The organism is Siccirubricoccus sp. G192 (assembly GCF_019084075.1).
Lineage (GTDB): Bacteria > Pseudomonadota > Alphaproteobacteria > Acetobacterales > Acetobacteraceae > G192.
In genome coordinates this window covers 4,262,717-4,373,330 of sequence record NZ_JAHREN010000001.1, presented here as the reverse complement: position 1 = coordinate 4,373,330, position 110,614 = coordinate 4,262,717, and the positions used below count along the sequence as shown (strand labels likewise).

Genomic DNA, 110,614 nt, shown 5'->3' with positions numbered 1-110,614 from the left:
GTCGCATGGCTTCCTGCATCTCGGCCTGGCGGAGGTGCGGCTGCCGCCGGGGCTGCTGCCGGCGCAGCTTGCCCAGGGCGTGCCCCTGCCGGTGGACAACCTGACCATCAGCGGCGCGCGGGCGCAATTCGCGGTGGAAGCCGGCATCGCCCGGACCCAGGTTCTGGACATCGCCACCAACCTGGGGCGGGTGACGGGGGAGGGCACGATCAGCCTGCGCGACGAGAGCCTGGCGATCCGCCTCGATACCGATCTCCGGCTGCCGATCCCCGGGGTGCCGCAGGGCCTGCGCATCCGTGCCCCAGTGCCGCTGACCGGCACCCTCGGCGCACCGCGGCTCGACTGGAGCCGGGCGGAGGGTTCGGCGGCGGGGGCGGTGGCGGGCGAGGTGCTGGAGCGGAGCGTGCCGCGCGAATTCCAGGCGCCGGCGCAGGAATTGTTGCGTGGCCTCTTCGGCCGCGGGAGGTAGGGGGATGAAGCGCTTCTGGGACAGGGCCGAGGTCACCGAACAGCCGGATGGCTTCGGCGTGGCGCTGGATGGCCGCCCGGTGCGGCTGCCGGGCGGCACGCCGCTGGTGGTGGCGGCGGCGTCGCTGGCCCGGGCCATCGCCGAGGAATGGCAGGCAGCCGGTGGCGCCAGGGATGGGGAGTTCACCGCCGCCGACCTGCCGCTGACCCGACTCGCCGGCACCGCACAGGAGCGGATCGCGCCGGACCCGGCGCCGCAGGTGGAGGGGCTGGCGAAATATGCCGAGACCGACCTGCTCTGCTACCGGTCCGAGGACCCGCGGCTGGCGGCGCTGGAGGCGGCCTCCTGGCAACCGCTGCTCGACTGGGCGGCGCTGCAGCACGACGCGCCGCTGCGCGTCACCACCGGGCTGATGCCAGTGGCGCAGGAGCCAATGGCGCTGGCGGCGCTCCGCCGCGTGGCGGCGGGTTGCACGGCGACCGAACTCACGGCGCTTGGTGTGCTGGTGCCGAGCCTGGGCAGCTTGGTGCTGGGGCTGGCGGTGGTGCAGGGGCGGCTGGAGGCGGAGGAGGCGCACCGGCTGGCGGTGCTGGATGAAACCTACCAGGAAGCCTTCTGGGGCACCGATGCGGAGGCCGCAGCGCGGCGCGAGCGGATCGCACGGGAGGTGGCGCTGGCCGCCCGGCTGGTGGCACTCTCGCGCGACTGACAGGGCCCGCGGGCGGCGGGCCGGGACGATGCTGCGGAGAGCGCGCGTGAATGCACGGCATCTGCTGATCGAGGGGCGGGTCCAGGGCGTCGGCTACCGCGACTGGCTGCTGCGCGAGGCAATGCGGCTCGGCCTCTCCGGCTGGGTGCGCAACCGCGGCGACGGTCGGGTGGAGGCGGTGGTCGCCGGCCCGGAGCCGCTGGTGCAGGCGCTGCTCTCGGCCTGCCGCCGCGGCCCGGCGCTGGCGCGGGTCGAGCGGATCGAGGAGAGCTTCGCTGAGGTGCCGGAGGAGCCGGGCTTCCGGCGATGGCCTTCGGTCTGAGCGCCCGGTCGTCCGGAGGCGCAGCGGAGGACGTGAACCGGCCGGCAGGAGACAAGCCCCTGGGATGTGGATAGGTCGTCCGACGCCACTTTTGGTTGTAATACTTAAGGTTCTCTTGCCACCAATGTAATAAATTGTCTCTGTATGCACGCGAGAGTAGCGTTACGACAACTTATGGTTGAGGAATGGGCATCAGAAAGGTGCTCCGGCACCTGATCCTTTTTCGAGGTGCGGGCCATGGGTGATTTCGCGTCCCTGATCGGCGGCAGCGAGGTGATGGGCCTGGATGCCGTCCCCTCCCATGCCGATGCCTACTATCATATTGAATCTGCGGGTATCTTCCTCGACAGGGCGCATAGTTCCGGCTCTGGCATCGTCGATGCTGCGGGGAATCCGAATGATGTCCGGATCGCCATGGGCAGCGGCGATGACGTGATCCGCAGCGGTGGCGGCGATGACCGGATCGATGCCGGTTCCGGCAATGACTGGATCGATGCCGGTTCCGGCGACAACGCGATCTCCGGCGGCAATGGCAACGATCACATCGCGGCCGGCGGCGGCAATGACCTGCTGCTGGGAGGGAACGGAAACGACACGCTCGATGGCGGCGATGGCGCTGACCTCCTCGATGGCGGTGAGGGTAACGACCTGCTGTACGGCGGTGGCGGCCAGGACCTCCTGATGGGTGGCAACGGCAACGACCTGCTGAGCGGCGGCGGAGGCGCCGACCTCCTCTGGGGCGGCAATGGCAATGACACGCTGATCGGCGGCGGCGGCGACGACCAGTTGATGGGTGGCAACGGCAACGACGCCTTCCTGTTCGACAGCAACTTCGGCCATGACATCATCACCGATCTGAGCAAGGGCGATCAGCTCTGGCTGGCGCATGACGTGAACGGATCGGGCATCTGCAAGCCCGCCGACCTCGCCAGCCATGTCACCGGTGGCATCGGGATGAACGGCGCAAAATACACGCTGATCACCATCGGCGAGGACACGATCCGCATCGAGGGCATGGACAAGAACGACTTCCTGCACAAGCTCTCGGACTGGGTGAAGATCGTCTGATCCGGGGCGCATCCATCGGCAGGATTCCGCGGCCGTTGCGCAACCGGGGCTTGCTTTCGCAGATGCGAAGGCGCATCTTGTCGGGGCCGGTTGCCTTGCGTGCCGGCGGTGCCCCGGCCGCGTGAGCGGCCCCCCGGATGATCCGGCCCTCGTGGCCAGCCCGGGGCGAGCCGAACTGCCGGGCCACGCGACGCTTCCTTCCGGAATGGCCCAGCCACGCGGGGTCTCCATCTGAAACCCGCGGCGTTTCGCGCAACCGGCGCCTGCTGCCGCGCGACTGGGATTATTGTTCCAAGTGACATCTTTCTCCGAACTCGGCCTCGCCGCGCCCCTGATGCGCGCGCTGGAGGAGGCCGGCTACTCCACCCCCACCCCGATCCAGGCCCAGGCCATCCCCACCGTGCTCGGCGGGCGCGACCTGCTGGGCATCGCCCAGACCGGCACCGGCAAGACCGCCGCCTTCGCCCTGCCGATCCTGCACCGGCTGAACGAGAAGGGCGGCCGCCCGCCGCGCGGCGGCTGCCGCGCCCTGGTGCTGAGCCCGACCCGCGAGCTGTCCTCGCAGATCGCCGACAGCTTCCGCACCTATGGCAAGCATCTCGGCCTTTCGGTCGCCACCGTCTTCGGCGGCGTGCCGCATGGGCCGCAGCGCCGCGCCCTCTCGATGGGCGTCGATATCGTGGTGGCGACGCCGGGCCGGCTGCTCGACCATCTCGCCTCCGGCACCGCCCGGCTCGACCGGGTCGAGGTGCTGGTGCTGGATGAGGCGGACCAGATGCTGGATGCAGGCTTCCTGCCGGCCATCCGCAAGCTGATCCCGGCCCTGCCGCGACAGCGCCAGACGCTGTTCTTCAGCGCCACCATGCCGAACGAGATCGGCCGCCTGGCCGGCGACCTGCTGCAGGACCCGGCGCGGGTCGAGGTGGCGCCCGTCGCCACCACGGCGGAGCGCGTGGCGCAGCGCGTCGTGCATGTGGAGGCCGGGCGCAAGCGCGGCCTGCTCGCCACCATGCTGCGCGCCGAGGGGGTCGGCCGGGCGCTGATCTTCTCCCGCACCAAGCACGGTGCCGACCGCATCGTGAAGCAGCTCGACCAGGACGGGCTCGCCGCCAACGCCATCCATGGCAACAAGAGCCAGGGCCAGCGCGAGCGGGCCCTGCTGGAATTCCGCACCGGCGAGGCGCCGATCCTGGTCGCCACCGACATCGCCGCCCGCGGCATCGACGTGGATGGGGTGACGCATGTGGTGCAGTACGACCTGCCCGATGTGCCGGAATCCTATGTCCACCGCATCGGCCGCACCGCCCGCGCCGGCGCTTCCGGCGAGGCCGTGGCGCTCTGCGCACCGGAGGAGATCGAGAAGCTCTGGGCGGTGGAGAAGCTGATTCGCCAGTCGATCCCGGCCGAGGATCTCCGCAACGACAAATCCGCGCCGCTGGTCCGGCCGGCGCAGCTCCGCGGCGTGCGTCCGGCGAAGCAGGGGAACGGGCGGGGTCGTGGCGGCCCGGGCGGCGGGCATGGCCAGCCGCGCCAGGGCCAGCCTGGCCGGTCGCAGCAGCCGCGTGGCCAGGCGCCGCAGCGGGCCGGCGAGGGCGGGGACGGCACGCGCCGCCGCGCCATGCCGGCCGCCGCCGAGGCGCCGCGCCGGGACCGTTCCTGGCGGGAAGGCGATTTCCGCGATGGCGCGGCGGAGCCGATCCGCGGCGGCAGCGCCCGCCAGGCGGCGCGCTGAGAAAGCGCCTGGGGCCAGCCTGATCCGGGCGGCCCCTGGCGACCTCCGGCGCCATGCCGCGTTGCGCCCCCTGCCAGGCAGGAGGCTCGCATGCGGGAGACGTGTTTGCAGAAGACGGGTACGGACCGGATCACGGTCCGCACCGATGACCGTGGCACCCTGGTGCTCGACCCCTCCGGCCAGGTGCTGGAGGAGCACGGCAACGACCGGCACGAACTGACGCTGGCCCGCTACCGCGAATCCGGCTGGCGCATCGCCAGCGATGCCGCGGTGCGGCCCGAGGCGGCCGCGAGCGATGGCGAGGACGCCTGACCCGGCGCTTTCGCTGGGCAAGCCACTCCCGCTGCGGCAGCATCGTCCCAGGGAGCCCCTGAGAGGCTCCGGGGAGGATGCCCATGGATTTCCGTCGCCGCGCCCTGCCTGGTCTGCTTGCCGGTCTCGCCCTGCCCGCCGCGGCGCAATCGCCGAATGCGGCCGCTGCCTGGCCGGACCGGCCGCTCCGTCTGGTCGCCCCCCTATCCGCCCGGCGGGCAGACCGATGTGGTCGCGCGCTGGTTGGCCGAGCAATTGCGCCCGGTGCTGCCGCAGCCGATCATCATCGAGAACCGCGCCGGCGCGCAGGGCATCATCGGCACCCAGGCCGTGCTGGCGGCGCCGGCAGACGGCTATTCCGTGCTCTACGTCAATGCCTCGACCACCCTCATCAATCCGGTGATCCATCCGGGCCCGCCCTACGAAACCTTCCGCGACATGACCCCCGTGGTGCAATTCGGCACCGCGGCGCTGGTGCTGACGGTGCGGCCGGATCGCGGCATCAATTCCCTGGAGGAATTGCTGGCCCTCGCCAGGCAGCGGCCCGGCGAGCTCTCCTATGCCTCCTTCGGCATCGGCTCCGCCTCCCACCTCTATGGCTCGATGCTGGAGAAGGCGGCGGGGGTGCGGATGTCGCACGTGCCCTATCGCGGCTCCGCCGCGGCGGTGCAGGATGTGGTGGCCGGCCACGCCTTCCTCTCCATCAATGACGAGGCGGTGAGCGTGCCGCTGATCCAGGACGGCAGGCTGCGGGCGCTGGCCGTGACCGGCACGCAGCGGATCGCGTCATTGCCCGGTGTGCCGACCTTCAAGGAACGCGGCTTCGGCGGCGGGCTGGAAATCCTGGGCTTCAACGGCCTGGCGATGCGCGCCGGGACGCCGCCCGCCATCGTCCGGCGCTTCGCCGATGCGGTGCTCGGCGTGGTGCGGACGCCACAGGGGCGCGAGCGCCTGGCGGTGATGGGGCTGCTGGCGACCGGCCTCGGGCCGGAGGAATTCGCCGCGCAACTGCGGCATGACGCGCCGATCTGGGCGCAGGCGGCGTGGGACAGCGGGGCGCGGGTGGAATAGGGAGGGACCAGGGATGCGGACCATCATCGGCCTGGCCGTGCTGCTGCTGGCCGGGATGGCCGGCGCGGCGGGCGCGCAAGGCACGGGCGGGGATGCCCTGCCGCTGCGGCGGGGCTTCTACCTGCCGGAGGGCACCCCCTGCGCCCGGGCCAGCAACGCGGAGCTGCTGCTCTTCACCGGCCGCGGCTTCAACGTCTCCCAGGCCGAGTGCCGCATCACGCGGGTGCGGCGCCAGGGCGAGGCCTACGACATCACCGAGACCTGCCAGGACATCCGCGGTGGCGAGCGCATGACGGGGCAGAGCCGCATCCTGCCCGCCGGGCCGGAGGCCTATACCCTCGTCGCCGACGGCAGCAGCCAGCGCTACCACTACTGCCCGCAGGCGCAACTGCCGGCGCCCTGGCGCAACAATCGCCTGCCGTGACGGCGGGCGGCGCTACCCGAACGCCTCCGTCCAGGCCGCCAGCAGCGCCGCATCCGCCTCCGCCATGGTCGCCGGGATGCCGAGTCGGTGCAGGCTCGTCACGCCATGCCCGCTGATGCCGCAGGGGATGATGCCGCCGAAATGGCCGAGATCGGGGTCCACGTTCAGCGCGATCCCGTGCCAGCTCACCCAGCGGGTGACGCGCACCCCGATGGCGCCGATCTTGTCCTCGGTGCCGCGGGCCGGGTCCGCCACCCAGATGCCGACGCGGCCCTCCCGCCGCTCTCCCTTCACGTTGAAGCGGCCGAGGGCGCGGATCATCCATTCCTCCAGGGCATGGACATAGGCCCGCACGTCCCGGCCGCGCTGCGCCAGGTCCAGCATGACATAGGCGGTGCGCTGGCCGGGACCGTGATAGGTCCATTGCCCGCCGCGCCCGGCCTGGAAGACCGGGAAGCGGGGATCGACCAGCCCCTCGGGCGTGGCGGAGGTGCCGGCGGTATAGCTCGGCGGGTGCTCCACAAGCCAGACCAGTTCGCCGGCGGTGCCGGCCCGGATGGCGGCGACCCGGGCCTCCATCGCGGCCAGGGCCTCGGGGTAGGGGGTCAGCCCCTCGGCGATCCTCCATTCCGGGGCCGGCATCTGCGCGCGGTGCATTGAAGGGCTCGGGATCATCGGCTATACGCGCGGCCTCCGGTCGTTCCCACGGCCGGGCTGCGGTCGTGGCGGAATGGTAGACGCGCCAGCTTGAGGTGCTGGTGGGGGAAACCCCGTGGAAGTTCGAATCTTCTCGACCGCACCAATCCCCTGATTCCCCGTCCTTATCGGCCCTGCCCCGGGGCGGCGCCCGCGGGGCATCGCGCCCGGCGCGCGCCTCGCCTATGCTCCCCCGATACGGAGGTGCCGATGGACGAGGATTTCCGCAAGGCCGCGCTCGACTATCACCGGCTGCCGCGGCCGGGGAAGCTGGCCATCGAGCCCACGAAGCGCATGGCGACGCAGCGCGACCTGGGCCTGGCCTATTCGCCGGGGGTGGCGGCGGCCTGCGAGGCCATCGCCGCCGATCCCGATGCCGCCTGGGACCTCACCACGCGCGGCAACCTGGTGGCCGTTGTCACCAATGGCACGGCGGTGCTGGGGCTCGGCGCCATCGGCGCGCTGGCCTCGAAGCCGGTAATGGAAGGCAAGGCCGTCCTCTTCAAGAAATTTGCCGGCATCGATTCCATCGACATCGAGGTGGAGGAACGCGACCCCGATCGGCTGATCGAGGTGGTGGCGGCACTGGAGCCGAGCTTCGGCGCCATCAACCTGGAGGACATCAAGGCCCCCGAATGCTTCGAGGTGGAGCGGCGCCTCCGCGAGCGCATGCGCATCCCGGTCTTCCATGACGACCAGCATGGCACCGCCATCATCGTCGCCGCCGCGGTGCGCAACGGGCTGCTGCTGCAGGGCAAGCGGCTGGAGGATGTGAAGCTGGTCAATACCGGGGGCGGCGCCGCGGCGCTGGCCTGCCTCGACCTGCTCTGCGCCATGGGGCTGCGGCGGGAGAACGTGACCGTCTGCGACATCAAGGGCGTGGTCCATGAGGGCCGCACCGAGATGATGGACCCCTACAAGGCGCGCTATGCCCGCAAGACCGAGGCGCGAACGCTGGAGGAGGTGCTGGAAGGCGCCGATATCTTCCTCGGCCTCTCGGCGCCGCGCGTCCTCAAGCCCGAATGGCTTTCCAAGCTCGCGCCGAAGCCGCTGGTGCTGGCTCTGGCCAATCCGGAGCCGGAGATCCTGCCGGAAGCCGTGCGGGCCGCGCGGCCGGATGCGATCGTCGCGACCGGGCGCAGCGACTACCCGAACCAGGTCAACAATGTCCTCTGCTTCCCCTTCATCTTCCGCGGCGCGCTGGATGCCGGCGCCACCGCCATCAATGAGGCGATGAAGGTGGCGGCGGCGGACGCCATCGCCGCCCTGGCACGGGTCGAGGCGTCGGAGGTGGTGGCGGCGGCCTATGGCGGCAATGCCCCGATCTTCGGCGCCGACTACATCATCCCCAAGCCCTTCGACCCCCGGCTGATCCTGGAGATCGCCCCCGCGGTGGCGCGGGCCGCCATGGAAAGCGGCGTGGCCCGCCGGCCCATCGCGGACTTCGCCGCCTATCGGCGCGATCTGGAGCGCTTCGTCTTCCGCTCCGGCTACCTGATGCGGCCGATGTTCGAGGCGGCCCGCCGGGCGCCGCGCAAGGTCGTCTATTCCGAGGGCGAGGACGAGCGCACGCTCCGCGCCGTGCAGACCGTGCTGGACGAGGGCATCGCCGAGCCGGTGCTGATCGGCCGCCACGCGGTGATCGAGGCGCGGGTCAAGGCGATGGGCCTGCGCATGGACCTCGCGCAATCCGTGCAGGTGATCGACCCGCAGCAGGACCGCGCGCAGGTCGAGCCGCTGATCGCGCTCTATCAGGCCAAGGTCGGTCGCCGCGGCGTGCCGCCCGAGGCAGCGGCGCGGCGCGTCGGCACCCGCCCGACTGTCACCGCCGCGCTGCTGCTGGAAGCCGGGCTGGTGGATGCGGCGCTCTGCGGCGGCAGCGGCAATTGGATGCGGCAATGGCACTACGCCTATGACGTGATCGGCAAGCGCCCCGATGAGGGCCGCGTCTATGCGCTTTCCGCGGTCATCGTCCCGAATGCCACCCTGTTCTTTGTGGACACGCATCTGCTGGTGGAGCCCACCGCGGCGCAGATCGCCGAGATGACCTGCCTCGCCGCCGAACAGGTGCAGGCTTTCGGCATCACGCCCAGGGTGGCGCTGCTGTCGCATTCCTCCTTCGGCGGCTCCAATGCGCCGACCGCCAAGACCATGCGCGACGCGCTGGCGCTGATCCGGGCGCGCGAGCCCGGGCTGGAGGTGGATGGGGAGATGCATGGCGATGCCGCGCTGGTGCCGGCCATTCGCGCCCGCGCGGTGCAGGACAGCCGGCTTTCCGACACCGCCAACCTGCTGGTCTTCCCCAACCTCGATTCCGCCAATATCGCCTTCAACCTGGTGAAGGCGGCGGCGGATGGCTTGCAGGTGGGGCCGATCCTGCTCGGCATGAACAAGCCGATCCATGTGCTGGTGCCGAGCGTGACGGCGCGCGGCATCGTCAACCTGACGGCGCTGGCGGTGCACCAGGCGAACGGGATGCGGGCGGAAGCCTGATTCCCGCCCGCTATTCCGCCCATGCTTCCGCCCCCTGGCGGCTCAGCGCGCCGTGGCGCTGAGCCCCAGCATCCGCTGCGCCGCGGCCGGGTCCGGCGGCGTCGCGGCGAGTTCGGCGAAGGGCAGGGGCTGCGGCGGCCGGGCGGTGATCTCCACCTCCCGCGCCTGGCCGCGGATGAAGCGGAGCAGGGCCTCCCGCACCGGGTCCAGGCCGCCGCCACCGCCCTTGGCCCCGGGCGCCCCCCTGGGGGCCAGCGCCGCGCCCACCAGCGCGGCATGCTGTTCCCGCACCTGGCGTTCCTGCATCCCTGATTCGCGCGCCTGCTGCCGCACGAACCGGCCATAGAGCGATTGGTCCACATAGCGCAGCGCGAAGGAAACCAGCCGCATGCGCTGGAGATCCTGCGCCTCCGCCGCCTCCGCGCTCACCCCGTCCAGCACCATGGAGAGGCCGATGGCGCCCATCTCCCGCCCCGCGAGCGAGAACGAGGTGAGGTCGAGGCGCCCGCTGGCCCGGTCGAAGCGGCTTTCGGCAGTGAGGTCGGCGACCAGCGCCTGGTAGCCGAAGCGCTGCAGCCATTCGGCGAGGCCGGGGAAGGGCTCCAGCCGCAATCGCGCAGCGCCAGGCTGCCGGTCTCCGGCCCGGCCGCCGCCGTCTCGCCGCTGAGGCGGAGCGTGCCGAGGCTGCCGAGCGGCCGGTCGCCGAGCGCCAGCGCCACGCCTTCCACCTCCAGCGCATAGCCGCCGGGCGGGCGCGGCGGCGCCTCGCTCGCCGCCGCCGCGGCGAGGCTGGCGGCGAGGTCGATGCCGCGCAGGGTGGCGCGGGCCAAACGGATGCGATCCAGCACCCCGGCCTGCGGCGCGCGGATATCCAGCCCGGACAGCGCCAGCCTGGAGGGCCGGCCATTGCCGTAATCCTCGATGGTGAGCTCGGCCAGGCCGACATCCGTCTCGCCCCGCACCGCCAGCCCCTCGATCCTCAGCGAATCGGCGCTCAGCATGTCCGGGCGGAACTCCTCGCCCGGGGCAGGGCGCCGCACGGTCAGGCCGGCCAGGCGCAGCCGGGCGATGGTGGCGCCGCCATCCGCCTCCTCCAGGGTGATGTCGCGGGCGGTGGCCTCGCCGACGCCGTCCTGGCGCAGCGCGTCGAGGGTGAGTTCGGCCATGGTGGCGCGGCGGTCCGGCCGCTGGATGACGACATCGGCCAGCCGGACGCTGCCGCGGGCGGGGTCGATCACCTCGGCCGTGCGGTAGCTGAGGCTGGCGTCGGGGCCGAGCATGGTGCGCAACTGGCCGACCGGCGGCGGCTCGTTGGGGGGAATCGGCGTGGCGGCCGGGGGTGGCGCCGCGGCGGGCGGCGGCGCGGCCGGACGTGGCGCGGGCTGTTGCGGCGCCGTGTCAGGGCCGAATTTCCCCGCCGCGGCCGGGGGCGGCGGCTCGCCGAATTTGTCGACCCGGGGCGCCGCGGCCTGCGGTGCCGGTCGTGACGGCGTGGCCTGGGGCGGCCGGGGGGCGGCCGGGGCGGTGCCGAATTTCCCGCTCTGCGGCGGCGCCGCCTCGCCCACCGGCGGCGGCTTGGATTGCGCCGAAGCTATCGCCCCGGGCCATCCGCCCGCGAGCAGCCCCGCCAGCGCGCCGGCCCGCGCTCCGGCCAGCGCCAGGCGTCCCAGCAATCTCATGTCGCTCTCCTCGCCGCGTCCCGGCCCGCATTAAACCGGCATCCTTGCCAGGATGCCAACGAAGCGCGCGTGACCGGCCTTCGCCGGGTGCCTGCGGCGGCGCCGCACCCTGGATTCCCGCGCCCACATCCGGCCCCCCCACCCTGGTCCCCACCGTTGCCCCCACTCTGGCGCCGCCGCATCAAGCCGCCCATCTTTCAGGCATGAGCAACCTGCCGGACAAGCCCGCCTCCTCCGCCGTCGCCGCCTTCCTGAAGCGGGTCGAGAGCCTGCCGCAGGTGCGGCCGGCGAGCGGGCGGCGCGGCCGGCTGGTCTTCGCCATCGATGCCACCGCCTCCCGCCAGCCAAGCTGGGACCGCGCCTGCCAATTGCAGGGGGAGATGTTCCTGGCGACAGGCGATCTCGGCGGGCTGGCGGTGCAGCTCGCCTATTACCGCGGCTTCCTGGAATTCGCCGCGACGCCCTTCCTGACCGATGCCGCGGAGCTCGCCCGCCGCATGACCGGGGTGCACTGCCTCGGCGGCCAGACCCAGATCCTGCGGGTGCTGGACCACGCCCTGGCCGAGACGCGGCGGGAGCGGGTGCATGCCCTGGTCTTCGTCGGCGACGCGGTGGAGGAGCCGGTCGATCCGCTCTGCCACCTGGCCGGCCAGCTTGGCCTGCACGGCACGCCGGTCTTCGTCTTCCATGAGGGCGGCAATCGGCTGGCTGGCGAGGCATTCCGGCAGATGGCGAAGGTTTCGGGCGGCGCCTACGCGCCCTTCGATTCGGCCGCCGCCGGGGCGCTGCGGGACCTGCTGCGCGCGGTCGCGGTCTATGCCGCCGGCGGGCGGCAGGCGCTGGGCCGGCTGCCGGGCGCGGCGGCGCAGCGGATCGCCGGGCAATTGCCGGCACCCAAGGGATAGGGGCAAGGCATGGTCTGGCTTGCCATCGGGGTTGGGCTGCTGCTGCTGGGGCTCTGGCTGCTGCGCGTCTTCGCCGATGCCGATGTGACGGCGGTGAAGCGGCTGGGCGCGGTGGCGCTCGGCGGGCTCGGCGCCGTGCTGCTGGTGCTGCTGCTGGTCTCCGGCCGCGGCGGCCAGGCGCTCTGGAGCCTGGCGCTGTTCGGGCCGGTGCTCTGGCGCTGGTGGCAGGGCCGCCGGGCCGCCTGGCGGTTCGGGCGGGGTGGCGGCGCGGCAGGCGCGGAGAGCGTGGTCGAGACGGCGATGCTCAGCATGCGGCTCGACCATGGCAGCGGCCGGATGAGCGGCCGGATCCGGCAGGGCCGCTTCGCCGGACGGGAATTGCTGGACCTAGCCCTGCCCGAGGCCCTGGCGCTGCTCGCCGAATGCCGCCGGGCGGACCCGGAAAGCCTGCCGCTGCTGGAAGCCTGGCTGGACCGGGCCGAGCCGGCTTGGCGGGAGGCCGGGGAGCCGGGGGCATCGGCCGGGGGCGGCACCGGCCCGATGACCCGGGAGGAGGCGCTGGCGGTGCTCGGCCTGGCCGAGGGGGCGGGAGAGGAAGTCATCCGCGCCGCCCATCGCCGGCTGATGCGCGGCGCCCATCCGGACCAGGGCGGCAGCGACTGGCTGGCGGCACGGATCAACCAGGCCCGGGACGTGCTGCTTCCCTGAGCCTTCTGGCCTGAGCCCTCCGGCTGGCGCCAACCCGATTTCCGCAACTTTCCCGCCACGATCCCGTGGTAACAGCCTGGCCATCGGGCCATGGCCGCCTTGCCCGTCCGGGGCGCGCATGGCACCAATCCGCTGACCTGTTCCGGCCTTTCGCCGGCTTCAACCGCAACGTCCTTCCAGGAGGCCCCGTGTCCGCTCTCAAGCCGCTGAAGAAGGCCGTCCTGCCGGTTGCGGGCCTCGGCACCCGCTTCCTGCCGGCCACCAAGGCATTGGCCAAGGAGATGCTGCCGGTCGTGGACCGGCCGCTGATCCAATATGCCGTCGATGAGGCCCGTGCCGCCGGGATCGAGCAGTTCTGCCTCATCACCGGCCGCGGCAAGACCTCGATCGTCGAGCATTTCGACGTGGCCTATGAGCTGGAAAAGACCCTGGAGGAGCGCGGCAAGCTCGATATCCTGGCGGAACTCCGCGCCATGGCGATGGAGCCCGGCTCCATGGTCACAGTGCGCCAGCAGGTGCCGATGGGGTTGGGCCATGCCATCTGGTGCGCCCGCGCCTTCATCGGCGACGACCCCTTCGCCATCCTGCTGCCTGATGACCTGATGCTCTGCGAGGAATCCTGCACCGCGCAGCTCGCGACGGCCTATCGGGAGACCGGTGGCAATGTCGTGGCGATCGAGGAGGTCCCGCGCGACCGGGTGAACCGCTACGGCGTGCTCGACGTGGCGGAGGACAAGGGAAGGCTGGTCTCGGTGAAGGGCCTGGTCGAGAAGCCGGCGCCGGAAGTGGCGCCCTCCAACCTCACCATCATCGGCCGCTACGTGCTGATGCCGGAGGTGATCGGGCATCTCGCGCGCATGGAACGCGGCGCCGGCAACGAGGTGCAGCTCACCGACGGCATGGCCAGGCTGATCGGCACCCAGCCCTTCCACGGCCTGCGCTATGAGGGCAGGCGCTTCGACTGCGGCGACAAGGCCGGCTTCCTGGAGGCGCAGATCGCCTTCGCGCTGAAGCGGCCGGACATGGCGCCTGCGGTGCGGGAATTCCTCAAGCGCTACAGTTGAGCGCAACCTCGGACGAAGGGTAGCCTCGCATGCGGATCGCCATGGTGGGGGCCGGCTATGTCGGCCTGGTTTCGGGTGCCTGTTTCGCCGAAGTCGGCACCGAGGTCTGCATCGTGGATACCGATGCGGCCAAGGTCGCGAGCCTGCGCGAGGGCAAGGTCCCGATCTACGAGCCGGGGCTGGAGCGGCTGGTCACCGACAACGCGCGGGAGGGCCGGCTCTCCTTCACCACCGACCTCGCCGAGGCGGTGCGCGGGGCGGAGGCGGTGTTCCTCGCCGTCGGCACGCCCTCGCGGCGCGGCGACGGGCATGCCGACCTGTCCTATGTCTTCGCCGCGGCCGAGCAGGTGGCGCGGGCGGCGACGCAGCCCCTGGTGCTGGTGACCAAATCCACCGTGCCGGTCGGCACCGGCCGCCAGGTGCATGAGATCGTGCGGGCGGCGCGGCCGGACCTGGCGATCGAGGTCGCCTCCAACCCGGAATTCCTGCGCGAGGGCAATGCCATCGGCGACTTCATGCGGCCGGACCGCGTGGTGATCGGCGTCGAGGAAGGCGCCGGCGGGGAAAGGGCGCTGGCGGTGCTGCGGCGGCTCTACCGGCCGCTCTACCTGATCGAGACGCCGATCCTGGCGACCGGGATCGAGACGGCGGAACTCATCAAATACGCCGCCAATGCCTTCCTGGCGACCAAGATCACCTTCATCAACGAGATCGCCGATCTCTGCGAGCGGGTCGGCGCCGATGTGCATGACGTGGCGCGCGGCATGGGCCTCGATGGCCGGATCGGCCGGAAATTCCTGCATGCCGGGCCGGGCTATGGCGGCTCCTGCTTCCCCAAGGACACCCTGGCCCTGGCCCGCACCGCGGCGGATAGCGGCGCGCCGATCCGGCTGGTGGAAGCCACCATCGCGGTGAACGAGGCGCGCAAATCCGCCATGGCGGATCGCGTCGTCGCGGCCTGCGGCGGCAGCCTCGCGGGCAAGGTGGTGGCGGTGCTCGGCCTCGCCTTCAAGCCCGAGACCGATGACATGCGCGAGGCCGCCTCGCTGGTGATGCTGCCGCGGCTGATGGCGGCCGGCGCCACGGTCCGCGCCTTCGATCCGGCGGCGATGGAGCAGGCGCGGCCGCTGCTGCCCGCCGGCATCCACTACGCCGCCAATGCGTTGGAGGCCATCACCGGCGCCGATGCGCTGGTGCTGCTCACGGAATGGAACGAGTTCCGCGCGCTGGCGCCGGAGCGGCTGCGCGCCGCGATGCGCGGCGACGTGCTGCTCGACCTGCGCAATGTCTATGACCCGGAGGCGATGCGCGCCGCGGGCTTCCACTATTCCTCGATCGGCCGGCCCTGACGGAGACGCCTGAATGACTGCCTTCAACCACCGCTTCGACCCGACCGTGCTCCGCGAATACGACATCCGCGGCATCGTCGGGCAGACGCTGAAGCCGGAGGATGCCTTCGCGATCGGCCGCTGCTTCGGCTCCATCATCATGCGCGAGGGGGGGGCAGCAAGGCCGCGGTGGGCTATGACGGGCGGCTTTCCTCCCCGGACCTGGAGCCGCAGCTCGTCGCGGGGCTGCGCGCCTGCGGGCTGGAGGTGCTGCGGGTTGGGCTGGTCGCGACGCCGATGCTGTATTTCGCCGCCCATGCGCTTGCCACCGATGGTGCGGTGATGGTGACCGGCAGCCACAACCCGCCGGACTACAATGGCTTCAAGATGATGCTGGGCAAGAAGCCCTTCTTCGGCGCGCAGATCCAGGAGATCGGCCGCATGGCCGCCGAGGGCGACGTGGTGCCCGTCGCCACCGAGGGCTCCGACCGCAAGGTGGACATCACCGAGGACTACGCGGCGCGCGTGCTGCGGGACTACGACGGCGGCGAGCGCAAGCTCAAGGTGGTGTGGGACCCGGGCAACGGCTCCGGCAGCGACATCACCAAGATCTTGGCCGGGCGGCTGCCGGGCGAGCATTTCGTCATCAACGGCACGGTGGACGGCACCTTCCCGGCGCATCACCCGGACCCGACGGTCGCCGCCAACCTGGAACAGCTCATCGCCGAGGTGGCGCACGAGGGCGCCGATCTCGGCATCGCCCTCGATGGCGACGCCGACCGCATCGGCGTGGTGGACAACGAGGGCCATATCCTGTTCGGCGACCAGCTGATGATCGTGCTGGCGCGGGACGTGCTGCGCAGCCATCCCGGCGCCACCATCATCGCCGATGTGAAGGCGAGCCAGGTGCTCTTCGACGAGATCGCCAAGGCCGGCGGCCAGCCGCTGATGTGGAAGACCGGGCATTCCCTCATCAAGTCCAAGATGGCCGAGACCGGCAGCCCGCTGGCCGGCGAGATGTCCGGCCATATCTTCTTCGCCGACAAATGGTACGGCTTCGACGACGCGCCCTATTCCGCGGTGCGGCTGCTCGGCATCGTCGCGCGCATGGACCAGCCGCTCTCGGCGGTGCGGGCGGCGCTGCCGCAGGTGGTCAACACGCCGGAACTCCGCTTCGACTGCGCCGAGGCGCGCAAATTCGAGGTGGTGGCCGAGGTGAAGCAGCGCCTCGCCGCCGAGGGCGCCAGGGTGCAGGACGTGGATGGCGTGCGGGTGCTGACCGAGGATGGCTGGTGGCTGCTGCGTGCCTCCAATACCCAGGCGGTGCTGGTGGCGCGGGCGGAGGCAAGCAGCGAGGCGGGGCTGGAGCGGCTGAAGGCGCATCTCGCCACGCAGTTGCAGTTGAGCGGCCTGGCGGCGCCGGATTTCTCCGGGGCGAATGCCGGGCATTGAGGCGTGGTCCAGGCGCCAGCCGGTGCCTGGACCACCTGCCGCTGCCGGTCAGTAGGCGCTGGCCAACCCGCCTTGCGGCAGTTCGATCGGCAGGCAGACCAGGCGGGAGGCCGGTGGTGCCCGCAGCCCGGCCGCGGCCTGCTCGCAGGCTTCGAGGCTTTGGTAGGTCTTGAAGCCGACCGTGGGCTGGCGGTCCGGCACCGCGGCCCCGGGACCGACCGGGGAGGCTGATGCAATGGCGGCGATGGTCGCGACGACGATCACGAAATCTCCCATGTTCGACCCTCCTGCGCCCCAGGCGACAGAGCGCGCCAGGAGGCTAGGCCCTCTGCCAGCCAGATAGCGTGAATTTGTATACAATCCCCACGCCATCCGGCCGCCACCAATCGCCGCCCTTGCGCCAGCGTTGACGGCTGGCCGCGGCCTCTCCACCCTCACCGGACAACGCAAGCCCCGCGTGCGACGCGTGGCGAGGGGAGGATGCCGCCGATGACCATCACGCGCCGGGGCCTCGGGTTCGGCCTGCTCGCCGCGGCACCCCTGGCCGGGGCCGCCGCGCAGGACGCCTATCCGAACAAGCCCATCCGCATCATCGTGCCTTTCCCGGCCGGCGGCACCACGGACCTGCTGGCGCGGCTCTATGGCCAGCGCCTGACGGAGACGATGGGGCAATCGGTGGTGGTGGAGAACCGGGGCGGCGGCGGCGGCTCGATCGGTGCCGATGTGGTGGCGAAGGCGGCGCCGGATGGCTATACCCTGCTGTTCCACAACCTCACCTTCTGCACCACCACCGCGGCGTTGGAATTCGTCGGCCGCGCGCCGCATGCCATCGAGCGCGACTTCACCCCGATCAGCATGGGCGCCAATGTGCCGCTGATGCTGATGGTGCATCCCTCCATCCCGGCGCGGGACCTCAAGGGAATTCGTGGCCTATGCCAGGACCCGCCAGGACCTGTTCTACGGCTCCACCGGGCCCGGCAGCACGATGAACCTGGTGGGCGAGATCCTGAAGCGCGATGCCGGCATCCGCATGGACCACATCCCCTTCCGGGGCGCCGCGCCGCTGGTGCAGGAGATGTTGGCCGGGCGCATCCATTTCGGCGGCGACCAGCTTTCCTCCTCGCTCGGCCATATCCGCAACAACGCGCTGCGGCCGGTGGCGACCCTGGCCGCGCAGCGCGCCGGCGTGCTGCCGGAGGTGCCGACGGCGCGCGAGCAGGGCTTCCCGAATATCGAGCTGCTCGGCTGGAACGGCTTCTTCGCCCCGGCCCGCACGCCCGAGCCGGTGCTCGCCCGGCTGCACCGCGAGGTCGCCATTGCCGCCCGCCACCCGGATGTGGTGCGCCGGATCACCGAGCTTGGCGCCGAGCCCGGGGGCAACAGCGCCGAGGAATTCGGCGGCGCGGTCCGCGCGCAATTGGCGCAGGTGCGGCCGCTGGTGATCGAGTTGCGGATGCAGGTGGAATAGGGCGGTAGCGGGGCGGAGCCGCTAGCCCCGCCCGGCCACCGCCCATAGCGTGGCGACCAGCAGACCGAGCGCGATCGGCTTGGTCAGCAGCCGCAGCGGCGCGGTGCCGGATTGCAGCGCCCCGGCCCCGTCCGGTGGCGGGAAGCCGGTCATGACCACCACCGGCAGGTCCGGCCGCCAGGCGCGCAGCCGCCGGATCAGCTCCTGCCCATCCAGCCGGGGCATGCGCAGGTCGGTCAGCAGCAGGTCGAATCGGCGCCCGCGGCCACCAGGTCGAGCGCCGCCTGGCCATCCTCCGCCGCCAGGACCTGGAAGCCGGCCTCGACCAGGCCCTCCTCGATCACCTCGGCCGCCAGCGGTTCGTCCTCCGCCATCAGGACCCGGAGCGGCAGGGTCATGCCGCTGCCTGACCTGCTTCCGTCTCCGGCCCCGCCAGGGGCAGGATCAGCCGGAACACCGCCCCGGCCTCCGGCTTGCCCTCCGCGCGGTTGGCCCAGGACAGCCGGCCGCCCATGCCGCGTGCGATGCCGGCGGCGATGGGCAGGCCGAGCCCGGTGCCCTGGCCGGGATCCTTGCTGGTGACGAAGGGTTCCAGGATATGCGCGCCGAGTCCCGCCGGCACGCCGCCGCCCGTGTCGCAGAGGGTGATGGCGATGGTGCCGGGCGTGGGGCCGTCCTGCAGGCTGACGGTGATCCGGGCCGGCGCATCGGGCTCCTGCCGGCGGCGGTGGCGGATGGCGTCACGGGCATTCTCCAGCAGGTGCAGCACCGCCTGCTCCAACTGGGCCGGGCGGCCGCGCACCTTGGCCGGGGCGGCGGGCCGCAGCGCCAGGTCCAGCGGCTCCAGTCCCCAGGCGCGCTGCGCCACTTCGACGGCGGCGCCTACCAGCGCGGTGGCGCAGAAGGTCTCGGCGCCATCCGGGGCATCCCGGGTAAGGTCGCGCATGCGCTCCAGCAGGATGCCGAGGCGGCGGGACTGGCCGAGCACCACCTCCAGCGCCCGGCGCGGCACCGCCTTGCCGCTGTCCTGCGCGGCCAGCGCCCGGTCGGCCCAGAGGCCGATGATGTTCACCGGCTGGCTCATCTCATGCGCGACGCCGGCGCACATGGCGCCGATGGTGGCGCGCCGCGCCGTTTCCACCAGGTCCGTCTGCAGGCGGCGCAATTCGGTCACGTCGCGCAGGCTGCCGAGCAGGCGGGGAAACCCGTCCGCCGCTTCGGGCAGGGGGACCAGGACGGTGTGCCAGTGCTGCTGGCCGGCGGCGGCGGGCGCGGCATTCTCCCAGTCCCGCGGCTGGCGGGTGACCAGGCAGGCGGTGAATTCGCGGATGAGCCCGGCTGCGGCCGGGGCATCCAGCAGCGCATCCGGCCCGGCGCCCTCGATGGCCGCGCGGTCCTGGCCGAAGAGGCGGCAGAAGCTGGGGTTCACCGTCTCGAAGACGAAGCCGCCCGGTTCCACGCGGACCACGAAGAGGGCATCGGCGAGATGCTCGACGAAGCCAGCGAGCCGGACTTCGCTGTCGCGGGCCCGATGCTCGGCCTCCCGCCGCTCGGCCACTTCGCGCCGGAGCGCCGCATTCGCATCGGCGAGCGCGCCATGGGAGGGCAGTGCCAGGATGCGCGGCAGAAGCGGCCAGACCGCGATCGCGGTAGCGACCGAAACCGCCGCCGTCACCGCCTTCACCGCGCCCTGCAGTCCGTAGGCCGGCTCCCAAAGCGTCACGATGGACATGAAATGGGTGGCGCCGCAGGCCAGGATGAACAGCGCGAAGAGTTCGAAGGCCCAGGGAAAGACGAGATCCCGGCGGCGCCGCGCAACCAGCAGCAACACGACCGGGATCGACCAGTAGGCGAGGCCGGTCAAGGCATCCGAGACGACATGCAGCCAGAGCAATTCCGGCCGCCAGAGCAGGCAGACCCCATGCGGCGCAAGCGCCTCGTTATCAAAGAGTTGGGAAAGGCTGAGCATGGGCCCTTGTCACAACATCAGGATCAGGCTGACTTCGTCATGGGCTTGCGCGGTACCGGCGAGACTAGGGGGCACCACCTTCTACCGGGAGAGGGCAAATGCCCCTGCAACAAACTGTGACCGGTATATATTCCGTTCACCTATCCGCGGCGCATGGCCCGAGTCAATGCCAGGACCGGCAATAGCCCGGCGACCACGATGAGCAGGGCGGCGGTGCTCGCCTCCGCGAGCCGCTCATCCGCGGCCAGGCTGTAGACCCGGACCGCCAGCGTGTCGAAATCGAAGGGCCGCACGATCATGGTCGCCGGCAATTCCTTCATCGTATCGACGAAGACCAGCAGGCCGGCGGTGAGCAGGCTGCCGCGGGCGAGCGGCAATCCCACTCGCAGCACCGCGCTGCCCGGCCGCGCCCCGAGCACCCGCGCGGCATCGCGGAGCGACGGCCGGATCCGCGCCAGGCCCGCCTCCACGGCCGAAAGCGCCACCGCGAGGAACCGCACGAGATAGGCAAAGATCAGCGCCGCAATCCCCCCCCGAAAGCAGCAGGCCAGTCGAGACCCCGAATCGCGCCCGCATCCAAGCATCCAGCGCATTGTCGAAAAGCCCGAGCGGCACCAGCGTGCCGACCGCGATGACCGAGCCCGGCACCGCATAGCCGAGCCCCGCGATCCGTACCGCCAACCGCTGCGGCAGCCCGGGATGCAGCCGTGCCGCCCAGGCGAAGAGCCCGGCCAGCAGCATCGCCGCGAGCGCGGTGAGCCCGGCCAGCACCATGCTATTGCGGGCGAAGGGCAGGAAGCGCCTGGGCTCCAGCGGGTCCCCCACCTGCAGCATCAGCGCGAAAAGCGTCCCCGCCGGCACGAGGAAGCCCAGCACCACCGGCATGGCGCAGGCCAGCCAAGCCAGCGCCGCCTTCCAGCCCTGCAGCGGCACCGGGCGGAGTGGCGGGTTCCGGGTGGTGGTGGGGTGGAAGCGGCGGCCGCCGCGGGAGAGGTGCTCCAGCACCAGCAGCAGCGCCACCAGCCCCATCAGGCAGGCGGCCAATTGGCTGGCGGCGCCCCGGTCGCCCAGGCCGAACCAGGCTTCATAGATACCGGTGGTGAAGGTGCGGACGGCGAAATGCTGCACCGTGCCGAAATCCGCCAGGGTCTCCATCAGCGCCAGCGCGACGCCGCCGATGATGGCCGGCCGCGCCAGCGGCAGGGCCAGGTGGATGAAGCTGCGCGGCAGGGAATGGCCGAGGGTGCGGGAAGCCTCCAGCAGGCAGACGCTCTGCTGCTGGAAGGCGTTGCGGCAGAGCAGGTAGACATAAGGGTAGAGCACCATCGCCAGCATCACGGCGGCGCCGCCCAGGCTGCGGATCTCAGGGAACCAGTACTGGCCCCAGCGCAGGCCCGTGACCTCCCGGAAGGTGGTCTGCACCGGCCCGGCCACATCCAGCAGCCAGGTATAGGCATAGCCGCAGACATAGGCCGGCATCGCCATGGGCAGCAGCAGCGCCACCTCCAGCAGGCCCCGGCCGGGAAAGCGGCAGGCGGTGACCAGCCAGGCGGAGAGCGCCCCGGCGGAGGCCACCATCAGCCCGACCAGCAGCACCAGCAGGGCCGAATTCACCAGCATCTCCGGCAGGGTGGTATGGGCGATGTGCTGCCAGACCGCCCCTGCCGGCACCGCCGCCGCGACCAGCACGGCGACCAGCGGCGCCGCGATCAGCGCCGCCAGCGGCAAGGCGAGCAGGCTCCAGCCCGGCATCCGCAGCCGCGCCCTGGACGGGCCGCGCGGCGGCGTGAGCGCGATGGCGGGGCCGGAACCCGGGAGGGGAAGGGGGGAGGGGGCGAGGCCGGTCATTTGCGAGGGATTCTCATCCCCCCCGCTAGCATGGCCATCACCCCGCGGCCAGCGTGCGGCCTATTCCGCCGCCTTCTTCTTCGCCGCCCATTCCTCCACGCTCATGCGCGGCACCTCGAAGCGGTCGCCGGTGCGGGTGTACCAGCCGCGGCCATGCATGCGGCCGACCAGGCCAAGCTTCGGCGTATCGACGTAGCATTTCACCGGGTCGAGGACGCAGTCGTCCTGGATATGCACCGCGAGCACCCGGCCGAGCACGATCGTGTGGCGGCCGGCCGGGACCAGTTGGAAGGTCTCGCATTCCAGCGCCACCGGGCTTTCGGCGATGCGCGGCGGCTTCACCTTGGCGGAGGGCAGGGTGGTGAGGCCGGCCTCCTGCAACTCGTCCACGCCCGGCGGGAAGTCCACCGCCGTGACGTTCATGCCATGCACCGCCGTCTCCGGCACCAGGCAGACCACGAATTGCCCGGTGGCACGGATATTCGCCGCCGTGTCCTTCAGCGCACCTTCCGGCCGGGGCCCGGCGCCGAACCCCACCACCACCGGATTATCGGAAAAGGCATTGAAGAAGGAAAAGGGCGCGGCATTCACCACCCCGGCCTCGTCCTGGCTCACCACCCAGGCGATCGGGCGCGGCACGACGCTGGAGACCACCAGCTTGTAGCAATCCTGCGATGGCAGCTTGGCGAAATCGAACAGCATGGCGGATTTTCCTGAGCGCTTCCGGCGGAACGTGACGCGCGGGCGGTGGGCTGTCGAGGGGTGTTTGCCGTCGCTTAATACTGGCCTGCGCATGCTCCGCCGCAGGAGGTACTGCCCATGCGCCTATTCAGGAACCTGTCCGTCGGCCGAAAGCTGGCCGCCAGCGCCGCCGCCGCCATCCTGTTCCTCGCCCTGCTGGTGGGCGTGGTCCAGGTCCAGCTCGAAGCGGCCGGCATCCAGCAGGGGGCGGAGCGGCGGGCTGTGGCGGCGGAGGCTGCGGCGCAGCAGGCGGCCACCGGGGTCGTTCGCTCCGCCACCATGCTGCGCGACGTGCTGCTCTCCCAGACCACCGAGGCGGCCGCCCACCACGCCGAAGTGCTGGAGCGGGAGGCCGCGGTGGCCCGGGACCGGCTGGCGGAGGCCGCCGGGCTTTCGGATGCGCCGGCGGCACGGGAGCATCTGGCCACCGCGACGCAGCGGCTGGCCGAATACAGCGCCTCGGTGACCGAGCAGGGGCGGCTGCGCCAAGCCCTCATCACCCGGCGCGACACCACGCTCTTCCCGCGTTCCACCGAATACGACCAGGCCTTCGAGGCGGTCTCCAGCATGATGGAGATCGACGTTCCAGCCGAGCACCGGGAGGAGGCGCGGCAGCGGCTGATGACCTTCCACACGGCGCTCGGCGATGTGCGGCTGGGCAGCCTCCGTTACCTGGCCACCGAGGAGGAAAACCAGGCCCGCAGGGTCCGCCGAGCCGCGGCGCAGTTGCGGGTGCATCACCGCGCGCTGTCGCAGATTCCGGTCGCATCCACGGCGGTGATGGACCTCCGCCGGCTGGGCGATGTGGCGGATGCCATCGCCCAGGCCGCGCTCGAGGTGCTGGAATTGTCCGAGAACGGCAACAAGCAGCGGCGGGAGGTCAGCACCCCGGCGCGCGAGGCGCTGGAGACGGCGCTGGTCGCCGCCGGCCGGGACCTGGCCGAATACGCCTCGGCACGCGCCGCGGACAGTGCCGCGGCCGGGCAGGCGCTGCGTTCGGCGGTGCTGTGGATCGGCGGCGCGGTCGCGCTGCTGCTGGCGCTTTCCGGCTGGCTCACCGCGCGAGCCATCGGCGCACCGCTGCGCCGCCTGGTCGGCACGATCGGCGCCATCGCCGGCGGCAATGCCGCGGTGACGGTGCCGGATCAGGACCGGCGCGACGAGATCGGCGGCATCGCCCAGGCCCTTGAGGCCCTGCGCGGCACGGTGCAGCGTGCCTTCTCGCAGCAGCAGATGCTGGAGCAATTGCCCTATGCCGTGATGACCGCCGACCCGCGGCAGGACTTCCGCATCGGCTACCTCAATCCCGAGAGCCGCGCGCTGTTGCAGCGGGTCGAGCATGTGCTGCCCTGCAAGGCGGCGGAGCTGGAGGGCAAGAGCATCGGCATCCTGCACGCAAGGCTGGAGGAGCGGCGCGCCACCCTGGCCGACCCGGCGAACCTGCCGCATCGCGAGCGCATCCGGCTCGGCGAGGAGGTGCTGGACCTTTCCGTCAGCGCCATCCGCGACGCGCAGGGCGGCTATATCAATGCCATGCTGGTCTGGTCCGTGGCGACGGCCCAGGCGCGGCTCGCCGACAGTTTCGAGGGCGAGATCGGCGGCGTGGTGGAGGCGGTGGCCGCCGCCGCCGGCCAGGTGCACCAGGCCGCCGAGGCGCTGTCGGGCGCCGCATCCACCTCGGACCGCGAGGCCGATGCGGTGGCGGAGGCCAGCACCCGGGCCGGGGTGGATGTGCAGGCCGTGGCCGCCAGCGCTGAGGAGCTGGCGGCCAGCGTCGCCGAGATCACCCGCCAAGTGGCGGATGGCGCCGCGGTCGCCCGTGCCGCGGCGGAGGAGGCCCGCGCCACGGATGGCACCGTGCAGGGGCTGGCGCAGGCGGCGAACCGGATCGGCGATGTGGTGCGCCTCATCGGCGACATCGCCGGCCAGACCAACCTGCTGGCGCTCAATGCCACCATCGAGGCGGCGCGGGCGGGCGAGGCCGGCAAGGGCTTCGCCGTGGTCGCCTCGGAAGTGAAGGCCCTGGCGGGCCAGACCGGCAAGGCCACCGAGGAGATCGCCGCCCAGATCGGCGCCATCCAGACCGCCACCGGCGAGGCGGTGACGGCGCTGCGCTCCATCGGCGGCACCATCGAGCGGATGAACGAAGTCACCTCCGCCATCGCCGCAGCGGTCGAGGAGCAGGGCAGCGCGACACGGGAGATCGCCCGTAGCGCCGCCCAGGTGGCGGAGGGCACCGGCGCCGTGGCCATCCGCATCCAGGATGTGCAACGGGCGGCACGGGAAACCGGGGAGGCTTCGGCCTCGCTGCTCGGCGCCGCCAATGACCTGACCGGCCAAGCCGGCGCCCTGCGCGGCCGGGCCGGCGAGTTCCTGGCCCAGGTGCGGCAGGGCTGACCCGGCCGATCAGCCTGCACGCGGCGGCCCCACTTGGCCGGGGCCGCCGCGACCCTTTGGACCACAGTCTTGCAGACTGTGGTCCAGCCTTCAGGACCGGCCAACCTTGCCGTCCTGACGGAAAGCCCGGGCGTTTCCCGTCAGGACGGCGTTGGACTAGGCTGCCGGCCAGCAAGGCGAGGGGGAGGGCCCGAGATGGCGCGGATACCGGAAAAGCAGGTGCCCGGGGTCTATCACCGGCGCATCGGCGACATCACCGTCACCGCGCTGAGCGATGGCTATCTGGATGGCTCCATGGCGGTCATCCAGAACATCGCGCCGGAGGAGGCGGCGGGGATGCTGCGCGCGGCCTTCCGGCCGGTGCCGCGGCGGACCGCGGTGAACACCTTCCTGATCCAGTCGGCGGGAAAGGTGGCGCTGGTCGATACCGGCTGCGGAACCGCGATGGCGGCCACCGGCGGGCGGCTCTTCGAGAACCTGGCCGCCATGGGCGTGGCGCCGGCCGAGGTGGATGCCGTGCTGCTGACGCATATGCACCCTGACCATTCCAACGGGCTGGCGGATGCGGCGGGGGGCTGCCTGTTCCCCAATGCCGAATTGGTCCTGCACGCGGCCGAACTCGCGCATTGGCATGACGACGCGGCGATGGCCCGGGCGGATGAGACGGGCCGACAGCGCAACTTCCAGGCGGCGCGCGACCAGGCGGCGCCCTACCGCGACCGCACCCGCACCTTCCGGGACGGCGAGGTCTTCCCTGGTGTCACCGCCATGCCCTTCCCGGGCCATACGCCGGGGCATACCGGCTACATGATCGCCTCCGGCCAGGATTCGCTGCTGATCTGGGGCGACATCGTGCATGTGCCGGAAATCCAGGTGCCACGGCCGGAAGTCTGCATGGCCTTCGATGTGGACCCGGCACAGGCTGAGGCCACGCGCCGCCGCGTCTTCGACATGGTGGCCTCGGATGGCCAGGCCATTGCGGGGATGCACCTGCATTTCCCGGGCCAGGCGCATCTGCTGCGGCAGGGCCAGGGCTACATGCTGCTGCAGGATGCCTGGTCCATGGCGCTGTAGCCGGCAGCCGCCCCATTGGCCGCCGCCGCCGGGTTGTGACAGGGTGCGGCGGCACAAACCATCAAGGAGGAGTGCGCCATGATCGCGCCAGGCCGGGCGAAGCCCAAGCCGACGCCGGAAACCCGGCATTTCTGGGACGGAGCCAAGCAGGGCAAGCTCCTGCTGCAACGCTGCGGCGACACCGGCCGGGCCTATTTCCCGCCGCGCCCCTTCAGCCCCTTCACCGGTACCCGCAATGTCACGGTCTTCGAGGCCAGCGGCCGCGCCACGCTGCACAGCTATGTCATCCACCACCGGCCAGTGCCGGGCTTCACTCCCCCCTATGCCATCGCGGTGGTGGAGCTTGAGGAGGGGCCGCGCATGATGACCAACATCATCGACTGCCCGCAGACGCCGGAGGCGCTGGTGCTCGACATGCCGCTTCAGGTTGCCTTCGAGGCGATGGACGAGGAGATCACCCTGCCGCTGTTCCGGCCGGCCCCCGCCGCGGAGCGGCAATCCAAGGCAGGAGGCAAGTGATGCTGAAGCCCGGAGAGATCGCGGTCGTAGGCGCGGCCGAGACCACCAAGCTCGGCGTCATTCCCGAGATGTCGCAGATCATGCTGCATGCGGATGCGGCGCTGAACGCGCTGGCCGATGCGGGGCTGAAGCCCTCCGACATCGACGGCGTCGCCTGCGTCGGCCCGATGATGCCGCAGCAGATCGCGCATTACCTCGGCATCACGCCCAAATGGGTGGATGGCACGGCGGTGGGCGGCTGTTCCTTCATGCTGCATGTCCGCCATGCCGCGGCGGCGATCAGCGCCGGCTATTGCAAGACGGTGCTCATCACCCATGGCGAGAGCGGCAAGTCCCGTGTCGGCGCCACCCCGCGCCCGGCCGAGCCGGAAAGCCTGAACGGCCAATTCGAGGCGCCCTTCGGCCCCTTCGGCCCGCCCACCCTCTTCCCCATCCCCGTGCTGCGCTACATGAAGGCGCGCGGCGTGACGCATGAGGATCTGGCGACGGTCGCCGTGGTGCAGCGCGAATGGGCGGCGAAGAACCCGCGCGCCATGTACCGCGACCCGATCACCGTGGCCGACGTGCTGAACAGCCGCATGATCGCCTATCCCTTCCGCATCCTGGAATGCTGCCTGGTGACGGATGGCGGCGGCGCGCTGATCCTGACCAGCGCCGACCGCGCCAAGGACTTCCCGACCAAGCCGGTCTATATCCTCGGCACCGGCGAGAGCGTGGAAACCACCATGGTCAGCCAGATGGAGGATTTCACCTCCTCCCGCGCCTTCCGGGTGGCGGGGCCGACGGCGATCGAGGCATCGGGGATCAGCCGGTCGGATGTGGACCACATGATGATCTACGACGCCTTCGCGCATCTGCCGCTCTATGGGCTGGAGGATCTCGGCTTCTGCAAGCCGGGCGAGGCGGCGGGCTTCATCCGGGAACGCAACACGGCGCCGGGCGGCAAGCTGCCGCTCAACACTACCGGCGGCGGGCTGTCCTACACCCATACCGGCATGTACGGCATGTTCGCCTTGCAGGAGAGTGTCCGGCAGATGCGCGGCACCGCGCCGGCGCAGGTGCAGGGCGCCAAGACCAGCGTCTGCCACGGGGTGGGCGGCATGTTCTCGGCTTCCGGCACCGTGGTCTTCGGCAACGAGAAGCCCTAGCGGCCAAAGGAGGGGGCGGCCCGCGCCGCCCCCTCAGCCGGCATAGCCCGCCTGCCGCGGCAGCCAGAGCGCGATGCCGGGGAAGGCGATCAGCAGCGCCGTGCCGAAGGCCAGCATCAGCATATAGGGCAGGATGCTGCGGTTCACCTCCGAGAGCGGCGCGCCGGTGATGGCCTTGATGACCACCAGGTTCAGTGCCACCGGCGGGCTGATCAGCGCCATCTCCAGGCTGAGCGTCAGCAGGACGCCATACCAGACCTTGTCGATGCCGAGCGTCGCCATGACGGGCAGGATCGCCGGCATGGTCAGCAGGATGATGGAGAAGCTCTCCAGCACCAGCCCCAGCAGGAAGAGCAGCACCATCATCGCCACCAGGAATTCGGTGCGCGACAGGTCCCAGAAGGCCACCAGCTCCACCAGTTCCTGCGGCACGCGCAGCTTGGTCAGCATGTAGCCGTAGACGGCGGCGCCGGCGATGATCATCAGCAGCATCGCCGAGGTGCGCGTCGCCTCGCCCAGCCCCTCGAGGAAGTCGCGCAGGGTCAGCGACCGATAGATCAGCGCGGCGATGACGATGGCGTAGAGGGTGCCGGTGCCCGCCGCCTCGGTGGCGGTAAAGACGCCGAGATAGATGCCGCCCAGCACGAAGACCGGCAGGGTGATGGACCAGCCGGCGCGGCGCAGCGCCAAGTGCACCCGCTCCGGCGGCGGGTCGTCGGCGGGGGCGCGGGCGCGGCCCTCGGTGATGAAGCAATAGCCCGCGAACATCGCCGCCATCAGCAGCCCGGGCACCAGCCCGGCCAGGAACAGCGCGCCGACCGAGGCCTCGGTGACATAGGCATAGAGCACCATGGGCGCCGAAGGCGGGATCAGGATGCCGAGCGTGCCGCCCCCCGCCACCACCCCGAAGGCGCCGCGCCGCGACATGCCGTAGCGCAGCATCTGCGGAATGGCGATCTTGCCGACCGTCAGCGCCGTCGCCACCGAGCTGCCGGAAATGGCGGCGAAGATGGTGCAGGCCGCGACGGTGGCGATGCCGACGCCGCCGCGCACATGGCGCAGCAGGGCGAAGGCGGCGCCGTAGAGGTCGTCCACCACCCGCCCGCGCACCATCACATGCGCCATCAGCATGAAGAGCGGGATGGCCACCAGCAGCGGCCCGTCCAGCTTGCCGATGACGATCTCGCCCAGCGCCGGCACCCCGCCCTCGACCCAGTAGAGGACGCCGAGCGGCAGCAGGAACAGCGCCGCGAACATCGGCATGCCGAGATAAAGCAGCGCCATCAGCGCCACGAGCAGCAGCAGGAAGCTCATTCGCCGCGGGCCAGGGCGTCGCGGACCAGCGGCTCATCCCCGCCATGGCCCGGCAGGTGCGGCGGTGTGCGGCCGAGTGCCAGCAGCAGCGCCTGGGAGAGCGAGACCAGCAGCAGCACTGCGGCCCCCACCGGCAGCAGCATCTGCACCCACCATTCCGGCACGCCATCGATATCGGTCATCACCCCGATCATGCGGCTGAAGGAGACCGCCTCGATCCCCGCCGCCAGCAGGATGCCGGCCACCAGCGCCACCGCCAGCGCGCCGAGCAGTTGCGCCAGCCGCGCCAGCCGAGGCCCGATGCGGCCGATCGCGATATCGACGCCGATATGCTCAAAGCGTCGCTGCGCCTCCGGCGCGCCCAGCAGCACCAGCGCCAGCACCAGCCAGCCCGCCACCTTGTCGCTCCAGCCGAAAGGGATGCCGAAGAAGTAGCGGGCGACGACCGCGGCGGAGACCAGCAGCAGGCAAATCAGCGTGGCGGCCGAAGCGAGCAAGGCGGCGGCCTGCGCCAGGCCGCTGGCCGCCGCTTCCAGCCAGCGCAGCGGCCGCGTCACAGCGCCTGCAACAGATCGAGGATGCGCTTTCCGCCCTCCGGTGCCTGGCGGAGGAAGGCCTCGATCACCGGCGGCCGCATGGCGGTGCGCCAGGCGGCGGCCTCGGCCTCGGTCTGCTCATGCAGGGTCATGCCGCGGGCGCGGAGTTCCTGCATGGCATCCGCCGCGGTCTGTTCGGTGACGCCGATCTGGTCCTGCTCGGCCTTGCGGGCCGCGGCCTCGATGGCGGTGCGCTGCTCGGCGCGGAGGCCGTTCCACCAGCGCGGGTTCACATAGACATGGCTGATGACCGAGAAATAGGGCGCGACGGTGCCGAATTTCTGGAATTCATAGAAGCGGCGGGAGACGGCGGCGGAAAGGTCGGTCAGCCCGGCATCCAGCAGGCCGGATTGCAACGCCTGCGGCACCTCCGGCCCCGGCATCGCCACCGCCGCGGCGCCGGCAGCCACCAGGGCGTGGTCGGTCAGGGGGTTGAGGCCGCGCACCTTGAGGCCGCGGAAGTCCTCCAGCGCCACGATGGGCTTGCGGTTGCTGGTGAAGATCGCCTGGCGGGTGGTGTAGAGCCACATCAGGTTGCGGACGGCGCGGCGCTCCAGCAGCCCCTCCAGGAATTTCGCCGCGTCGCTGCCCGGGAATTTACGGATCCGCTCCAGCTCGGTGAAGAAGTAAGGGATGGTGGGCGCGTTCATCTCCGGCAGGGTATTGCCCCACTGGAAATTCACCGCCGCCGCCGCCTCGAAGGCGCCGCGGGCCACACCGGGGAAATTCTCCGCCGCGCGGGCCAACTGTTCCGCCGGGAAGACCTGCACATCCACGCTGCCGCCGGATCGGGTTTTCACGTCCTCGGCGAAGGCGGCCATGATGCGGGCATTGTGGTGCGAGGGCGGGAATTGGTGAGACAGCCGCATCACCGCGGTGGAGCCCTGGGCACGGCCAAGGCCGGGGGCGGCAAGTGGGGCGGCGAGGGCGGTGGCGAGCAGGGCGCGGCGGCGCATGGGGTTTCCTCCGGCGGCGGGGTCTTGCTGCCGCAGATGCCGCGCCCAAGGGTTCCGGTCAACATGCCGAAAGCGCAGCCGGCCAGGGACTCGCAGGAGGGGGAAGGCTGTCCGGTTCGGCCGGACAGCGGTCGCGCGATGGCGTGGAGACCATCCAGGCCCCGCAATCCGGGGCGGATGGTGGGCGCGACAGGGATTGAACCTGTGACCTTCCCCGTGTCAGGGGGACGCTCTCCCGCTGAGCTACGCGCCCGCCGGTGCGGAGGCGGTTATCTAGCCCGCCATACCGCATCGAGCAAGCGGCCATGGCTTGCCCGATGGCAGGTGCCTGTGGCCTTATCCGGTATCGCATGGATCTCCCCCTGGACCTGCCCGCAGCATCGCCGCTGGCTGCTGCAACCGAGCCTTACCTGCTGACCCGCCCGGCGCGGCAGGCGGTGCCGCTGATCTTTGCCTCGCCGCATTCCGGCCGTGCCTATCCGGCGCATTTCATTGCCGCCGCCCGACTCGACCCGCTGGCCCTGCGGCGCAGCGAGGACGGTTTCGTGGACGAGCTTTTCGCGGCGGCGCCGGCGCATGGCGCGCCGCTGCTGGCCGCCACCTTCCCGCGGGTCTTCTGCGACGTGAACCGGGAGCCCTGGGAACTCGACCCCGGCATGTTCGATGGGCCGCTGCCCGCCTGGGTCAATACCGCGAGTCCCCGGGTCGGCGCCGGGCTCGGCACCATCGCCCGGGTGGTGGCGACGGGGGAGGCGGTCTATCGCCGCAAGCTCACCTTCGCCGAGGCGGAGGATCGCATCCGCCGCTTCTGGCAGCCCTACCATGCCGCGCTGGCTGCGCTGATCGCCGAGACGCGCGATGAATTCGGCGCCTGCCTGCTGATCGACTGCCATTCCATGCCGACCCATCCGGCCCAGGCCAGCAACCCGCCGGATTTCGTGCTGGGCGACGCGCATGGCACCGCCTGCGCCCCGCGCGCCACGCGGCTGGCGGAGGAAATGCTGCTGGATCTCGGCTACCGGGTCCGGCGCAACGACCCCTATGCCGGCGGCTACGTCACCCGCCACTACGGCCGGCCGCGGGAGGGGGTGCATGCGCTGCAGATCGAGGTCGCCCGGCCGCTCTACATGGATGAGGCGCGGATCGAGCGTCTGCCGCGCATGGCGGCGCTGGTCGAGGACCTGACCCGGATGATCGGCGCATTGGCGGCGGCGGACTGGTCCATGCTGCGCTGAGGCAGGCCACGGCCATTCCTGAATGTGAAGAAGATGAACGGAGGGTGAAGCCGCCTGGGGTTCACGCCGGCGGCGCAGCCATGGAAGAAGGGCACCGGGCAAAAAAAGGGCGGTGCCGCAAGGCACCGCCGAGTTTAGGGAGGAAACGTCCAAGAAGCAGACAACCCGGCAAGGCCGTGTTGCTGCGCTGCACAATCTAGGGGCCTTTGCCGGCGCCTGCAAGAGAATTTTTGCAGTGCAGCAATCGCCTGAAGTTTCAGGGCCGCGCCTCCGGGGGGGGATGGCGGGGCCTGCATGTGACATATCAACGTGTTGCGGGCCATGCCTCGGCCCGATCATGAGGAATCCCCCCCATGCGCCGAGACATGATCCTCGCCGCCTTCGTCCTGCTTCCCGCCCTGCCGGCCGCAGCCAATGCGCCGGCCCGGCCCGAGGCCGATCCCGGCCAGCTTTGCCGCCAGGCGATCCAGGCCGCGGAACGCGAACACAGGCTGCCTGCCGCCCTGCTGCATGCCATTGCCCGGGTCGAATCCGGCCGGGCGGATCCGCGGACCGGCAAGGTGACGCCCTGGCCCTGGACTGTGAATGCCGAGGGGGAGGGCCGCTATTTCGATTCCAAGCCCGAGGCGATCGCGGCGGTGCAGGCCCTGCAGGCGCGCGGCGTTCGTTACATCGATGTCGGCTGCCTGCAGGTGAACCTGCATTATCACGGCCAGGCCTTCGCCAGCCTGGAGGAGGCTTTCGACCCGCCGGCGAATGCCCGCTATGCCGCGCAATTCCTGACCCGGCTCTACCAGGGGCAGCGGAACTGGGAGCAGGCGGCGGCGCGCTACCACTCCTCGACCCCCAGATTGGCCGATGCCTACCGGCTGAAGGTGCTGGCCGCCTGGCCTGCCGGGGCGCATCGCCTGGCGGCCGAGCGGCAGCGGCAGGCCCTGGTGGCGGCCTGGGGCGGCGGCGGGGCGGCGCCCTCGCGGCAGGCGCGTGGCAATGGGTTCCAGGCCGTGGCCCTGATCCTGGCCGGGCGCCCGTCCTGGCGGCTGGCGGATGAGGCGGTGACGCATGGCCAAGGCCGGCTCGACCCGGCGCCGGTCCGCGCCGCCCGCCGAGCCGCTCCTCCCCGCCGTGGGCCACTGGTGGAATTGGCTGAGGCGCCGGCCCGGCGCTGAGCGGTCCGGTCGTCCGGAGGTGAAGCCGGAGGACGTGCACCGGCCCGCAAGATACGAGCCTTCGGCCCTATTCCCCGAATCGGCCCGCACCTGCGCGGTATGGGCGCCGAGCGCCGGCACCGGGCCGAGCGCCCGCTCGCCATCGGAATGCCGGGCCGCCGGCGCGCCAATCGCCACCGGCCCCTCGGGGGTCCCGACCGTGACGCGCCTGAGGGCAGGATGCGTCCGCAGCCCCTCGCAGTCGTTGACGAAACCAAAGGCGGTATTGGCCCGGCGCAGCTTGGCGGCGCATTCCTCGCGCGTCATGGAGGCGAACATGCGGCCGATATGCGCATCCACCATCGTGCGGTTCGCCACCCGCTCGTTGTTGCTGCGGAAGCCCTCGCGCTGCGGCAGGTCCGGCTCGTCGAGGAAATGCGCCGAGAAGAGCGCCCATTCGCGCTCGTTCTGGATGGAGATCAGCACCAGCGAACCATCCCGCGTTTCGAAGGCGCCATAAGGGCAGATGGAGGGATGCGCTAGGCCGATGCGCGGCGGGTTCCTGCCCGTGCCCTCGTATTGCAGCAGCGGCACGGTCATCCAATCCGCCATGCCGTCGAAGAGGCTGACCGCGATGCCCTTGCCTGATCCGGTGATGCCACGTTCGATCAGCGCCTCCAGCACCGCCGCATGGGCATTCATGCCGCAGGCGATGTCGCAGGCGGAGACGCCGACCCGCCCCGGCCCCTCGGCCCGGCCGGTGACATTGGCGAGACCGCTTTCCGCCTGCACCAGCAGGTCATAGGCCTTCATCCCGGCATATTCGCCCTCCTCGCCATAGCCGGAGATGTCGACCGTGATGAGGCGGGGATGCCGTTCCCGCAGCGCGGCGCTGCCGAAGCCGGCGCGAGCCATGGCCCCGGGGGCGAGGTTCTGGATGAAGACATCGGCCCGCGCCAGCAGGCGTTCCAGCAACGCCTTGTCCGCGGGGTCCTTGATGTCGAGGCAGATGCTTTCCTTGCCGCGGTTCAACCAGATGAAATAGCTGGACTGGCCGCGCGCCACCGCATCATAGGCGCGCGCGAAATCGCCCTCCTGGCGCTCGATCTTGATGACGCGCGCCCCGGCATCGGCCAGGCGGCTGGCGCAATAGGGCGCGGCGACGGCCTGCTCCATGGAGACGACGAGCAGGCCTTCCAGCGGACGCGAAGCCATGTCAGTAGCTCCGCGGCATGCCGAGCACATGCTCGCCAATATAGCTCAGGATCATGTTGGTGCTGATCGGCGCCACCTGGTAGAGCCGGGCCTCCCGGTACTTGCGCTCGATGTCGTATTCCTCGGCGAAGCCGAAGCCGCCATAGGTCTGGATGCAGGCTTCCGCCGCGGCCCAGGCGGCATCGGCGCAGAGCATCTTGCCCATGTTCGCCTCCTCGCCGCAGGGCAGGCCGGCGCCGAATTTCTCCAGCCCCTTGTGCAGCAGCGCCTCGGCGGCGCGCATCTGGGCATAGGCCTTGGCGATCGGGAATTGCACGCCCTGGTTCTGGCCGATCGGCCGGCCGAACAGCACGCGCTCCTTGGAATAGGCCACCGCCTTCTCGACGAACCACTTGGCATCGCCGACGCTCTCGGCCGAGATCAGCAGGCGCTCGGCGTTCATGCCGTCCAGGATGTAGCGGAAGCCGCGGCCCTCCTGGCCGATCAGGTTCTCGGCCGGGACCTCCATGTTGTCGAAGAAGACCTCGGTGGTGTTGTGGTTCATCATGGTGCGGATCGGCCGGATGGTCAGGCCGTGGCCCTTGGCCTGCCGCATGTCCACGATGAAGGTCGAGAGCCCCTCGGTGCGCTTCGCCACCTGGTCGCGCGGGGTGGTGCGGGCCAGCAGCAGCATCAGGTCGGAATGCTCGGCCCGGCTGGTCCAGATCTTCTGGCCATTGACGATGTACTTGTCACCCTCCCGCCGGGCGAAGGTGCGGAGCGCGGTGGTATCGGTGCCGCTGCTGGGCTCGGTCACGCCGAAAGCCTGGAGGCGCAGCTCGCCGGTGGCGATCTTCGGCAGATACATCTTCTTCTGGGCGTCGCTGCCGTGCCGCAGGATGGTGCCCATGATGTACATCTGGGCATGGCAGGCGGCGGCATTGGCGCCGGAGTGGTGGATCTCCTCCAGGATGGCCGCGGCGGCCGAAAGCGGCAGGCCGGCGCCGCCATATTCCTCGGGGATCAGGGCGCCGAGATAGCCGGCCTCGGTCAGGGCCTGGACGAATCGGTGGGGTAGCCGCGCTCGGCATCGAGCTTGCGCCAGTATTCACCGGGGAAACGGGTGCAGAGCTTCCGCACCTCCTCCCGGATCTCGGCATGCGGATCGGCGGCGATCAACGGCTGGTCCATGGCGCTTCCCTCTCTGACCCCGGGATTAGGGCGCCGCGGGCGGGCTGGCAAGGCGAGGGAAGCCCGAGCGGAACTGGCGCGTTCTGCTGTGCATGGCTCCTCGCAGCATTCCCTTCCGCCCCCGGCCGCCCTGGTTCGGCGGCGCCATGCAGACCCTGCGGGCGCTGGCCTGGCCGCTGCGGGCCGCATTGCCGCCGGGCCATCGGCTCTGGCTGCCCCTGCCGGATGGCGATGCCCTGGCCGCCATGCTGCACTTCCCGGAGGCAAGGCCGCAAGCCGGCCCGCCGGTCGCGGTGCTGGTGCATGGCATGGCCGGCGGCGAGGAGGATCCGCCGCTCCGGGAGGCCGCCGCGGGCCTGCTGCGCCGGGGCTTCCCGGTGCTGCGGCTGAATCTGCGCGGCAGCCCGGCGAGCCGCGAGCGCAGCACCAGCCACTACCATCTCGGCCGCTCGGCGGATCTGGCCGATGCCCTGGCAGCGCTGCCGGAGGCGCTGGCCGGCCCCGGCCTGGTGCTGGCCGGCTGGGGGCTGGGCGGTGCCCTGGTGCTGAACCTGCTGGGCAGCGAGGCGGCCCGGCCCGGGCCGCCGGTGCTGGCGGCGGCCGCCATCTGCCCGCCGCTGCAGCCCGACCTCGCCTTGCTGGCCGTGGATGCCAGCCCGGTCTTCGGCCGGAGGCTGCTTGCCCTCTATCGGCGCGAGGTGCTGGCGGTGCCTGGGGCCGAACTGGATGAGGGGCTGCGCCAGGCAGCCCGCCGCGCCCATTCGCTCCGGGAATTCGAGGCCACTGTCACCGCGCCGCGCTTCGGCTACCCGTCCTATGAGGTCTTCGTCGAACTCAACCGGCCGGCTGCCGCCCTGCCGCGCATCCGGGTGCCGACCCTGTTGCTGATGGCGGCAGATGACCCGCTGGTGCCGGCGCAGTCGCTCGACGGCATCGACTGGGACGGGTGCCCCGCGGTGGCGCCGCTGCTGGTGCAGGGTGGCGGCCATGGCGGCTTCTACGATCGGCGCCGCGAGAGCCTGGCGGTCCGCGCCATTACCGCCTTCTTCGAGGGCGCGGCGGAACGGGCAGGGGCGCTGGTGCAGGATGTCGTCCCAGGTGCTGCCGGGCTGGCGGCTGATTAGATCGGGCGGATGAACCCAGACCTCCGGCCCGCGGATGTCTCACCACTATGCCTCCGATGGCCTTTATCCGGGCCATCATGGGACGAATACGGCCATCGGCGGTATGCGCCCCTACATGACGCCTTCCAGCAACTGTGCATCGGCGCGGAGCGGCTTGCGGTTGATTCGGTTCGCGGCCGAGAGCACGCGCCATACGCTGCGGAAATAGCCACTCTCTTTGGTGGCCGAATTCCGGTGCGGCAACAAGGCATTGCGGGTGTCCAGCCTGCCGACCGTCAAGGCACCGAACTTCCTGGGGCTATGCTCTATGCGCTGCGCAGCCGCCGTTCCTGGCTGGATCGAAAAGCGATTGACCATCACCCTCTCCAGGTATGGCTCGTGCAGCGCGAGGAACTCAGCGGTCTTACGGATGTCGGCCGCGGTTTCGCCTGGATAGCCGATGATCATCGTTGTCCGCACGCTCAGCCCGGCCTTGTGGGCATCCTTCAGGAACCGGGAGGTCCGTTCCAGGTCGGTCCCTTTCGCCATCGAGTTCAGGACGTGCTGACTGCCCGATTCCAACCCGGTCGTCACTCGCACCAGCCCGGCGGCCCTGGCTGCGCGCAATTCGTCAAGGCTGAGGCCATTCTCTCCGCGGCCGATATGGACGGAGGCGGTCCACCGCGCACCCGGCCTGCGATGCGGCATTCGATCAAGCAGGGCGCGCCATACCTCGAGATCGGAGTTCAACTTCAAGTCCAGCATGACGAACAGATCGGCGTCGTGCTTCCTGCCCTGGTGTTCAATCTCGTCCAGGACATTTGCGGGCGAGCGGGACCGGTAGGTGCGCCCCGCGACGGTCGAAACATCCGAGCAAAACGTGCAGACGCCCCAGCCGCAACCTCGGCCCGCCATCATCGGGATGATTCGTCTGGGGTAGAGATGCCAAGGGAAGTCCGAGTAGTCGGCGAAGGGCAGGCTGTCGAGATCCTGCAACGGCGGCGCGACCTGTCGCACGCCCGTCGCCGGTGTCCAGATGCCGGGTAAAGCAGGAACGTTTTGCCCGGTGGCCAGCGCCGCGACTATCGTCGGAATGATGCGTTCCGCTTCGGCCGCAACCACGACCGAAATGCCCGGGATATCCAGCCAGGTCCGCGCGATTGTCGGCTCGTTGAAGTAACTCCCGCCAACCACCACAGGAATGCCGATGGCCCTGCAAATCCGGGCGATTTCAGCTGCGACTTCCAGATACATCGTATAGGCCGAGATCAGGACGACACGCGGCAGGGCTGTTTCAAAAATTTTTCTGCAGCGAAGCGGTGATCAACCTGTTCGACCTGGCGCTATCGGGCCTGACCAGCGCGGCTGCGCGAGCGCGGAGGGTCCGCAGGCCTTCGCTCTCGGCAACGCCGGTATAGAAGCGCAGCATGGCATCGACATGGCCGAACCGCCCGGTCCTGCCTGCTCGCGCAAAGCCCCGCACGCCGACGGTCAGAGGCGAGAATACAGAAACCGACCAATGCTCGCGCCTGAGCGCCGCGACCAGCAGGCCAACCGGAATCGTCGGATAACAGGAGAAATTATTGAGATCGACGATGAGAACGTCGGTCGAAGCAACTGCTGTCACGTTCGGATCTGGTCCAGTTCGCGTTATCGGTGCGGTGGAGCAAGGCGGTACAGGTGGGGCATCCGAAGCGCCGCAATGAGTGGGAATGAGCGGGCAGCCTGCATGCCCTTGGCGGCTGATAGAAAACCACCACCCATTCTTCAGCCATCGCGCGAATTCCGGCTTTGTACATGATCGTGCCGCCTCCGACAAGAGTTCGGCTCGCGCCCTGGGAGGGGCCGCCCCGCCGGCTCCGGTCAGCATGGCGAGGCGGATCGGCGGGTCAGGGTCTGCGGCATCCTCAATGGCGGCCGATTCGGTTTCCGTTGCAACCGTTCCATGCGGGAATGCAATCCGGATGGGTTCTGAAGTGCCGCTCCGTTAATCAGGCGGCGGCGATGGAGCCGCGCGGATCATGGCCGAAGCCGCTGCTGGAACCGTGGATTTCCAGTCGGGCCTGGACCGGCACGATGAAGGAGCACGGAAGTGGCGCGTTTCACCACCCTGAGGCGCCCGGAAGGGCGGAAGGCATCCCCGAATGCGCCTTGACGGCTTGCTCACGATTCTGTGATTAAGCTACAAAAGAGGTGCGAATTCATATAACCATCTATCCATGGTAGGTATCCATCAGCGAATTGCGCGCAAATGGATGCTGCCTCGCGCCGCACTGCACCGCACCGTCCCAACCCGATCCGGAGGCGGTGGAGGTGCGGGCCAGGGCGGCTGCGGTGTGACTTGAGGGCTGAGAAGGCATCATGACGGAATCGCGTGTTTTCTCGCATTTCACGATCAGGACCGACGCCGCAGGGCGGGCCTGTGCCGTGTTCCATCTGCTGGTTCCGGAATGGCGGACCGAGATGGATGCCGATGGATCCTGCCGTTCCGTCGCGGTATCCGAGAGTGTCTTCGACGCGGCAAGCCTGGCGGCCAGGATCGCCAATCTGGCGCGCCAGGGGCTCGACCGATCGGTGTCGGAAGCCGCTCTCCAGGCGCTCCACGACGTCCAGGGCAGGGTGCAGGCCGCCCCGCCGCCCCGCGCCGCCTTCTCCCTTGCCGCCGTGGCCGAGGCCGCCAGCGACCTCGTTCTGGTGACAAGGGCCGATCCCGCTGCGCCCGGCCCGGTGGTACTCTATGCCAACCCGGCCTTCACCCGGCTGACAGGCCAGTCGCCGGAGGCCGTGGTGGGCAGCAATTGGCGCCTGCTGCTTGGGCCGGGCTCCGGCGGTGAGGCAGCGAAGGGCCTGGAAGCGCGGCTCGCGGCCGGCGCCGAGGCGCAGGCTTGCATTCCCTGCCGTTCCAGCACGGGCGAAGCGGTCCGGGTGCAGCTTCGGGTGGCGCCGATGCGCGATCCGGTTTCCGGGGCGATCACCCATTTCGCCTGGATCGGCCGCGTCCTGGCCGCCGATGGCGCCACCCCGCAGCAACAGGCGGACCGGGACGGCACGACCGGCCTGCCCGACCGGGCGGCGCTGCTGCGTGCCGTCGAGGCCGAACTGGGCGCGCCGGTTGCGTCGCGCAGCCGGGGTCCCTGCCTGGCCCTGTTCTCGATCGATGGCCTGGAGGAGATCAGCCGCCGCTTCGGTGAGGCGGCCGGCGCGGCGGTCCTGCTCGGGGTCGCGGACCGGCTTGCCGAGAATGCCAGGCGCGCCGATGTCGTGGGCCGGACCGGCGAGGGGGAATTCGGCATCCATATGCGCGGTGTCGCGCTGCGGGATGCCGAGGCGGCCGCTAGGCGCCTCTGCTGCGCCGTGGCGTGCGCTGCCATCGAGACGCCGGCGGGGCCTTTGGCCGTGACCGTCAGCGCCGGGGTTGCCGAGGCGCGGCGGGAAGGCGGGCCGGATGCCGCCGCAACCACGCTGGCCCGGTTGCTGTCCGACGCGGAAGCCAGGCTCCGCGCCGCCGGGCGGGTGGTGCCGCAGCCTGCGGAGGTCGTCGCCACGCTGTGATCGCCCGGAAGGCCTGATCCGGGGCGACCGGTTCAGATGAACTGGCCGCGCAGGAAGCCCAGCGCCGGCAAGGGGGTCCATTTCCGGGGCAGGTCGGCGCGGCGGATCGGCGCCACGCTGTAATAAGGCACCGGCTGGCGGGAGCGGAGGAGGAAATCCTCATAGGCCTGGACCTGCTGCGCCCGCCAATTGCGGTCTTCCAGCGCCGCCGCGCGGCTGCGGAATACCTCGGCGACGCGCGTATGGCGCCCGAGCGTGGCAAAGACGGCCCAGAGCGTGTCGTCATCGCCGCGGCTGACGCTGACAAGATCCCTCACCAGCCCTGGATGGCAATCGGCGCGGCCGGCGTCAAGCGTCGCGATGCCGCTGCGCCGGCAGAGGTGAGCAATCGGGCTCAGGCCCTGGCCAGGGTGGCCAGGATATGCTCGGCAATCATCCTTTCCTCGTCCGTGCGGCGGACCAGGACCCGCACCGGCGCGCCCGCTACCGAGATCTCCGCCGCATCAGCCGCATTGCGGCCGGGGTCGAGCCGGATGCCCAGGAAGTCCAGCCCCTCGCAGATCCGCCCGCGCAGCGCGGCCGCATTCTCGCCGATGCCGGCGGTGAAGACCAGCGCGTCGATCCCGCCGAGCGTCGCCGCCAGGGCGCCGATCTCGCGCCGCACCCGCCAGGCGAAATGGGAAAGCGCCCGCGCCGCTTCCGGCCGCGCACTGGCCTCCAGCTCGCGCACATCCTGGCTGAGGCCGGACATGCCCTTGAGCCCGGCATCGTTGTAGAGCAGCCGGGTGAGGGCAGCGGTGCCCATCCCCTCCGCCTCCAGCAGGTGCAGCAGCACGCCGGGGTCGATCTGGCCGCAGCGCGTGCCCATCGGCACCCCGTCCAGCGCGGTGAAGCCCATGCTGCTGTCGAGGCTGCGGCCACCCCGGACGGCGCAGAGGCTGGACCCATTGCCGAGATGCGCCACCACCAGCCGCCCGGCGCCGAGCGCCGCATCCTCGGCGGCAATCCGGCGGCTGATGTATTCATAGGACAGGCCGTGGAATCCGTAGCGGCGGATGCCGCGGGCATGGAATTCCGGGGGCAGGGCGTAGGTATCGGCCTCCCAGGGATGGCTGCGGTGGAAGGCGGTGTCGAAACAGGCAAGCTGCGGCACGCCGGGGAAGCGCGCCGCCATGGCCTCGATGCCGGCCAGGTTGTGCGGCTGGTGCAGCGGTGCGAGCGGCACCAGGGCCCGAAGCCTGGCCAGCACCGCCGCATCCACCAGCACCGGCGCGGCGAGATCCGGCCCGCCATGCACCACCCGATGGCCGATCGCGGCGATGCGCCGCCCGGCCAGCGCCTGGCCGGTGCCTTCCAGGATGGCGGCGAGGGCGGCGGCATGGTCGGCGACATCCGGCCCGCTCCAGCGGCGATCCGCCAGCACCCGGCGGGCCGCATCATGGGCGATCAGGTGCGGGGTGGCGCCGATGCCCTCCATCTGGCCGTCGAGGCGGGTTTCCGGGCCGGCGGCGGTGGCCTCGAACAATCCGAATTTGATCGAGGAGGAGCCGGCATTGAGGACCAGGATCGCATCGCCGGTTCGGATCATGGGCCAGGCAACCTCGCGGAATTGGGCTCCGCCCGAGGCCCCGGCGCTTCCGCCACGGCATCGGCCAGGAAACCCGTGATATCCCGCAGCACCGGCCCGCCGGCCAGGCCGGCCGCCCGCACCGGCGCCGCCAGCGCTGCGACGATGCCGATATGGCCGAGGCCGGGATAGAGCACCAGCCGCACCCGGGTACCCGCGGCGCGCAGCCGTTCCGCCAGACCAAGCGATTGTTCGGGCCGCACCGTCCGGTCGGCCTCGCCATGCAGGAGCAGCATGGGCGGGGCGCCGCGAAGCGCCGCTTCTTCGGGCAGCACGGCCAGGCGGCCTGCGGGGGCAGGGGCGAAGATGCCCAGCAGCGGCTCCCGCTGCGGCTGGAAATGGAACGGGGCCGCCAGGGCGATGCAGCCGGCCAGCGCCTCCCGTCCGCCCGGCAGCCCCGCCACCGCCAGCCAGCGCGGGTCGAGCGCCAGCGCCGCGGCGATGAAGCCGCCGGCCGAATGGCCCATCACGAAGCAGGGCCCGGCAGGGGCGCCCGCCGCCCGGCCCGCCGGGCCGCGCAGCCAAGCCAGTGCCGCCGCGCCGTCCTCCAGGAAATCCGGCCAGCGCGCTGCCGGATGCAGGCGGTAGTCGGGCACCGCCACGGCGTAGCCGCGGGCCACCAGCGGCTGCGCCAGGAAGCGGTAATCCGCCCGCTCGCCGCTTTCCCAATTACCGCCATAGAAGAACACCACCAGCGGTGCCGTCGCGGCGCCTTCCTTCGGCAGATGGAGGTCGAGGCGCTGCCTTGGCCCCGCCCCATAGGCCAGGCCGCGGGAGAGGCTGTAGCCGCCTGGCGTCAGCGCATTCGCCAGCCCGACCGGCGTGCAGCCGCCGAACAGCGGCAGCAGCATGGGCAGCAGGGCGCGACGCGCCAGGGTCAGCCCTCCAGCGCCTGCCGCGCCAGTTGCAACTGCGCCCGGTCCTGCTCGCTGATCTCAGGGTAGTGCAGGCCGAGATCCTCCAGCGCCGCCGCCAGCGCCTCGGCCACCACCAGCCGGGTGAACCATTTGTTGTCGGCCGGCACCACATGCCAGGGCGCATGCGGCGCGGCGGTGGCGCGGATCGCCTGTTCATAGGCGTCCTGGTAGGCATCCCAGTGGCTGCGCTCGACGACATCCTGGGCGCTGAACTTCCAGTTCTTCTCCGGCTCCTCGATGCGCTTCAGGAAGCGGCGGCGCTGCTCCTCCTTGCTGAGATGCAGGAAGAATTTGAGGGTGATGACGCCCTGCCGCGCCAGGTAGCGCTCGAAGGCGGCGATATCCTCCAGCCGCTCGTCCCAGATGCGCTCGCCACGCAGCACGACGGGCAGTTTCTGGCGCTCCAGGATTTCGGGATGGACGCGGGGGACCAGCACCTCCTCGTACCAGCTCCGGTTGTGGATGCCGATCACGCCGCGTGCCGGCAGGGCCGTGACATGGCGCCAGAGGAAGTCGTGGTCGAGTTCCACCGGGCCTGGCGCCTTGAAGCTGGTGACATGGCAGCCCTGCGGATTGACGCCGCTGAAGACATGCTTGATGGCGCCGTCCTTGCCGGCCGCGTCCATCGCCTGGAAGATGCAGAGCACCGCCCAGCGGTCCTGGGCATAAAGCATGTCCTGCAGGGCGCTGAGGCGCTCCACCCCTTCCTGCAGCAGCGCCGCCGCCGCCCGCTTGTCCGTTGTGAGGCCCGCGGTATCCCCGGGGTCCCGGTCTTCCAGGCGGAAGCCCTTGCCCTCCTCCACCCGATATTGCGCCAGCAGCTTGCGGCGCTGCTTCACATCCATGCCCTGTGCCCTTTCGTCTCAGGCCGGCACCTGCCGACGTAGCTTCAGGCCGGCACCTGCCGGCGGGGCGCCGCCATCAGCCAGAGCACGGTCAGGCCCTGCAGCAGCAACGTCAGGCCCAGTGCCCAGGAATAGCCATCCGCGCTCCAGCCGCCGCCCGGCGCGCGCGGCCAGAGGTCCAGGATCACGCCGATCAGGTTCTGCAGCACGAAGACCAGGGCCAGCATGCTGCCATTCAGCGCCGTCGTCACCCGGCCGGTGAGTTCCGGTGGGAAGCGCTGCGCCAGCGCGGCATAGACCACCGGTCCGCAGGAACCCGCGAAGGCGAAGCCGAACCACAGCGCATGCAGCAGCAGCGGGTTCCGCGGCTGGGTGATCAGCACCGCCTGGAACACCGCCATGGCGGCGATGCCGAGGAAGGGAATCAGCATCGGCTCGATGCCGCGGGCCTGCGCCGCCGAGGCCGCCTGGCCGGTCAGCAGGTGCCCCGCCATCATGCCGAGCGCGTAGCAGAGCAGCACCGAGGCGCGCGCCACGTCCCCGAGCCCCGCCACGTCCCGCAGCCATGGCCCGGCCCAGAGCCCCTGATAGGTGAAGACCAGGCCCGAGAGCAGCGCCATGGCCGGCATGAAGCGGCGGAATTTGGGATGCGTGAAGATGCGGCCGAGTCCGGCGATCTCGGTGCCGAGCCTCCGGCGCTGCGGCGGCCTGGTTCCCGGCGGCGCCAGCGGCGCGGAACGCCGGATCCACAGCGCCACCAGGCAGGACAGCACCGCCAGCCCGCCGAAGATGCCGCGCCAGCCGAGCAACGGCAGCATCGCCTGCACCGGCACCGTGGCGGCCAGCCCGCCGGCCGCGCCGATGAAGACCGCCGCCCCCGTCACCGCCGCCAGGCGCTGCGGCGGATACCACTGCACATGCGCCTTCATCACCGCGATCAGCGCGCCGGCGATGCCGATGCCGAATCGGCCCGCCGCGAGCCAGCCTGGCCCGATCGCCAGGGCGCAGAGCCCGAAGCCGCCCGCCGCCACCAGCGCCAGCACGGTCTGCACCCGCCGCGCACCATGCAGGTCGATCGCCAGCCCCACCGGCAATTGCGCCAGCGCATAGGCGGCGAAGAACACTGCCGCCAGGGCGCCGAGACCGCTGGCCGAAAGCCCGAATTCCAGCGCCAGGACCGGGCCGAGCAGCGCCACCACGCTGCGCGAGGCCTGGTTGATGAACCCCATCGCCGCCAGCGGCAGGGTGACGCGGCGGAAGACGCCCATCGCCGCGGTCAGGGCAGCCGCAGCCGCAGGCTGACCGGGCAGTGATCCGAGAGGCGGTCGCGCCATTCCGACCCGCGCTCGGCATAGACCATGACCCGCAGGCTGTCCGGCAGCCACCACCCCCGCGCCTCGCCGCCGAGCAGGATGTGGTCCACGAAGGGCCGGCCACCGCGCGCGCCGGACCAGCAGGGATTGGAGGTGCCCTCCGTCGCGCGGGTCAGCGGCGCCTCCCGCGTCAGCTCCCGCAGCATCATGTCCTCGGTGCTGCCGAGGCGGCGGTTGAAATCCCCCAGCACGGCGAAGCCGCCACCTCCCCGCTGCCGCGCTGCCACCCAATCCGCCAGCACCGCGGATTGCCGGCCGAGGCTTTCGCAATCCTGGCCCTGCTGCGGCTGCATCGGCGCATCGCGGCAGCCGGCCTTGAGATGGATCGAGAGCAACCGCAGCCGCCGCCCGGCTACCTCCACCGTGATGTCGGTGCCGCGGCGGAGCGAATGCCGGGCGCGGGGCTGGAGGTCGAGCCCCTCCAGATCGGCGTTCTGCGTGACGCGGAGGCCGCGCCGCACCGCGAAGCCGGCGCGCTGCACATCCGCTTCGCGGGGAAAGAAGAAGGCGTAGACGCCCGGGTCGAAGACGCGCGCCGCCGCCTCCGGGCCGTCCACTTCCTGCAAGGCGATCACATCGGCATCGAGCCGGCTGGCATAGCCGGCCAGCAGGGCGAAGTCACCGGGCTGCCGTGGGGTGACGTCGCGCGGCAGGGCGGGGTCGCCGGACGGGCGCAGGGTGAGCCAGGCCAGATTCCAGGTGGCCAGCTTCAATTCTGTGCCGGTTGCGGCGGATGGCGGCGCGGTCCCTGGGGCAAGCAGCGGCGCGACCGCAAAGGCGGCGAGAAGCAGGAGCAGGGCAGAGATCGCTTTGCGCATCCCGCCAACTTGCCGGCCGCACGGCCTGCCGCCTAGGGTCCGTGACTGAACTGGTTGGCTGCCTGCTCCTGCCGCACGGCTCCAGCATTAAATCCTGTGGCAAACAAGGATGGCGAGTCCGGGTTTCCGGGCGGGGCGGGGAACCTTCCACCCACCTCATTGGTATTTGAATTCATACACGTTATGGTTGTGATCTATCAGGACTACACCACAACCAGTCGATCACAACGATGCATCATCTCCACAGCACGCATGATCCCGTCCTCGTTTCGCTCTCCATCGCGATCGCCGTTCTGGGTTCGTGGACTGCCCTCGACCTGCTGCGCCGCGTGCGGGCCAATGCCGGGGCCGCGCGGCGCTGGTGGCTCGGCGGGGCTGCCATAGCCACAGGGGCCGCAATCTGGTCGATGCATTTCGTGGCGATGCTGGCCTACGACATCGATATTGCAGTGCGCTACAACTTCAACCTGACGGCCCTGTCCTTCCTGCTCGCCATTGCGGCAACCGCCAGCGGCTTCGCCCTCGTGAGCAGCCCGGCGGCATCGCCCGCACCAGGACGGATCGCTTTCGCCGGCATCGCCATGGGGCTCGGCATCTGCCTCATGCACTATGTCGGGATGGCCGCGATGCGCCTTGCCGCCACGCCATCCTATGATGCCATGCTTGTGGTGGTCTCAGGCCTGGTCGCGGTCGGTGCTTCGACCCTGGCGCTCATGCTGGCGCTCAGAGACCGGCCCGGCTTGCCACGTGCGATCAGTGCCCTGGTGCTGGGTCTCGCGATCACGGGGATGCATTACACGGCGATGGCGGCCGTCTCCTTCAGCCCCACGCTCCAGGCCCGGTCCGGCGGCATCTCGGACATCCCGGCGCAGGCCTTGGCCATCGGCATCGCCGCCTGCACCCTCCTCCTGCTTTCGCTGGCGCTGACGGCGGCGATGTTCGATCGCCGCCTCGAACTCATGGCATCGCGCGAAGCGGAAGCCCTGCGCCGCAGTGAGCAGCGGCTGCGCGCCATCCTCGGCCAGATGCCGATCGGCGTCATTGTCGCCGATGCCGCCTCGGGCAAGGTTGTCCTCTCGAATCCGGAGGCGGAGCGGGTCCTGGGGCACCCACTGGGGCACATCCCGGATTGGCATGCCTATACCGAGAGTTTCGGCGGGCTCCATTCGGATGGCAGGCCCCTGACGGCGGACGAGTATCCGCTGGCGCGGGCCGTCCTCCGGAGAGAGAGGGTCGACCGTGAGCCGCTGCTCTACAGGCGAGGCGACAGGTCGGTCGTGCATCTCGAGGTAAGCGCCACTCCGGTGCGCGACGATGACAGCCAACTGGAACTCGTGATCGCGGCGTTCCAGGACGTCACCGCGCAGGTGCAGGCCGAGCAGGCCCTCCGGCGCGCGCAGCGGCTCGAGGCGATGGGTCAGCTCACCGGAGGCGTGGCGCACGATTTCAACAACCTCCTGATGGTGGCTTCGGGCAATCTGCAGCTCCTTACACGGCGAACCTCGGACGAGGTTCTGCTGCGTTTCGCCCGCGGCGCCATGGATGCCACCCGGCGCGGGGCCGATGTCACGCGACGCCTGCTTGCCTTCGCGCGGGAGCAGCCGCTCGATGCGGTGCCGATCGATCTCGCCGTATTGCTGCCGGACATCACCGAGAATGTGCTCTCGCGCACCCTGGGCGGCACGGTGCGCGTCAAGACCGAGGTCGAACCGGGGCTCTGGCCCGCGCTCGCCGATCGGGGCGAATTGCAGGCAGCGCTGCTGAACCTCGCCATCAACGCCCGCGATGCCATGCCGGGCGGCGGAGAACTGACGATCTCGGCCGGGAACGCCGGAAGCGACGCGCTGCCGGATGGCATCCGCGGCGACCTGCCTCCCGGGGACTACGTTGCCGTATCCGTCTCCGATACCGGCTTCGGGATGGCGGAGGAGGTCGCCGCCCGCGCCTTCGAGCCGTTCTTCACCACGAAGGACATCGGCCGCGGTTCGGGGCTGGGCCTGTCGCAGGTCTATGGGTTCGCGCAGCAGTCCGGGGGGGGCTGTTGCGATCAGCACCCGCCCGGGCAACGGCACCCGCGTGACCGTCTGGCTGCCGCGGGCGCCCGATGATGACCAGAACATGCAGTGGCCGCTTTCCGTAATCGAGGGACGAGTGGCATGACTGCCCGGCGATTGGTGGCGGCCGCGAGCGGCCAGCCCGAATCCCCACTGAGTGGGAGACCCGGAGGCACGGTTGCCGCGACGCCGCATTGCCCCGCGGTTCCCCCCTCTGCGTGTCGTACTCGGCGGCTGCCAACTCCCTTCTTCCATGCCGGCGGGGCAGCGGGGCCCGGCTGCCGAGCCCAAGCCTCCCGGGGGGGTGGACGGGACAGCGCTTGCGGGCCGCGTCGCGCTCGTCGTGGACGATGAGCCGATGATCCTGGAGATCCTGGCGGAGCACTGCGCATCGCTCGGCATGAAGGTGTCCGAGGCTGCGGATGGCGAGGGCGCCCTCAGGCTGGTCAGTACCCAACCGGAGATCGAGGTGCTGGTCACCGACGTCCGAATGCCCGGGCTTGACGGCCCGGCGCTCGTGGAGCGCGCCCTTGCGCTCCGGCCCGAGATCAAGGTCATCTTCGTGACGGGCTATACGACCTACCGAAGCTCCATCTGGCCCATCCTGCGGAAACCCTTCGACCTCGATGAGCTGGAGGCGGCGCTGCGCCGAGCCCTGATCCAGGAAAACCAGGGGCCGGAGTAGGAGCTACTTGTCATCCATGACACTCCGCTGTGATCCCGCTTTCACGGATCACGGGGGTGATGGGATGCGGCCAGCGCCATGGCGGTGCCAAACGATAGCACGGCCTCGTGCAGGCCGGGGAGCTACAGGCGCGGCGGCCGCGAGTGCCGGTCCCGAGCCGGGCCCGGCACATGGGCCCCGGTTCAGGCGCGGCTTGGCGTTCCAGGGGCGGCCAGAGTCTCCTGCGGATAGTCGGACCACTGCTGCGTTCCCGACGGCGTCGCGGACTTCACCTCGCCGCTCCGAATCTGGCTCAGCTTCACTTCCACCGCCGCCATCTGATCGCGGGTATGCTTCGTGCCTTCCGGTTGCCGTCCGGTTTCCCCCTGCGTCTCCACAACATCCTTCGCGGGGTCCTGGACATAGGCCCAGTGCTCGCCCTTCGGCCAGGGTCCCTGGCCCTCGTTCCACGGCCCGCGTGCATCGGCGCCGTTCGACATGTTGAAGTAGGTGTGGGTGAAGCGCGGGTCGCCCTGCAGCACGCCTGGCGGGAAGTTCGGCTGGATGGTCTCCAGCGCGGCGCCGAACATCTGGAAATGCGCGATCTCGCGGGTCATGAGGAAGCCCAGGGTCTCGCGGACATGCGGATCGTCCGTGAACTTCATCAGGTACTCGTAGACGATCTTGGCGCGGCTCTCGGCCGCCATGTCGGAGCGCAGGTCCACCGTCAGGTCGCCATTGGCATTGATGTAGGCGCCGGTCCACGGCACCCCCTGGCTATTCGTGACATTCGGCCCGCCGCCGGACAGCACCAGGAATTGCGGCGCGGTCAATGCCGCGTGGATCAGTTCCTCCTTCGCGGTCGTGCCGCCGCTCGGGAGGCCGCAGATCGGGTTCGCCTCGGCTGCGTTCTTCAGTTCGCCGTTTACGCCGTCCAGCAGCATGGTGATCGTCGCGCCAACGATCTCGAGATGGCTGAATTCCTCGGTCGCGATGTCCATCAGCAGGTCGTATTTGTCGGGATAGGGACGGCGCGCCGCGAATGCCTGCGTGAAGTACTGCATCGCCGCCTTCAGCTCGCCATTGCCACCGCCGAACTGCTCCAGCAGCAATGCGGCGAAGCGTGGATCGGGGCGGGACACGCGCGCATTGAACTGCAGCTCTTTCGCATGGTGAAACATCTGGACGGTTCTCCTGCCGGGCGCCTGTTCAGCGCCGGGCCAGCAAACGTGCTCCCGGATCAGGGGGTTGCTTGCCCCAGCGCATCGGGAAGGCGGTGCCTCCTGGGCTTGTTGAGCAGGCTCCGCTGCGCGTCCCAGCCTTGTTGCTGGCGTCATGAGGGCCAGGGGCGGCACCGCCGCCATCCGGTCTGGCCCATCGGGGCGATCCGCCGCCGCGGGAAGGCACGCCCACTCAGTGCCGGCTGGCGCCTTCTGCGCCGGCATGTCCGGCCGGAACGGGCAGGTGCGACACGGAGCCACTTGTAGGAGCTTGGTGCCGGGTGAGGGGATCGAACCCCCGACCTTCGGTTTACAAAACCGCTGCACTACCGCTGTGCTAACCCGGCGCGCCGCCAGCGATAGCGCGGGCGCGGCCCAGGCTCAACCACTCAGGCTCAACCACCCAGGCTCGACCGGCAGCGGCGCCGGTGCCAGTATTGCGGCTCAGGCATGGCCCACCGGGCCGAAGGCGTCCTGGTTGGTGGTCCGCACCACCGCGGCGAAGAGCCGCAGCGCATCCGGGCCGCCACGGTCGTTCAGGGTTCCCTGGTCCATCTCCTCGGCCAGAAGCTCCGCATGTTCGGCCAGGGTCTCGGCGGCGCGGCGCAGCGCCTCCCGCGACAGGGCGAGCTGCATTTCGTCGGGCAGTGTGTTCCAATCGGCGCGCGGCATGGCTTTCCCATCCATGTCGCCATCCTGGCGTGCATCGGCAAAGATCCGCCCACCGGGGCGGCGACCGCATCCTGCCCCGCCACCGGTTAACGCCGGCTTTCCCGCCTTGGCCAAACGGCTTTTCAGACGAAGCGCAGCCGCGCCATGCCCAGCAGATCGAAATCCGCCTCCACCAGGCAGGGCCCCTCCAGCCAGATCGGCGGCGTGACGGAGCCGAGCCATACCACCTGGCCGGCCCGCAGCCCGCCGAAGACCGCCGCCGCGCCCGATCCTGCCAGCCAGGCCAGCGCCTCCAGCGGGTGGCCGAGCAGATCCCGCCCATGCCCGGCGGCGCGCACCTGGCCATCCACCCGCAACTCCCCCCGGGCGGCGCCGAGATCCACCGCGCGCCAATCCGGCACCGGCGCGCCGAGCAGCCCGGCGGCGTGGAAGACCTGATCGGCGATCAGGGTAGGGGTGCCGAGCGCGGCCAGGTCGCCATAGCGCTTCTCGACGATCTCGATGGCCGGGAAGACCTCCGCCACCGCCGCCGCCGCCTGCTCGCGCGTGCAGGGGCCGGGCGGCAGGTCGCGGCCGAGCCGGAGCCCCACCTCGCATTCCACGCCGACATTCAGGAAATCCGCGAATCGAAGGGTCGCGTCATTGGGGCGCAGGCTCTCGGCCGGGACGAAGCCGGCGGCCGGGCCGGTGAGGCCGAGATAGTCCTGCATCTGCTTCGTGGTGGCGCCGATCTTGAAGCCGGCCGGCGGCACCGCACCCAGCCGCTCCGCCACTTGGCGCTGGATGGCGTAGCCCGCTTCCGGGTCGGCCGGCGCGGCGGCGCCCAGCGGGGCCAGCAGGCGCCGCTCCCGGCGGGCGGCGAGGATGGCATCGGCGGCTTCGGTCATGCTGCGTCTTCCCTATTTGCGCGCGAGTTCATAGAGCGCGACCGCCGCGGCGGCAGAAACATTCAGGCTTTCCATCTCGGGCGCGATCGGCAGCCGGGCCAGCTCGTCGCAGGTTTCGCGGGTGAGGCGGCGCAGCCCCTCGCCCTCGGCGCCGAGCACCAGCGCCACCCGCCTTCCGTCCAGCCCATGCGCCACCTGCGCCAGGGTCACCGGCGCCGCGGCGTCGAGCCCCACCACCCAGAGCCCGGCCCGCTTCAGCTCCCCCAGGGCGCGGGCCAGGTTGACCTCCCGCACCACCGGCACGACCTCCAGCGCGCCGGAGGCGGCGCGGGCGAGGGTGCCGGTCTCGGGCGGTGCGTGGCGGTCCTGCAGCACCATGGCCGCGGCGCCGAAGGCGGCGGCGGAGCGCAGGATGGCGCCGACATTCCGTGGATCGGTCACCTGGTCGAGCACCAGGACCGGCCCCTCCGCATGCGCCAGCGCCCGGTCCAGCGGCATGTCGGGCAGCGGGTCGGCCAGCAGGGCGGCACCCTGATGCACCGAATCCTCCGGCAGGAAGCTGGCGAACCGGGCGCGCTCGGCCCGCTCGGGCGCGATGCGCCAGGGCAGCGGCAGCCGGGCGGCGAGGGTAGCTTCCGCCTCCTCGGTCAGCAGCAGGCGGCGCAGCCGGCGGGCCGGATTGGCGAGAGCCGCCGCCACCGGATGCAGCCCATGCAGCCAGACACCGCCCTCCCGCGGATTGCCGGCGGCTGGCGGCGGGCCGCGCCGAGGCGCGCCCGGGCGGCCGGGTGCACGGCCGCCGGGGCGGTCGTCGGAGCCATGGGGAGCGCCGTGAGGGGCGCCATGGGGCGCGGAGTGCGGGCGCGGCGGGGATCGGCGCATCGGGCCATCCTGCCTGGCGCGGCGGCGCTGGCAAGGCGTGGCGTGCGGGCGGGGGCGGAATCTCGCTACGATTCCGCCTCGATGGCCGGGGCACGTTGACAGGCCAGGACGAAACCGGATAGTCCGCGCGCTCCCGGCGGGCCCGGCCTGGAAACAGGCGCGGAAGGCTGGATACGGAGGGGTGCCCGAGTGGCTAAAGGGGACGGACTGTAAATCCGTTGGCTTGCGCCTACGTTGGTTCGAATCCAACCCCCTCCATTCCGGCCGGTCCGCCACGGCGGCCATTGCGTCAGGATCTCCTGACGCAGGGTTGCGGTGGCGGAGGATCCCGATGGGAGATATCAGGCCGCGCGGCATGGTGGCTGCGGGGCTGTTCGGTTTGCCGGCGGCTTGAGTCGGGTCGGTACGCCTGGGCTATGCGGGTGTAGCTCAATGGTAGAGCCCCAGCCTTCCAAGCTGGTTGTGCGGGTTCGATTCCCGTCACCCGCTCCAGCGCGGCAGGCCTGGGGGTGAGCCAGGGGTCGAGGATGCCGGCCGGTCCCGCTTGGCGGGAAGGGTTTGCGGGGTCGGTGAAACGGGTCAGACGGGGTAGTGGAGCCGGGCGATGGCGAAGGCGAAGTTTGAGCGGACGAAGCCGCACTGCAACATTGGCACGATCGGGCATGTGGATCATGGCAAGACGTCGCTGACGGCGGCGATCACCAAGGTCCTGGCGAAGGCGGGCGGTGCGACGTTCACGGCCTATGACCAGATCGACAAGGCGCCGGAGGAGAAGGCGCGGGGCATCACGATCTCGACCTCGCATGTCGAGTACGAGACGGCGAAGCGGCACTACGCGCATGTCGACTGCCCGGGTCACGCGGATTATGTGAAGAACATGATCACCGGGGCGGCGCAGATGGACGGCGCGATCCTGGTGGTCTCGGCGGCCGACGGCCCGATGCCGCAGACGCGCGAGCACATCCTGCTGGCGCGGCAGGTGGGTGTGCCGGCGCTGGTGGTGTTCCTGAACAAGACCGACATGGCCGATCCCGACCTGCTGGAGCTGGTCGAGATGGAGGTGCGGGAGCTGCTGAGCGCCTACAAGTTCCCGGGCGACGACATCCCGATCATCCACGGCTCGGCGCTGTGTGCGCTGGAGGACCGCGACCCCGAGAAGGGCGAGCAGGCGGTGCTGAAGCTGATGGAGGCGGTGGACGCCTACATTCCGCAGCCCGAGCGCCCGGTGGACCGCCCCTTCCTGATGCCGATCGAGGACGTGTTCTCGATTTCCGGCCGCGGCACGGTGGTGACGGGCCGGGTCGAGCGCGGCGTGGTCAAGGTAGGCGAGGAGGTCGAGATCGTCGGCCTGAAGCCGACGGTGAAGACCACGGTGACGGGCGTCGAGATGTTCCGCAAGCTGCTGGACAGCGGCCAGGCGGGGGACAACATCGGGGCGCTGCTGCGCGGCACCAAGCGGGAGGATGTGGAGCGCGGCCAGGTGCTGGCGGCGCCGGGCTCGATCACCCCGCATACCGGGTTCAAGGCGGAAGCCTATGTGCTGACCAAGGAGGAGGGCGGGCGGCATACGCCGTTCTTCACCAACTACCGGCCGCAGTTCTACTTCCGGACCACGGACGTGACGGGGATCGTCAAGCTGCCCGAAGGGGTGGAGATGGTGATGCCGGGCGACAACGTGACGATGGACGTGGAACTGATCGCGCCGATCGCCATGGACGAGGGCCTGCGCTTCGCCATCCGCGAGGGCGGCCGCACCGTCGGCGCCGGCGTCGTCGCAGAGATCGTGAAGTAGCGGGTTTCCAAACGCGGCGCTTGCACCTAGGGTTGGCCTGCCGGCCGGATGCAAGCGCCAAGATAGGGGCGTAGCTCAATTGGCTAGAGCGCCGGTCTCCAAAACCGGAGGTTGGGGGTTCGAGACCCTCCGCCCCTGCCACTCTTCCGGCCCCGCCGGGCTGATCTGATTTCGTTGCGGGTGGCGCCCCGATGGGGTGCCACCCGTGCTGCTATGTGCATGGAACGCAAAGGTAGGCTGAGTTGGCCAAGCTGAATCCCGCGTTGTTCGTCCGGGAAGTGCGGTCGGAGGTGGCGAAGGTCACCTGGCCGACCCGCAAGGAGACGCTGATCACCACCGGGCTCGTGCTGGCAATGTCGGCACTGGCGGCGGTGTTCTTCCTGGTCGCCGACCAGTTGATCGCGTTGGCCATGCGCGGCGTGTTCGGACTCGGCTGAGGAAACGGGAATCATGGCCGAGAAGCGCTGGTACGTCGTCCACGTCTATTCGGGCTTCGAGAAGAAGATCGCGCAGCAGATCAAGGAGCAGGCGGCGCAGAAGGGGCTCGGCGACAAGATCGACGAGATCCTGGTCCCCTCCGAGGAGGTGACCGAGGTCCGCCGCGGCCAGAAGATCAATTCCGAGCGCAAATTCTTCCCCGGCTATGTGCTGGTGAAGATGGAGATGTCGGACGAGGCCTGGCACCTGGTGAAGGATACGCCGAAGGTCACCGGCTTCCTCGGCGCCCGCAACAAGCCGGCCCCGATCACCGAGGCCGAGGCGCAGCGGATCGTCAACCAGGTGCGGGAGGGGGTCGAGAAGCCCCGTCGCCCGAGCGTCACCTTCGAGGTGGGCGAGCAGGTGCGGGTGGCCGACGGCCCCTTCACCAGCTTCATGGGCTCGGTCGAGGAAGTGGACGAGGAACGCGGCCGGGTGAAGGTCAGCGTCTCGATCTTCGGCCGCTCGACGCCGGTGGAACTGGAATACAGCCAGGTCGAGAAGGTCTAGACGCGGGGGCTGGCGGGGTCTATAGGCCCGCCTCCGCCGACGCGGCCTGGGGGTTTCCCGGGCCGCTTGGCGTTGCAGGGAACGCGGGAGGCCGGGGAAACCGGGCCGCAGGCACCGCGGGCCTCTGACAGGACAGAGGATTGGGCATGGCGAAGAAGATCACCGGCTACATCAAGTTGCAGATCCCGGCCGGCAAGGCGAACCCGTCGCCGCCCGTGGGTCCGGCGCTCGGCCAGCGCGGCCTGAACATCATGGCCTTCGTGAAGGAATTCAACGCGGCGACCCAGGGCATGGAGCCCGGGACTCCGACGCCGGTGGTGATCACCGCCTATTCCGACCGGTCCTTCAGCTTCATCACCAAGACCCCGCCGAACACCTATTTCCTGCTCAAGGCGGCGAAGCTCGACAAGGGCAGCCAGACCCCGGGCAAGGGTGGCGGCGTCGGCCGGGTGACCAAGACCCAGTTGCGGGAAATCGCGGCGGTGAAGATGAAGGACATGAACGCCAACGACGAGGATGCCGCGGTGCGCATGCTGGCCGGATCGGCCCGCGCCATGGGCCTCACCGTGGTGGAGGGCTGACCGATGGCTAGGCAGGGCAAGCGCCTCAAGGCGATCTATTCCAGCTTCGACCGCGACAAGGCCGTTGCGCTGGAGGAGGCGATCGCCATCGCCAAGGCCAATGCGAAGGCCAAATTCGATGAAACCATCGAGATCTCGATGAATCTCGGCATCGATCCGCGCCACGCCGACCAGATGGTCCGCGGCGTGGTCGGGCTGCCGAACGGCACCGGCAAGACCGTGCGCGTCGGCGTTTTCGCGCGCGGCCCGAAGGCCGAGGAGGCGCTGGCCGCCGGCGCCGACGTGGTGGGTGCGGACGACCTCGCCGCCGCCGTGCAGGAAGGCAAGATCGAGTTCGACCGCTGCATCGCCACCCCCGACATGATGGCGCTGGTCGGCCGCCTGGGTAAGATCCTCGGGCCCCGCGGCCTGATGCCGAACCCCCGCCTCGGCACCGTCACCATGGACGTGAAGGGCGCGGTGACCGCCGCCAAGGCCGGCCAGGTGGAATTCCGCGCCGAGAAGGCCGGCATCGTCCATGCCGGCATCGGCAAGGCCTCCTTCGAGCCCGGCCTGCTGCTGGAGAATGCCCGCGCCTTCGTCGAGGCGATCCAGCGTGCCCGTCCGACCGGCGCCAAGGGCACCTATGTGCGGCGGGTTTCCGTCAGCTCCTCCATGGGGCCTGGCGTGAAGGTCGACATCGCCTCGCTTTCGGCGGGCGCGTAACGGGAATTCGCCTGCCCTCCGGGGCAGGCGGGCAGGGCGGGGCCTCGGCCTCTCCCGAACCTGTCCGAGACCGCGGGTGGTCCGCAAGGGCCGTAATGGGGCAGCCGCCCCGCCAGCGATAGACGGGGTGCCGAGAGATTCGCGTCGCGGGGGGCAGGGCCCGCGCGGCGTGCATGGCTTGGTGGTCCGGCTCAGACAGGCGAACCGGGGTTCGTCAGGGCATGGGGGATGTCTCCCGGGCCGTGGCGCGCCCCCGAGTGAACCGGCCGGGGCCCCTCCACAAGGCACCGGTCACCGACGGAGACGGGATTTGGACCGCACGGAAAAGCGCGAGTTCATCGCCTCCCTCGCCACGGTATTCGCCGAAACCTCCTTCGTGCTCGTCGCCCAGAACAAGGGTCTGACGGTCGCGGATGTGAGCGATCTGCGGCGCCGCATGCGGGGCGCAGGGGCGACGTACAAGGTCGCGAAGAACCGGCTGGCCACCCTCGCCCTCGACGGCACCCGCTTCCAGGGCGTCAAGCCGCTGCTGAAGGGTCCGACCGCGCTTGCGTGGTCGACGGACCCGGTGGCGGTGGCGAAGACCGCCGTGGAGTTCGCCAAGGGAAACGACAAGTTCGTGATCCTGGGCGGGGCGCTTGGCGTCCAGACCCTGAACCCCGATGGGGTCAAGGCTCTGGCCGAGCTGCCTTCGCTCGAAACGTTGCGGGCGCAGCTGCTGGGTCTGATCCAGACCCCGGCGACGCGCATTGCCGGGGTGCTTCAGGCCCCCGGTTCGCAACTGGCGCGGGTGTTCAGTGCCTTCGCGAAGAAGGACGAGGCCGAGGCGGCCTGACCGCACTGAGACTGGACCGGACCGGGTTCTGGCGGAGGTCAAGCCTCTTTTGCCGGCCCGGGAGTTGCAAACGGCAAGCCAAGCCATTAGATCGAAGGGCACACAGACATGGCTGATCTCGCAAAGCTGGTGGATGAGCTCTCCAGCCTGACCGTCCTGGAGGCCGCTGAGCTCTCCAAGATGCTGGAGGAGAAGTGGGGCGTCTCCGCCGCGGCGCCGGCCGCGGTGGCGGCTGCGCCCGCTGCTGGCGGTGGCGCTGCGGCGGCACCGGCCGAGGAGCAGACGGAGTTCACCGTCACGCTGGCCAAGGCCGGCGACAAGAAGATCAATGTGATCAAGGAGATCCGCACCATTACCGGTCTTGGGCTGAAGGAAGCCAAGGACCTGGTCGAGGGTGCGCCGAAGGTCGTGAAGGAAGGGGTCAGCAAGGACGAGGCGGAGAAGATCCGCAAGGTCCTTGAGGAGAACGGGGCGGCCGTCGAAGTCAAGTAAGGCCGCATCACCGGCCCCCGGCATCGGCCATGGGGTCCGGACAATGCACTGCGAAGGCACGGGCGGGGACCGCGAGGGTCGCCGCCCGTGCTGCCGTTCCTTCCCCGCGGCGGCCCCTTGGCCGCGCCTGCGGGGACGGGCGGCAGTTGGGAACATGATCGGCGCCGGGCGGGCTGGCCGGGCGAGAGGGACACGGGACAGGCATGAACGCTATCACGAAGTCGTTCACCGGGCGCAAGCGCATCCGCAAGAGCTTCGGACGGCTGCCTGAAGTGGCGCCGATGCCGAACCTCATCGATGTGCAGCGGGCCTCCTACGAGGCCTTCCTGCAGATGGAGGTCAATCCGGACGCACGCAGCCAGACCGGGCTGCAGGAAGTCTTCAGGTCCGTCTTCCCGATCGACGATTTCGCCGGCCGCGGCCGCCTGGAATTCGTCCAGTACGAACTCGAGGAGCCGAAATACGACGTCGAGGAGTGCATCCAGCGCGGACTGACCTTCGCGGCGCCGCTCAAGGTGCGGCTGCGGCTGATCGTCTGGGACGTGGATGAGGATACGGGCAGCCGTTCCGTCCGCGACATCAAGGAGCAGGATGTCTACATGGGCGACATGCCGCTCATGACCGACAACGGCACCTTCATCATCAATGGCACCGAGCGCGTCATCGTTTCCCAGATGCACCGCAGCCCGGGCGTCTTCTTCGACCACGACAAGGGCAAGACCCACAGCAGCGGCAAGTATCTCTTTGCCGCGCGGGTCATCCCCTATCGCGGCTCCTGGCTCGATTTCGAATTCGACGCGAAGGACATCTGCTATGTCCGCGTCGACCGCAAGCGCAAGCTGCCCGCGACCACGCTGCTGCTGGCGCTCGACAGCGCGCATACCGAGCGGCTGCGCATCGAGCGCGGCGACCAGGCGCTGGAGCATGCCGAGATCCGCGGCATGGATGCCGAGGAGATCCTGAACGACTTCTACGGCCAGGTCGCCTTCACCCGCAGCCAGAAGGGCTGGAGCCGGCCCTTCGACCCGGACGCCTTCCGCGGCATCAAGCTGCAGGAGCCGCTGGTCGACGCCCGCACCGGCCAGGTGGTGGCGGAGAAGGACACCAAGCTGACCCCGCGCGCCGCCCGCAAGATCGCCGAGGGCGGCACCACCGAGGTGCTGGTCGGCCGCACCGACCTGCTCGGCCGCTTCGTCGCCGAGGACATGGTGGACATGACCTCGGGCGAGATCTGGGCGGAGGCCGGCGAGGAGCTGACCGAGGTCAAGCTCACCGCTATCGAGGATGCCGGGCTGGACCGGCTGCCGACCCTGGCGATCGACCAGTCGGTCGGGCCCTGGATCCGCAACACGCTCACGGTGGACAAGAACTCCAACCGTGACGAGGCGCTGATGGATCTCTACCGGGTCATGCGCCCGGGCGAGCCGCCGACGCCGGAGACCGCGGAGACGCTGTTCCGCGGCCTGTTCTTCGATCCGGAGCGCTACGACCTCTCGGCCGTCGGCCGGGTGAAGATGAACATGCGCCTCGGCTTCTCCGCCGAGGAGGTGGCCGATACCGTCCGCACGCTGCGCAAGCAGGACATCATTGCCACCATGCGGGTGCTGATGGAGCTGAAGGACGGCCGCGGCCAGATCGACGACATCGACAATCTCGGCAACCGCCGGGTGCGCTCGGTCGGCGAGTTGATGGAGAACCAGTACCGCGTCGGCCTGCTGCGCATGGAGCGCGCGATCAAGGAGCGCATGGGGTCGGTCGATATCGACACCGTCATGCCGCATGACCTGATCAACGCCAAGCCGGCGGCGGCGGCGGTGCGGGAGTTCTTCGGCTCCTCGCAGCTCAGCCAGTTCATGGACCAGACCAATCCGCTTTCCGAGGTGACGCACAAGCGCCGCCTCTCGGCGCTTGGCCCGGGTGGCCTGACGCGCGAGCGCGCCGGCTTCGAGGTGCGGGACGTGCACCCGACGCATTACGGCCGCATCTGCCCGATCGAGACGCCGGAAGGCCCGAATATCGGTCTCATCAACAGCCTGGCCACCTTCGCCAAGGTGAACAAATACGGCTTCATCGAGACGCCCTACCGCCTGGTGCGGGACGGGCAGATCGTGGGCGAGCCGCGCTACCTCTCCGCCATGGAGGAGGAGCGGCTGGTGGTGGCGCAGGCGGATGCGAATGTCGACAACGACAACCGCTTCGCCGATGAGCTTGTCTCCGTGCGCCAGGGCGGCGACTTCCGCCTGGTGAAGCCCGAGGAGGTGACGGCGATCGACGTCTCGCCGAAGCAGCTCGTCTCGGTGGCCGCGGCGCTGATCCCCTTCCTGGAGAATGACGACGCCAACCGCGCGCTGATGGGCTCCAACATGCAGCGCCAGGCGGTGCCGTTGGTGCGCGCCGATGCGCCGCTGGTCGGCACCGGCATGGAGGCGGCGGTGGCGCGCGATTCCGGCGCGACCATCGTGGCCCGGCGCGACGGCGTGGTGGACAGCATCGACGGCGCCCGCATCGTGGTGCGCGCGACGGGCGATGACGGCACCACGCGCGGCGTCGACATCTACCGGCTGCGCAAGTTCCAGCGGAGCAACCAGAGCACCTGCATCAACCAGCGGCCACTGGTGCGGGTGGGCGACAGCGTCCTGGCCGGCGACATCATCGCCGACGGGCCGAGCACGGAACTGGGCGAGCTGGCGCTGGGGCGGAATGTGCTGGTCGCCTTCATGCCCTGGAACGGCTACAACTTCGAGGACAGCATCCTGATCAGCGAGCGGATCGCGCGGGACGATGTCTTCACCTCGATCCATATCGAGGAGTTCGAGGTGATGGCCCGCGACACCAAGCTGGGCCAGGAGGAGATCACCCGCGACATCCCCAATGTGGGCGAGGAGGCGCTGCGCTCGCTCGATGAGGCGGGCATCGTCTATGTCGGCGCCGAGGTGAATCCCGGCGACATCCTGGTCGGCAAGGTGACGCCGAAGGGCGAAAGCCCGATGACGCCGGAGGAGAAGCTGCTCCGCGCGATCTTCGGCGAGAAGGCGAGCGATGTGCGGGACACCTCGCTCCGGCTGCCGCCGGGGGTGACGGGCACGATCGTCGATGTGCGCGTCTTCTCGCGCCGCGGCGTCGACAAGGACGAGCGCGCCATGGCGATCGAGCGCGCCGAGATCGAGCGCTTGGCCAAGGACCGTGACGACGAGAAGTCGATCCAGGAGCGCAGCTTCCACTCCCGCCTCCGGGAGCGGCTGCTGAACCGCAAGGCCTCGGGCGGCTTCCGCGGCGTCAAGGCCGGCACCACCATCAATGACGAGGTGCTGGACCAGTTCGCCCGCGCGACCTGGCGCCAGATCGGCGTGCAGGACGATGCGGCGATGGCCGAGATCGAGGCGCTGAAGCGGGAATTCGACGCGGCGATCGAGCGGCTGCAGAAGCGCTTCGAGAGCAAGGTCGAGAAGCTGCAGCGCGGCGACGAGCTGCCGCCTGGCGTGATGAAGATGGTCAAGGTCTTCGTCGCGGTGAAGCGGAAGCTGCAGCCGGGCGACAAGATGGCCGGCCGGCACGGCAACAAGGGCGTGGTCAGCCGCGTGGTGCCGATCGAGGACATGCCCTTCCTGGAGGACGGCACCTCGGTCGATCTCGTGCTGAACCCGCTCGGCGTGCCGTCGCGCATGAATGTCGGGCAGATCCTGGAGACGCATCTGGGCTGGGCCTGCGCCAGCCTCGGCAAGCAGGTGGGCGAGCTGGTGGAGGAATACCGCCGCTCGGGCGCCATGCGGCAGGAACTGCTGGACCGGCTGCGCGAGGTCTATGGCGAGGAGGTCTTCGAGCGTGACATCGCACCGATGTCGGACGACCAGCTGGTCGAGCTGTCGGAGAACCTGAAGAAGGGCATTCCGATCGCCACCCCGGTCTTCGACGGTGCCCGCATGTCCGATATCGAGGGCATGCTGGACCGGGCCGGCCTCGATACCTCCGGCCAGGTCGTGCTGGTGGATGGCCGCACGGGCGAGCCCTTCGAGCGCAAGGTGACGGTCGGCTACATCTACATGCTGAAGCTGCACCATCTGGTGGACGACAAGATCCACGCGCGGAGCATCGGCCCCTACAGCCTCGTCACCCAGCAGCCGCTGGGCGGCAAGGCGCAGTTCGGCGGCCAGCGCTTCGGCGAGATGGAGGTCTGGGCGCTGGAAGCCTATGGCGCTGCCTATACCTTGCAGGAGATGCTGACGGTGAAGTCCGACGACGTCTCCGGCCGCACCAAGGTCTATGAGGCGATTGTCCGCGACCAGGACAATTTCGAGGCGGGCATTCCGGAATCCTTCAACGTGCTGGTGAAGGAACTGAAGTCGCTCGGCCTCAACGTCGATCTCGAGAACCGCGGCAGCTAGCCGCAATGTGCCACGCGGCCCCCGCCGCGTGGCGCCACCCCTTTTGCGCGGCCGTCCCTGAGGGGACGGCAGGCTGGACCACAAGGAAGGCCGCATGAACGAGCTGATGAAGATCCTGGGTCAGACCGGCCAGGCTCTGACCTTCGACCAGATCAAGATTTCGATCGCCTCGCCGGAGCAGATCCGCTCCTGGTCCTATGGCGAGATCAAGAAGCCGGAGACGATCAACTACCGCACCTTCAAGCCGGAGCGGGACGGGCTGTTCTGCGCCCGGATCTTCGGTCCCATCAAGGACTACGAGTGCCTCTGCGGCAAGTACAAGCGGATGAAATCCCGCGGTATCATCTGCGAGAAATGCGGCGTCGAGGTGACGCTGGCCAAGGTTCGGCGCGAGCGCATGGGCCATATCGAACTGGCCAGCCCGGTCGCGCATATCTGGTTCATGAAGTCGCTGCCCTCCCGCGTCGGGCTCATGGTGGATATGAGCCTGAAGGAGCTGGAGAAGGTTCTCTACTTCGAATCCTATGTCGTGCTAGAGCCCGGCCTGACCGACCTGAAGCTGCACCAGCTTCTGACCGAGGACCAGTACCAGACCAAGATGGACGAGTTCGGCGAGGATGCCTTCACCATCGGCATCGGTGCCGAGGCGGTGAAGCAGATGCTCTCCGGCATCGATTCCGGCAAGGAGGCCGTGCGGCTGCGCGCCGAGCTGAAGGAGACCACCTCCGAGGCGAAGCGCAAGAAGCTGGTCAAGCGGCTGAAGCTGATCGAGGCCTTCGCCGAGAGCGGCGCCAAGCCGGACTGGATGATCCTCGGCGTCGTGCCGGTGATCCCGCCGGAACTGCGGCCGCTGGTGCCGCTGGATGGCGGCCGCTTCGCGACCTCCGACCTGAATGACCTCTATCGCCGCGTCATCAACCGGAACAACCGGCTGAAGCGCCTGATCGAGCTGCGCGCGCCCGACATCATCGTGCGCAACGAAAAGCGCATGCTGCAGGAGGCGGTGGACGCGCTGTTCGACAACGGCCGCCGCGGCCGCGCCATCACGGGCGCCAACAAGCGGCCGCTGAAGTCGCTCTCCGACATGCTGAAGGGCAAGCAGGGCCGGTTCCGCCAGAACCTGCTCGGCAAGCGCGTGGACTATTCGGGGCGCTCGGTCATCGTGGTGGGGCCGGAGCTGAAGCTGCACCAGTGCGGCCTGCCGAAGAAGATGGCGCTCGAGCTGTTCAAGCCCTTCATCTACTCGAAGCTCGAGAAATACGGTCATGCCACCACCATCAAGGCCGCGAAGCGGATGGTGGAGAAGGAGCGGCCGGAGGTCTGGGACATCCTCGAGGAGGTGATCCGCGAGCATCCGGTGCTGCTGAACCGGGCGCCGACCCTGCACCGCCTCGGCATCCAGGCCTTCGAGCCGGTGCTGGTGGAAGGCAAGGCGATCCAGCTGCACCCGCTGGTCTGCACCGCCTTCAACGCCGATTTTGATGGCGACCAGATGGCCGTGCATGTGCCGCTCTCGCTGGAGGCCCAGCTGGAAGCGCGCGTGCTGATGATGTCGACCAACAACATCCTCAGCCCCGCGAACGGCAAGCCGATCATCGTGCCGAGCCAGGACATCGTGCTCGGCCTCTACTATCTCAGCCTGGAGACGCCGGAGTTCCGCGCCACCGACGAGCAGAAGACCCCTGCCTTCTCGGAGATGGGCGAGATCGAGCAGGCGATGGCCACCGGCTCGCTGCAGCTGCACAGCAAGATCCGGCTGCGCCGCAAGGGCATGGACAGCGAGGGCAACCTCATCACCGAAAGGGTGGTGACCACCCCCGGCCGGGCGATGATCTCGCAGCTCATGCCGTTGCACCGGAACCTGCCCTTCAGCCTGATCAACCGGCAATTGACGAAGAAGAACATCTCCGACGTCATCGACGCGGTGTATCGCCACTGCGGCCAGAAGGAGAGCGTGATCTTCGCCGACCGGCTGATGGGGCTCGGCTTCCGCCAGGCCGCCAAGGCCGGCATCTCCTTCGGCAAGGACGACATGATGATCCCGGCCGAGAAGCCGGAGATGATCGCCCGCACCAAGGACGAGGTGAAGGAGTTCGAGCAGCAGTACCTCGACGGCCTGATCACCGCCGGCGAGCGTTACAACAAGGTCGTCGATGCCTGGTCGCGCTGCACCGAGGAGGTGGCCGGCGCGATGATGAAGGAGATCTCCAGGCAGGAGGCCGGGCGCGCCACCAACAGCGTCTGGATGATGTCGCATTCCGGTGCGCGTGGTTCGCCGGCGCAGATGCGTCAGCTTGCCGGCATGCGCGGCCTGATGGCCAAGCCTTCGGGCGAGATCATCGAGCAGCCCATCATCGCCAACTTCAAGGAAGGCCTGTCGGTGCTGGAGTACTTCAACTCCACCCACGGCGCCCGCAAGGGCCTGGCGGATACGGCGCTGAAGACCGCGAATTCCGGCTATCTTACCCGCCGCCTGGTGGATGTGGCGCAGGACTGCATCATCGTCACCAATGACTGCGGCACCAAGCGCGGCATCACGGTGCGGGCGGTGCTGGATGGCGGCGAGGTGGTGTCCTCGCTGTCGGAGCGCATCCTGGGCCGCACGGCGCAGCGCGAGGTCACCGACCCCGCGACGGGCGAGGTCATCATGCCGCGCGACCGGCTGATCGACGAGGTGGATGCCGAACGCATCGAGGCGGCAGGGGTGGAGGAGGTCTATATTCGCTCCGTCCTCACCTGCGATGCCGGGTCGGGCGTCTGCGGCCTCTGCTACGGCCGTGACCTCGCGCGCGGCACGCCGGTCAATGTCGGCGAGGCGGTGGGCGTCATCGCCGCGCAGTCGATCGGCGAGCCGGGCACGCAGCTCACCATGCGCACCTTCCATATCGGCGGCGCGGCGCAGCGTGGCGCCGAGCAGTCGGCGGTGGAAGCGACCTCGGACGGTACGGTGAAAGTCGCCAACCGCAACGTCGTGGCGAATAGCCAGGGCGTTCCGGTGGTGATGAGCCGTAACTGCGAGATCGTGCTCACCGACGCTGCGGGCAGGGAGCGTGCGCGCTACCGCGTGCCCTATGGCGCCAGGCTGCTGACGGATGAGGGCGCGGCGGTCACGCGCGGCCAGAAGCTGGCCGAATGGGACCCCTTCACCCTGCCGATCATCACCGAGCGGTCCGGCACGGTCGAATATGCCGACCTGATCGATGGCGTGAACTTCTTCGAGGAGACGGATCCGGTGACCGGCCTGTCTTCCCGTGTGGTGCGCGAGCCGGTCGAGAAGGCGAAGAACGTAAACCTGCGCCCCCGCGTGCTGCTGAAGAATGGCGCGGAGGCGGTGGCCCAGTACTTCCTGCAACCTGCCTCGGTGCTGAATGTCGAGGCGGGGGCCACGGTCCATGCCGGCGACGTGCTGGCACGCCTGCCACGCGAATCGTCCAAGACCCGTGACATCACCGGCGGTCTGCCGCGAGTCGCGGAATTGTTCGAGGCGCGGCGGCCGAAGGACCACGCGATCATCAGCGAGATCGATGGGCGCGTGGGATTCGGCAAGGACTACAAGGCGAAGCGCCGGGTCGTCGTGGTGCCGGAGCAGCAGGGCGACGAGGCGCCGACCCCGCGGGAATACCTGGTGCCCAAGGGCAAGCACGTCTCGGTGCAGGAAGGCGACTATGTGAAGGCCGGCGATCCGCTGGTCGACGGCCCCCGCGTGCCGCACGACATCCTGCGGGTGCTGGGTGTGGAGGCGCTGGCGAACTACCTGGTGAATGAGATCCAGGACGTCTATCGGCTGCAGGGCGTGAAGATCAACGACAAGCATATTGAAGTGATCGTCCGTCAGATGCTGCAGAAGGTGGAGATCCTGGATCCGGGCGACACCACCTTCCTGATCGGCGAGCAAGTGGACCGGATCGAGTTCGATATCGAGAACGAGAAACGGATTGCCGCCAAGGAGCGTCCGGCGCGCGCGGAGCCGGTCTTGCAGGGCATCACCAAGGCCAGCCTGCAGACCACCTCCTTCATCTCCGCCGCCTCCTTCCAGGAGACGACGCGGGTGCTGACGGAGGCGGCGACGGCAGGCAAGGTCGATACCCTGGCCGGGTTGAAGGAGAACGTGATCGTCGGGCGCCTGATTCCCGCCGGCACGGGCTCCGTCATGAATCGGCTGCGGGCCCTGGCGGCGCAGCGGGACCGCGGCCGCCTGCCGCAGGCCCAGCCTGCCCTGCCGGAGCCTGAGGGCCGCCAGGCGGCCGAATAGGCGGCCTGCGCTGCTTGAGGGGGCCGGGCCCGTAATGGCCCGGCCCTTTTCCTTTCTGGTGCAATGCACCGCTTGACTAAGCCGCCGCTGCCGCGTAGGTAGCCGGCCCTTGGCAAGACTGGGCGCTACGGCGCAGGACTTGCTGAGAGATTGGTCCACAACGCTGCGCTGCCGGCGCCGCTTCCCCAGTAGGGGTGAGCTGAGGCCGGGAGTGGGTCGAGGAGCCTGCAGGGTTCGCGCATTGGCGCGCCCCATGCGGGCGAATTGGCTTTTAGCGGCCGCGGGACGTGCGGACGGTTCACGAAGGGGCGCCATGCCGACCATCAACCAGCTCATCGCCAAGGGGCGGGAGCCCAGGACGAGCCGGAACAAGGTTCCGGCGCTTGAAAGCTGCCCGCAGAAGCGTGGCGTCTGCACGCGCGTCTATACGACCACGCCGAAGAAGCCGAACTCGGCGCTCCGCAAGGTGGCGAAGGTCCGGCTGACCAACGGCTATGAGGTCGTGAGCTACATCCCTGGTGAGGGGCACAATCTGCAGGAGCACTCGGTGGTGCTGATCCGCGGCGGTCGCGTGAAGGATCTGCCGGGCGTGCGCTACCATATCCTCCGTGGCGTGCTGGATACCCAGGGCATCGCGAAGCGTCGTCAGCGCCGTTCGCTCTACGGCGCGAAGCGGCCGAAGTAAGGAGAGGCCGGGATGTCTCGCCGTCATAGCGCCGAAAAGCGCGAAGTGCTGCCTGACCCGAAATTCGGGGACCTCGTGCTCAGCCGTTTCATGAACGTGCTGATGTATGACGGCAAGAAGAGCACTGCCGAGCGCATTGTCTACGCCGCCATGGATACCCTGAAGCGCCGTGCGGGCCCGAGTGGCGATCCGCTGCGCCTGTTCCATGAGGCGATGGACAACGTGAAGCCGGCCGTGGAGGTGCGGAGCCGCCGCGTCGGCGGCGCCACCTACCAGGTTCCGGTCGAGGTGCGGCCCGAGCGCCGCCAGGCCCTGGCGATCCGCTGGCTGATCGAAGCGGCGCGCAAGCGCGGCGAAAACACGATGGAAGAGCGCCTCTCCGGCGAGCTGATGGACGCGGCGAACAACCGCGGCACGGCCGTGAAGAAGCGTGAGGACACCCACCGGATGGCAGAGGCCAACAAGGCCTTCAGCCATTACCGCTGGTAACCGCAGACCCGATCGGGGACGACGACGATGGCGAAGGCGAAGTTTGAGCGGACGAAGCCGCACTGCAACATTGGCACGATCGGGCATGTGGATCATGGCAAGACGTCGCTGACGGCGGCGATCACCAAGGTCCTGGCGAAGGCGGGCGGTGCGACGTTCACGGCCTATGACCAGATCGACAAGGCGCCGGAGGAGAAGGCGCGGGGCATCACGATCTCGACCTCGCATGTCGAGTACGAGACGGCGAAGCGGCACTACGCGCATGTCGACTGCCCGGGTCACGCGGATTATGTGAAGAACATGATCACCGGGGCGGCGCAGATGGACGGCGCGATCCTGGTGGTCTCGGCGGCCGACGGCCCGATGCCGCAGACGCGCGAGCACATCCTGCTGGCGCGGCAGGTGGGCGTGCCGGCGCTGGTGGTGTTCCTGAACAAGACCGACATGGCCGATCCCGATCTGCTGGAGCTGGTCGAGATGGAGGTGCGGGAGCTGCTGAGCGCCTACAAGTTCCCGGGCGACGACATCCCGATCATCCACGGCTCGGCGCTGTGTGCGCTGGAGGACCGCGACCCCGAGAAGGGCGAGCAGGCGGTGCTGAAGCTGATGGAGGCGGTGGACGCCTACATTCCGCAGCCCGAGCGCCCGGTGGACCGCCCCTTCCTGATGCCGATCGAGGACGTGTTCTCGATCTCCGGCCGCGGCACGGTGGTGACGGGCCGGGTCGAGCGCGGCATCATCAAGGTGGGCGAGGAGGTCGAGATCGTCGGGCTGAAGCCGACGGTGAAGACCACGGTGACGGGCGTCGAGATGTTCCGCAAGCTGCTGGACAGCGGCCAGGCGGGGGACAACATCGGGGCGCTGTTGCGCGGCACCAAGCGGGAGGATGTGGAGCGCGGCCAGGTGCTGGCGGCGCCCGGCTCGATCACCCCGCATACCGGGTTCAAGGCGGAAGCCTATGTGCTGACCAAGGAGGAGGGCGGGCGGCATACGCCGTTCTTCACCAACTACCGGCCGCAGTTCTACTTCCGCACCACGGACGTGACCGGGATCGTCAAGCTGCCCGAAGGGGTGGAGATGGTGATGCCGGGCGACAACGTGACGATGGACGTGGAACTGATCGCGCCGATCGCCATGGACGAGGGCCTGCGCTTCGCCATCCGCGAGGGCGGCCGCACCGTCGGCGCCGGCGTCGTCGCAGAGATCGTGAAGTAAGGCGCAGGCCCGCATACCATGGAAAGCCAGAATATCCGCATCCGCCTCAAGGCGTTCGATCACCGCGTGCTCGATGGGAGCACGCGGGAGATCGTCAACACCGCGAAGCGGACCGGCGCCCGGGTGCGCGGGCCTATCCCGCTGCCAACGCAGATCGAGCGCTTCACCGTCAACCGTTCGCCGCATATCGACAAGAAGAGCCGCGAGCAGTTTGAGATTCGCACGCATCGCCGCCTGCTTGATATCGTCGACCCCACTCCGCAGACCGTGGACGCGCTGATGAAGCTCGACCTGGCCGCTGGCGTGGATGTCGAGATCAAGCTCTGAGGTCGGGGGAGTCATCTGTCATGGCCGCCAAAACCGGCCGTACCGGCCTGATCGCCAAGAAGCTGGGCATGACCCGGCTGTTCAACGACGATGGCAGCACGGTCCCCGTGACCGTGCTCCACCTCGATGAGGTGCGGGTAATCGCCCGCCGCTCCGAGGAGAAGGACGGCTACGATGCGCTGCAGCTCGGCATCGGCCGGGCGAAGCCGAAGAATGTCACCAAGGCCAATCGCGGCCATTTCGCGAAGGCCGGGGTCGAGGCGCCACGCAAGCTGGTGGAGTTCCGCGTCGGTGCCGATGCGGTGCTAGAGCCGGGTGCTCGCCTCAGCGCGGCGCATTTCGCGACGGGTCAGAAGGTCGATGTCACCGGGATCTCGCAGGGCAAGGGCTTTGCCGGTGCGATGAAGCGGTGGGATTTCGCAGGGCTGGAGGCGTCACATGGCGTTTCCATCAGCCACCGCAGCCATGGCTCCACCGGCAACCGCCAGGATCCGGGCAAGACCTTCAAGAACAAGAAGATGGCAGGCCATCTCGGCGTGGAGCGTATCACCACGCAGAACCTTGAGATCGCCGGCTGCGATCTTGAGCGTGGCCTGTTGCTGATCAAGGGTGCCGTGCCTGGCTCCAAGGGTGGCTATGTGCTGGTGCGCGACGCGGTGAAGCGTGCGCGCCATGCGGATGCGCCGTTCCCCGCAGCCCTGGCCTGAAGGTAGAGGACGATGCAGGTTCCGGTCATCACGCTGGATAACGGCTCGGCAGGCGAGATCGATCTGCCAGAGGCGCTGTTCGCGGCAGAGCCCCGCTCCGACATCATGGCGCGTGTGGTGCATTGGCAGCTGGCGAAGCGCCGTGCCGGCACGCACAAGGTGAAGGGCATGGGCGAGGTTTCGGGCACGACCAAGAAGCCCTATCGCCAGAAGGGCACGGGCAATGCCCGCCAAGGCTCGTTGCGGGCGCCGCAGTTCCGCACCGGCGGCGTGGTCCACGGCCCCGTCGTGCGCGACCATGGTTACAGCCTGAACAAGAAGGTGCGGCGCCTCGGCCTGATCAGCGCGCTCAGCCAGAAGGCCCGCGATGGCAAGCTGGTGGTGCTGGAGACGGCCGCGGCCGCCAACGACGCGAAGACCGGCCAACTGGCGAAGCAGTTGAAGGCGCTGGGCTGGACCAGCGCGCTGGTCGTCGATGCTTCGGTGGATGAGGGCTTCGGCCGGGTCATTCGCAACCTGCCGCATGTGCAGGTGCTGCCGACCGTCGGCGCGAATGTCTACGACATCCTCAACCATGATGTCCTGGCGCTGACCCGCGCTGGCATCGAGGCGCTGAAGGAGCGGCTGTCGTGAGCGAGACGCAGGCGAAGCCGGTCATCTCCAAGGAACGGATGTACCAGACCGTCCTGTCGCCCCTGGTGACGGAGAAGGCGACGGCGCTGTCCGACAAGAACCAGGTCGTGTTCAAGGTGGCGATCGATGCCACCAAGCCGCAGATCCGGGCGGCCATCGAGGGACTCTTCGGCGTGAAGGTCCTGGCGGTGAACACGCTGGTGATGAAGGGCAAGACCAAGAAATTCCGCGGCCGGAACGGGCGGCGGTCCGATTGGAAGAAGGCCATGGTGCGGCTGGCCGAGGGCCAGAGCATCGACCTGACGACGGGACTCGCGTGACGTCATGGCGCTAAGGAACTTCAATCCGGTCACCCCCAGCCTCCGCGGCACCATCCTGGTGAAGCGGGATGAGCTCTGGAAGGGCAAGCCGGTCAAGCAGTTGACCGAGGGAAAGCACTCCTCGGGCGGCCGCAACAACCACGGCCGCACCACGGTCCGGTTTCGTGGCGGTGGGCACAAGCAGACCTACCGTCATGTCGATTTCAAGCGCCGCGCCAAGCTCGGCGTGTCGGCGCTGGTCGAGCGGCTGGAGTACGACCCGAACCGCACCGCCTGGATCGCGCTGCTGAAGTATCAGGATGGCGAACTCGCCTATATCCTGGCACCGCAGCGGCTGAAGGCCGGCGATAGCGTGTTGGCGGCCGAGCGCGCCGATATCAAGCCGGGCAATGCCATGCCGCTGGCCGGCATTCCGGTCGGCACCATCGTCCACAATGTCGAGCTGAAGCCGGGCGCCGGCGGCAAGGTCGCGCGCGCAGCGGGCACCTATGTGCAGCTGGTCGGCAAGGATGCCGGCTATGCGCAGATCAAGCTCATGTCGGGCGAGGTCCGGACGGTGCGGGCGGAATGCATGGCGACGGTTGGCGCCGTGTCGAACCCAGACAATTCCAACCAGCAGATCGGCAAGGCTGGCCGTTCCCGCTGGCTGGGCCGGCGCCCGCACAACCGCGGCGTCGTGATGAACCCGGTCGACCACCCGCATGGTGGTGGCGAGGGCCGCACCAGCGGTGGCCGCCATCCCGTGACGCCATGGGGCAAGCCGACCAAGGGCGCGAAGACGCGCAACAACAAGCGGACGGACCGGTTGATTGTCCGGCGCCGCCACGCGACGAAGGGCTGACGGGCCATGCCGCGCAGTGTCTGGAAGGGACCGTTCGTTGACGGTTACCTGCTGAACAAGGCGGAAGCCGCCCGGGCTTCCACCCGCAATGAGATCATCAAGATCTGGTCCCGCCGCAGCACCATCCTGCCGCAGTTCGTGGGCCTGACCTTCGGCGTCTACAACGGGAAGAAGTTCATTCCGGTGCAGGTGACCGAGAACATGGTGGGGCACAAGTTCGGCGAGTTCTCGCCGACCCGCACCTTCACCGGTCACTCGTCCGACAAGCGGGCGAAGCGGGGCTGATGCGATGAGCAAGCCGAAGCATGAGCGCACGCTCGCCGAAACCGAGGCGCAGGCCATTACCCGCAATATCCGGGTGAGCCCGCGCAAGCTGAACCTGGTGGCGGCGATGATCCGCGGCAACCGCGTGCAGGAGGCGGTGGCGACGCTGACCTTCAGCAAGCGCCGCATCGCGCAGACCGTGAAGAAGACGCTGGAAAGCGCGATCGCCAATGCCGAGAACAACCATCAGCTCGACGTCGACCAGCTGGTCGTGTCCCGCGCCGAGGTTGGCCGGTCGCAGGTGATGAAGCGCTTCCAGGCCCGTGGCCGCGGTCGGGCCGCGCGGGTGGAGAAGTGGTTCAGCCATCTCAAGATCGTGGTGGCTGAACAGCCGGCCGCGGCGCCGGCGCAGCAGGAGGCCGCGTAACCATGGGTCACAAGGTCAATCCGATTGGCTTCAGGCTCGGCATCAACCGCACCTGGGACAGCCGCTGGTTCGCCGGCGCCGACTATTCCAAGCTGCTGCACGAGGATCTGAAGCTGCGCGAGACGCTGCGCACCCGCCTCAAGGGCGCTGGCGTGAGCCGCGTGGTGATCGAGCGCCCGGCGAAGAAGCCGCGGGTGACGATCCATGCCGCCCGCCCGGGCGTCGTGATCGGCAAGAAGGGCGCGGATATCGAGGTGCTGCGGAAGGACCTGGCGAAGCTCGCCGGGGCCGAGGTCTCGCTGAACATCGTCGAGATCCGCAAGCCCGAGATCGACGCGGTGCTGGTGGCCGAGAACATTGCGCAGCAGTTGGAGCGCCGGGTCGCCTTCCGCCGCGCCATGAAGCGCGCCGTGCAGAGCGCCATGCGGCTCGGGGCCGGCGGCATCCGCATCAACTGCTCCGGCAGGCTGGGCGGCGCCGAGATCGCGCGCATGGAGTGGTACCGCGAGGGCCGGGTGCCGTTGCACACGCTGCGCGCCGATATCGACTACGGCACCGCCACGGCCAAGACGACCTATGGCACCTGCGGCGTGAAGGTCTGGATCTTCAAGGGGGAGATCCTGGCGCACGATCCGCAGGCCCAGGACAAGCGCGCCGCCGAACAGGCGCCGCAGCGCTGAGGGATGGACTGAAATGCTGCAGCCCAAGCGCACCAATTCCCGCAAGGCCCATAAGGGCCGCATCCATGGCTTGGCCAAGGGTGGCTTCTCGCTCAGCTTCGGTGGCTTCGGCCTGAAGGCGCTGGAGCCGGAGCGGGTGACCGCACGCCAGATCGAGGCGGCACGGCGGGCCATCACGCGCGCCATGAAGCGCCAGGGCCGGGTGTGGATCCGCATCTTCCCGGACGTGCCGGTCTCGACCAAGCCGGCCGAGGTCCGCATGGGCTCCGGCAAGGGCGCGCCGGAATACTGGGTGGCCCGCATCAAGCCCGGCAGGGTCATGTTCGAGATCGACGGCGTGTCGCAGGACACGGCGCGGGAAGCGCTGACCCTCGGCGCGGCGAAGCTGCCGATCAGGACCAAGATCGTGGCGCGCCTCGGCGCGTCGGAGGCGTAAGGCCATGACCAAGATCGGCGACATCCGCGTCAAAACGCCGGATGAGCTCCAGGCGCAACTGCTGGACCTCCGCAAGGAGCAGTTCAATCTGCGCTTCCAACGCGCGACCGGCCAGCTCGAGGCGACCGGCCGTATCAAGGTGGTTCGCCGCGACATCGCGCGGATCAAGACAATCATGTCGGAGCGGCAGCGTACCGCTTCGGCGCAACCGAAGGCTTGAGGAGACCAGCGGCGATGCCGAAGCGCGTCCTCACGGGCCGGGTGGTCAGCGACAAGATGGACAAGACGGTCACCGTTCTTGTCGAGCGTCGCGTGATGCATCCGCTCTACAAGAAGTTCATCCGGCGTTCTAAGAAGTATGCCGCGCATGACGAAGCCAACCTGTGCAAGGAAGGCGACGTGGTGCAGATCGAGGAGTGCCCGCCGCTGTCCAAGCGCAAGGCCTGGATGGTGGTGCAGCGGAATGGCGAAGCGCTGTCCGACGCCACCGCGGCGCAGGGCTGAGGGAGGGGTAGATGATCCATCCCGAAAGCAATCTCGACGTCGCCGATAATTCCGGCGCCCGTCGCGTCCAGTGCATCAAGGTGCTGGGTGGCTCGAAGCGGCGGACCGCAAGCGTCGGCGACGTGATCGTCGTTTCCGTGAAGGAGGCGATTCCGCGCGCGAAGGTCAAGAAGGGTGAGGTGCATCGTGCCGTCATCGTCCGCACCTCCTATCCGGTGCGGCGCGTCGATGGCACCGCGATCCGCTTCGACAACAACGCGGCGGTTCTCATCAACAAGCAGGGCGAACCGATCGGCACCCGTATCTTCGGCCCGGTCGTGCGCGAGCTGCGGGCGCGGAAGTACATGAAGATCATCTCGCTGGCGCCGGAGGTCCTCTGACCATGGCGGCGAAGATCCGCAAGGGAGACCGTGTCCAGGTGCTGGCCGGTCGCGACAAGGGCAAGCGTGGCGAGGTGCTGCGCGTGATGCCGACCGAGGACCGCGCGCTGGTCCAGGGCGTGCATGTGGTGAAGCGGCACCAGAAGCCGCGCGGCATGAATGCGCCGGGTGGCATCCAGGAGAAGGAGGCACCGATCCACCTCTCCAACCTGGCGCTGATTGATCCGAAATCCGACAAGCCGACGCGCGTCGGCTTCCGCCTCCTCGAGGACGGGAAGAAGGTGCGCGTGGCGAAGGGTTCCGGCGAGGTGCTTGACGCATGAGCGACTCCCAGAAGAAATCCCAGGCCGCGAAGAAGGGCGAGCCGAAGGAAGAGGCCGCGAAGGTCACTTCCGTCGCGGCCAAGGCCGGTGCTGCTGCGGCGTCGCCCCCGGAGCCGCCGCGCCTGCAACGGCTCTATGCCGAGGTGCTACGGAAGCAGTTGACCGAGGAATTCGGCTACGCGAACCCGATGCAGGTTCCGAAGCTGCAGAAGATCGTCATCAACATGGGTGTCGGCGAGGCTGCGGCGGACCAGAAGAAGCTGGATGCCGCGGTGGCCGACCTGACGGCGATCTCCGGGCAGAAGCCGGTGCGGACCAAGGCCAAGAAGGCGATCGCGGGGTTCAAGATCCGCGAGGGCCAGGCCATTGGCTGTAAGGTGACGCTGCGGAAGGCGCGGATGTACGAGTTCCTGGACCGGCTGGTGACCATCGCCTTGCCGCGGGTCCGGGACTTCCGCGGGATCCCGGGCAACCGGGGCTTCGATGGGCGGGGCAATTTCGCGCTCGGCCTGAAGGAGCAGATCGTATTCCCCGAGATCAATTATGATCGGGTGGATACGGTCCGCGGCATGGACATCCAATTCGTCACCACGGCGAAGACCGACAAGGAAGCCCGGGCGCTGCTCAAGGCTTTCCAGCTTCCTTTCGCCAACTGATCTTGGAAAACCGCCTGGGCACTGGCCTGGGACAGGTTCCGGAGGACAGAGACCGCATGGCCAAGACTTCGGCAGTCGAGAAGAACAAGCGGCGCGAGCGCCTCGCGAAGCTGCATGCCCCGAAGCGCGCTGCGCTGAAGGATGTCGTCATGGACCGCAGCCTTCCGGTGGAAGAGCGGTTCGAGGCGTCGCTGAAGCTCGCGCAACTGCCCCGCAATGGCGCCCGCAACCGCATTCGCCTGCGTTGCGAGCTGACCGGGCGCGCGCGCGGCAATTACCGCAAGTTCAAGCTCAGCCGGAACATGCTGCGGGAGATGGCGAATACCGGCCAGCTTCCCGGCATGACCAAGGCGAGCTGGTAAGGAGGCCCGCATGTCGCTTTCCGATCCGCTCGGGGACATGCTCACCCGCATCCGCAATGCGCAGCGGGCCAGGCAGACGCGTTGCGTCTCGCCGGCCAGCCGGCTGCGCGCGGATGTTCTCGAGGTGCTGAAGCGCGAGGGTTACATCCGCGCTTGGCGCATGGAGGAGCTTCGCCCCGGCATCCGCAACCTTGACATCGAACTCAAGTATTCCGAGGGCGAGCCGGCCATCAAGGAGATCACCCGCATCTCCAAGCCCGGCCGCCGGGTCTACTCGAAGATCAAGGAGTTGCCGAAGTTCTACAACGGGCTCGGCATTTCCATCCTGTCCACGCCCCGCGGCGTGATGAGCGACAATGAGGCCCGCGCTGCCAATGTTGGCGGCGAGGTCCTCTGCCGCGTGTTCTAGGGGAGCGGGCGATGTCGCGCGTCGGCAAGTATCCCGTCACGGTTCCTCAGGGCGTGCAGGTCGCGCTGCAGGGCCGGACCGTGGTGGCGAAAGGCAGGTTGGGCGAGCTTTCGCTCGACCTGACCGAAGATGTTGAGGTGATGATCGAACCCGGGAAAGTCGCGGTCAGCCCGCGCCGGGACGATCGTCGGTCGCGCACCATGTGGGGCACCACGCGGAGCCTGATCAACAGCATGGTTACGGGGGTTTCCACCGGCTTCACGAAGTCGATGGAGATCACCGGCACCGGCTACCGCGCCGCGGTGCAAGGCAAGGACCTGGTCCTGAATCTTGGCTTCAGCCATGAGGTTCGCTACCCGATCCCGCCGGGCATCAAGATCACCTGCGAGCGTCCGACCGCCGTCAAGGTGGAGGGTGCGGACAAGCGCCAGGTGGGCCAGGTTGCCGCCGAGATCCGTGCGTATCGCGGCCCCGAGCCCTACAAGGGCAAGGGCGTGCGCTACGAAAACGAACAGATCCTCCGGAAGGAGGGTAAGAAGAAGTAATGGCCAACAAGCTTGCATTGCAGACGCGCCGCCGCGCCCGCCTGCGTTACCAGTTGCGCATCAAGAGCGCCGGGAGGCCGCGGCTTTCCGTGTTCCGCTCGGGGCGCCACATCTATGCCCAGGTGATCGACGACGCCCAGGGCCGGACCCTGGCCGCCGCCTGCTCGCTGGAGAAGGCGATGCGCGACGATCTGCGGACCGGCGCCGACAAGGATGCCGCCGTCGCTGTCGGCAAGATGGTGGCTGAGCGTGCCCTGGCCGCGGGCGTCACCAAGGTCGTGTTCGATCGCGGGCCCTATCTCTACCATGGCCGGGTGAAAGCCTTGGCGGACGCCGCCCGCGAGGGCGGACTGTCGTTCTGAGGAGAACCTAGATGGCACGGGAACCGAGGAGCGGTGGCGAGGGCGGCGACAACCGCGGGCGGCGTGGCCGCGACCGCGACCGCGACAACCGCCAGGAGCGGGGCGACGGCGACGAACTGAAGGACAAGCTCGTCACGATCAACCGCGTGGCCAAGGTGGTGAAGGGCGGCCGCCGGTTCAGCTTCGCCGCCCTGGTGGTGGTGGGCGACCAGAAGGGCCGGGTCGGCTGGGGCGCCGGCAAGGCGCGCGAGGTGCCTGAGGCGATCCGCAAGGCAACCGAGCAGGCGAAGCGCACCATGGTGCGCGTGCCGATGCGCGAAGGCCGCACCCTGCACCACGACACCATCGGCGAATTCGGCGCCGGACGGGTGATCCTGCGGGCGGCGCCCGCCGGCACCGGCATCATCGCCGGCGGTCCGATGCGCGCGGTGTTCGAGACGCTGGGCATGGGTGATGTGGTTGCCAAATGCACCGGCTCGACCAACCCGCACAACATGATCAAGGCGACCTTCGCGGCATTGACGCGGGCCACCAGCCCGCGCGCCGTGGCGGCGCGGCGCGGCAAGAAGGTCGCTGACCTGCTCGGCCCGCGGAAGGATCAGCCGGTGGTTGACCTGCCGGCGCAGGAGGCGGCGAGTGTCTGACCAGAAGAAGACCGTGAAGGTGACCCAGACCGGGTCACCGATCGGCCGCAAGCCGGGCCAGCGGGAGACGCTGATCGGGCTTGGCCTCAACAAGATGCACCGCTCGCGGGAGCTGGAGGACACTCCGGCGGTTCGCGGCATGATCCGCAAGGTCGCCCACCTCATCAGGGTGGAAGGCTGAGCGGGAGGATTCTGTGATGAAGCTCAACGAGCTGCGCGACAATGCGGGCGCGCGCCACAAGTCGAAGCGGCTGGGCCGCGGCATCGGCTCCGGCAAGGGCAAGACCTCGGGCAAGGGTGTAAAGGGCCAGAAGGCCCGTTCGGGCGTGGCCCTGAACGGCTTCGAGGGCGGCCAGCTGCCGATCTATCGTCGTCTGCCGAAGCGGGGTTTCGTCAATCCGTTCCGCAAGGTCTATGCACCGCTGAATCTCGGCGCGCTTGACCAGGCGATCGAGTCGGGCCGGCTGGTGGCCGGCGAGCCGATCGACGAGGCCAAGCTGCGCGAAGCCGGCATCGTCCGCTCCGGCTCGAAATTCGACGGCGTTCGGCTGCTCGGCCATGGGGCGCTGACTCGGGCGGTCAGCATCACCGTATCGGGCGCTTCCGCCACGGCAGTGGCGGCGGTCCAGGCGGCGGGCGGCACGATCACGTTGCTGAATCCGCCTGCCGAGGCGCCTGCTACAGAGTGACGCTTGTCGCCCGGCCGGGCGACAGCTACCTACAGGCTGTGTTCGTGGCTGCGGCGCCACGGCCGGGGTGCTTCCGCCCCGGTTGGGGGCGCCGCAGTCGTGAGGAGGGTTAGACGGCCATGGCCTCCGCCGCTGAACAACTTGCGGCCAATCTGAACCTTGGCGTGCTGTCCAAGGCCACCGAGCTCAAGAAGCGCATCTGGTTTACCCTGGGCGCGCTGCTGGTCTACCGGATCGGCACCTATGTGCCGGTACCGGGGGTGGATGCCGCCGTGATGGGGGAAATCCTGCGCCAGCATGGCGGCGGGATCCTCGGCATGTTCGACATGTTCACCGGCGGCGCGCTTGGTCGCATGACGGTCTTCGCGCTGAATATCATGCCCTACATCTCGGCCAGCATCATCATTCAGTTGATGACGGCGGCGGTGCCGACGCTTGAGGCGCTCAAGAAGGAAGGCGAATCCGGGCGGAAGAAGCTCAACCAATATACCCGCTATCTGACGGTGCTGATCGCCGTCTTCCAGGCCTGGGGCATTGCGATAGGGCTGCAAGGAATGCGGGGCAATTTCGGGCCTGCGGTGCAGAATCCCGGTACCTTCTTCCTGCTTTCCTGCGTCATCACGCTGGTCGGCGGCACCATGTTCCTGATGTGGCTGGGGGAGCAGATCACCGCGCGCGGCGTCGGCAACGGCATCAGCCTCATCATCTTCGCCGGCATCGTCGCCAACCTGCCCTCGGCCCTGGTGGCGACGCTGGAGCTGGGGCGCACCGGCGCACTTTCCACCTTCTTCATCATCTTCTTCCTGCTGGTCGCCATAGCGGTGATCTGCCTAGTGGTTTTCGTGGAGCAGGCGCAGCGGCGGATTCCGGTGCAATATCCGAAGCGCCAGGTCGGCAACCGGATGTTCGGCGGCGAGAACACGCATCTGCCCCTGAAACTGAACACCGCCGGCGTCATCCCGCCGATCTTCGCCTCCTCGCTGCTGCTGCTGCCGGCGACGGTCGCGGGTTTTTCCACCGATCCTGCGGATGAGGGCTGGCTGACCAGGATCGCCAACCTGCTCGCGCATGGGCAGCCGCTATACATGGCGCTCTACATGGCGTTGATCATCTTCTTCGCCTTCTTCTATACTGCCGTGGTCTTCAACCCGCAGGAGACAGCGGACAACCTGAAGAAGTATGGGGGGTTCATTCCGGGCATCCGGCCCGGCCAGCACACGGCAGATTATTTCGACCGGGTGCTGACCCGCCTGACCGCGGTGGGGGCGATCTATCTTTCCGTGGTCTGCATCCTGCCGGAGATCCTGATCAGCAATTACGGCGTGCCCTTCTATTTCGGCGGGACCTCATTGTTGATCATCGTCTCGGTCACCATGGACACGGTGGCGCAGATACAGTCGCATCTGTTTGCGCATCAGTACGAAGGACTGATCCGCAAGGCCCGGCTTGGTGGCCGGGGTGCGCCGCGAGGGCGCTGACGAAGGGAAGGGACGCATGAACCTGATCCTGCTCGGCCCGCCAGGCGCCGGAAAGGGCACCCAGGCCAAAAGGCTCGAGGATCGCTACGGACTGCGGCAAATCTCCACCGGAGACATGCTGCGGGCCGAGGTCCGTAGCGGCAGCGAGATCGGCCGGAAGGCCAAGGCGATCATGGAGCGCGGTGAGCTGGTCCCGGACGCGATCATCATCGCCATGCTGGCCGAGCGGGTTTCCGCGCCCGATGTGGCCGGCGGGTTCATCCTGGACGGTTTCCCCCGCACCGTGCCCCAGGCCGAGGCGCTCGATGCGGTGCTCAAGCAGAAATCCATGCCGCTCGACCATGTGATCGAGTTGCAGGTGGATGACGCGGCGCTGGTGGAGCGCATCTCCGGCCGCTTCACCTGCGCGAAGTGCGGGGAAGGCTACCACGACACCTTCAAGCAGCCCAGGCAGGCCGGGATCTGCGACGCCTGCGGCAGCACGGAATTCACCCGCCGGGCCGATGATAAGGCCGAAACGGTGGCGGCACGGCTGGAAGCCTATCATCGCCAGACGGCCCCCCCTGCTGCCCTATTACGCCGCGCAGGGCACCCTCCGGGTGGTGGACGGCATGGCGGAGATGGACGAGGTGGCGCGGCAGATCGCTGCCATTCTCGGCCCGGTGCGGTAGCCATGGGCTTGACGGGAGGGGGGCGGCGAGTATAGTCCGCGCCTCTCACGGTCAGGGGCGGTCCGGCTGGGCCGTCTATGGCCGTGCTTAGTCGTTCGTTTTGCGTGAGTTTGATCATATCGCCGGTTGTCGCCCCTTGGGCTGGCCATCGGCCCGAGCAGGAGCGACGGGCTCCAGGAGCTGAGCAGTGGCGCGCATCGCCGGTGTCAATATTCCCACGAACAAGCGCGTGCCGATTTCGCTGCGCTACATCTATGGCATCGGGCCGCAGAATGCGGTCGAGATCTGCCAGAAGCTCGGCATTCCTGAGGAGCGCCGGGTCAACCAGCTGACGGATGAGGAAGTTCTCCGCATCCGCGAGCTGATCGACCGCGAATACCGGGTCGAGGGCGATCTCCGCCGCGAGGTGGCGATGAACATCAAGCGCTTGATGGACATGGCCTGCTATCGCGGGCTGCGTCATCGCAAGGGCCTGCCGGTCCGCGGCCAGCGCACCCACACCAATGCCCGCACCCGCAAGGGCAAGGCCGTGGCGATTGCCGGCAAGAAGAAGGTGACGAAGTAGGATGGCTCGCGAACCCCGTGGCGGCTCCCGCAGCCCGCGCAAGAAGGAGCGCAAGAACATCGCCACCGGCGTGGCGCATGTGCTTGCCAGCTTCAACAATACCATCGTGACCATCACGGACGCGCAGGGCAACGCCATCGCCTGGTCGTCCTCCGGTAGCCAGGGCTTCAAGGGCAGCCGGAAATCCACTCCCTATGCGGCGCAGGTCGCGGCCGAGGATGCTGGCCGCAAGGCGCGCGAGCATGGGATGGAACAGCTTGAGATCATGGTGAGCGGCCCCGGTTCGGGCCGCGAAAGCGCGCTGCGCGCCCTGCAGGCGGTGGGCTTCTATGTCACCGCCATCCGGGACGTGACGCCGATCCCGCATAATGGCTGCCGCCCGCGCAAGCGCCGCCGCGTCTGATCCCCGGACGTTGCTGCGGTTGGGCTGAAGCTGGCGTACGCCAAGGAGACTGGTTGTGATCGAGAGGAATTGGCGGTCGCTCATCCGGCCCGAGAAGCTGGGCGTGGAGGCTGGGGCCGACCCGGACCGCACCGCGACGATCGTTGCCGAGCCGCTGGAGCGCGGCTTCGGCATGACGCTGGGCAATGCACTGCGGCGCGTGCTGCTGTCTTCGCTGCAGGGCGCCGCCGTCATGGCACTCCACATCGATGGCGTGCTGCATGAATTCAGCAGCATCCAGGGCGTGCGGGAGGACGTGACCGACCTCGTCCTCAATGTGAAGCAGCTTGCCATCCGGATGCAGGGCGAGGGGCCGAAGCGCCTCCAGCTCACCGCCACCGGCCCGGGCGAGGTGACCGCCGGCCAGATCCAGACCACCGGCGATATCGAGATCGCCAATCCGGACCTGGTGATCTGCACCCTCGACGACGGCGCCAAGCTGTCGATGGAACTCACCGTCGGCACCGGCAAGGGCTATGTCCCGGCCGCGCAGAACCGGCCCGAGGATGCGCCGATCGGGCTGATCCCGGTGGATGCGATCTACTCGCCGGTGCGGCGCGTGGCCTATCGCGTGGAGCCGACCCGCGTCGGCCAGGTGACGGACTATGACAAGCTCGTGCTGACCGTTGAGACGGATGGCACGGTGGCGCCCGAGGATGCCGTGGCGCTCGCCGCCCGCATCCTGCAGGACCAGTTGCAGCTCTTCATCAATTTCGACGAGCCACGCGAGCGCAAGGTGGAGGAGGAGCGGGACGACCTGCCCTTCAACCGCAACCTGCTGCGCAAGGTGGACGAGCTCGAACTCTCGGTCCGCTCGGCGAATTGCCTGAAGAACGACAACATCGTCTATATCGGCGATCTCGTGCAGAAGACCGAGCAGGAGATGCTTCGCACGCCGAATTTCGGCCGCAAGTCACTGAACGAGATCAAGGAGGTCCTGTCCTCCATGGGTCTCGGCCTCGGCATGACCGTGACGGGCTGGCCGCCGGAGAATATCGAGGATCTGGCGAAGAAGCTGGAAGAGCCGTTCTAGCCCGCGGCCGATTAGGGAAACACGAAAATGCGTCACGGAATGGCGGGGCGGAAGCTCAACGTCACCTCCACCCACCGGCTTGCCATGTTCCGCAACATGGCGACCAGCCTGCTGAAGCACGAGCAGATCACCACCACCCTGCCCAAGGCGAAGGAGCTGCGCCCCTATGTCGAGCGCATCATCACGCTCGGCAAGCGCGGCGGGCTGCATGCGCGGCGCCAGGCCTATGCCCAGCTGATGGACGAGAAGGTGGTGGACAAGCTCTTCACCACCATCGCCGACCGCTACAAGGCCCGGTCCGGCGGCTATTGCCGCGTGCTGAAGGCCGGCATGCGCTACGGCGATGCCGCCGACATGGCGGTGATCGAGCTGGTGGACCGCGATCCGGCCGCGAAGGGCCAGGACAGCGGCCCGAAGCCCGAGCAGGCCGAGGCCGAGGGCGAAGCCGCGCAGGGCTGATCCCTTCACGGGAACGGCCGGGTTCTGAAAGGGGCGGTGGGGCAACCCACCGCCCCTTTCGCTATTCCGGCAGCGCCCGCGCCATCACCAGTTCGCCATGCGGCAGCCCGGCCAGCGCCTCCGGCGGCACCGGCTCCAGCCTGGCGGCGGCGCCGATGCGCCAGAAGCGGAATCCCAGCGCACCCAGCCAATCCACCAGCCCCGGCAGATCGGCCCGCACCGCCATCATCGGCGGCGACCATTCGCTGACGATCCGCAGCCGCGGCGAGCGGCGGATCAGCCCTTCCGCGCCGCGCAGCACCTGCGGCTCGCTGCCCTCCGCATCCATCCGCAGCAGATGCATCTCCGGCATTGCTGCGGCCAGTGCCGAATCCAGGGTCACGGCCGGTACGGTGGTGCGGCGGGAGTAGTTGGCGGCTTCGCCCGGCAGGGCCCAATGGCCGCTGCCCGCATGGTCGGGATCGCTGCTGAACTCCAGCATGCCAGCCTGGTCGAGCGCCGCCTCCCCATGCACAGTCACCCGCGCCGCCAGCCCGTTCACCGCCACCGTCGCGCGCAGCAGCGGCAGCACATGCGGATTGGCCTCGAAGGCATGCACATGGCCGGCGGCGCCGACCGCATGGGCCATGGCCAGGGTGTGATAGCCCATATTGGCGCCGACCTCGGCCACGCTGTCACCGGGGCGAAGCAGCCGTTCCAGCACCGCCTCCACGTCGGATTCCCAGATGCCGTGCATGGCGATATGCGGCGTCAGGCCGAGGTCGCTGGTGTCGAGGAAGATCTTGTCGCCGCGATGCGTCAGCGCCAGGGCCCGCTGGCCGCCGAGATAGCAATAGCCCTCCTGCCGCAGGCTTCGCGCCGCAGGCTGGGGCAGGGCGGGCGGGCGGAGGCCCAGGCGATGCAGCCAGCCACGCAAGGCGGAGGTCATCCCTGGCCGCGGGGCCGCAGATGCCGCACGAACCAGTCGCGCGCCGTACCGCTGGAGGCATCGAACTGCGCCCCATAAGGGTCGAAATGCCCGCCCGGCAGCAGCACCAGCTGCTTCGGCTCCAGCGCCTGGTTATAGGCTTCCAGGGCGAGATCGGCGGGGGTCACGGTATCCGCCTCGGCCACCAGCAGCAGCAGCGGCGTCGGGCCGATGCGCGGCACCCAGATGCCGGGTTCGTATTCGCGCGACATGGCGGCGCTCTGCAAGGTCACCTCGTTGCGCCAGGCGGGGGCGCCGGGGGCGGTGAAGAAGGCATGCGCCTCGGCGCCGGGCAGGACACAGGGGGCATTCGGCTTCTCCGCCACCACCGGGATCATCGCCGGCGCGGCGCCGGCGAATCGCGCCTCCTGGTCCGCGTCGAAGCGCGCCAGGGTGGTGGCCATGCGGTCCGGGGCAGTGCGCCGGCTGGCGGTGGTCCAGCCGCTGATGGTCGGCACCTGGGCCACCACGCAGCGCACCCGCCGGTCCACCGCGCCCAGCACCAGCACATGCCCGCCACTGTAGCTGCTGCCCCAGATGCCGATGCGGGCGGCATCCACTTCCGGCAGGGTCCGGGCGAAGCTGATGGCGTGGCGCCAGTCGCGGATCTGCCGCACCGGGTCCACCTCCTGCCGCGGCTCGCCCTCGCTGGCACCGAAGCCGCGATTGTCGAAGACCAGCGCGGCCAGGCCGGCGCCGGCGAAGACCTCGGCATAGCGGTCCAGTGCCTGTTCCTTCACGGCACTGAAGCCATGCGCCATGACCACGGCAGGGAAGGGACCGGTGGCGCCCGCCGGCAGATAGAGCCAGCCGCGCAGGGTGCAGCCCTCGGCCTGGAAGGCGATGTCACGCCGCATGCTGCCTTGTCCTTCGCCCATCTCCGGCCGTGCTCCCCTGTTCCCGCGATGCGCCCTGGCGCACCGCCGCCATGCCGATATGATGCATCCCATGGCACCGCGCTACGATGACCTTCCGCGTCCCCAGGACGAGTCCGGCCTGCCCCTCGCCTGGGGCGTCTGGGGTCCGGACGACCAGGTGGGCACCCTCAACCGCATCACCGATGCCACGGTCGCCGCCGCGGCCGGGGAGATCCGGCAGGGCCGCCGCTTCAACCTGAACCTGCCGCTGGACGAGCCCTTCGGCGCCACCCATCAGGGCTCGCACCGCCGCCGCGCCGCGCCCGCGCCGACCCTGGTGGCCGATGAGCGCCCCGGCCGCGTCACCCGGGACGACCGGCTGGACGGATTCTGGCTGCAGGGCAGCACGCAATGGGATGGGCTGTCGCATTTCGCCGATCCCTATCACGGCTTCTACAACCACGCCCCGGTCAGCGCCGTGGTGCATGGCGCGGCAAGCCGCAATGGCATCGACAAGGCGCTGCGGCACGGCATCGCCGGGCGCTGCGTGCTGGCCGACCTGCGCCGTCACTTCACCGCCACCGGGCGCGACTGGGGGCCGCTCGGCGGCCGCCGCTGCATGGCGGAGGAACTGGCGGCCTGCCTCGCGCAGCAGGGCGTGGCGCTGCGCCCCGGCGATATCCTGCTGATCCGCACCGGCTGGCTGGAGGCTTTCCGCGCCGCCCCCGACGTGGACGCCCGCGACCTGCTGGTGCGCGGCAACAATGGCGGCCAGGACTATAGCGGTCTCTCCGGCGGCGAGGATATGTGGCGCTTCCTCTGGGACAGCGGCATCGCTGCCTGTTGCGCCGACAACCCGACGGTGGAGGTCTGGCCCTATTTCCCGTGGAAGCCGACCCTGCATTGGGCGATCGCCCGGCTTGGCTTGGTGATCGGCGAGTTCTTCGATTTCGAGGAATTGGCCGAGGACAGCGCCGCAACCGGCCGCTACACCGGATTCTTCACCGCCGCGCCGCTGCATCTGCGCGGCGGCATCGGCAGCCCGGGGAATGCCCTGGCGATCCGCTGAGCCTGCGCAGGTAATTCGCAACCGTTATCGCAGCAGCCCCTGCGCCAGCGTGGCGATATCCCCCGCCACCGGGCTGGCCGGGTGCCGTGTCAGCAGCGGCGCCTGCCGCCGGATCGCCTCCGGCACCCGCGGATCGTGCCGCAGGATGCCGGCCAGCGCCAGGCCAGTGCCGAGGAAGCTGGTGCAGGCCCGGTCCAGGCTGCGCCAGACGCGCTCGCCGCCGGCCCGGTCGGTGGCCTGGTTCACCACCAGCCGCGCATCGCCGCCGGGCCGGTCCTGCCGGTGCAGCTTCAGCACCGCATAGGCATCGGTAAGGCTGGTGGGCTCCTCGGTCGCCACCACCAGCAACGTATCCGCCGCTGCCGCCATGCGCCGCACCCCGCGGTCGAGCCCGGCGCCGAGGTCGAGCACCACCTCGTCCCATTGCCCCGCCGCTTCGCGCAGCACCAGCAGCAGCCGCGCCAGCGCCGGCTCCTCCAGCCCGGCCAGGGCGCCGGAGCCGGAGCAGCCGGCCAGGATCTCGAACCCCGCCGGGTGGCGGATCGCCGCCTCCGCTGTCGTCAGCCGGCCGGAGAGCACGGCGGAGAGGTCGTGCCGCGGGTCCAGCCCGAGCTGCACATCGACATTGGCGAGGCCGAGATCCGCATCCACCAGCAGCACCCGCCGCCCGGCCTGGGCCAGCGCCTGGCTGAGGCTGATGGCCAGCCAGGTCTTGCCGACCCCACCCTTGCCGGAGGCGATGGCGAGCAGCCTGCCGCGCGCCTGCGGGGCCTGCGCCGGCCAGGCCGGAAGTCCAGGCGCCTCGGTCATGCCTTGATCTCCTGTGCCCAACCGACCGGGGCGGGGGATGGCCCGCCGCCCTCCAGCCGCCGCGCCAGCCATTCGGGGGTGAGGGGGGGTGAGGCCATCCGCGGCGCCGGGGCCGGTGCCGGCCTCGGTGAGCGCGAGGCCCACCGCCGCGGCCGCCAGCACGCCGCCCAGCCGCCGCGCCGCATCCAGCCGGGTCGGCAGCAGGTGGCGGGCGCCGAGCGCCATGAAGGCCCGCGCCAGATCGGTGGCCTCGCCAGGATCGAGCCCGGCGGGCAGCACCGCCACGATCACCGCATTGGCGGCGCGGGCCAGGGTCAGCAGCGCCTCTGCCTGGGTGGGGTCGAAGGGGTCGCAGCCCGGTGTGTCGATCAGCGCCGCTTGGCCGGGGGCGCGGCGGGACAGCGCCTTGGCCACGGTGCCGGGCTGCGGCGCTACGGCGAGGGTCAGGCCGAGCACCCGGGTGAAGGCGGCCAATTGCTCCGTCGCGCCAGCCCGGGCGCCATCGGCGGTGACCACCAGCGGCGCCGCGCCGCCGAGCACCGCGCGGGTCGCGAGCTTGGCGCAGGTCAGCGTCTTGCCGGCGCCGGGCGGCCCGGCCAGCAGCAGCGGCCGCGCCAGCCCATCCGGCAGCGCGGCGAAGCCGAGCCCGGCTGCCAGCCGCTCCGCCAGCGCGCCCGCGCCGAGCCGGGCGGCAAGGCCGGGCGGCAGGTTGTGCCGGGCCAGTGCCGGGTGCGGCCGGGGGCCGGGGGGCGCGGCCGGGGCAGTGCCGGGCGGCGGATCCGGCAGGATCAGCACCGGCTCCGCCGCCTCCCGCGCCGCCGTGACCTCGACCCCGCCGGCGGTGCGCCGGCTGCCGAGGATCACCGCCTCCTCGCCCAATTCGGCCCGGACCATGGCCATGGCCAGGTCCATCCGCGGCGCGTGGAACAGCTTGAGGCGCATGCGGAGCTAGGCCCCCGGACCGGGCGTGGGACGGGCGGGCATGGCTAGATGCTCCCCACGGTGCGGATGCGGGCGCGGGGGTGGATCTCGTTCTGGCTCAGCACGGTGGTGGCGGGGCGGAACCGCTCGACGATGGCGCGGACATGGCCGCGAATGCCGCCCGAGCAGACCAGCACGGGCGATTCCCCGGCCGCCGCGGCGGCATCGAAACTCTCGCGCAGCCGCTGCATGAACTCCTGCAGGCGCGACGGCGCCATGGCGAGCTGCCGCTCCTCCGGCGGGCCGGCCAGGCTTTCGGCGAAGGCCATCTCCCATTCCGGTGAAAGCGCGATCAGCGGCAGGTAGCCCGCCGGCCCGCGCGCCGCATCCGAAAGCTGCCGCGCCAGCCGGGTGCGCACCATGGCCAGGATGCCGGGGATGCTGCGGCTGCCCGCCGTGGTGGCCTCCTGCACGCCTTCCAGGATGGTCGGCAGGTCGCGGATCGAGACCCGCTCGGTCAGCAGCGCCTGGAGGATGCGTTGCAACCCGCCGACGCCGATCTGCGAGGGGATGAGGTCGGTGACCAGCTTCTGGTGCTCCTTCGGAAGCTCATCCAGCAGCTTCTGCGTCTCGGCGAAGGAGAGCATCTCCGCCATGTGCTCGCGTACCGTCTCCGTCAGATGCGTGGCCAGCACGCCGGGCGTATCCACCACGGTGCAGCCGCGGGCCAGCGCCTCCTCCCGCAGCGTCTCCTCGATCCAGAGCGCGGGCAGTCCGAAGGCGGGTTCGGTGGTGCGCTCGCCGGCCATCAGCGGCACCTGGCCGGAGGGGTCGATGGCCAGGTGCAGCGGTGGCCGGAGCTGGCCGCGCCCGGCCTCGATCTCCTTCACCCGGATGACATAGGTATCGGGCGCCAGGTCCAGGTTGTCCTGGATGCGCACGCTCGGCAGCACGAAACCCATCTCCTGCGCCATGCTGCGGCGGAGCGCGCGGATCTGCTCGGTGAGGCGCGGCGCCTCGCCGGCTGCCAGCGACAGCAGCCCATAGCCGAGTTCCAGCCGCAGCAGGTCCATCCGCAAGGCTTCCGCCACCGGCGGCTCGCCGATCGGGGCGGGCGGGGGTGGCGGCGCGGCGGCGGCCTGGTTGGCGGCCTCCCGCTTGGCCCAGGCGGTGGCGCCGGCGGCGCCGGCCAGCGCCAGGAAGGGCAGCAGCGGCATGCCCGGCAGCAGCCCCAGCACCACCGCGGCGCCGGCCACCAGCGCCAGCGGCTTCCAGCCGCCGCCGAGCTGGCGGCCGATCGCCTCATCCGCGCTGCCCTCGCCGGAGCCCTTGGTGACGACGATGCCGGCTGCGACCGAGATCAGCAGCGCCGGGATCTGGCTGACCAGCCCATCGCCCACGGTCAGTGCCGAGAAGGTGGTGATGGCGTCGCCGAAGGCCATGCCGTGCCGCAGCGCGCCGATCGCGAAGCCACCCAGCAGGTTGATGACGGTGATGATGAGGCCCGCGATGGCATCGCCGCGGACGAATTTCGCGGCGCCGTCCATGGCGCCGTGGAAGGCGCTTTCCTCCTCCAGTTCGCGGCGGCGGCGGCGCGCATCGCCCTCCTCGATGAGGCCGGCGGAGAGGTCGGCGTCGATCGCCATCTGCTTGCCGGGCATGGCGTCCAGGCTGAACCGCGCCGCGACCTCCGCGATGCGGCCGGAGCCCTTGGTGACAACCATGAAATTCACCACCAGCAGGATGGCGAAGACGATCATGCCCACGACCACATCGCCGCCCATCAGGAAGCCGCCGAAGGCCGCGACCACATGGCCTGCCGCCTGCGGCCCCTCATGCCCATGGGTCAGGATGATGCGGGTGGTGGCGACATTCAGCGCCAGGCGCAGCAGGGTGCTCAGCAGCAGCACCTGCGGGAAGGAGGTAAAATCCAGCGGCCGTTGCAGGAACAGCGCCACCATCAGCACCAGCACGGAGAGCGTCAGGGAAAGCGCCAGCGCCGCATCCAGCAGCAGCACCGGCAGCGGCACCACCAGCACGGCGAGCAGCAGCACCACGCCGAGCGCCAGCACCACATCGCCGCCCGGCCGGAACCGGCCGAGCACCGGGGCCAGCCAGGCCGGCAGCGCCATCCCGCCCATCGCCTAGCCGCCCTGCGCGTAGAAGCCGGGCGGCAGCATCGGCATCGGTCCCACCTGGCCCGGCCCCACCGGCACGGGCGCGCCCTGCGCCCGGTATTCATGCAGCTTGTTGCGGAGCGTGCGGATGGAGATACCGAGGATCTCTGCCGCTCGGGTGCGGTTGCCGAGGCAGTGGGTGAGGGTTTCCAGGATCAGGTCGCGCTCGACCTCCTCCACCCTGCGGCCGACCAGGGCGCTGACCGGGTGGGAAACCGGCGTGGCGGCTGCCCTGGCGGGCACGGCAACCTCGGCCGGACGTTCCAGCCGGAGCGGCGTCAGCTCGATCGCCTCGGCGGCAATCGCCGCCCCCTGTGCCAGCAGCACGGCGCGGTGCAGCGTGTTCTCCAACTCCCGCACATTGCCGGGCCAGGGATGCGCCAGCAGCAGCGCCAGCGCCTCCGGCATCAGCGGGCGTCGCGGCAGCCCGTTGGCGGCGGCGAAGCGGCCGGCGAAATGTTCGGCCAGCGCCAGGATATCGCCCGGCCGCTCGCGCAGCGGCGGGATGCGGAGCCCGACGACGTTCAGGCGGAAGAACAGGTCCTCGCGGAAGCGGCCGCCCATCACTTCGGCCATCAGGTCGCGGTTGGTGGCGGCCAGGATGCGGACATCCAGCTTCACCGGCTGGGTGCCGCCGAGCCGGTCGATCTCGCGTTCCTGGATGGCGCGCAGCAGCTTGGCCTGGAGGCGCGGGTCCATCTCGCCGATCTCGTCGAGCAGCAGGGTGCCGCCCTCGGCCTGCTCGAACTTGCCCTTGCGGGCGGCCACGGCGCCGCTGAAGGCGCCCTTCTCATGGCCGAACAACTCGCTCTCCAGCAGGCTTTCGGGCAGCGCGGCGCAGTTGAGCGCGACGAAGGAGCCGCCCGCACGCCGGCTGCTGCGGTGGATGTGCCGCGCCAGCACCTCCTTGCCGGTGCCGCTCTCGCCGGTGATGAGCACGCTGGCCTCGGAGCGGGCCAATTGGGCGGCACGTTCCAGCAGCGCCGTCATGGCGGGGTCGCGATGCACCGGCGCATCCGGCTCCCCGGCCACCGCCTGGAGCATGGCGGCGATCAGCTCGGCATCCGGCGGCAACGGCAGGAATTCCTTGGCGCCGGCGCGGATGGCGCGCACCGCGGCGGCGGCATCGGCATTGCGGCCGCAGGCGATGACGGGGCAGGCGATGCGCTCCGCCGCCAGTTGCTCCACCAGCCAGCCGACATCATGCGCGAGGTCGCAGAGCGCGAGATCGGCACCCTCCGCGCGCAGTCGCGCCAGGCCGGCGGCGACGCCATCCGCCTGTTGCAGCCGCGCCCCGCGCGCCTGGGCGATGCGCGCCGCCTGGCCCAGCTCGCCATCCAGCGCGCCGATGATGAGCACCCGTGTCATGGCAGAACCCTTCCCACCGGCCGCTGCATCAACCCAGCCGCTCGGCCTTGACGATCTCGGTCATGGTCACGCCCAGCCGGTTGTCGTCCACCATCACCACCTCGCCTCGGGCCACCAGGCGGTTGTTGACATAGATGTCCACCGCCTCGCCCAGCTTGCGGTCGAGTTCCACCACCGCGCCGCGGCCGAGCTTCAAAAGCTGCGACACCTGCATGGTGGCGCGGCCGAGCACGGCGCTGACCTGCACCGGGATGTCGTAGACCGCCTCCAGCTCGCGCGCCGTCGGGCCCATCTGGGGTCGCGCGGTCGCGGCCTCGGTTGCTGTCATCGCCTCGAAGCTTCCGGGTTCGGCCATGCTTCATGCCTCCTGCAATCCAAGCGCGGTGAGCACCTCGGCCACCGCGCCACGCCGTTCCGCCAGCGACAGCACCGCGCCGCCGCCCTGCCAGGAGGCGCGCGCATCGCCAGGGGCGAGCGCCGCATCCTCCCGCACCTCGATCCGCGCATCGCCGATGCGTGCCGCCGACGCCGCACCGCAGCCCTCCGCCACGGTGAGCGTCACCGAAACCGCCTCCTCCAGCAGCGGCCGCAGCGCCGTGGCGAGGCTGGCGGCGGCTTCCGGTGCCAGTCGCGCCGCGGCTTCCGGCAGCGCGGCATCGAGCGCCGCCAGCAGCAGCCCGGCGAGCGCGGCGGCGGCGGCCTCGGCGGTCTCGGTGGCGGCTGCCGCGGCCCCATCCAGCGCCGCCGCGATCGCGGCCAGCGCCGCCGTCTCGGCCGCATGCCGCTCCGCCGCCGCCTGCCGCCGCCCCGCCGCCTCGCCGGCGGCGAAGCCCTCGGCCCGCGCCGCCGCCAGCCGGGCCTGCACCGCCGCCTCCGCGGTGGCCGCGAGGTCGATCTCCGGCACCGGCGGCGGTGGCGGCGCGTCGAAATCCGGCACCGCCAGGGCGCCCCGGGCACCAGCACCCCGCGGCATGGGCCGGAAGGCGAAGCCCTCTGCGGCGAGCATCGGCTCGAAGCCTGCGCCGGTGGCCGGGGGACTCACGAGAGCATCTCCTCCTCGCGGCCGTCCTGCAGCATGAGCTGGCCCTGCGCCGCCATATCCTTGGCCAATGCCACGATGGCGGCCTGCGCCTCATCGACATCGCGCAGCCGGACCGGGCCGAGGCCGGCGATGTCGTCGCGCAGCAGCTTGGCGGCGCGTTCCGTCAGGTTCTTCATGAACAGCTCGCGCAGCCCCTCCGAGGCGCCCTTCAGCGCCAGAGCCAGCTTGTCCTTCTCCACCGCGCGCAGCAGGGTCTGCAGCCCGGCCCCATCCACCCGGCTCAGATCCTCGAAGGTGAACATCAGGCCGCGGATGCGTTCCGCCGCATCGCGGTTGCGTTCCTCCAGCGCCGACAGGATGCGGCCCTCCGCCTGGCGGTCGAGGTTGTTGAAGATCTCGGCCATGATCTCATGCGCGTCGCGCCGCTGGGCGCGCGCCAGGTTCGACATGAACTCGGCCTTGAGGGTGCGCTCGACCCCCTCCAGCGCCTCCTTCTGGATGGTTTCCATGCGCAGCATGCGCATCACCACCTCCATCGCGAAGCCCTCGGGCAGCAGGGAGAGGACGCGGGCGGCGTGGTCGGGCCGCACCTTGGTGAGCACCACGGCGACGGTCTGCGGGTATTCGTTCTTGAGGTAGTTCGCCAGCACCGCCTCGTTCACATTGCCCAGCTTGTCCCACATGGTCCGGCCGGCGGGGCCGCGGATCTCCTCCATGATCTGCGAGACGCGGTCGCGCGGCAGGGTCTTCAGCAGCAGCCGCTCGGTGCTTTCGAAGGTGCCGACCAGGTTGCCGGCCTGGCCGAGCTCGTCGCCGAATTCCTGGCACAGCTCCTCGATCACCGGTGCCGGGATGGTGCCGAGCGAGGACATGGCGATGGAGAGGTCGCGGATCTCGTCCTCGTGCATGCGGGCAAAGAGCGCGGCGGCATGCCCGTCGCCCAGCGCCAGGATCACCGCGGCCGCCTTCTGCGGCCCTGACAGGGGGTGGGACGCCATCACGCAGCCTCCTGCGGGCTCAGCCAGCGGCGCAGCACCGCGAGTGATTCATCCGGGTGGTGTTCCACCAACTGCACCAGGGCGTTCAGCGAGGAGGCGCGCATTTGCCCCTGCACATGCGCCAGGGAAACCAGGCCATCCGGCGCGGCCAGCGCCGCCGGGTCGCCACCGCCCGGCAGCGCGGCCGCGGCTTCCCCGGCCAGTGTCCTGCCCTCGGCCCCCGCGGCGCCGGCCAGCGCCGGCTGCGGCAGCAAGGCCGCCGAGAGCCGCCCGACCACCGGCCGGCCGAGCAGCAGGATGGCGGCCAGCGCCACCAGGGCCAGCAGCGCGCTTTCCGCCAGCCGCGTCAGCATGGCCGGGGTGAGGGGCAGGCCGAGCGGGCCGGCGGGCTCGGGCGGCGCCGCGGCCTCCTCGACGAAGCGCATGGAGACCACCTCCACCTTGTCGCCGCGCCGCTCGTCGAAGCCGACGGCGCTGCGGACCAGGGCGCCGATCCGGGCCAGCTCCTCCGGCGTGCGCTCCCGCCAGGTGGGCGGGGAGCCGGGTTCCGCCACGCCATCCACCAGCACCGCGACCGAGAGGCGCTTCACCACCGGATGCTCCCGCAGCACGTTGCGGGTGGAGCGGCCTATCTCGAAATTCGTGGTCTCCTCCTGCCGGCTTTCCTGGCTGGCGCCGCCGCCACCCGGCGCCTCGCCGCCCGGCAGGTTGCTCGCCACGGTGGTGGGCTGGGGCTCGGCGCCGCGGTTCTGCTCGTTCACGCTCTGCTGGCTGCGGGGTACCTGGTTTTCCGGATCGAAACGCTCCTCGCGGGTTTCCACCCGGTCGAAATCCATCTCGACCGTCGCCTCGGCCCGGACCCGGCCGGGGCCCAAGGTGCGCTCCAGCAATTCCTCGACCGCGCGGGCCAGGCGGAGCTGCTGCGCCCGCCGCATCTCCTCCTGCGACAGGGCGATGCCCTGGGCCGCGGCCGGCCCGGCCAGCGCCTGGCCGCCCCGCGCCAGCAGCTCGCCCCGGCTGTCCACGATGGAGATGCTTTGCGGGCGGAGGCCGGGCACCGCCGTCGCCACCAGGTGCAGCACCGCCTGCACCCCCTCCCGGTCCAGCCGCTGCGCCCCCTGCATGGCCAGCACGACGCTGGCCTGCGCCTCGGCCCGCTCCCGCGAGAAGGCTTCCCGCCGCGGCAGCACCAGATGCACCCGGGCGCTGCGGACCCCGGCCAGGCCGCGGATGGTGCGGGATAGCTCCCCCTCCAGCGCCCGCAGCCGGTTCAGGTCCTGCTGGAAGGGGGTGGTGGTCAGGGATTCGCCGCGATCGAAGATTTCCCAGCCGATGCCGCCGCCGGCCGGCAGGCCCTCCCGCGCCAGCATCAGCCGGAGCCGCGGCACCTGGTCCACCGGCGCCAGGACCTGGGTGCCACCGGCGGAGAGCCGATAGGGCACGCGGCTCCGCTCCAGCGCCGCCACCACCGCGGCCGCATCGCGGGATTCAAGGTCGCCATAGAGCGGCGCCATGGGGGTCTCCCCGGCCCGCAGCGCCAACACCGCCAAGAGCCCGAGCAGGGCGAGGCCGGTGCCGGCCAGGGCCAGCAGCCGCTTCGGGCCGAGCGCCTTGAGCCCGGCGATCATGCCGCCCATGGAACTGCCTGCCATGGGGCCAAATGCTGGTGCCGCAAGCGCGCCTGCATGTCGCATCCCTTCCGCCGGTCTGCCGTCGGTGCGGCAAGAATTGCCGCATGGGGCTTTCGAAGTGGTTAAGGCCGGTCCGGTCATTCCGGGTCAGGCGCTAATCCCCGCGAGGGCAGGGAAGCGGCGGCGGGGCCGGCCCGCGCGGCGCTGCCATGCCGTGAATGCAACCCGGCCACGATTTACACGGTTACGTCACCTTGATAGGACGCCCGCCAGGGGCGCGGCGGTATCCCGCCGCCCGCGGCTGGGGTAGTGGACGCCCACCGCCGCGGGATGCGCCAAGAGAGGTCGGGCCTGGGATGAAGATCGTTGCCTGCAACAGCAACCGCCCGTTGGCAGAGGCCGTGGCGGCCTCGCTCGGCCTGCCGCTCACCAGCGCCTCCATCCGTCGCTTCGCCGACATGGAGGTCTTCGTCGAGATTCACGAGAATATCCGCGGCGAGGACGTCTTCGTCGTCCAGTCCACCAGCTACCCGGCCAATGACAACCTGATGGAACTGCTGATCACGCTGGACGCGCTGCGGCGGAGCAGCGCCCGGCGGGTGACGGCGGTGATCCCCTATTTCGGCTATGCCAGGCAGGACCGGAAATCCGGCCCCCGCACCCCGATCAGCGCCAAGCTGGTGGCCAACCTCATCACCGCCGCCGGCGCCAACCGGGTGCTGACCATGGACCTGCATGCCGCGCAGATCCAGGGCTTCTTCGACATCCCGGTGGACAACCTCTTTGCCGCCCCGCTGTTTTCCCGCGACATCCGGGACCGCTACCAGGGCCGCGACCTGATGGTGGTCTCGCCCGATGTTGGCGGCGTGGTCCGGGCGCGGGCGATCGCGGCGCGGCTCAACACCGACCTCGCCATCATCGACAAGCGCCGGGAGCGCGCCGGCGTCTCGGAAGTGATGAACGTGATCGGCGATGTCGCCGACCGCCACTGCATCCTGATCGACGATATCGTCGATTCCGGCGGCACGCTGTGCAATGCCGCCGGGGCGCTCATCAGGAACGGCGCCGCCGGGGTCAGCGTCTATGTGACGCATGGCGTCTTCTCGGGCGGCGCGGTGGCCCGGGTCGGCGCCTCGCCGATCGAGAACATGACGGTGACGGACAGCATCCTGGCCACCGAGGCGGTGCGGGTTTCCGGCAATATCCGCCAGGTGACGATCGCCCCGCTGCTGGCCGAGGCGATGCGGCGAATCAGCGAGGAAAGCTCGGTTTCCTCGCTGTTCAATTAGGTCGGACGGAAGCGGCGGGGGCGGGATTCCCCCCTTGCCGGCCCCGCCCGGCTGCCCGACCCTGCGGCCCGCGCATATCCCGGAGGACGTCCACCATGAAGCTCTACTACGCGCCCGGCGCCTGCTCGATCGGCATCCATGTCCTGCTGGAGGAGATCGGCAAGCCCTATGAGCCGGTGCTGCTGAACATCCGGGAGGGGGGCGCAGTTCAAGCCGGAATTCACCGGCCTCAACCCGAAATCCAAGGTGCCGACGCTGGTGCGCGACAACGGGGCGGTGCTGACCGAATACCCCGCCATCGCCCTCTATCTGGCCACCAGCAACCCCGAGGCCAGGCTGCTGCCGCAGGGGCCGGACCGGTTGGCGGAGGCGCTGGAGGTCACGGACTACTGCGTCGCCACGCTGCACATGCAGGGCTTCTCCCGCATCTTCCGCCCGGCCAATTACGCACCGAGCGAAGCCGACCATCCGGCGGTGAAGGCGAAGGGTGAGGAGATCTTCTCCAAGGGGCTCGGCGTGGTGGACCGGGCGCTGGCCGGCAAGGACTACGTCGCCGGCGACTACAGCTTCGCCGACAGCGCGCTGTTCTACGTCTCCTTCTGGTGGAACGGGCGGCTGAAGAAGGACCTGCCGGCCAATGTCGCGGCGCATTACGCACGCATGAATGCGCGGCCGGCGGTGCAGCGCGTGCTCAGGGACGAAGGCCTGGCCTGAGGCGGCGACGAGGAGGAATACGGCAATGAAGCTTCATTACTCGCCGGGCGCCTGCTCGGTCGGCATCCATGTGGTGCTGGAGGAGATCGGCAAGCCCTATGAGCTCGCGCCGGTGGCGCTGAAGGACGGGGCGCAGCACAAGCCCGAATACATGGCGATCAACCCGAAATCCAAGGTGCCGGCGCTGCAGCGGGAGGATGGCTCCGTGCTGACGGAATGGCCGGTCATCGCCACTTGGCTGGCGAAGGCGAATCCGCAGGCGAAGCTGATGCCGACGGACCCCGAAGGCGAGATCCGCTGCCTGGAAATGATGGACTACGTCTGCGGCACCATCCACCCGCAGGGCTTCACCCGGCAATTCCGCGCCGCCAATTTCACTCCGACCGAGGCCGACCTGCCCAAGGTGGTGGAACAGGGCAAGGCGCTGGCGGCAAAATATTTCGACACGCTGGAGAAGACCTGGAAGGGCGGTACCTGGGTGCTCCCTTCGGGCTATTCGGTGGCGGATGCGGCGCTGTTCTTCGTCGAATACTGGGCGACGCGGCGTTCCGGCATGACCCTGCCGCCGAAGCTCGACGCGCATCTGCAGGCGATGCTGGCGCGGCCGGCGGTGCAGCGCACCCTGCAGCAGGAAGGGCTGGCGGCTTGAAACCGCCGGCCCGCCTCAACCCGGTTGCCTTCTGGTTCCTCCGCCATGGCGAGACGGATTGGAATGCCCAGGGGCTGTCCCAGGGCAATACCGACATCCCGCTGAACGCGGTGGGCCTGCTCCAGGCCCGCCGCGCGGCGCGGACGCTGGTGGGCATGAGGATCGCGACCATCATCGCCTCGCCCCTCTCGCGCGCCCGGGTGACGGCGGAGATCGCGGCGGAGGCCCTGGCGCTGCCGGTGGGTTTCGATCCCGACCTGCGCGAGGTGGGGTTCGGCGAGCAGGAAGGCCAGCCGATGGGCGACTGGTACGACGACTGGATCGCCGGCACCTACACGCCGAAGGACGCCGAGCCCTTCGCCGTGCTGCTGGCCCGCGCCGTGGCCGCCATCAACCGCGCCACCGCGCTGCCGGCGCCGGTGCTGGTGGTGGCGCATGGCGCGCTGTTCCGCGCGCTGCGCCTGGCCTTCGGCCACGAGCCCAATGTCCGCACGCCGAATGCCCTGCCGATCCGCTGCGAGCCGCCGGCGGATGGCGGCCGGGTCTGGACCGTCACGCCTGCGGCGCTGGCGCCGGAGGAAGTGTAGCCGGCGCCACCACGAAGCGCCGGTAGACCCAGCCCAGCGCGATCAGGGCGAGGCCGAGGCCAAGGAAGCTCAGCACCCGCCACAGCCCCTGCAATTCCGCCATATCCACCAGGAAGGCCTTGAGGATTGTCAGCCCCAGCATCGCCAGCGCCGCCAGCCGCAGCGCCGGGATGCCGTTGCGGATGCCGAGCGCCAGCAGGAAGGCGCCGAAGCCGAGCCAGGCGCCGCTATAGGCATAGAGTTCCGCCGCCCCGACCGGCTCCAGGTCGAGGGACATGTCGAGCGGATGGAATTCGTGCCGCACCTCCAGCGTCACCCAGGCAAAGCCGGCGGCCAGCGCATAAAGGGCGAGGGCGGGCCGAAAGAGCGGCGGCCGGCCGGCCTCCGGTGACTGCGCCGCGGCGGCCGCCAGGGCGGCGGGCAGGGCATAGGCCAGCAGCAACTCGTTCAGCACTGGCGTCGTGAGCAGGGCCACCCCGGTCTCGAAGGCCGGATTCGCTAGCAGCAGCACCAGGCCGAGGCCGAGCGCCGCCAGTTGCTGCAACCGCCAGCCCCAATCCAGCACCACTCGGCCGAGCCGCCGGTTCAGCAACCGCACCAGCGCCGCCAGCAGCGAGAGGGCGCAAAGCTGCAATGCGGCCTCGGGGAAGCCCCATTCCTCGCCGGCGAGGTCGCCACTGGTCATGGCGTGCCGCGCTTCCAGCAGCAGCAGCGCGGTGAGGAAGGCCAGCGCCCCGGCCTCCAGCACCGCCACGGTGGCATCATCGGCGCGTCGGCGGAACTGGAAGGCCGCCACGGCGAAGGCGGCCGCCGGCACGCCATAGGCCAGCAGCAGCCCGTTCAGCACTGGCATGGTGCCGAAGGAATAATCCAGCACTTCCTGGTTCAGCAGCAGCCGGACCAGCACCAGCCCCGCCACGGCGGTAGCCACCCGGCGAAGCGCCGGCAGATCGGCCCGCGCCTCCACCCAGGCGAGCGGCGGCAGGAACAGCGCCACCGCCAGGGTGAGCCACTGGCTGGACAGCACCATGGCGGCGCCGAGCGCCAGCGCCGCCACCGCTCCGGCGGCATGCGCCCCGGCCCGCTGCTGCGCGCCCGCCCGCTGCGCCGCCGTGGCCGCCGCCACCAGCACCGCCGCCAGCGCCACGGCGGCCAATGCCCAGCGGATATCCGGCGCGAAGCCCCGCACCCGCGCATAGGCCACCAGCAGCGCCAGCACCGGCACCGCGGCCAGCAGCGCCGCCCAGCGCAGCGGATGCGGCGCCCGGCATTCCTGCCACCATCCCGCCAGCCCATGCATCGCCGCCAGCAGCAGCGCGGCGCCGAGGAAGGGCTGCAAGGCTTCCGGCGGCCAGGGGCCGAGCGGCAGGATGCCCTGCACCACGCCGGCAATGCTCACCGTCTCCCCGGAGGGCAGCCAGGCGGGAATCCGCCAGGCCAGAAGCAGCAGCAGCCCGAACAGGCCGGCGAGCCAGGGCAGGCGGTCCACCCGCGGCTCCGCGATGCCCTTCCACACCGCCACCGGCGTCAGCAGCAGCAGCGCCGCGGCCGGGGAAAGGCTCTTGGTACCCGGCACCAGCAGCAGCGCCGCGCCGCCCAGCACCGCGAAGGGCACCCAGGCAAGGCGGCGGCCAAGCGCCGTCTCCAGCGCCGCCCCGGGCAGCAGTGCCAGGTGCAGCGCCGCCGCCGCCGGCACGAAGAGCGCCGGGGCCCAGAGATCGCCGTCGGAGCCGATGAACAGCCCCGCCACCACCACCCAACCCGCGGCGGCAATTGTGGCAACCCAGCCGAGCCAGACCGCCGCCACCTGCCGCACCACCGCCAGCGCGGCGGCGGTCACGATCAGCAGATAGGCAAACAGGCCGGGCAGGGAGGGATCCTCGGTCTGCACCAGTGCCGGGGTCAGATAGGCGCAGGCGATGCCAATGGCGGCGACCAGCGGCCCATGCAGCAGGGCCAGCGCCAGCCCCGCCAGCGCCGCCAGGGCGAGCAGCGCGAAGCCCAGCAAGGGCGGCACCAGCGCATAGAGCACGGCGGTGGCATAGGCGGCGCCGAACAGCACGGCCACGCCGCCCGCCGCCAGCGCGCCGGGCGCAAGGTCGGGCCAGGCATGGGCGGCCGGGGTCTCGGCTGGCATGGCCTCGGCGGCGGCATGGAGGGGCGCGCGCCGGCGCAGCCATTCCGCCGCGGCCACCAGCGCCAGGCCGAGCAGCCCAGCCAGGGCGCAGCGCGCCTCCGGGCCGAGCCAGCCCTCCTCCACCGCAGTCCGCACGAGGAAGACACCGGCCAGCAGGATGGCGCCGGCACCGAGCCACATGCCCCAGCGCAGGGTCAGCGCCTCCTCCAGCCCGGGGCGGGTCGCGGGGGGGAGGGGATGGGGCGGGTTCCGGCACGGGTTCCGGCGCGGGGCTGGCCGCCATGGGCTCCGCCTCCGCGGGGGTGGCAGGTGGCGTGGCCGGCTGCACGGCAGGGGCCGGCTCCGGCGGCGTGGCGAGGGCAATCCCGGCCTCGGCCAGCGCGAGCCGCAGTGCCGCGATCTCCCGCCTTGCCCGGCGGGCCTGGAACCAGCCTGCGACCCCGAGCCACCAGCCCAGGAAGAAGCCAAGCACCAGGAGAACTAGAAAGCCTTCCATATCGGAACGGTCTACGCCCCGGGTATCCCGGTCAACTGCAAACCCTGAGCCTCGGCCTGGTCCGCTTGCCTATCCTATCGGCACCGCCACATCGAGCCAGCCGCGCGCATCCATCCGTGCCCGGTCGCCCGGCAGCAGCAGCACCGTGGTGGTCGCGCTCTCCACCAGGGCCGGCCCGGTCAGCGCCTGGTCCGGGGCCAGCGCCCCGAACTGGAAGACCGGTGCCTCCACCACGCCTTCCTCCAGCCGGATGCGCCGATGCCCCTGCGGCGGCGCCGTGGCCCCGCCAGCCGGCAGCGGCGGCGCCATCCCCACCGGCAGCCGCCCCACCACCGCGACGCGGGCATTCACCAGCACCACCTCCTCCTCCGGCAGGGCATAGGTGAAGAGCGCCTGGTGCCGCGCGTGGAAGGCTGCGCGCAACCGCCCGGCCAGGTCCGGGCCATCCCAGTCCATGTCGTCCAGCGGCACGGCGATCTCGAAGACCTGCTCGCCATAGCGCATGTCGGCGCTACGCCGCGCCGCCACCTCGCCGCTGAACCAGACGGCCATGCGGCTGCGGCCCTCGGCTTCCAGCCCGGCGAAGATGTCGCGGATCGCCGCATCCTCCGGCAATCCGGCTGCGCCCAGCACGCTCGCTGCGCGTTCGTAGCGGAGATCGGTATGCAGCATGCCCCAGGCCGAGAGCCCGGCGGCGAAGACCGGCACCACCGCGCGGCGCAGCCCGAGTTCGCGCGCCACCGCGCTGGCATGCAGCCCGGCGGCACCGCCGAAGGCCAGCAGCGCGAAATCGCGCGGGTCGACGCCGCGCCGCACCGTCGCGACCCGCACCCCATCCGCCATGCGGGCATTCACCAGGCGATGGATGCCGGCGGCGCAATCCCCCGCCTCGAGGCCGAGCCGCGCCGCCAGCCGCGCCACCGCATCCTGCGCCGCCCCCAGGTCCAGCCGCCTGGCGCCGCCCAGGAAATTCGCCGGGTCGAGATAGCCCAGCACAAGGTTGGCATCGGTCACGGTGGGCTCCGTCCCGCCCGTGCCGTAGCAGGCCGGGCCGGGCACCGCCCCGGCGCTTTGCGGCCCCACCTGCAGGGTTCCTCCGGCGCCGAGATGCGCGATGGAGCCGCCGCCGGCGCCGAGCGTCACGATATCGAGGCTCTCCAGCGCGATGCGCTCGCCGGCCACGGTGCGGCCGCGCCCGAGCGCCGCCTCGCCCGCCGCCACCAGCGCGATATCGGTGGAGGTGCCGCCCATGTCGAAGGTGACGAGGTCCGCGCCCATCCCCTGACCCGCCAGCGCCACCGCCGCGGCCACGCCCCCGGCCGGGCCGGAGAGCGCGGTGCCGACGGCGAGCCGCGCCGCCTCCTCCACCGGCGCGACGCCGCCATGCGAGAGGATGACGAAGAGCGGCCCGGCATAGCCCGCCGCCGCCAGCCGCTCGCGCAGGCGCGCGAGATAGCGGGACACCACGGGGCCGACATAGGCATTCACCATGGCGGTGCTGAAGCGCTCGAACTCCTTGATCTGCGGCAGCACATTGGCCGAGAGCGTGACATGCACCCCGGGCAGCGCCGCCGCCACCGCCGCGGCGGCCTGGCGCTCATGCGCCGGCTCGCGCCAACTGTGCAGGAAGCCGATCGCGACGGACTCCACCTGCTCCCGCCGCAGCGCCCCGATGGCGGCGGCGAGGGAGGCCTCGTCCAGCGGCACCGCCACGCTGCCATCGGCGCGCAGCCGCTCGCGGACCGGCAGGCGGAGGTGGCGCGGCACCAGCGGCTCGGGCGCCGGCAGGCGGAGGTCGTAGCGTTCCGGCTTCAGCCCCTCGCGCATCTCGATGACGTCGCGATGGCCCTCGGTGGTCAGCAGCGCGACCCGCGCGCCCTTCCGCTCCAGCAGCGCATTGGTGGCGACCGTGGTGCCATGCACGATGCGCGTGGTCTGCTGCAGCAATTCGCCGAGCGTCAGGTGCAGGCTGGCGGCCAACTCGGCCAGGCCGGCGATGACACCCTCGCTCTGGTCCGCCGGGGTGCTGGCGGATTTGGCCAGTGTCTCGGTGCCATCCGGGGCGATGCCCACCACATCGGTGAAGGTGCCACCGACATCGATGCCGATGCGCCAGCCGGCCTGCCGCGGCAGCGGCGGATCGTCGTCCTGGCGCGGCAGCGGGTGGTCGCCATGCAGGTCGGGCGCGGGCATCAGACCAGCCCCTCCCTGGCGTCGCGCGCCCGGGCCGCCGGGTCGCGCCGCTCGGGCGGCCCCCAGCCGCCGCCGCCGCCGGAGGCCACCAGCAGCCGGTCGCCGGGCTGGATGGCGATGCCGACCTCCTTGGTCCGCAGCACCCGTTCCTCGCCATCGGCACGGCGGAGCGTGTAGCGGTGCGGCGCGCCGTCCTGGCCGCCCAGCATCCCCGCGGCGCCATGCCGCGCGCCATCGCCAGCGGTATTGGCGCGGCAGGGGCCGTCGCTCTCGATCAGCAGCGAGAGTTCGCCGCCCAGGCCGCCGCGATGGGTGCCGTCGCCGGCCGAGCCGGGCAGGAATTCATGGCGCTCGAAATGCAGCGGGAAGCGCGCCTCCGCCATCTCGACGCTGCCGAATTTGAGGCCGCCGGCGGAGTGCCATTCCCCGGCGCCGGACCAGCCATCGCCCCCCGCGCTGCCGCCGCCGCCGGGCCGGGCATGGAACAGGTGCCAGACAAAGCCGCGGCCCGGGCGCCGCGCATCCCGGCCCTGGATCGCCACCCGGAAGCGCCGGCCCCAGCCGCCCATGGCGCGGTACGGGCAGCAATGCTGGAGGGCGCGGATGATGGCCTCGACGATCTCGTTGGAGCAGTGGCTGGTGCACATCGTCACCGGCGCCCCCTCCCGCGCCCAGACCACGGTGCCCTCGCGCGCAATCACCTCCAGCGGCCGGAAGGCGCCGTCGTTCTTGGCGACATCCGGGTCGAGCAGGAAGGCGAAGGCCATCGCCACGGCGCTGCGCATGTTGGGGTAGCTGGAATTGACGAAGCCGGTGGTCTGCGGGTCGCTGGCCGAGAGGTCCACCGTGAGGCCATCGCCGCGCTTGGTGACGGTGGCGCGGATCGCGATGTCGGTGCGGTCGAAGCCGTCATCGTCGAGCAGGGCCTCGCCGGTCCAGGTGCCATCCGGCCAGGCGGCGACGATCCGCCGCGCATGCGCCTCCGAGAGGTCCAGGATGGCGGAGACGGCCGCCTCCAGCGATGCCGCGCCGTATTTCGCCAGCAGCGGGCGCAGGCGCTGCTCGCCGAGCCGGGCGGCGCCGATCATCGCCATCAGGTCGCCGCGGAAGTCGCGGGCGATGCGGGTATTGGCGGCCAGCATCCGCAGCAGGTCCTCCCTGAGCGCGCCGCCCTCGCCGAGCCGGATCGGCGGGACGCGCAGCCCCTCCTGCCAGATCTCGGTGGCGCCGGGATTATAGCCGCCATGGGTGGCGCCGCCGATATCGCTCTGATGCGCCCGCACCACGGACCAGAAGCGGAGCGACCCTTCGGCGAAGACCGGCAGGATGATGGTGAGGTCGGGCAGGTGGCTGCCGCCGTGATAGGGGTCGTTCAGCAGGAAGGTGTCGCCCTCCCGGATCTCGCCGCTGAAGGCTTCCGCCACCGCCTTGGCCGCCCATGGCATGGCGCCGACATGCACCGGGATGTGGTCCGCCTGGGCCACCAGCCGGCATTGCGCATCGCAGAGCGCAATGGAGAAGTCGCGCGACGAGTTGAGGATCTGCGAATAGGAGGTGCGCAGCATCGCCTCCCCCATCTCCTCCACGATCGCCCGCAGGCGGTTGTCGAGTACGGCGAGGGTCACGGGGTCCGGGGCGCTGCCCCGGACGCGAAGCTCGGGTATGGACATGCGGGAACGGTCGGGCCGGGTCGCCCGCCAGTCAAGCCGTGCATCCCGGACGGGGCGACGGGGTTTGTCACTCGCCGGTCCGTGATATGGGGGGTGGCGGAAACCCTGTCCCACAGCCGCCGGAGCAACCGGCGGGGAGCGCATGAGCACCACCTTGCCCCCTCCGGAGGACAGCCTCCGCGACCCGCCGCGGAATGGCCCGCATCGCCTGGCCTGGAGATTGCCGGCATCAGGGCTGCTGCTGCCGGCGCTGCTGGTTCCGGCGCTGCTGCTGGCCTCGCTGGCCTTCCGGGCGCTCGGCTTCCTGCCCGCGGTCATCGACACGGATGAGGGCCTCTACATGGTCCAGGCGCGCGAATGGCTGCGGGGCGGCTGGCCGCTGGTCGCCGTATGGGACATGCACCCGATCGGGGCACCCGCGCTGATCGCCCTGGCCATGACGGTCTTCGGAGAGAGCGTGGGCGCGGTCCGGCTGCTCGGCGCGATCTCGGTTGCGCTGGCCGCCGCGGCGCTGGTGGGCGCGGTGCGGGCGGCCGGTGTGCCGCGCAGCCTCGGGCTTGGTGCCGGCCTGATCTACATCGCCCATAGCGTCCGGCTTGGCGGGCAGGCCACCAATACGGAGATCCTGTTCGCACCCCTGACCGTCGCTGCCATCGCGCTCGGCATCCGCGCCGCGGCCCTGGCGCTGCGCGGGGGCCTGGCGCCGCGCTGGCGGGACCTGGTGGTGATGGGCCTGGCCATCGGCCTGGCCCTCGCGATCAAGCCGGTGGCGGCGCCGGAGGGGTGCCTCGCCTTCGCCCTGCTGGCCTTCCCCGCCTGGTGGCGCGGGCTGCTGCCATGGCGGCGTGGCCTGGCCATGGCCGCTGCCTATGCCGGCCTCTGCGCCCTGCCCACCCTGTTGTTCGGCCTGGCCTATCTGCTGCAAGGCGAGTTTGCGGCCTTCCTGGACGGTTCCTTCCTGGCTCCGCTCCGCTACTCGCATGACCGGCTCGGGGCGGCAGCGGCGGTGCAGCAGGTCCTGGTCACCCTCCTGACCCTGCTCTGGCCCTGCCTGCTGGCGCTGCTGGCCCTGGCCTGCTGGCTGCCCCGCGCCGGGCCGGGCGGGCTGCTGGCGCGGGTCGGGCTGCTCTGGTTCGCCGCCGGCAGCCTGGCGATCCTGGCGCCCGGCTTCTTCTTTCCGCACTACTTCCTGATCTGGCTGCCGCCGCTCTCGCTGCTTGCCGCGCTCGGCTGCTGGCGGCTGGCGCGGTTCATGCCGCCACGCCGCCGGGGTCTCGTCTTCGGATTCCTGGTCGCCGTGGTCGCGGTGGGATCCTGGCGGGCCGACGCGACGGCCCGGATCGAGCGGGGCATCGGCCTGTTCGCCCCTGATCCGGTGCGCCAGGTGGCGGCCGCCATCGCCGCGGAATTGCCGCCGGGCGAGCCCATCTTCGTCGCCAACTACCATCCCGTGGTCTATGTGCTGGCGCGGGCCGGGCTGCCGACGCGCTACGTCTTTCCCGCGCATGTGACCGGGCATTTCGGCGATGTCGCCGATATCGACATGGATGCGGAGGTGGCGCGCATCATGGCCAGCCGGCCGCGCTTCGTGGTGGTGGACCGCGGCTGGTGGCACACCATCCGCCCCGGCGCGGCCGCGATCATCACAGCAGCGCTGGAATCCGGTTACGAACTGGCCGGGACGGTGGCGGAGGAGCGCGGTCCAGTGGAACTCTGGCGTCCCCGCTAGGGTCCGCAGGTGACCTTTGGGGCGCGGGGTGGCTTGGCCGACGCCCCGCGCCGAGGCGTCGGGACGGGTGCCCAACCCTGTCGCGGCACCCGATTCCGTCAGGTCGAGCCGGTGGGGGCGCTTCCAGATGGCCCGGAACCTCTCTGCACCACACGGAAATTTCGCCTGTGATTCCGCACTGGTGCTGATACGGATCGAGGCATGCCTTGTCATGCCTTGGATGCCGACTCCGGTGGGAATGGCCCTTTCCGCCCCGATCGACTCCTGGAAACGCCGTGCCGTGATGCTCAGGGACCATGGAGGCAGCGGGCGTTGCAGCGTGGTCTCGCGGCGCCTGCCTGCGTCCTGGCGCTGGCATGGCCCGGCCCTGCTGCGGCGGCGGCGGGCATGGCCGGCGGCTCTGCCGGGCTCACCTGGACGGCCGCCGCGCTGGTCCTGATGTCGGGCATCGCCGGCCTCATCCTGCTTGGGCGGCGGGCGCCGTCCGGCCGGCTCGGCGCCGGGCTGCTGCCACGGGAGGGCGCAGGCTGGGGGGCTCGGCTGGTCCGCCGCGCAATGGCGCTGCTCCAGACCCGGCGCGGCTCCGGCGCAGTGGTGGGCGGGGCACTGTGCCTGGGGCTGCTGCTGCGGCTGCTCACGCTCGGCAGCCGGCCGCTTTGGGTGGATGAGGCGGGCAGCTGGGGCTATGGGCTGCTCGACGCGGATACGCTCATCAATGTCATGGGCCGGTTGGAGCTCACGCCGCCCGGCTACTACCTGGCGGTCGGGGCCTGGATGCAACTCGGCGGCGATGGGGTGTTCTGGCTGAGGCTGCCCTCGGCGCTGCTCGGCGCCGCGGCGATCCTGCCCTTCAGCCTGTTCCTCCGCCGCGCCTTCGGCACCGCCGCCGCCGCCTGGGGCGCGGTGCTGCTGGCCCTGGCCGGCGCGGCGGTCCACTACGCGCAGGAGGCGCGGGTCTATTCGGCGCTGCTGTTCCTGTTCGTGCTTGGCCTGATGCTGGCGGAGCGGCTGGTGGCCACCACCGGTGCGCGCCGATGGTGGCTGGCCGCCGGTCTGGCCCTGGTCACCGGTGTGATGATCCACCTGCACTTCACCAGCATATTCGCGGCGGCGACCTTCCACGTCTATGCTCTCGCCCTGCTGGCGCAGCGGCGGAGCCCGGTGGCCGCCTGGCTGCCGGTCTTCGCCTCCGGGCTTGGCGGGCTGCTGCTCGCCGCGCCCGTGCTGTGGCTGGCGCTGGCCATCGCCGGCAACACCACCGGCGCGGCCTATTGGATGCCGGTGCCAGGTCCCCAGGAGGCCTGGCTCGAATTCCGCAACGCGCTGCTGGCGCCGCAGCTTGAACGGATTGCGCTCCCCGGCGCGCTGCTGTCGCTGCTGGCGCTCGGGTCCTGCCTCTGGGTGGGGAGGCGCAACCCGCAGATACGGGCGCTGAGCGTGGCCTTCGTCTTCGCGGTGGCTGCCGTATGGGGCATCAGCCAGGTGACGCCGATCCTGATGGACCGCACCATCCTGTTCACCTTGGCGCTTTATCTGGCTGTGCTTGCGGGCGGCCTCGCTTCCTTCCGGCGACCGCTGCTGGTGGCGCTGGTGGTGGTTGCGGCGCTGGCGCCGCAGGCCAAGGGAACGCTCAACCACCTCCGTTCGACGACCTTCTACGGCGAGGCCTGGGATTCGCTCGCTGCCCAGCTCGATCGCGAGGCGCGGCCGGGCGAGGCCATCATGGCCATCGGCGCCTTCGAGGCCGTGGCGCTGGATTACCAGTTCAGGAATGGCGGAACGCTGCGGACCACGGTAGCGGTGGGCGATGCCGAGCAGGGCGTCAATACCGTTGCCATCCGCCTGATGACGGATGCCGTAGCCCTGCCGGGTTCCCTGCTGGGGCGGAAGACCCTGTGCCAGGCCGTGGGCGGTGCGCCGGCCATCTGGCTCGTCTCGCGCGAGATTGCCGCCTACCCGGAATTCTATGCCGGCGTGGAGCGGGTGCTGCGGGAGACGGGTTCCTTGCCGCTGAGCCTGGACACGCACGGCACGCTGATGCTGCAGCGCTGGTCCGCACCGACCCGCTGCGATTAGAGCGGATCACCGCAGGGCGGAACCGCCCGGAGGCGTGAATCTGCTCTACGAACACCAGGCTACAGCGGCGTGCCGAACCATCAATTCGGCACGCTGCTGTAGGGGGCGGCGGGCGCGGGCTTTGCGGCCGGGCCGGGCGCGCGCATGATCTCCCGGCATTGCCTTCGGAGGGGGAAGCGGCATGGCCGGATCGGCGGAACTGCATATCATGGCGGAGGGGCTGCGCTTCCCCGAAGGCCCAATCGCCATGCCGGATGGCGCCGTGGTGGTGGTGGAGATCGCCGAGGGCTGCCTCACCCGGGTGGCCCCGGACGGCACCCGGACCGTCATCGCGCGGCCAGGCGGCGGGCCCAACGGCATCGCGCTCGGCCCGGATGGCAGGATCTTCTGCTGCAACAATGGTGGCTTCGCCTGGCACGACCAGCCCGGGATGCTGCGCCCGCTCGGCCAGGGCCCGAATTACAGCGGCGGCCGGATCGAGGTGATCGACCCCGCCACCGGCAGCGTCGAGGTGCTCTATGACCGCTGCGGCGAGCACCGGCTGAAGGGCCCGAACGACATCGTCTTCGACCCCAATGGCGGATTCTGGTTCAGCGATCTCGGCAAGGTGCGGTCCCGCGACCGCGACCATGGCGGGGTCTATTGGGCAGCCGCCGATGGCTCGCGCATCGTCGAGGCCGCTTTCCCGGTCTTCGGCGGCGCCAATGGCATCGCCCTCTCGCCGGATGGCCGGGTGCTCTATGTGGCGGAGACCGAGACGGGGCGGCTCTGGGCCTGGGATGTGGAAGGCCCCGGCGTGCTGCGGAAGGAGCCCTGGCCGAGTTCCAATGGCGGGCGCGTGCTCTGCCAGTTCCCCGGCTATCGGCGGCTGGACAGCATCGCGGTGACGGCGGCGGGTAATATCTGCGTCGCCACGCTGGTATCGGGCGAGATCACTACCGTCTCCCCCGCCGGCGAGATCCTCCGGGTGGTGCCGATGCCGGAGCGCATGCCCACCAATATCTGTTTCGGCGGCAAGGACATGCGCACCGCCTGGATCACGCTCTCCAACACCGGCAGGCTGGCCATGATGGAATGGGACGAGCCGGGGCTTCGCCTGCCCTTCAATTAGGCCAGATTGACAGGCGTGCGGCCGGAACGGAGGCTGCCCGCCGTTACCGGGAGAAACGATCCATGACCGCCATCCGCTTCGGCCGCCGCGGCCTGCTCGGCTCGGCCCTGGCAGCCCCCTTCATCGGCCGGGCCTCGGCGCAGGGCGGCGACCCCTATGTGGTCGGCACGTTGTTCCCGCTCAGCGGGCCGAATGCGGAATATGGCGGCGTCTTCACCGCCGGCGCGCAGCTTGCCCTGGAGCATATCGAGCAGGACCGGATGCTGAAGCGCCCGGTGCGGCTGCAGGCGGAGGATACCCAGGCGCTGCCGCAGCAGGCGGTGGTCGGCATGAACAAGCTGGTGAACGTCGACCGGGCGAATTGGACGCTGGTGGGGTTCACCGCGGTTTCCAAGGCAGTGGCGCCGATCGGCGACCGGGCCAAGGTCATCATGGTGAATGGCGGCGCGGTGGGGCCGGATCTTTCGGGCCTCTCGCCCTATTTCTGGAACGTCATCCCGCTGGCGCATCTGGAGACGCGGGCGCTGCTGCCCTACCTGGTCGGGCAGCGGGGCGCCAAGCGGATCGCGCTGGTCTATGTGGACGACCCCCTGGGCGATGCCATCCTCGGCATCCTGCGGGACGAATTGCCGAAGGCGGGGGGCCAGTTGGTCGGCAGCTTCAGCGTGCCGCGCACGGCGCAGCAATTCGGGCCCGTGGCGGCGCGTGTCCGGCAGGTGCGGCCGGATGCGGTCTATATCGCCAGCTTCGGCGCGCAGCAGAGCCAGATCATCAAGGGGCTGCGCGACAACGGCGTTTCGCAACTGCTGTGCAGCTATTCCGCCATGAACCTGGATTCGGTGCGGTCCCTGCCGGAAGCGAACGGGCTGATCTTCACCGGCCAGAAGGTGGATTTCGAGGGCGGCGATGCCATCACCCGCCGCTTCGCCGCGGACTTCAGGAAGGCGAATGGCAAGGAGCCCACGATCTACAACGTGAATTACTACAACGCGACCCGGCTCTTCGGCCTGCTGGGGCAGCAGGTCGAGGCCGAGGGCGGCCAGTTGGGTGGCGACAGCCTGCGCGCCGCGCTGCTCAAGACCCGCAAATTCCCGCTGGTCGGCGGCACCGGGGAGTTCGACGATGCCGGCAACATGATGGCCGCCATCGAGGTGAACGAGTTGCGCGACGGTCGCCTGAACCGCCTGGCCGGCTGAGCGCGCTGCCTTCATGGATGCCATGCTGGTTCTCCAGCTTCTGCTGGGCGGGCTGCAGACCGGGGCGATCTATGCCCTCACCGCGGCCGGCTTCGCGCTGATCTTCGGCACCACGCGGGTCTTCCATGTGGCGCATGGCGCGACCTTCACGCTGGCCGGCTATGTCTTCGTCTTCGCCTGGAATGCCGGCTGGCATCCGGCGCTCGGCGTGCTGGCCGCGGTGGCGGTGGCGGTGCTGTTCGGCATCGGCATGGAACGCTTCGTCTACCGCCCGATCCAGCGGCATGAGGGCAGCTTCTTCACCGTCTTCGTCGCCGCCTTCGGGGTTTCCATCGTGGTGCAGAACCTGGTGGGCATGGTGGCCGGCCGCGGCTTCGCCAATGTGGACACCACGCTGAGCCGGGCGGTGGAGGTCCTGCCGGAGGTCTTCCTGGCGCAGGTCTTCTGGGTGGCGATCGGGGTGGCGGTGGTGCTCTTCGTGGCGCTGACCGCCTTCCTGTCGCGCACCCAT

General features: G+C 70.1%; 108 protein-coding genes, 6 tRNA genes and 6 pseudogenes (2 of these 120 cut by a window edge). 79 read left to right on the top strand and 41 right to left on the bottom strand.

Features of this window, described 5'->3' with window-relative positions:
- The 8 genes from KSF81_RS21145 to KSF81_RS21110 all read left to right on the top strand — a co-directional run.
- Positions 1-469: the end of an AsmA family protein gene (locus KSF81_RS21145; RefSeq protein WP_254453663.1), read on the top strand. Its footprint begins 641 nt before the window's first position; 469 of the gene's 1,110 nt are visible here — the last part of the coding sequence; its start codon lies off the left edge, out of view; it ends in the stop codon at positions 467-469.
- A gap of 4 nt (positions 470-473) precedes the next feature.
- Positions 474-1,178 (top strand): ATP12 family protein, encoded by a 705-nt coding sequence (locus KSF81_RS21140; protein WP_217380635.1) that lies wholly within the window; start codon positions 474-476, stop codon positions 1,176-1,178.
- A 46-nt stretch (positions 1,179-1,224) separates the two neighbouring features.
- Positions 1,225-1,500: an acylphosphatase gene (locus KSF81_RS21135; RefSeq protein WP_217380634.1), complete on the top strand. Its 276-nt coding sequence runs from the start codon at positions 1,225-1,227 to the stop codon at positions 1,498-1,500.
- Positions 1,501-1,776: 276 nt separating this feature from the next.
- Positions 1,777-2,568: a calcium-binding protein gene (locus tag KSF81_RS21130; protein WP_217380633.1), complete on the top strand. Its 792-nt coding sequence runs from the start codon at positions 1,777-1,779 to the stop codon at positions 2,566-2,568.
- A 295-nt stretch (positions 2,569-2,863) separates the two neighbouring features.
- A complete protein-coding gene (locus KSF81_RS21125) occupies positions 2,864-4,300 on the top strand; it encodes a DEAD/DEAH box helicase (RefSeq protein ID WP_217380632.1) in 1,437 nt (478 codons plus the stop codon).
- Positions 4,301-4,390: 90 nt separating this feature from the next.
- Complete coding sequence (locus KSF81_RS21120; protein WP_217380631.1) at positions 4,391-4,612, top strand: hypothetical protein; 222 nt, start codon at positions 4,391-4,393, stop codon at positions 4,610-4,612.
- Between the two features lie 156 nt (positions 4,613-4,768).
- Entirely contained in the window at positions 4,769-5,683 is a 915-nt protein-coding gene (locus KSF81_RS21115; protein WP_217380630.1) for a tripartite tricarboxylate transporter substrate binding protein, read from the top strand.
- Positions 5,684-5,696: 13 nt separating this feature from the next.
- The gene (locus KSF81_RS21110) at positions 5,697-6,107 is read left to right on the top strand and encodes a hypothetical protein (protein ID WP_217380629.1); all 411 of its coding nucleotides are present in this window, start codon (positions 5,697-5,699) and stop codon (positions 6,105-6,107) included.
- 12 nt (positions 6,108-6,119) lie between these two features.
- Here KSF81_RS21110 and lipB read toward each other — a convergent pair whose 3' ends face one another.
- On the bottom strand, positions 6,120-6,764 hold the full coding sequence (lipB, locus tag KSF81_RS21105) for a lipoyl(octanoyl) transferase LipB (protein ID WP_254453662.1): 645 nt from the start codon (positions 6,762-6,764) through the stop codon (positions 6,120-6,122).
- A 59-nt stretch (positions 6,765-6,823) separates the two neighbouring features.
- Here lipB and KSF81_RS21100 point away from each other — a divergent pair.
- Both KSF81_RS21100 and KSF81_RS21095 read left to right on the top strand, forming a co-directional pair.
- A tRNA-Leu gene (locus KSF81_RS21100) sits at positions 6,824-6,909 on the top strand.
- 104 nt (positions 6,910-7,013) lie between these two features.
- Positions 7,014-9,296 (top strand): NADP-dependent malic enzyme, encoded by a 2,283-nt coding sequence (locus tag KSF81_RS21095; RefSeq protein WP_217380628.1) that lies wholly within the window; start codon positions 7,014-7,016, stop codon positions 9,294-9,296.
- 42 nt (positions 9,297-9,338) lie between these two features.
- Here KSF81_RS21095 and KSF81_RS21090 read toward each other — a convergent pair whose 3' ends face one another.
- On the bottom strand, positions 9,339-9,761 hold the full coding sequence (locus KSF81_RS21090) for a hypothetical protein (protein WP_217380627.1): 423 nt from the start codon (positions 9,759-9,761) through the stop codon (positions 9,339-9,341).
- The gene (locus KSF81_RS21085) at positions 9,722-10,975 is read right to left on the bottom strand and encodes a hypothetical protein (RefSeq protein ID WP_217380626.1); all 1,254 of its coding nucleotides are present in this window, start codon (positions 10,973-10,975) and stop codon (positions 9,722-9,724) included. Before KSF81_RS21085 ends, KSF81_RS21090 begins: the two co-directional genes overlap by 40 nt.
- Before the next feature lie 203 nt (positions 10,976-11,178).
- On the opposite strand from KSF81_RS21085, the gene KSF81_RS21080 reads away from it, so the two are divergent.
- The 5 genes and pseudogenes from KSF81_RS21080 to pgmG all read left to right on the top strand — a co-directional run bounded on the left by KSF81_RS21080 (position 11,179) and on the right by pgmG (position 16,432).
- The gene (locus KSF81_RS21080) at positions 11,179-11,880 is read left to right on the top strand and encodes a VWA domain-containing protein (protein WP_217380625.1); all 702 of its coding nucleotides are present in this window, start codon (positions 11,179-11,181) and stop codon (positions 11,878-11,880) included.
- A 9-nt stretch (positions 11,881-11,889) separates the two neighbouring features.
- On the top strand, positions 11,890-12,588 hold the full coding sequence (locus KSF81_RS21075) for a hypothetical protein (protein WP_217380624.1): 699 nt from the start codon (positions 11,890-11,892) through the stop codon (positions 12,586-12,588).
- Between the two features lie 188 nt (positions 12,589-12,776).
- A complete protein-coding gene (galU, locus tag KSF81_RS21070) occupies positions 12,777-13,652 on the top strand; it encodes a UTP--glucose-1-phosphate uridylyltransferase GalU (protein ID WP_217380623.1) in 876 nt (291 codons plus the stop codon).
- Positions 13,653-13,681: 29 nt separating this feature from the next.
- Positions 13,682-15,001 (top strand): UDP-glucose/GDP-mannose dehydrogenase family protein, encoded by a 1,320-nt coding sequence (locus tag KSF81_RS21065; protein ID WP_217380622.1) that lies wholly within the window; start codon positions 13,682-13,684, stop codon positions 14,999-15,001.
- A 13-nt stretch (positions 15,002-15,014) separates the two neighbouring features.
- Positions 15,015-16,432: pseudogene (gene pgmG, locus KSF81_RS21060) on the top strand (phosphoglucomutase/phosphomannomutase PgmG).
- A gap of 48 nt (positions 16,433-16,480) precedes the next feature.
- Here pgmG and KSF81_RS21055 read toward each other — a convergent pair.
- A complete protein-coding gene (locus tag KSF81_RS21055; protein ID WP_217380621.1) occupies positions 16,481-16,708 on the bottom strand; it encodes a hypothetical protein in 228 nt (75 codons plus the stop codon).
- Positions 16,709-16,912: 204 nt separating this feature from the next.
- On the opposite strand from KSF81_RS21055, the pseudogene KSF81_RS32370 reads away from it, so the two are divergent.
- A pseudogene (locus tag KSF81_RS32370) lies at positions 16,913-17,314 on the top strand (tripartite tricarboxylate transporter substrate-binding protein); the annotation flags it as partial.
- Positions 17,315-17,357: 43 nt separating this feature from the next.
- Positions 17,358-17,900 carry a tripartite tricarboxylate transporter substrate binding protein gene (locus KSF81_RS21045; RefSeq protein ID WP_217380620.1) on the top strand — a complete coding sequence of 181 codons (543 nt, stop codon included), beginning with the start codon at positions 17,358-17,360 and terminating at the stop codon, positions 17,898-17,900.
- 21 nt (positions 17,901-17,921) lie between these two features.
- Here the strand turns inward: KSF81_RS21045 and KSF81_RS21040 are convergent, their stop codons facing one another.
- The 6 genes and pseudogenes from KSF81_RS21040 to KSF81_RS21020 form a co-directional block, all read right to left on the bottom strand.
- The gene (locus KSF81_RS21040; protein WP_217380619.1) at positions 17,922-18,125 is read right to left on the bottom strand and encodes a hypothetical protein; all 204 of its coding nucleotides are present in this window, start codon (positions 18,123-18,125) and stop codon (positions 17,922-17,924) included.
- Positions 18,126-18,136: 11 nt separating this feature from the next.
- Entirely contained in the window at positions 18,137-18,298 is a 162-nt protein-coding gene (locus KSF81_RS21035) for a hypothetical protein (RefSeq protein WP_217380618.1), read from the bottom strand.
- Positions 18,295-19,869: a sensor histidine kinase gene (locus tag KSF81_RS21030; RefSeq protein WP_217380617.1), complete on the bottom strand. Its 1,575-nt coding sequence runs from the start codon at positions 19,867-19,869 to the stop codon at positions 18,295-18,297. The genes KSF81_RS21035 and KSF81_RS21030 overlap by 4 nt, the downstream gene beginning before the upstream one ends.
- Before the next feature lie 140 nt (positions 19,870-20,009).
- Positions 20,010-20,453 carry an iron ABC transporter permease gene (locus tag KSF81_RS30245; RefSeq protein ID WP_254454175.1) on the bottom strand — a complete coding sequence of 148 codons (444 nt, stop codon included), beginning with the start codon at positions 20,451-20,453 and terminating at the stop codon, positions 20,010-20,012.
- Positions 20,454-20,985: 532 nt separating this feature from the next.
- Positions 20,986-21,348, bottom strand: a pseudogene (locus KSF81_RS30240) (ABC transporter permease); the annotation flags it as partial.
- A gap of 429 nt (positions 21,349-21,777) precedes the next feature.
- Positions 21,778-22,419, bottom strand: a complete 642-nt coding sequence (locus KSF81_RS21020) for a flavin reductase family protein (protein WP_217380616.1) — start codon at positions 22,417-22,419, stop codon at positions 21,778-21,780.
- 117 nt (positions 22,420-22,536) lie between these two features.
- Between KSF81_RS21020 and KSF81_RS21015 the strand changes: the two genes are divergently transcribed.
- From KSF81_RS21015 to KSF81_RS21000, 4 genes are all read left to right on the top strand, one after another.
- Complete coding sequence (locus KSF81_RS21015; protein WP_256444275.1) at positions 22,537-24,855, top strand: methyl-accepting chemotaxis protein; 2,319 nt, start codon at positions 22,537-22,539, stop codon at positions 24,853-24,855.
- A gap of 195 nt (positions 24,856-25,050) precedes the next feature.
- Positions 25,051-25,929: an MBL fold metallo-hydrolase gene (locus KSF81_RS21010; RefSeq protein ID WP_217380615.1), complete on the top strand. Its 879-nt coding sequence runs from the start codon at positions 25,051-25,053 to the stop codon at positions 25,927-25,929.
- Positions 25,930-26,007: 78 nt separating this feature from the next.
- Positions 26,008-26,448, top strand: a complete 441-nt coding sequence (locus tag KSF81_RS21005; protein WP_217380614.1) for a Zn-ribbon domain-containing OB-fold protein — start codon at positions 26,008-26,010, stop codon at positions 26,446-26,448.
- Positions 26,448-27,596: a thiolase C-terminal domain-containing protein gene (locus tag KSF81_RS21000; RefSeq protein WP_217380613.1), complete on the top strand. Its 1,149-nt coding sequence runs from the start codon at positions 26,448-26,450 to the stop codon at positions 27,594-27,596. The genes KSF81_RS21005 and KSF81_RS21000 overlap by 1 nt, the downstream gene beginning before the upstream one ends.
- Positions 27,597-27,629: 33 nt before the next feature.
- Here the strand turns inward: KSF81_RS21000 and KSF81_RS20995 are convergent, their stop codons facing one another.
- The 4 genes from KSF81_RS20995 to KSF81_RS20980 all read right to left on the bottom strand — a co-directional run bounded on the left by KSF81_RS20995 (position 27,630) and on the right by KSF81_RS20980 (position 30,715).
- The gene (locus KSF81_RS20995) at positions 27,630-28,910 is read right to left on the bottom strand and encodes a TRAP transporter large permease (protein ID WP_217380612.1); all 1,281 of its coding nucleotides are present in this window, start codon (positions 28,908-28,910) and stop codon (positions 27,630-27,632) included.
- Positions 28,907-29,467 carry a TRAP transporter small permease gene (locus KSF81_RS20990; RefSeq protein WP_217380611.1) on the bottom strand — a complete coding sequence of 187 codons (561 nt, stop codon included), beginning with the start codon at positions 29,465-29,467 and terminating at the stop codon, positions 28,907-28,909. The genes KSF81_RS20995 and KSF81_RS20990 overlap by 4 nt, the downstream gene beginning before the upstream one ends.
- Positions 29,464-30,462 carry a TRAP transporter substrate-binding protein DctP gene (gene dctP, locus KSF81_RS20985; protein WP_217380610.1) on the bottom strand — a complete coding sequence of 333 codons (999 nt, stop codon included), beginning with the start codon at positions 30,460-30,462 and terminating at the stop codon, positions 29,464-29,466. Before dctP ends, KSF81_RS20990 begins: the two co-directional genes overlap by 4 nt.
- 178 nt (positions 30,463-30,640) lie before the next feature.
- A tRNA-Val gene (locus KSF81_RS20980) sits at positions 30,641-30,715 on the bottom strand.
- A 97-nt stretch (positions 30,716-30,812) separates the two neighbouring features.
- Here KSF81_RS20980 and KSF81_RS20975 point away from each other — a divergent pair.
- Complete coding sequence (locus KSF81_RS20975) at positions 30,813-31,697, top strand: N-formylglutamate amidohydrolase (RefSeq protein WP_217380609.1); 885 nt, start codon at positions 30,813-30,815, stop codon at positions 31,695-31,697.
- Between the two features lie 353 nt (positions 31,698-32,050).
- Positions 32,051-32,866, top strand: a complete 816-nt coding sequence (locus KSF81_RS32365) for a transglycosylase SLT domain-containing protein (RefSeq protein WP_217381798.1) — start codon at positions 32,051-32,053, stop codon at positions 32,864-32,866.
- A gap of 108 nt (positions 32,867-32,974) precedes the next feature.
- On the opposite strand, the pseudogene KSF81_RS32360 reads toward KSF81_RS32365, so the two are convergent.
- Together KSF81_RS32360 and KSF81_RS20960 are read right to left on the bottom strand one after the other, a co-directional pair.
- Positions 32,975-34,060, bottom strand: a pseudogene (locus KSF81_RS32360) (CaiB/BaiF CoA transferase family protein); the annotation flags it as partial.
- Between the two features lies 1 nt (position 34,061).
- Positions 34,062-35,230, bottom strand: a pseudogene (locus KSF81_RS20960) (acyl-CoA dehydrogenase family protein).
- Positions 35,231-35,322: 92 nt separating this feature from the next.
- On the opposite strand from KSF81_RS20960, the gene KSF81_RS20955 reads away from it, so the two are divergent.
- On the top strand, positions 35,323-36,354 hold the full coding sequence (locus KSF81_RS20955; protein ID WP_217380608.1) for an alpha/beta fold hydrolase: 1,032 nt from the start codon (positions 35,323-35,325) through the stop codon (positions 36,352-36,354).
- Positions 36,355-36,465: 111 nt separating this feature from the next.
- Here the strand turns inward: KSF81_RS20955 and KSF81_RS20950 are convergent, their stop codons facing one another.
- Both KSF81_RS20950 and KSF81_RS20945 read right to left on the bottom strand, forming a co-directional pair.
- Positions 36,466-37,587, bottom strand: a complete 1,122-nt coding sequence (locus KSF81_RS20950) for a radical SAM protein (RefSeq protein WP_217380607.1) — start codon at positions 37,585-37,587, stop codon at positions 36,466-36,468.
- Between the two features lie 40 nt (positions 37,588-37,627).
- Positions 37,628-37,960 (bottom strand): hypothetical protein, encoded by a 333-nt coding sequence (locus tag KSF81_RS20945; RefSeq protein ID WP_217380606.1) that lies wholly within the window; start codon positions 37,958-37,960, stop codon positions 37,628-37,630.
- 734 nt (positions 37,961-38,694) lie between these two features.
- On the opposite strand from KSF81_RS20945, the gene KSF81_RS20940 reads away from it, so the two are divergent.
- Positions 38,695-39,885 (top strand): diguanylate cyclase domain-containing protein, encoded by a 1,191-nt coding sequence (locus tag KSF81_RS20940; RefSeq protein WP_217380605.1) that lies wholly within the window; start codon positions 38,695-38,697, stop codon positions 39,883-39,885.
- Between the two features lie 32 nt (positions 39,886-39,917).
- Here KSF81_RS20940 and KSF81_RS20935 read toward each other — a convergent pair whose 3' ends face one another.
- The 6 genes from KSF81_RS20935 to KSF81_RS20910 all read right to left on the bottom strand — a co-directional run bounded on the left by KSF81_RS20935 (position 39,918) and on the right by KSF81_RS20910 (position 45,465).
- A complete protein-coding gene (locus tag KSF81_RS20935) occupies positions 39,918-40,202 on the bottom strand; it encodes a hypothetical protein (RefSeq protein WP_217380604.1) in 285 nt (94 codons plus the stop codon).
- 77 nt (positions 40,203-40,279) lie between these two features.
- On the bottom strand, positions 40,280-41,473 hold the full coding sequence (locus KSF81_RS20930) for an acetate/propionate family kinase (RefSeq protein ID WP_217380603.1): 1,194 nt from the start codon (positions 41,471-41,473) through the stop codon (positions 40,280-40,282).
- Positions 41,470-42,363 (bottom strand): alpha/beta hydrolase, encoded by an 894-nt coding sequence (locus KSF81_RS20925; RefSeq protein ID WP_217380602.1) that lies wholly within the window; start codon positions 42,361-42,363, stop codon positions 41,470-41,472. The genes KSF81_RS20930 and KSF81_RS20925 overlap by 4 nt, the downstream gene beginning before the upstream one ends.
- Before the next feature lie 26 nt (positions 42,364-42,389).
- Positions 42,390-43,274, bottom strand: coding sequence for a PPK2 family polyphosphate kinase (locus tag KSF81_RS20920; protein WP_217380601.1), 885 nt, complete (start codon positions 43,272-43,274; stop codon positions 42,390-42,392).
- Positions 43,275-43,318: 44 nt separating this feature from the next.
- Complete coding sequence (locus KSF81_RS20915) at positions 43,319-44,542, bottom strand: nitrate/nitrite transporter (protein WP_217380600.1); 1,224 nt, start codon at positions 44,540-44,542, stop codon at positions 43,319-43,321.
- A gap of 8 nt (positions 44,543-44,550) precedes the next feature.
- On the bottom strand, positions 44,551-45,465 hold the full coding sequence (locus KSF81_RS20910; RefSeq protein ID WP_217380599.1) for an endonuclease/exonuclease/phosphatase family protein: 915 nt from the start codon (positions 45,463-45,465) through the stop codon (positions 44,551-44,553).
- A gap of 230 nt (positions 45,466-45,695) precedes the next feature.
- On the opposite strand from KSF81_RS20910, the gene KSF81_RS20905 reads away from it, so the two are divergent.
- Positions 45,696-47,573 carry an MHYT domain-containing protein gene (locus KSF81_RS20905; protein ID WP_256444274.1) on the top strand — a complete coding sequence of 626 codons (1,878 nt, stop codon included), beginning with the start codon at positions 45,696-45,698 and terminating at the stop codon, positions 47,571-47,573.
- Between the two features lie 250 nt (positions 47,574-47,823).
- Positions 47,824-48,204, top strand: a complete 381-nt coding sequence (locus KSF81_RS20900) for a response regulator (protein WP_217380597.1) — start codon at positions 47,824-47,826, stop codon at positions 48,202-48,204.
- 182 nt (positions 48,205-48,386) lie between these two features.
- Here KSF81_RS20900 and KSF81_RS20895 read toward each other — a convergent pair whose 3' ends face one another.
- From KSF81_RS20895 to KSF81_RS20875, 5 genes are all read right to left on the bottom strand, one after another.
- Complete coding sequence (locus KSF81_RS20895; RefSeq protein WP_217380596.1) at positions 48,387-49,364, bottom strand: manganese catalase family protein; 978 nt, start codon at positions 49,362-49,364, stop codon at positions 48,387-48,389.
- Positions 49,365-49,675: 311 nt separating this feature from the next.
- Positions 49,676-49,750 (bottom strand) — tRNA-Thr (locus tag KSF81_RS20890).
- A gap of 97 nt (positions 49,751-49,847) precedes the next feature.
- Positions 49,848-50,090: a hypothetical protein gene (locus KSF81_RS20885; protein ID WP_254453660.1), complete on the bottom strand. Its 243-nt coding sequence runs from the start codon at positions 50,088-50,090 to the stop codon at positions 49,848-49,850.
- Between the two features lie 107 nt (positions 50,091-50,197).
- On the bottom strand, positions 50,198-50,962 hold the full coding sequence (locus tag KSF81_RS20880) for a 2-keto-4-pentenoate hydratase (protein ID WP_217380595.1): 765 nt from the start codon (positions 50,960-50,962) through the stop codon (positions 50,198-50,200).
- 12 nt (positions 50,963-50,974) lie between these two features.
- The gene (locus KSF81_RS20875; RefSeq protein ID WP_217380594.1) at positions 50,975-51,661 is read right to left on the bottom strand and encodes an RNA methyltransferase; all 687 of its coding nucleotides are present in this window, start codon (positions 51,659-51,661) and stop codon (positions 50,975-50,977) included.
- A 358-nt stretch (positions 51,662-52,019) separates the two neighbouring features.
- Here KSF81_RS20875 and KSF81_RS20870 point away from each other — a divergent pair.
- The 42 genes and pseudogenes from KSF81_RS20870 (at position 52,020) to rplQ (ending at position 82,416) form a co-directional block, all read left to right on the top strand.
- Positions 52,020-52,102 (top strand) — tRNA-Tyr (locus KSF81_RS20870).
- A gap of 160 nt (positions 52,103-52,262) precedes the next feature.
- A tRNA-Gly gene (locus tag KSF81_RS20865) sits at positions 52,263-52,336 on the top strand.
- Positions 52,337-52,448: 112 nt separating this feature from the next.
- Positions 52,449-53,636 carry an elongation factor Tu gene (tuf, locus tag KSF81_RS20860; RefSeq protein WP_217380593.1) on the top strand — a complete coding sequence of 396 codons (1,188 nt, stop codon included), beginning with the start codon at positions 52,449-52,451 and terminating at the stop codon, positions 53,634-53,636.
- 64 nt (positions 53,637-53,700) lie between these two features.
- A tRNA-Trp gene (locus tag KSF81_RS20855) sits at positions 53,701-53,777 on the top strand.
- Between the two features lie 101 nt (positions 53,778-53,878).
- The gene (gene secE / locus KSF81_RS20850) at positions 53,879-54,073 is read left to right on the top strand and encodes a preprotein translocase subunit SecE (RefSeq protein ID WP_217380592.1); all 195 of its coding nucleotides are present in this window, start codon (positions 53,879-53,881) and stop codon (positions 54,071-54,073) included.
- Between the two features lie 13 nt (positions 54,074-54,086).
- On the top strand, positions 54,087-54,623 hold the full coding sequence (gene nusG / locus KSF81_RS20845; RefSeq protein ID WP_217380591.1) for a transcription termination/antitermination protein NusG: 537 nt from the start codon (positions 54,087-54,089) through the stop codon (positions 54,621-54,623).
- Positions 54,624-54,769: 146 nt separating this feature from the next.
- Positions 54,770-55,204: a 50S ribosomal protein L11 gene (rplK, locus tag KSF81_RS20840; RefSeq protein WP_217380590.1), complete on the top strand. Its 435-nt coding sequence runs from the start codon at positions 54,770-54,772 to the stop codon at positions 55,202-55,204.
- Positions 55,205-55,207: 3 nt separating this feature from the next.
- A complete protein-coding gene (rplA, locus tag KSF81_RS20835) occupies positions 55,208-55,909 on the top strand; it encodes a 50S ribosomal protein L1 (protein ID WP_217380589.1) in 702 nt (233 codons plus the stop codon).
- Between the two features lie 310 nt (positions 55,910-56,219).
- Positions 56,220-56,744 (top strand): 50S ribosomal protein L10, encoded by a 525-nt coding sequence (rplJ, locus tag KSF81_RS20830; protein WP_217380588.1) that lies wholly within the window; start codon positions 56,220-56,222, stop codon positions 56,742-56,744.
- 108 nt (positions 56,745-56,852) lie between these two features.
- Positions 56,853-57,236: a 50S ribosomal protein L7/L12 gene (gene rplL / locus KSF81_RS20825; protein WP_217380587.1), complete on the top strand. Its 384-nt coding sequence runs from the start codon at positions 56,853-56,855 to the stop codon at positions 57,234-57,236.
- Between the two features lie 203 nt (positions 57,237-57,439).
- Positions 57,440-61,618 carry a DNA-directed RNA polymerase subunit beta gene (gene rpoB / locus KSF81_RS20820; protein ID WP_217380586.1) on the top strand — a complete coding sequence of 1,393 codons (4,179 nt, stop codon included), beginning with the start codon at positions 57,440-57,442 and terminating at the stop codon, positions 61,616-61,618.
- A gap of 94 nt (positions 61,619-61,712) precedes the next feature.
- Positions 61,713-65,870, top strand: a complete 4,158-nt coding sequence (gene rpoC / locus KSF81_RS20815; protein WP_217380585.1) for a DNA-directed RNA polymerase subunit beta' — start codon at positions 61,713-61,715, stop codon at positions 65,868-65,870.
- 313 nt (positions 65,871-66,183) lie between these two features.
- Positions 66,184-66,555 carry a 30S ribosomal protein S12 gene (gene rpsL / locus KSF81_RS20810; RefSeq protein ID WP_217380584.1) on the top strand — a complete coding sequence of 124 codons (372 nt, stop codon included), beginning with the start codon at positions 66,184-66,186 and terminating at the stop codon, positions 66,553-66,555.
- 12 nt (positions 66,556-66,567) lie between these two features.
- On the top strand, positions 66,568-67,044 hold the full coding sequence (gene rpsG / locus KSF81_RS20805) for a 30S ribosomal protein S7 (protein WP_217380583.1): 477 nt from the start codon (positions 66,568-66,570) through the stop codon (positions 67,042-67,044).
- Between the two features lie 27 nt (positions 67,045-67,071).
- On the top strand, positions 67,072-68,259 hold the full coding sequence (gene tuf, locus KSF81_RS20800; RefSeq protein WP_217380582.1) for an elongation factor Tu: 1,188 nt from the start codon (positions 67,072-67,074) through the stop codon (positions 68,257-68,259).
- An 18-nt stretch (positions 68,260-68,277) separates the two neighbouring features.
- Entirely contained in the window at positions 68,278-68,586 is a 309-nt protein-coding gene (gene rpsJ / locus KSF81_RS20795; protein WP_217380581.1) for a 30S ribosomal protein S10, read from the top strand.
- A gap of 20 nt (positions 68,587-68,606) precedes the next feature.
- Positions 68,607-69,293: a 50S ribosomal protein L3 gene (gene rplC / locus KSF81_RS20790; protein ID WP_217380580.1), complete on the top strand. Its 687-nt coding sequence runs from the start codon at positions 68,607-68,609 to the stop codon at positions 69,291-69,293.
- A gap of 12 nt (positions 69,294-69,305) precedes the next feature.
- Entirely contained in the window at positions 69,306-69,926 is a 621-nt protein-coding gene (rplD, locus tag KSF81_RS20785) for a 50S ribosomal protein L4 (RefSeq protein ID WP_217380579.1), read from the top strand.
- A 23-nt stretch (positions 69,927-69,949) separates the two neighbouring features.
- Complete coding sequence (locus KSF81_RS20780) at positions 69,950-70,246, top strand: 50S ribosomal protein L23 (protein ID WP_217381796.1); 297 nt, start codon at positions 69,950-69,952, stop codon at positions 70,244-70,246.
- A 4-nt stretch (positions 70,247-70,250) separates the two neighbouring features.
- Positions 70,251-71,087, top strand: a complete 837-nt coding sequence (gene rplB, locus KSF81_RS20775) for a 50S ribosomal protein L2 (protein ID WP_217380578.1) — start codon at positions 70,251-70,253, stop codon at positions 71,085-71,087.
- A 6-nt stretch (positions 71,088-71,093) separates the two neighbouring features.
- A complete protein-coding gene (rpsS, locus tag KSF81_RS20770) occupies positions 71,094-71,372 on the top strand; it encodes a 30S ribosomal protein S19 (protein ID WP_217380577.1) in 279 nt (92 codons plus the stop codon).
- Between the two features lie 4 nt (positions 71,373-71,376).
- Entirely contained in the window at positions 71,377-71,778 is a 402-nt protein-coding gene (rplV, locus tag KSF81_RS20765) for a 50S ribosomal protein L22 (RefSeq protein ID WP_217380576.1), read from the top strand.
- A 2-nt stretch (positions 71,779-71,780) separates the two neighbouring features.
- Entirely contained in the window at positions 71,781-72,458 is a 678-nt protein-coding gene (gene rpsC, locus KSF81_RS20760) for a 30S ribosomal protein S3 (protein WP_217380575.1), read from the top strand.
- A gap of 13 nt (positions 72,459-72,471) precedes the next feature.
- Entirely contained in the window at positions 72,472-72,894 is a 423-nt protein-coding gene (rplP, locus tag KSF81_RS20755) for a 50S ribosomal protein L16 (RefSeq protein WP_217380574.1), read from the top strand.
- A 4-nt stretch (positions 72,895-72,898) separates the two neighbouring features.
- Positions 72,899-73,114, top strand: a complete 216-nt coding sequence (rpmC, locus tag KSF81_RS20750) for a 50S ribosomal protein L29 (protein WP_217380573.1) — start codon at positions 72,899-72,901, stop codon at positions 73,112-73,114.
- Between the two features lie 14 nt (positions 73,115-73,128).
- Positions 73,129-73,398 (top strand): 30S ribosomal protein S17, encoded by a 270-nt coding sequence (rpsQ, locus tag KSF81_RS20745; RefSeq protein WP_217380572.1) that lies wholly within the window; start codon positions 73,129-73,131, stop codon positions 73,396-73,398.
- 11 nt (positions 73,399-73,409) lie between these two features.
- On the top strand, positions 73,410-73,778 hold the full coding sequence (rplN, locus tag KSF81_RS20740; protein WP_217380571.1) for a 50S ribosomal protein L14: 369 nt from the start codon (positions 73,410-73,412) through the stop codon (positions 73,776-73,778).
- A gap of 2 nt (positions 73,779-73,780) precedes the next feature.
- Positions 73,781-74,101, top strand: a complete 321-nt coding sequence (gene rplX, locus KSF81_RS20735; protein WP_217380570.1) for a 50S ribosomal protein L24 — start codon at positions 73,781-73,783, stop codon at positions 74,099-74,101.
- Positions 74,098-74,757 (top strand): 50S ribosomal protein L5, encoded by a 660-nt coding sequence (rplE, locus tag KSF81_RS20730; RefSeq protein ID WP_217380569.1) that lies wholly within the window; start codon positions 74,098-74,100, stop codon positions 74,755-74,757. Before rplX ends, rplE begins: the two co-directional genes overlap by 4 nt.
- Before the next feature lie 56 nt (positions 74,758-74,813).
- Positions 74,814-75,119, top strand: coding sequence for a 30S ribosomal protein S14 (gene rpsN, locus KSF81_RS20725; protein WP_217381795.1), 306 nt, complete (start codon positions 74,814-74,816; stop codon positions 75,117-75,119).
- 10 nt (positions 75,120-75,129) lie between these two features.
- Complete coding sequence (rpsH, locus tag KSF81_RS20720; protein ID WP_217380568.1) at positions 75,130-75,528, top strand: 30S ribosomal protein S8; 399 nt, start codon at positions 75,130-75,132, stop codon at positions 75,526-75,528.
- 11 nt (positions 75,529-75,539) lie between these two features.
- The gene (rplF, locus tag KSF81_RS20715) at positions 75,540-76,073 is read left to right on the top strand and encodes a 50S ribosomal protein L6 (RefSeq protein WP_217380567.1); all 534 of its coding nucleotides are present in this window, start codon (positions 75,540-75,542) and stop codon (positions 76,071-76,073) included.
- Entirely contained in the window at positions 76,073-76,435 is a 363-nt protein-coding gene (gene rplR / locus KSF81_RS20710) for a 50S ribosomal protein L18 (RefSeq protein WP_217380566.1), read from the top strand. Before rplF ends, rplR begins: the two co-directional genes overlap by 1 nt.
- A gap of 11 nt (positions 76,436-76,446) precedes the next feature.
- Positions 76,447-77,079, top strand: coding sequence for a 30S ribosomal protein S5 (rpsE, locus tag KSF81_RS20705; protein WP_217380565.1), 633 nt, complete (start codon positions 76,447-76,449; stop codon positions 77,077-77,079).
- Positions 77,072-77,260 (top strand): 50S ribosomal protein L30, encoded by a 189-nt coding sequence (rpmD, locus tag KSF81_RS20700; protein ID WP_217380564.1) that lies wholly within the window; start codon positions 77,072-77,074, stop codon positions 77,258-77,260. Before rpsE ends, rpmD begins: the two co-directional genes overlap by 8 nt.
- A gap of 16 nt (positions 77,261-77,276) precedes the next feature.
- Positions 77,277-77,768: a 50S ribosomal protein L15 gene (gene rplO, locus KSF81_RS20695; RefSeq protein ID WP_217380563.1), complete on the top strand. Its 492-nt coding sequence runs from the start codon at positions 77,277-77,279 to the stop codon at positions 77,766-77,768.
- Positions 77,769-77,887: 119 nt separating this feature from the next.
- Complete coding sequence (gene secY / locus KSF81_RS20690; RefSeq protein WP_217380562.1) at positions 77,888-79,246, top strand: preprotein translocase subunit SecY; 1,359 nt, start codon at positions 77,888-77,890, stop codon at positions 79,244-79,246.
- A 16-nt stretch (positions 79,247-79,262) separates the two neighbouring features.
- A pseudogene (locus tag KSF81_RS20685) lies at positions 79,263-79,917 on the top strand (adenylate kinase).
- Positions 79,918-80,104: 187 nt separating this feature from the next.
- Positions 80,105-80,482: a 30S ribosomal protein S13 gene (gene rpsM / locus KSF81_RS20680; protein ID WP_217380561.1), complete on the top strand. Its 378-nt coding sequence runs from the start codon at positions 80,105-80,107 to the stop codon at positions 80,480-80,482.
- 1 nt (position 80,483) lies between these two features.
- On the top strand, positions 80,484-80,885 hold the full coding sequence (gene rpsK / locus KSF81_RS20675; protein ID WP_217380560.1) for a 30S ribosomal protein S11: 402 nt from the start codon (positions 80,484-80,486) through the stop codon (positions 80,883-80,885).
- Between the two features lie 49 nt (positions 80,886-80,934).
- The gene (locus KSF81_RS20670; RefSeq protein WP_254454167.1) at positions 80,935-81,957 is read left to right on the top strand and encodes a DNA-directed RNA polymerase subunit alpha; all 1,023 of its coding nucleotides are present in this window, start codon (positions 80,935-80,937) and stop codon (positions 81,955-81,957) included.
- Between the two features lie 27 nt (positions 81,958-81,984).
- Positions 81,985-82,416, top strand: coding sequence for a 50S ribosomal protein L17 (rplQ, locus tag KSF81_RS20665; protein ID WP_217380558.1), 432 nt, complete (start codon positions 81,985-81,987; stop codon positions 82,414-82,416).
- Between the two features lie 61 nt (positions 82,417-82,477).
- Here rplQ and KSF81_RS20660 read toward each other — a convergent pair whose 3' ends face one another.
- Both KSF81_RS20660 and KSF81_RS20655 read right to left on the bottom strand, forming a co-directional pair.
- Positions 82,478-83,332 (bottom strand): FkbM family methyltransferase, encoded by an 855-nt coding sequence (locus KSF81_RS20660; RefSeq protein WP_217380557.1) that lies wholly within the window; start codon positions 83,330-83,332, stop codon positions 82,478-82,480.
- Between the two features lie 8 nt (positions 83,333-83,340).
- Complete coding sequence (locus tag KSF81_RS20655; RefSeq protein ID WP_217380556.1) at positions 83,341-84,240, bottom strand: alpha/beta hydrolase; 900 nt, start codon at positions 84,238-84,240, stop codon at positions 83,341-83,343.
- 91 nt (positions 84,241-84,331) lie between these two features.
- Here KSF81_RS20655 and KSF81_RS20650 point away from each other — a divergent pair, with 91 nt between their 5' ends.
- A complete protein-coding gene (locus KSF81_RS20650) occupies positions 84,332-85,309 on the top strand; it encodes a cyclase family protein (RefSeq protein WP_217380555.1) in 978 nt (325 codons plus the stop codon).
- A 24-nt stretch (positions 85,310-85,333) separates the two neighbouring features.
- On the opposite strand, the gene KSF81_RS31625 is transcribed toward KSF81_RS20650, so the two are convergent.
- From KSF81_RS31625 to fliF, 7 genes are read right to left on the bottom strand one after another with little or no spacing between them, the layout of a single operon-like run.
- The gene (locus KSF81_RS31625) at positions 85,334-87,061 is read right to left on the bottom strand and encodes an AAA family ATPase (RefSeq protein WP_217380554.1); all 1,728 of its coding nucleotides are present in this window, start codon (positions 87,059-87,061) and stop codon (positions 85,334-85,336) included.
- Between the two features lie 44 nt (positions 87,062-87,105).
- The gene (gene flhA, locus KSF81_RS20640; RefSeq protein WP_217380553.1) at positions 87,106-89,172 is read right to left on the bottom strand and encodes a flagellar biosynthesis protein FlhA; all 2,067 of its coding nucleotides are present in this window, start codon (positions 89,170-89,172) and stop codon (positions 87,106-87,108) included.
- A 12-nt stretch (positions 89,173-89,184) separates the two neighbouring features.
- Positions 89,185-90,585, bottom strand: a complete 1,401-nt coding sequence (locus KSF81_RS20635; RefSeq protein WP_217380552.1) for a sigma-54 dependent transcriptional regulator — start codon at positions 90,583-90,585, stop codon at positions 89,185-89,187.
- Between the two features lie 28 nt (positions 90,586-90,613).
- Complete coding sequence (fliN, locus tag KSF81_RS20630) at positions 90,614-90,913, bottom strand: flagellar motor switch protein FliN (protein ID WP_217381794.1); 300 nt, start codon at positions 90,911-90,913, stop codon at positions 90,614-90,616.
- Positions 90,914-90,943: 30 nt separating this feature from the next.
- A complete protein-coding gene (locus tag KSF81_RS20625) occupies positions 90,944-91,627 on the bottom strand; it encodes a hypothetical protein (RefSeq protein ID WP_217380551.1) in 684 nt (227 codons plus the stop codon).
- Complete coding sequence (gene fliG, locus KSF81_RS20620) at positions 91,624-92,625, bottom strand: flagellar motor switch protein FliG (RefSeq protein WP_217380550.1); 1,002 nt, start codon at positions 92,623-92,625, stop codon at positions 91,624-91,626. The genes KSF81_RS20625 and fliG overlap by 4 nt, the downstream gene beginning before the upstream one ends.
- Positions 92,625-94,277 (bottom strand): flagellar basal-body MS-ring/collar protein FliF, encoded by a 1,653-nt coding sequence (gene fliF, locus KSF81_RS20615; protein WP_254453659.1) that lies wholly within the window; start codon positions 94,275-94,277, stop codon positions 92,625-92,627. The genes fliG and fliF overlap by 1 nt, the downstream gene beginning before the upstream one ends.
- A 335-nt stretch (positions 94,278-94,612) precedes the next feature.
- Here fliF and KSF81_RS20610 point away from each other — a divergent pair, with 335 nt between their 5' ends.
- From KSF81_RS20610 to KSF81_RS20595, 4 genes are all read left to right on the top strand, one after another.
- Positions 94,613-95,545: a ribose-phosphate pyrophosphokinase gene (locus KSF81_RS20610; protein WP_217380549.1), complete on the top strand. Its 933-nt coding sequence runs from the start codon at positions 94,613-94,615 to the stop codon at positions 95,543-95,545.
- Between the two features lie 246 nt (positions 95,546-95,791).
- Positions 95,792-96,259: a glutathione binding-like protein gene (locus KSF81_RS30215; RefSeq protein WP_309139640.1), complete on the top strand. Its 468-nt coding sequence runs from the start codon at positions 95,792-95,794 to the stop codon at positions 96,257-96,259.
- 25 nt (positions 96,260-96,284) lie between these two features.
- A complete protein-coding gene (locus tag KSF81_RS20600; RefSeq protein ID WP_217380548.1) occupies positions 96,285-96,908 on the top strand; it encodes a glutathione S-transferase family protein in 624 nt (207 codons plus the stop codon).
- Positions 96,905-97,495, top strand: coding sequence for a histidine phosphatase family protein (locus KSF81_RS20595; protein WP_217380547.1), 591 nt, complete (start codon positions 96,905-96,907; stop codon positions 97,493-97,495). The genes KSF81_RS20600 and KSF81_RS20595 overlap by 4 nt, the downstream gene beginning before the upstream one ends.
- On the opposite strand, the gene KSF81_RS20590 is transcribed toward KSF81_RS20595, so the two are convergent.
- The 3 genes from KSF81_RS20590 to KSF81_RS20580 all read right to left on the bottom strand — a co-directional run bounded on the left by KSF81_RS20590 (position 97,461) and on the right by KSF81_RS20580 (position 103,946).
- Positions 97,461-99,812, bottom strand: a complete 2,352-nt coding sequence (locus KSF81_RS20590) for a DUF2339 domain-containing protein (protein WP_217380546.1) — start codon at positions 99,810-99,812, stop codon at positions 97,461-97,463. The genes KSF81_RS20595 and KSF81_RS20590 overlap by 35 nt on opposite strands.
- Positions 99,813-100,197: 385 nt before the next feature.
- Complete coding sequence (locus KSF81_RS20585) at positions 100,198-102,321, bottom strand: hydantoinase/oxoprolinase family protein (protein ID WP_217380545.1); 2,124 nt, start codon at positions 102,319-102,321, stop codon at positions 100,198-100,200.
- On the bottom strand, positions 102,321-103,946 hold the full coding sequence (locus KSF81_RS20580) for a hydantoinase B/oxoprolinase family protein (protein WP_309139639.1): 1,626 nt from the start codon (positions 103,944-103,946) through the stop codon (positions 102,321-102,323). Before KSF81_RS20580 ends, KSF81_RS20585 begins: the two co-directional genes overlap by 1 nt.
- A 187-nt stretch (positions 103,947-104,133) precedes the next feature.
- Between KSF81_RS20580 and KSF81_RS20575 the strand changes: the two genes are divergently transcribed.
- The 5 genes from KSF81_RS20575 to KSF81_RS20555 form a co-directional block, all read left to right on the top strand.
- Positions 104,134-105,720 (top strand): glycosyltransferase family 39 protein, encoded by a 1,587-nt coding sequence (locus KSF81_RS20575; RefSeq protein WP_217380543.1) that lies wholly within the window; start codon positions 104,134-104,136, stop codon positions 105,718-105,720.
- A 312-nt stretch (positions 105,721-106,032) separates the two neighbouring features.
- Complete coding sequence (locus KSF81_RS20570; RefSeq protein ID WP_217380542.1) at positions 106,033-107,796, top strand: glycosyltransferase family 39 protein; 1,764 nt, start codon at positions 106,033-106,035, stop codon at positions 107,794-107,796.
- A 181-nt stretch (positions 107,797-107,977) separates the two neighbouring features.
- Positions 107,978-108,907 carry an SMP-30/gluconolactonase/LRE family protein gene (locus KSF81_RS20565; protein ID WP_217380541.1) on the top strand — a complete coding sequence of 310 codons (930 nt, stop codon included), beginning with the start codon at positions 107,978-107,980 and terminating at the stop codon, positions 108,905-108,907.
- A gap of 62 nt (positions 108,908-108,969) precedes the next feature.
- On the top strand, positions 108,970-110,103 hold the full coding sequence (locus KSF81_RS20560) for an ABC transporter substrate-binding protein (protein WP_217380540.1): 1,134 nt from the start codon (positions 108,970-108,972) through the stop codon (positions 110,101-110,103).
- Positions 110,104-110,125: 22 nt separating this feature from the next.
- On the top strand, positions 110,126-110,614 hold the 5' portion of the coding sequence (locus KSF81_RS20555; protein ID WP_217380539.1) for a branched-chain amino acid ABC transporter permease. 381 nt of this gene lie beyond the right edge of the window; only the first 489 of its 870 coding nucleotides appear in the window; its start codon is at positions 110,126-110,128; its stop codon lies beyond the right edge, outside the window.

Excerpts from the sequence above, each read along its gene's own strand:
- KSF81_RS21140 (WP_217380635.1), top strand. The coding sequence starts at position 474 with ATGAAGCGCTTCTGGGACAGGGCCGAGGTCACCGAACAGCCGGATGGC.
- KSF81_RS21130 (WP_217380633.1), top strand. The coding sequence starts at position 1,777 with ATGGGCCTGGATGCCGTCCCCTCCCATGCCGATGCCTACTATCATATT.
- KSF81_RS21120 (WP_217380631.1), top strand. The coding sequence starts at position 4,391 with ATGCGGGAGACGTGTTTGCAGAAGACGGGTACGGACCGGATCACGGTC.
- KSF81_RS21115 (WP_217380630.1), top strand. The coding sequence starts at position 4,769 with ATGCGGCCGCTGCCTGGCCGGACCGGCCGCTCCGTCTGGTCGCCCCCC.
- KSF81_RS21110 (WP_217380629.1), top strand. The coding sequence starts at position 5,697 with ATGCGGACCATCATCGGCCTGGCCGTGCTGCTGCTGGCCGGGATGGCC.
- lipB (WP_254453662.1), bottom strand. The coding sequence starts at position 6,764 with ATGCACCGCGCGCAGATGCCGGCCCCGGAATGGAGGATCGCCGAGGGG.
- KSF81_RS21095 (WP_217380628.1), top strand. The coding sequence starts at position 7,014 with ATGGACGAGGATTTCCGCAAGGCCGCGCTCGACTATCACCGGCTGCCG.
- KSF81_RS21090 (WP_217380627.1), bottom strand. The coding sequence starts at position 9,761 with ATGGGCGCCATCGGCCTCTCCATGGTGCTGGACGGGGTGAGCGCGGAG.
- KSF81_RS21085 (WP_217380626.1), bottom strand. The coding sequence starts at position 10,975 with ATGAGATTGCTGGGACGCCTGGCGCTGGCCGGAGCGCGGGCCGGCGCG.
- KSF81_RS21080 (WP_217380625.1), top strand. The coding sequence starts at position 11,179 with ATGAGCAACCTGCCGGACAAGCCCGCCTCCTCCGCCGTCGCCGCCTTC.
- KSF81_RS21075 (WP_217380624.1), top strand. The coding sequence starts at position 11,890 with ATGGTCTGGCTTGCCATCGGGGTTGGGCTGCTGCTGCTGGGGCTCTGG.
- KSF81_RS21065 (WP_217380622.1), top strand. The coding sequence starts at position 13,682 with ATGCGGATCGCCATGGTGGGGGCCGGCTATGTCGGCCTGGTTTCGGGT.
- KSF81_RS21055 (WP_217380621.1), bottom strand. The coding sequence starts at position 16,708 with ATGGGAGATTTCGTGATCGTCGTCGCGACCATCGCCGCCATTGCATCA.
- KSF81_RS21040 (WP_217380619.1), bottom strand. The coding sequence starts at position 18,125 with ATGCCCCGGCTGGATGGGCAGGAGCTGATCCGGCGGCTGCGCGCCTGG.
- KSF81_RS21035 (WP_217380618.1), bottom strand. The coding sequence starts at position 18,298 with ATGACCCTGCCGCTCCGGGTCCTGATGGCGGAGGACGAACCGCTGGCG.
- KSF81_RS21030 (WP_217380617.1), bottom strand. The coding sequence starts at position 19,869 with ATGCTCAGCCTTTCCCAACTCTTTGATAACGAGGCGCTTGCGCCGCAT.
- KSF81_RS30245 (WP_254454175.1), bottom strand. The coding sequence starts at position 20,453 with ATGCTTGGATGCGGGCGCGATTCGGGGTCTCGACTGGCCTGCTGCTTT.
- KSF81_RS21020 (WP_217380616.1), bottom strand. The coding sequence starts at position 22,419 with ATGCTGTTCGATTTCGCCAAGCTGCCATCGCAGGATTGCTACAAGCTG.
- KSF81_RS21015 (WP_256444275.1), top strand. The coding sequence starts at position 22,537 with ATGCGCCTATTCAGGAACCTGTCCGTCGGCCGAAAGCTGGCCGCCAGC.
- KSF81_RS21010 (WP_217380615.1), top strand. The coding sequence starts at position 25,051 with ATGGCGCGGATACCGGAAAAGCAGGTGCCCGGGGTCTATCACCGGCGC.
- KSF81_RS21005 (WP_217380614.1), top strand. The coding sequence starts at position 26,008 with ATGATCGCGCCAGGCCGGGCGAAGCCCAAGCCGACGCCGGAAACCCGG.
- KSF81_RS21000 (WP_217380613.1), top strand. The coding sequence starts at position 26,448 with ATGCTGAAGCCCGGAGAGATCGCGGTCGTAGGCGCGGCCGAGACCACC.
- KSF81_RS20995 (WP_217380612.1), bottom strand. The coding sequence starts at position 28,910 with ATGAGCTTCCTGCTGCTGCTCGTGGCGCTGATGGCGCTGCTTTATCTC.
- dctP (WP_217380610.1), bottom strand. The coding sequence starts at position 30,462 with ATGCGCCGCCGCGCCCTGCTCGCCACCGCCCTCGCCGCCCCACTTGCC.
- KSF81_RS20975 (WP_217380609.1), top strand. The coding sequence starts at position 30,813 with ATGGATCTCCCCCTGGACCTGCCCGCAGCATCGCCGCTGGCTGCTGCA.
- KSF81_RS32365 (WP_217381798.1), top strand. The coding sequence starts at position 32,051 with ATGCGCCGAGACATGATCCTCGCCGCCTTCGTCCTGCTTCCCGCCCTG.
- KSF81_RS20955 (WP_217380608.1), top strand. The coding sequence starts at position 35,323 with ATGGCTCCTCGCAGCATTCCCTTCCGCCCCCGGCCGCCCTGGTTCGGC.
- KSF81_RS20950 (WP_217380607.1), bottom strand. The coding sequence starts at position 37,587 with ATGTATCTGGAAGTCGCAGCTGAAATCGCCCGGATTTGCAGGGCCATC.
- KSF81_RS20940 (WP_217380605.1), top strand. The coding sequence starts at position 38,695 with ATGACGGAATCGCGTGTTTTCTCGCATTTCACGATCAGGACCGACGCC.
- KSF81_RS20930 (WP_217380603.1), bottom strand. The coding sequence starts at position 41,473 with ATGATCCGAACCGGCGATGCGATCCTGGTCCTCAATGCCGGCTCCTCC.
- KSF81_RS20925 (WP_217380602.1), bottom strand. The coding sequence starts at position 42,363 with ATGCTGCTGCCGCTGTTCGGCGGCTGCACGCCGGTCGGGCTGGCGAAT.
- KSF81_RS20920 (WP_217380601.1), bottom strand. The coding sequence starts at position 43,274 with ATGGATGTGAAGCAGCGCCGCAAGCTGCTGGCGCAATATCGGGTGGAG.
- KSF81_RS20915 (WP_217380600.1), bottom strand. The coding sequence starts at position 44,542 with ATGGGCGTCTTCCGCCGCGTCACCCTGCCGCTGGCGGCGATGGGGTTC.
- KSF81_RS20910 (WP_217380599.1), bottom strand. The coding sequence starts at position 45,465 with ATGCGCAAAGCGATCTCTGCCCTGCTCCTGCTTCTCGCCGCCTTTGCG.
- KSF81_RS20905 (WP_256444274.1), top strand. The coding sequence starts at position 45,696 with ATGCATCATCTCCACAGCACGCATGATCCCGTCCTCGTTTCGCTCTCC.
- KSF81_RS20895 (WP_217380596.1), bottom strand. The coding sequence starts at position 49,364 with ATGTTTCACCATGCGAAAGAGCTGCAGTTCAATGCGCGCGTGTCCCGC.
- KSF81_RS20885 (WP_254453660.1), bottom strand. The coding sequence starts at position 50,090 with ATGGATGGGAAAGCCATGCCGCGCGCCGATTGGAACACACTGCCCGAC.
- KSF81_RS20880 (WP_217380595.1), bottom strand. The coding sequence starts at position 50,962 with ATGACCGAAGCCGCCGATGCCATCCTCGCCGCCCGCCGGGAGCGGCGC.
- tuf (WP_217380593.1), top strand. The coding sequence starts at position 52,449 with ATGGCGAAGGCGAAGTTTGAGCGGACGAAGCCGCACTGCAACATTGGC.
- nusG (WP_217380591.1), top strand. The coding sequence starts at position 54,087 with ATGGCCGAGAAGCGCTGGTACGTCGTCCACGTCTATTCGGGCTTCGAG.
- rplK (WP_217380590.1), top strand. The coding sequence starts at position 54,770 with ATGGCGAAGAAGATCACCGGCTACATCAAGTTGCAGATCCCGGCCGGC.
- rplA (WP_217380589.1), top strand. The coding sequence starts at position 55,208 with ATGGCTAGGCAGGGCAAGCGCCTCAAGGCGATCTATTCCAGCTTCGAC.
- rplL (WP_217380587.1), top strand. The coding sequence starts at position 56,853 with ATGGCTGATCTCGCAAAGCTGGTGGATGAGCTCTCCAGCCTGACCGTC.
- rpoB (WP_217380586.1), top strand. The coding sequence starts at position 57,440 with ATGAACGCTATCACGAAGTCGTTCACCGGGCGCAAGCGCATCCGCAAG.
- rpoC (WP_217380585.1), top strand. The coding sequence starts at position 61,713 with ATGAACGAGCTGATGAAGATCCTGGGTCAGACCGGCCAGGCTCTGACC.
- rpsL (WP_217380584.1), top strand. The coding sequence starts at position 66,184 with ATGCCGACCATCAACCAGCTCATCGCCAAGGGGCGGGAGCCCAGGACG.
- rpsG (WP_217380583.1), top strand. The coding sequence starts at position 66,568 with ATGTCTCGCCGTCATAGCGCCGAAAAGCGCGAAGTGCTGCCTGACCCG.
- tuf (WP_217380582.1), top strand. The coding sequence starts at position 67,072 with ATGGCGAAGGCGAAGTTTGAGCGGACGAAGCCGCACTGCAACATTGGC.
- rpsJ (WP_217380581.1), top strand. The coding sequence starts at position 68,278 with ATGGAAAGCCAGAATATCCGCATCCGCCTCAAGGCGTTCGATCACCGC.
- rplC (WP_217380580.1), top strand. The coding sequence starts at position 68,607 with ATGGCCGCCAAAACCGGCCGTACCGGCCTGATCGCCAAGAAGCTGGGC.
- rplD (WP_217380579.1), top strand. The coding sequence starts at position 69,306 with ATGCAGGTTCCGGTCATCACGCTGGATAACGGCTCGGCAGGCGAGATC.
- rplB (WP_217380578.1), top strand. The coding sequence starts at position 70,251 with ATGGCGCTAAGGAACTTCAATCCGGTCACCCCCAGCCTCCGCGGCACC.
- rpsS (WP_217380577.1), top strand. The coding sequence starts at position 71,094 with ATGCCGCGCAGTGTCTGGAAGGGACCGTTCGTTGACGGTTACCTGCTG.
- rplV (WP_217380576.1), top strand. The coding sequence starts at position 71,377 with ATGAGCAAGCCGAAGCATGAGCGCACGCTCGCCGAAACCGAGGCGCAG.
- rpsC (WP_217380575.1), top strand. The coding sequence starts at position 71,781 with ATGGGTCACAAGGTCAATCCGATTGGCTTCAGGCTCGGCATCAACCGC.
- rplP (WP_217380574.1), top strand. The coding sequence starts at position 72,472 with ATGCTGCAGCCCAAGCGCACCAATTCCCGCAAGGCCCATAAGGGCCGC.
- rpmC (WP_217380573.1), top strand. The coding sequence starts at position 72,899 with ATGACCAAGATCGGCGACATCCGCGTCAAAACGCCGGATGAGCTCCAG.
- rpsQ (WP_217380572.1), top strand. The coding sequence starts at position 73,129 with ATGCCGAAGCGCGTCCTCACGGGCCGGGTGGTCAGCGACAAGATGGAC.
- rplN (WP_217380571.1), top strand. The coding sequence starts at position 73,410 with ATGATCCATCCCGAAAGCAATCTCGACGTCGCCGATAATTCCGGCGCC.
- rplX (WP_217380570.1), top strand. The coding sequence starts at position 73,781 with ATGGCGGCGAAGATCCGCAAGGGAGACCGTGTCCAGGTGCTGGCCGGT.
- rplE (WP_217380569.1), top strand. The coding sequence starts at position 74,098 with ATGAGCGACTCCCAGAAGAAATCCCAGGCCGCGAAGAAGGGCGAGCCG.
- rpsN (WP_217381795.1), top strand. The coding sequence starts at position 74,814 with ATGGCCAAGACTTCGGCAGTCGAGAAGAACAAGCGGCGCGAGCGCCTC.
- rpsH (WP_217380568.1), top strand. The coding sequence starts at position 75,130 with ATGTCGCTTTCCGATCCGCTCGGGGACATGCTCACCCGCATCCGCAAT.
- rplF (WP_217380567.1), top strand. The coding sequence starts at position 75,540 with ATGTCGCGCGTCGGCAAGTATCCCGTCACGGTTCCTCAGGGCGTGCAG.
- rplR (WP_217380566.1), top strand. The coding sequence starts at position 76,073 with ATGGCCAACAAGCTTGCATTGCAGACGCGCCGCCGCGCCCGCCTGCGT.
- rpsE (WP_217380565.1), top strand. The coding sequence starts at position 76,447 with ATGGCACGGGAACCGAGGAGCGGTGGCGAGGGCGGCGACAACCGCGGG.
- rplO (WP_217380563.1), top strand. The coding sequence starts at position 77,277 with ATGAAGCTCAACGAGCTGCGCGACAATGCGGGCGCGCGCCACAAGTCG.
- secY (WP_217380562.1), top strand. The coding sequence starts at position 77,888 with ATGGCCTCCGCCGCTGAACAACTTGCGGCCAATCTGAACCTTGGCGTG.
- rpsK (WP_217380560.1), top strand. The coding sequence starts at position 80,484 with ATGGCTCGCGAACCCCGTGGCGGCTCCCGCAGCCCGCGCAAGAAGGAG.
- rplQ (WP_217380558.1), top strand. The coding sequence starts at position 81,985 with ATGCGTCACGGAATGGCGGGGCGGAAGCTCAACGTCACCTCCACCCAC.
- KSF81_RS20655 (WP_217380556.1), bottom strand. The coding sequence starts at position 84,240 with ATGCGGCGTGACATCGCCTTCCAGGCCGAGGGCTGCACCCTGCGCGGC.
- KSF81_RS20650 (WP_217380555.1), top strand. The coding sequence starts at position 84,332 with ATGGCACCGCGCTACGATGACCTTCCGCGTCCCCAGGACGAGTCCGGC.
- KSF81_RS31625 (WP_217380554.1), bottom strand. The coding sequence starts at position 87,061 with ATGCGCCTCAAGCTGTTCCACGCGCCGCGGATGGACCTGGCCATGGCC.
- flhA (WP_217380553.1), bottom strand. The coding sequence starts at position 89,172 with ATGGCGCTGCCGGCCTGGCTGGCCCCGGTGCTCGGCCGGTTCCGGCCG.
- KSF81_RS20635 (WP_217380552.1), bottom strand. The coding sequence starts at position 90,585 with ATGACACGGGTGCTCATCATCGGCGCGCTGGATGGCGAGCTGGGCCAG.
- fliN (WP_217381794.1), bottom strand. The coding sequence starts at position 90,913 with ATGACAGCAACCGAGGCCGCGACCGCGCGACCCCAGATGGGCCCGACG.
- fliG (WP_217380550.1), bottom strand. The coding sequence starts at position 92,625 with ATGGCGTCCCACCCCCTGTCAGGGCCGCAGAAGGCGGCCGCGGTGATC.
- fliF (WP_254453659.1), bottom strand. The coding sequence starts at position 94,277 with ATGGCAGGCAGTTCCATGGGCGGCATGATCGCCGGGCTCAAGGCGCTC.
- KSF81_RS20610 (WP_217380549.1), top strand. The coding sequence starts at position 94,613 with ATGAAGATCGTTGCCTGCAACAGCAACCGCCCGTTGGCAGAGGCCGTG.
- KSF81_RS20600 (WP_217380548.1), top strand. The coding sequence starts at position 96,285 with ATGAAGCTTCATTACTCGCCGGGCGCCTGCTCGGTCGGCATCCATGTG.
- KSF81_RS20590 (WP_217380546.1), bottom strand. The coding sequence starts at position 99,812 with ATGTGGCTCGGTGCCGGCGCCATCCTGCTGGCCGGTGTCTTCCTCGTG.
- KSF81_RS20585 (WP_217380545.1), bottom strand. The coding sequence starts at position 102,321 with ATGCCCGCGCCCGACCTGCATGGCGACCACCCGCTGCCGCGCCAGGAC.
- KSF81_RS20575 (WP_217380543.1), top strand. The coding sequence starts at position 104,134 with ATGAGCACCACCTTGCCCCCTCCGGAGGACAGCCTCCGCGACCCGCCG.
- KSF81_RS20565 (WP_217380541.1), top strand. The coding sequence starts at position 107,978 with ATGGCCGGATCGGCGGAACTGCATATCATGGCGGAGGGGCTGCGCTTC.
- KSF81_RS20560 (WP_217380540.1), top strand. The coding sequence starts at position 108,970 with ATGACCGCCATCCGCTTCGGCCGCCGCGGCCTGCTCGGCTCGGCCCTG.